Consider the following 111,677-nt stretch of genomic DNA (forward strand, 5'->3'; position numbering starts at 1 on the left):
GGCGACAAGGAAGACAAGGACTACGACAAGGGCGACAAGGACTACGACAAGGGTGACAAGGGCGACAAGGACTACGACAAGGGTGACAAGGACGACTACGACAAGGGCGACAAGGACGACTACGACAAGCCCAACGGTGGCGTCCACACCGGTGGTGGTGGTCTCGCCACGAACGGCAGCAGCCTGGCTGCCGGTTCGATCCTGATGCTCGGTGGCATCGGCGCCGCTGTCTACAAGCTGCGTCGTCGCAACGCGTCCGGTGGTGCCCGGGCTTGATGCGGCCTCCCCTGTAGCCGTCTCGCTGCGTAGTAGCGGCCACCGTCCCTTGGGGCGGTGGCCGCGGCGGTGGTGTTTGCGCAGCACCCTCATGCCGCTTCACCCAGCACCGAAAGGCACGCTCACATGATCTTCCGGCAGCAGTCCGGCCGGCTCCCGCACCGCTTCGCACGTACCTTCTGGGGCTACCGGAAGGCCTTGCTGTGGCCTGCTGCGTCTGTGGGGGTCGGCGCTCTCCTGGTCTACGGTTCGCTCGACGGCAGTGCGGTGGGCCAACGACAGCTCCGCCCCGCGCCCGTCGTGGTCGTCACACCCACGCCCGAAGCCGCGGGACCCTCGGCCGGGAAGTCCGCCGCGCCGCCGCCGGGGCCGTCCGTCGGGCCGCCCCCCGCCCGTCCCACCGCAGGACCGGGCCTTGCCATGCACCGCTCCTCCCCCAAGCGGATCAAGATCCCCATCATCAACGTCAATGCACCGTTTACGCCGTTGACCATCGGCCCGTCGGGTCAGCTCAACCCGCCACCGGCCAACGACAGGAATCTGGTCGGCTGGTTCAAGGGCGGCGTCACTCCCGGCGAGCGCGGCACGGCGATCGTCGCGGGCCACTTCGACACCCTGACCGGGCCCGCCGTGTTCGTGGACCTCAGTGCGCTCAAGCGCGGGAACAAGATCGAAATCAGCCGTGCGGACGGTTCACTCGCCACGTTCAGGGTCGACTCGGTCGAGGCGTTCAGCAAGGCGCAGTTCCCCAACGAGCGTGTCTACGACGATGTGCCGACCGCACATCTGCGGCTGATCACCTGCGGCGGCGACTACGACAAGAAGGTCAAGGACTACAAGGAGAACGTCGTCGTCTTCGCCCACCTCACCGACATCCGTCCCAAGTGACCCAACTGCGTGCGAACGCCCGGGGTCCGGCCTGGTCCGCCAGGTCCGGGTCCCGGGCGTGCTTCTGTCGATGAGTTCGTCGACGTCCACCGACGGGCTCCGTCACCTCAACGGGCTCCGCACGGTCGGGAATCCGTGGAGGGGCACCCCTGATCCAGGGAGGCGGGCACCCCACTACCCGCTGTTCCGGGGGCCGTTGCCCGCTGACGCCGGGGTGGGACGCACGCACCCCACGCCACGACCGCACGGCCACGATCACCGGGATCGGCAAGGCCGCGATCGGTACGGCGCAGGGCGCAGCTCGGAACTCATTCCATGACGACGACGCCTCAGGCGTTCGCGTACACGCGCGTCGCGAACTCCGCGATCTGCGCGTCCGTGAGGTTCTTCGCGAGATTGGCCTCCGTGATCATGCCGACGAGCTGGTGGCCGTGCTGGACGTCGATCACCGGCAGACGCTTGATCTGGCGCTGTTCCATCAACTCCAGTGCCGCATCGGCGCCCGCGCTCGCGTCTATCCAGTGGAGCTCGCCACCGAGGGAGCCGGCCTGGACCGTTGCCGGGTCGATGCCTTCGGCGCAGCACTGGACCACGATGTCGCGGTCGGTGATCAGGCCCGTGAGCCTGTTGTTGTCGCCGCATATGGGCAGACAGCCGACGTTCAGATCGCGCATCATCTGTGCCGCGTCCAGCAGCGACTGGTGTGCGCCGACGCACTGGACGCCACTGGTCATGATGTCGCGGGCGGTGAGCTGGGTGTTCCCGGTCATGATTCCCTTCCGATCCGTCAGGCCTGGGGCGGCCTGGTCTGGCCCTGGCCGGGCTGGTCACCGCCGTACTGCTCCTTGAGCTTGTCCTGGGCGGTGTCGACCTGGCCGCTGTGCTTTCCCTGGGTCCTGTCGTCGATCATGTCTCCGGCTCTGTCGACGCCTTTCGAAGCCTGGTCCTCGTGGCCCTTCAGCATCTGCTTGATCTTGTCCATCATGGACATGGACGACCTCCTTGAGGTGTTCCCCCGCTTCTCCAGGGTCACCTCCCTCCGCGCCGTTCGCATCCTCGCGAGGAGGTGGCGGAAAAGATGGCGAACAGCGGCGGAAAACAGCCGCTCCCAGCCGGTCACACTCCCGCCGCCTGATCCGTCAGAGCAGTGACTGACGAGAAACCCGGAGGGAAGAAAATATGCAGGCTCGGATGAACAACCCCGCCACCGTGATCCCCGAGGCCATGCCGGCCATCCTCAACCTGCTGAAGGCGACGAGGAAGGGCGGAGTCCCGGAGACGACCCTGGAGCTGGTGCACCTGCGCGCGAGCCAGATCAACGGCTGCAGTTACTGCGTGGTGGGCGGTGCACAGAGCGCGAGGAAGGCGGGCGTGAGCGAGGAGCAGCTGTCCGCGGTGGCGGTGTGGCGGGAGGCGCCTTACTTCTCCGACGCGGAGCGGGCGGCGCTCGCGCTCACCGAGGCGGCGACCCGGCTCAGCGACCGGACCGACCCGGTGCCGGACGCCGTGTGGGACGCCGCCGCCGACCACTACGACGAGCAGCAGCTCGCGTCGATCATCCTGATGATCGGCACGACGAACCTCTTCAACCGGCTGAACGCCACGACGCGACAGGTCGCCGGCGCGACCTGGTGATCGGCCGCCCGTTCATCCGGAGACCCGTTCATCCGATCGCCCCGTTCATCCGGGACCCTCACCCGGTGAACGGCGCGGTGCGCGAGCAGCGCGGGCCCGTTCCGGGCGTCATGGATTCCGGAACCGGGACCGCCGGGCGCTGCCGTGGCGCCTCCGGGAGGACCTGTCGGGCCGACCGCGTTCCGCAGCCGCGCTCCTCGCCCGACGGCAGGAGCGCGGCATCGGCCGGGGCCCGTGAAATTCCGTTGCCCCGCCGTGGGCCGTGCAGGAGGCTCCCATGTCATGTCCGACATTGCACCCGGTGCCCTCGCACCCGGCGGTTCGCGGGGAAGTGTGGAAACACTCTTCTCGCGTGGCCGGCTGACCTCGATCCCACGGAAACCCGCCCGCCGCGAGCAGTTGCTCGTCCATCTTGCCGAGACCTTGTTCGAACGGGACCGCGACTACGGCGAGCCCGAGGTCAACGACGCCCTTCGCACGGTGCACGAGGACTCCGCGGCGCTGCGCCGGTACCTCGTCGTGGCCGGCCTGCTGGCCAGGACCAGGGACGGCCGCAGCTATCGACGGGTCCCGTAGACCGGGCGACCGGTCATGCGGCGGGCTCGTACGGGCTGCCCACGCCCCATGCCTGGTACATCGCGTCGGCGAAGGCCGCCGCCAGCTTGTGCTCGCCCGAGGGGCCGGGGTGGGTGCCGTCGTAGGTGTCGGAGTGGATGTCGTACGACTCCGGTGCGGACGCCAGCAGCACGGACGCGGCGGGGGTGTCGAGGTCGGCGACCGCTTTGGCGAGGAGCTCGTTGAAGCGGTCGCACTCGGCGGCGAAGGGTGCGTCCGCCAGCGCCCGGACATTGGGTATGACGGGAAGAAGAACGGCCCGGACGTGTGGATTCGCCGCGCGGGCCTCGTCGATGAACTTACGGGCGTTGAGGGCGGTCTGACTGCTGTTCGTGTAGAAGCCGAGGTCTATCAGGCCCAGTGACACGAGCAGCACGTCCGCCTTCGTCGCTGTCACCGTGTCACGGATCACCGGAGCCATGTGCAGCCAGCCCTCGCCCCAGCCGGCCAGGTGCCTGCGGGCACGGGCGGGGAAGTCCGGGTCGGCGTAGGAGGCCGAGACGGGGGCGTCGGCGACGGTGTCGTACAGATCGGTGCGCGGACCGACGATCTTGTACGGGCCGCCGAAGGACCGGTTGAGGTGCTGCCACATCCGATAGCGCCAGGTGTAGTCGCCGGCGCGTCCGATGGTCATGGAATCACCGACGAACATGAAACGCATGGGCCAATCATGGCCGACCGCTGCCGGGTGCTGGCCCGGCAGCTGACGTGACGATGGACACTTGGGGGCATGCGTTCGTTGCGTACGACCCTGATCGCCGCCGCTGCCGCCGTGCTCGCGGCCGGTACCGCTGCCGTGCCCGCCGCCTCCGCCGCCACGGTGACGGCCGCCGCGACCGTCATCGCTGCCGCGGACGACGGGGACGGTGACGGGTTCACGATCAAGGATCCCAGGATCACGGAATCCAGCGGCCTCGCGGCGAGCCGTGCCCATCCGGGCATCTACTGGACGCACAACGACCAGGACGCGCCTCGTGTCTTCGCCGTCGACGCGAAGACCGGCAGGACCGTCGCGACCGTGACCCTGCAGGGCGTCGGCAAGCCGCGTGACATGGAGGCCATCTCCGTCGGCCCCGACGGCAACGTCTACGTCGGCGACATCGGCGACAACGCGAACGGCAGCTGGGACCACGTCTGGATCTACCGGTTCCCCGAGCCGCGGACGCTGAAGGACGTCACCGTCCACGCCACCCAGTACGTCGTGAAGTACGAGGACGGGCCGCGCAACGCCGAGGCGATGATGGTCCATCCGAAGACCGGGCGGATCTACGTCGCCAGCAAGAACGAGGACGGGGGCGGCCTCTACGAGGGGCCTTCCCGGCTGGTCACGGGCGGGACGAACACCTTCCGGCGGATCGCCGAGGTCCCCTGGGTGACGGACGGGGCGTTCTCACCGGACGGCAAGGAGCTGGTGCTGCGCTCCTACTTCAGCGCACGCGGTTACGCGTGGAGCGACGGGCGGCTCGGTGCCGACCACCATGTGAGCGCGCCGCTGCAGGGGCAGTCCGAGTCGGTGACGTTCACCCCCGACGGCAAGGCGCTGATGTTCGGTACGGAGGGGGAGCAGAGCGAGGTGGTGCGCCGGGACCTCGACCGGGGCGACGGGAGGCCGGCGGAGGACGGTTCGCCTTCCGGCTCCGCGAGCGGTGGCGCGTCCGGACCGGGCAGCGGCACCGACAGGGGGGACCTGGCCGTGCCGGTGGCCGCGGTGGTCGCCGCGGTGCTGGTGGGCCTGGCGGTACGGTCCCGGCGGGGCAAGCGGTAGCCGGGGAGCCGGCAGGGCAGGTGCCGCTGAGCAGCGGGCGGGGTTGAGCCGGACTGCATGACCCGTGCTTCGCGGCGCGCCGTCCTGCCCTGCTTCATCGCCCGGCGCGCCGGTCGACGAGTACCTGAAGTCCGTCCACCAGCCGCTCGAGTCCGAAGCCGAAGTGGTCGGACTCGGGCGAGAACGTGTCCTCGGACAGGGCCGCCATGTGCGGGAACCGCCCGCTCTGCATGGCCCGCTCCAGGAAGGGACGCTGGGCCTCCCAGAACTCCTCGTCACTCACGCCGGTCTCCTTGGCGGCCTCGGCCGACTGGATCTCCAGGCGGGCGATTCCCGTGACGAAACTCCGCACCGCGATGATCACCGAGATGATCTCGGGGTCGCTGAGCCCCATGTCCTTGAGCCCCGCCAGACAGGCCTCCATGCCGCGCAGTGCGCTGGGGCCGAGCGCCGAGCGGGCCTCGTTCACCTTGAGCAGCCACGGGTGCCGGTGGAACAGCTCGCGGTAGTCGTGGGCCAGGATCCCGACGGCCTCGCGCCAGTCGACGGGCCGCGGCGGGTTCTCGGTGAGTGACTCGGCCTGGACGCGGTCGAGCATCAGATCGAGGAGCTCCGCCTTGCCCGGGACGTAGCGGTACAGCGACATGGTGCCCACGCCGAGCTCGGTGGAGACACGGCGCATGGAGACGGCGTCCAGGCCCTCCGCATCGGCGATCTCGATGGCGGCGGCGACGATCCGGTCGAGGCTGAGGCCCGGCTTGGGGCCTCGGCTGGGTCGTTCCCCGGTGCCCCACAAGAGTTCGAGGCTGCTGCTCGTCATGGGCCCACCTTAAGCCGTCGAGCCAAAACTGAGTACGGTGTACTCGTATTCGGGTACGGTGTACTCAGTTAATGGGAGAGGCGGAGGATGTGGACGGACGGAACGGATACGCGGTGCTGACCGACGGTCTGCGCAAGCGCTACGGGGAGACATACGCCCTCGACGGCTTCGACCTCGCCGTGCGGCGCGGCACGGTGCACGGGCTTCTCGGCCCCAACGGTGCGGGAAAGACCACCGCGGTACGGATCCTGGCGACCCTGCTGAGGTTCGACGGCGGCCGCGCCACGGTCGCGGGGGTCGATGTGGCGCGCGACCCCCAGGGGGTCCGGAGGCGCATCGGGCTCGCCGGGCAGTACGCGGCCGTGGACGAAAGCCTGACCGGACGGCAGAACCTGGAGCTGTTCGGACGGCTCTTCCGGCTCGGCGGCCGGCGGGCCCGGGAGCGGGCCGGTGAACTGCTGGAGAGGTTCGGCCTCGTGGCTGCGGGCGGCAGAGGGGTGGGCGAGTACAGCGGCGGAATGCGGCGCAGGCTCGACCTCGCCGCCTCGATGATCCTGGCCCCGGAGGTGCTCTTCCTCGACGAGCCGACGACCGGCCTCGACCCCCGGGCCCGTGGCGAAGTCTGGGACGCCATAAGGAATTTGGTCGCCGGTGGCACGACCGTACTGCTGACCACCCAGTACCTGGACGAGGCGGACAGGCTCGCCTCGCGGGTCAGCGTCATGGACCGCGGACGAGTCATCGCCGACGACACCCCGGACGGACTGAAGGACACGGTGGGCGGGGACGTCATCGAGGTCGTCGTGGCCGATCACGGTGACCTGGGGCGGGTGGCCGAGGTGGTCGCCAGGGTCAGCGGTCCCGGCCTCGAGACGGATGCCGGCGAGCGCCGGGTGCACGCGCCCGTCAGAGACCGGGTGGCCGCCTTGACGGAGGTCGCACGGACCCTCCGCGACGAGGGCGTTCAGGTCGAGGACCTCGGACTGCGCAGGCCGAGTCTCGACGATGTGTTCCTGCGCCTGACCGGACACGGCGCGGAGGCTGCCCGATGACGACCGTCGACCTGACCGTTCCACGAGCGGAGAGTACGTACCAGCGGGTCCGCTGGGCGTTCGTCGACTGCGGCAACGTCGTACGCCGCACGATGCTCCACTACCGCCGCCAACCGGTCGCGATCCTCTGGCGACTGGGCTTCCCCATGGTTTCCGTACTGCTGTACGGCTTTGTCTTCGGCGGTGCGATGCAGGTGCCGGGCGGCGGGGACTACAAGGCGTTCCTGATGCCGGGGATGTTCGCCACGACCATGGCGTTCGGTTTCATGAGCACCGCGATGGCGGTCGTGACGGACTCGGCCAAGGGTGTCACCGACCGCTTCCGGTCCATGCCGATGGCCCCGTCGGCGGTGGCGTCCGGCCAGGGCGTGGCCGACCTCGTCGTGGCCGCCGCGGAACTCGTCATCCTCGCCGCGACCGCCCTGGCGATCGGCTGGCGCTCGGACGGCGGACTCGCGGACACGGCCACCGCGTTCGGGCTGCTGCTCACTCTGCGCTTCAGCCTGATCTGGGTCGGAGTGTGGTGCGGGCTGGTGGTGCCGAACGCCGAGGCGGCGGGCGGTCTGTACGCCGTCGTCTTCCCGCTCACCATGATCTCCAGCGTCTATGTGGCGCCCTCGCTGATGCCGGCCTGGCTGGCTCCGGTGGCGGCCTGGAACCCGCTCTCGTCGACGGTGGTGGCGACCCGTGAGCTGTTCGGGAACCCGGGAGCCGGGGGCGGGACGTGGGTCGAACAGCACGCGCTGCTCATGGCGGTGGTGTGGCCGCTGGTGATCACGGCGGTCTTCCTGCCGCTCGGAGTGCGGCGGTTCCAGCGGCTGAGCCGGTGAGGCGCGACAGAGGTCTGCGGGCCGGGCCGGTGAGCCGGGCGGGACCGCCCGGCCGTCGGTCGTGCTGCGGTGCCGGCCGGACTCGTTCCCGAACCGGCACCGCCCATGCGGGGAACCCGGCCGAGGGCCGGGGGGTACAGCACGAAGAACACGGGCTGCGATGCCGCCGGCCGTGCTCGGGCGCCGACGGCTGGAGCATGAGCCCGGGGTGATGCGGACCGGACACGGGTCCCGGCCGGTCCGACGGCCGGGACCAGCCGGGACCGGCCGGGTCCCGCGCCGTGGCCTGCGCGGGGTCCGGACCGGTCATGCCCGGCTCACTTCTGCGGGCATTCCTTCCATGCGAGGCGGTAGACGGTGTTGATCTCGCCGTCGGTCGAGTCCATCGTCATGAAGCTGGTCTTCGACGGGCTGGAGGTGCCGGCCTTCACCCGCAGCTCGGTGTTGATGTTGAAGTTCCGCTTCACGCCGCAGGGGGCCCAGACCAGCTGGCCCCACCCGGTCTCGTCGCTGGCCTGCCAGTTGTCGTCGTACGGACCGCTGAAGGGGTGGTTCCTGGCGGCCGTGTCGGGCGAGCCCTGGAAGTAGTACGACGCCTTCTGGACGGCGGTGGCGCCCCGTTCCAGGGAGGCGTAGCCGCGGTAGTCCGCGCTGGCGACGGCGTAGGTGAAGCCGCTCGGCACATGGACGATCAGATTGAGCTGACAGTTCTTGCGGAAGTCGGTGGGTGCCGCACCGCCGCCCACCTTGGCGAGGTACTCGCTGTAGGTGACCGTGAACGCGGTGTTGTCCGGGGAGACTGCCACGGCCGCGGTTCCCGGCTTGCATCCCGAGCCGTTCACCGTGGCGATCTCGATGACGATCTTGTCGGGCGGGGCGACGATGCCCGCGGAGGCGGTTCCGGGGGTACCGGCGACGAGCATGGATGCGAGTACCGCCGTGGCAGCGGAACCCGCGCGTAAAGCACCGCGCATGATTGCGTACTCCGATCGATGGTGGTGGTCGGTGGCCTGCGTGAGGCGAACCGTGGGGGGTCCAGCCGATCTCATGTCCGGCCCCGGTGCACTCCCGAACCCCAGGGGCCCGCCGGAAGTTGAGGCGTGAACATGCCAAGCACTGTCGGATCGCTGCCGATCGTAGGGACGGAGCGAGGTTCCGGATAGGGCGGTTATCAGCCGTACGTGCACGGTGGCTCCACGCCACCTCCACGAAACCGGCACCCCGCACACACGACAAGGGCCCGGCGGCCAACGGCCGCCGGGCCCTCCACCACGTCGTGTGAGCTGCTAGAGCTTCTCGATGACGAAGTCGATGCAGGCCGTGAGCGCCTGCACATCCGCCGGGTCGATCGCCGGGAACATCGCGATCCGCAGCTGGTTGCGCCCCAGCTTCCGGTAAGGCTCGGTGTCGACGATCCCGTTCGCCCGCAGCACCTTCGCGACGGCCGCCGCGTCGATGTCGTCCGAGAAGTCGATCGTGCCGATGACCTGCGACCGCTTGGCCGGGTCGGAGACGAACGGCGTCGCGTACTTCGACTCCTCGGCCCAGCCGTACAGCGCGCGGGCCGAGGTGGCGGTGCGACGCACCGACCAGTCGAGCCCGCCCTGGCCGTTGAACCACTTCAGCTGCTCGCCCAGCAGGAAGAGGGTCGACAGCGCCGGGGTGTTGTACGTCTGGTTCTTGAGGGAGTTGTCGATCGCCGTCGGAAGGCTGAAGAACTCCGGGACGTGCCGGCCGGACGCGTGGACGCGGGCCGCACGCTCCAGCGCGGCGGGCGAGAACACACCGATCCACAGGCCGCCCTCGGACGCGAAGGACTTCTGCGGCGCGAAGTAGTAGACGTCGGTCTCCGCGATGTCGACGGGCAGACCGCCCGCGCCCGATGTCGCGTCCACCAGCACCAGCGCGCCCTCGTCGGCGCCATCGACCCGCTTGATCGGAGCCGCGACACCGGTGGAGGTCTCGTTGTGGGTGAAGGCGTAGACGTCGACGCCCGCCTCGGCCTGCGGTTCCGGGTGCGTCCCCGGGTCGGAGGAGATCACGGTCGGCTCGGCCAGCCACGGTGCCAGTTTCGCCGCCTTGGCGAACTTCGACGAGAACTCGCCGAAGGAGAGGTGCTGCGACTTGTTCTCGATGAGACCGTGCGTCGCGATGTCCCAGAAGGCGGTGGAGCCGCCGTTGCCGAGGATCACCTCGTAGCCGTCGGGGAGCTGGAAGAGCTCGCTCACGCCCTCGCGCACCGCGCCGACCAGGTTCTTGACCGGGGCCTGGCGGTGGGAGGTGCCGAGCAGAGAGGTGCCGGTTGCGGCCAGGGCGTCCAGCGCCTCCGTACGCACCTTGGAGGGGCCCGCGCCGAAACGGCCGTCGGCGGGCTTGATGTCAGCGGGAATCTGGATATCAGCCACGAGCCGGAGCCTAGTCGGTTCCGCCAGGTCACCGCGGGCGTTGTCCGGCGGATGAGACAAGAGGTCACTGGCCGGGACGCAGGTGCGGCATCACCCGATCGGGCGGGTGCATGCGCGCCGGCGGGGGCACGCTGAGCCCATGGCCGATCGCAAGCAGCTCGAACGTGCCCTCCGGGCGGACGTCCGCGGCGAGGTGGACTTCGGGCCCGGGGCCCGTTCGCTGATGACGATGGACGCGTCCAACTACCGACGTGTTCCGGACGGCGTCGTCGCGCCGCGCGACGCGGCAGACGTGGCCGCGGTGCTCGCCGTCTGCCGTGCCCACGGCGTTCCCGTGCTGCCGCGGGGTGCGGGGACCTCGATCGCGGGCCAGGCGACCGGGGTGGGGGTGGTGCTGGACTTCACCCGCCATATGAGGGCCGTGGTGTCCGTGGACCCCGAGGCCCGCACGGCCGTCGTCCAGCCGGGCGTGGTGCTGGACCGGCTGCGGGACGCGGCCGGGAGGTACGGGCTGACGTTCGGCCCCGATCCGTCCACCCACAGCCGCTGCACACTCGGCGGGATGATCGGCAACAACGCCTGCGGGGCCCACTCGGTGGCGTGGGGCACGACCGCGGACAACGTCCACGAGCTGTCGGTGGTGACGTACGGCGGCGCCGAGCTCCGGCTGGGCCGGGGCTGGGACACCGCGCCCGACGGGCTGCGGGAGCTGGTGGAAGGGAATCTGGCGCTGCTGCGGACCGGCTTCCCCGCCGGGCTGCCGCGCCGCATCTCCGGGTATGCGCTGGACGCCCTGCTGCCGGAGAACGGGATCGATCTCGCCCGCGCGTTCTGCGGCAGCGAGGGCACGCTCGGTGTCCTCACCGAGGCGACCGTGCGCCTCGTGGAATCGCCACCCGCGCGCGCCCTCGCCGTCCTGGGGTACGCCGACGAGAGCGCGGCCGCCGAAGCCGCCGCAGGGCTGCTGCCGTTCCGGCCGCTGACGGTGGAGGGCATGGCGCAGGACCTCGTGCCCGACCGCGGCGGGCTGCCGCGGGGCGGGGCCTGGCTGTTCGTCGAGACCGGCGGGGCGACGGGCGCGGAGGCACGCGCCCGCGCGGAGGCGATCGTGCGGGGCGCGGACGCGCTCGACGGCGCCGTCGTGACCGACCCCGCCGGGCAACGGGCGCTGTGGCGGGTGCGGGAGGACGCGGCCGGCACCGCCACCCGGATGCCGGACGGCAGCGAGGCCTGGCCTGGCTGGGAGGACTGCGCGGTGCCTCCCGCACGCCTCGGCGCCTATCTTCGGGACTTCCGCGCACTGCTTGCGGAGCACGGACTGAGGGGGACGCCGTACGGGCACTTCGGGGACGGCTGCATCCATGTCCGTATCGACTTCGACCTGCTGAGCGAGGACGGGGTACGGCGCTTCCGCTCCTTCTCCGAGGCCGTGGCCGCCCTGGTCGTGGCACATGGGGGTTCACTGTCGGGCGAGCACGGTGACGGGCAGGCGCGGGCGGAGCTGCTGCCGAGCATGTACGGGGACCAACTGGTCGGTCTCTTCGGCCGGTTCAAGGACCTGTGGGACCCGGCGGGAGGGCTGAACCCGGGCATCCTTGCACGCCCGGCACGGCTGGACGAGAACCTGCGCTTCGATGTCCTGCCGCGTACGCCGGTCGATGTGGAGTTCGGCTATCCGGACGACGGCGGGGACTTCGCCGCAGCGGTGCGGCGATGTGTCGGGGTCGCCAAGTGCCGGGTGGAGGGGCCGAGTTCGGGGCCGGGCGTGATGTGCCCCTCCTACCGCGCGACCGGCGAGGAGCAGCACTCCACACGCGGCCGCGCCCGGCTGCTGCACGAGATGCTCGCCGGCGAGGTGCTCACGGACGGGTGGCGGTCGCGGGAGGTACGGGAGGCGCTGGACCTGTGTCTGTCCTGCAAGGGCTGCAGGAGCGACTGCCCAGTGGGTGTCGACATGGCCATGTACAAGGCGGAGTTCCTGCACCAGCACTACGCGGGACGGCGCCGTCCCGCGGCGCACTACGCGATGGGGCGGCTGCCGCAGTGGCTGCGGCCGGCCGCGCCGTTCGCCGGGGTACTGAACGCCGCGGCGCACATGCGGCCGCTGGCCGGTGCGGTGAAGCGCCTGGCCGGCATCGCCCCGGAACGGGACCTCCCGCCCCTGGCCCGCCGGACCTTCACGTCATGGTGGCACCGGGACGGCACGCCCGGCTCTCCGCTCGTGCTGTGGCCCGACACGTTCACGGATCATCTCTCCCCGTCGGTCGGCCGCGCGGCCGTGAAGGTCCTCGCGTCCGCGGGCCTCGGGGTCACGCTCCCCCCGGGCCGGGTCTGTTGCGGTCTGACCTATGTATCGACCGGTCAACTGGACCGCGCCCGCGCGGTGATGCGCCGCACCCTGGACGTCATGGAGCCGGTGCTGGAGCGCGGCGCCCCGGTCGTCGTCCTCGAACCGAGCTGCGCGGCGACGCTGAGGACGGACGTCCCCGAACTGCTGCCGGACGACCCGCGGGCGCGGGCTCTGGCCGACACCGTACGGACCTTCGCGGGCGCCCTCGAGGAACACGCACCCGCCTGGACGCCGCCCCGTATCGACCGCCCGGTGGCCGGCCAGACCCACTGCCACCAGCACGCGGTTCTGGGCGACGCGGCAGAGCGGCGACTGCGCGAGCGCGCCGGCCTCGTCGGCGAGCTGAGCGGCGGCTGCTGCGGGCTTGCGGGCAACTTCGGCTTCGAACGCGGCCATTACGAGGTGTCCGTCGCCTGCGCCGAGGACCAGCTGCTGCCGTCCGTGCGCGCGGCGGGCGAGGACGCCGTACTCCTGGCGGACGGCTTCTCCTGCCGTACACAACTGGAGCAGCTGGCGGGGAGGAGGGGGCGGCATCTGGCGGAGGTCCTGGCGGAGGCGCTTCCGGGTGGTCAGGAGGGATGACCCGGGCGGCCGGTGTCCGGTCGGAGCACCGGGGGCGTCAGATGCGGCCATGCCAGCCGATAGGCGGCATGCACGTCCTCTGCATCGAGAAAGCCGTCGACCTCGAGACAACGTCGGGCCCGCGTGGCGGCGGCGCCTTGAGTCCGGCCGGTTCCGGCCGGGGCACGGCGGAGGGCCCAGAGTTCCATGAGCATCGCGCCGAAGACGGCGAGCGGCCCGTCAACGGGGCCCTCCCGGCGCGCCCAGCGCCGTGCGATGGCTCCGCCCACCTGCGGCACGTTCTCGACACCCCGCCAGAGAGGGTCGGCGGCGGCGTACACGACCGTGCCGACGTGGGCGTGGATGAGGGCGCTGCTGCACAGCAGGCATGGTTCGAGGGTGGCGTAGAGCCTGTGGTCCTCGTACCGCCTGTGCGACGGCAGTTGGGCGAGAACGTTCACCTCGGCGTGCGCGAGTGATGTGCCCGCGAGCTGTCCGGGTGGGGCATCGGTTTCCTGGCTGCGATTGCGTCCGCTCGCGACGACGCGGCCCTGCGCGCCGACGAGTGCGGCGCCCACCGGTCGGCTTCCCGCCCGGAAGGCTTCCCAGGCCAGCTCGAACGGCAGCCGCCAGAGCTCCGGAACGGTCGCTGCGGCTGAATCGGTTCGGAGGCTCCTCATGGGCCGATTGTCCCGGCGGCGCGCGTCGCCGGGGCCAGGATGCGCCGGGCGGTCCGGGCAGGGCTCCGGCCCGTTCGTGGACCTGCGTGCCGGAACCGCCGTGGCCGCTTCCTAGGATGCTCCCCATGACACCACCCCCCGTCGAACTGGTGATCTTCGACTGCGACGGCGTGCTCGTCGACAGCGAGCGGATATGCGTCAAGGTGGATGCCGTGATCACGGCCGATCTCGGGTGCGCGTTCACCGAGGCCGAGATCGTCGAACTCTTCGTCGGCTCCTCCACCGAGGTCTACACGGCCGAGATCGAGAAACGGCTGGGGCGGCGCCTTCAGGAGGGCTGGCAGCGGAAGTACGAGCACCTCTACCAGGAGGCGTTCACCGCCGAACTGACGGCGGTCGAAGGGGTCGTGGACGCACTTGACGGCCTCACGGCACCCTTCTGCGTGGCGTCCAACGGTGACCACGACGGCATCCGGCACAGTCTCGGGCTCACCGCGCTGAGCGAGCGTTTCGAGGGCCGTGTCTTCAGCGCCGAGGACGTGCCCCGGGGAAAGCCCGCGCCCGACCTCTTCCTGCACGCCGCCCGCTCCATGGGCGTCGACCCGTCGCGGTGCGCGGTGGTCGAGGACAGCGCCTACGGGGTCCAGGCGGCGCGCGCCGCCGGTATGCGTGCCTACGGCTACTGCGGCGGTCTGACCCCGGCAGCACGGTTGGAGGGCCCGGGCACCGTGGTGTTCGACGACATGAGGGAGCTGCCGTCACTGCTGGGGACGACGGTTCGCTGACCGCCGAGGCGGGCCCCCGGGTGACGGGTTGCCGGCCGGGCAGCAGGCTTCGACCCGGACCGCCCGCGACGCGTGGCACGTCACGGTGAGCGTGCCCGACCGGAACGCCACATCGCGGCTTCGGCGGTGTCGCTGTGCGGCAGACGCACGGCCCTCCGCTCGGAGGGCCGGGACCGTTCCCCGTCGGATGTGGCTGCCGCTCGCGTGACCGCGCACACCGGCGTCCGACAGGACTCAGTGCGGGCCGAAGAGCTGCTCGAGCACGAGGGCGACGCCGTCCTCCTGGTTGGAGGCCGTGCGTCGTGCGACGGCGGAGAGCACGGTCGGGTGGGCGTTGCCCATCGCGTATCCGGTGCCCGCCCAGTTGAGGATGGTCAGGTCGTTCGGCATGTCGCCGAAGGCGACGACCTCGGCGGCGGTGATGCCGCGCTCCTCGCACAGGGCCGAAAGAGTGTCCGCCTTGGTGACACCCGGAGCGCTGATCTCCAGCAGGCCCCGACCGCCGGAATGGGTGAACTGCGCCTCTCCGCCCATGGCCTGCCTCGCGATGGCGAGCAGGGTGTCTGCGTCGAACTGCACCGAATGGGCGAGCAGTTGCACGATGGGCACGTCGAGCAGCCACAGGTCGGCCAGGGAAGCGACGGCGCGTTCGGCTTCTGGGACACCGGCGAAGCGCAGTCCGTACGCCGGCTCGTACAGGAAGTGGTGACCCGTCTCCACGGCGAAGCCCAGGCCGGGCGCGGCGGCCGACAGCGCGGCGGCCACGTCGCGGGCGACGGGCACGGGCAGGGCCCGGGACGCGGAGACCGTGCGGGTCGCGAGGTCGTACACCAGCGCGCCGTTGCTGCACACCGCCGTTCCGGCGAGTCCGGTCGCCGTGGTGAGCACGTCGACGAAGCGTGGCGGCCGGGCGGTGACGAGGACGACCTCCGTGCCGGCGTCCACCGCGGTGCGCAGCGCACGCAAGGTGCGCGCCGACAGGGTGCCGTCGCGGCGCAGGAGGGTGCCGTCCAGGTCGGTGGCGATCACTCGGGGCAGCGGCACCGGCTCATGTTAGGCGGCCGCACCGGGTACCGGTTCACCCCTCCGCAGCCCGCCGGCCCCGGCGGTGCGCACAGACGCGACGCACCGCTCAAGGCCGGCGGCGACGGGTCGGGGCGGCTCAGCCGTCCCGTCAGCGGATGATGTGGAGGGTGAGGTCCGATTCCGTCTCACTGGTGTTCTCGGCGTGGACGAAGCCACGGGCCGTGCGGTACTTCTCCGTGCCTCCCGTGATCGCGAAGTTGATCTCGCCGGTCTCGTCACCCTCGACGGTGAACCGGCCCTGCACGGTGAGGTCCCCCTTGGGGAGGGAGAGGGTGCCCACGCACTGCAGGTCGAACTCGTCGCCCGGGGCGGTCCGGGTGACCGTGCACACCTCGCCGTAGGTGCCGATCTCCTCGTCGTCGCGGATGAGGTCCCCGCTGTTGATGAACTGGTCACCCTGGCTGGGGCCGGACGGGTCGACGTCGATGAACCGGTTCTGGGTCGTCTTGGCGACGAGCTCGATGACCTCTTCCCGTCCGGGCTTCTTCGAGGGGTCGTCACTGGTGGCCGAGGCGGGGTAGGCGCAGACGAGCAGAGCGGCCATACCGGCGACAGCGCTGGGGAGGGCATGCTTGAAGCGGGGCACGATGTGTCTCCTGTGGGGATAAGAGCGGTTCACTGACCATCTGTCATGTGAAGTACCGGTTGATACCGGTTGCTTCGTCAGCTTCGTGTGGGCGACCCCGCATCGCGACTCCGGCTGGCCATCCAGGTGAACGATTGCTCCGTCCTCCGGCGGTGCGTACCTCCCTGACTGCCACTCAGTGCTCCCGGCCGGTCGTTCTCGTCCCGTGCCGAGGCGTCACGGCTCATCCCTGGCCGCTGAGTTCACGGGCCAGCTCCGCCAGCGCCCCCACCGCCGGATGAGGGGCACCGGCGCGCCAGGCCAGCAGGACCGGTACCGCGGGTGCGTCGGTGAGGGGGCGGTAGGTCACCCCCGGGTGCGGGTGCATGGAGGCGGTGGAGGCCGACGAAACGCCCGCGCCCCGGCCCGCCGCGATCGCTGCGAGCCAGTCGTCGGTGTTGCCGACGGTCAGAGTGGAGGCGGGGCGGCCGTGCAACGGCCAGAGGGCGGGAGTCGTCGTGCCTGAGACCGGATTCAGCACGATCGTCTCGGTGGTCAGGTCGGAGAGCGTCAGCCGGGGGCGGGCCGCGAGCGGGCCGTCGGAGGTGATCGCCGCCACGCGCGGTTCGGTGAAGAGCAGTTCGGTCATGAGCCCGGGGGTGTCCACCGGTCCTCGCAGGACCGCCGCGTCGACCTCGCCGCGGGCCAGTCCGGCGGTGCGGTCGTCGATGCGGAGGAGTTCCAGCGGAGTGTCCGGGTGTTCCTGCTGCCAGCGGCGGAGCAATGGGGTGGTGTACGGCCCGAACGCCGCCCAGGCGTGTCCGAGCCGCAGGGGGCGGCGGCGCAGCCGGCTCGTGTCGAGGGCATCGTCGAAGGCGGCCACGGCCACGGCGGCCTTGTCGCGGAAGGCGAGACCCTCGGGCGTCAGATCGAGATGGTGGGTGGAGCGGTCGACGAGACGGACGTCGAGGTGGCGTTCCAGGGCGGCGAGGGTGCGGGAGACGGCCGGCTGGGTGAGGTGCAGTGCGGCGGCTGCCCTGGTCAGGCTCCGCTCCTCCGCGATGGCGAGGAAGCAGCGCAGATGCCGCAGCTCGATGCTCATGCGTGTGGAGCATAACCGCAGACCAACCGTCATTTCACGAGCGGCACGGTGTTCCGTAGCGTGAAACGTGACGGGTGGAGCGAGCGCATCCGGTGCACTATATTGGACTGAAAGTTTAGTGAGATGGACGAGGTGAAGGGGATGGGCGAGGGGTGGAATCGGTGAGCGGCACCACCGGTACGGAGCGGGCGGCCGCCTCCGCCGTCGCCCTGCCCGAAGCGTCCGCCGCGCTGGAAGGATCCGCGAGCCGTGGGTCCGGCGCACTCGGATCGGTCGCCCTCGTCGTCGCCGGCGGGCTCTCCGTGCAGTTCGGTGCCGCCGTTGCCGTGCTGCTGATGCCGCGGGCCGGCGCACTCGGCGTCGTCACTCTGCGGCTCGTCCTCGCCGCCGTCGTGCTTCTGCTGGTGTGCAGGCCACGGCTGCGCGGGCACAGCCGCGCCGACTGGGGGACCGTTCTCGCCTTCGGCGCTGCCATGGCGGGGATGAACATGCTGTTCTACCAGTCCGTCGACCGTATCCCGCTGGGCGCGGCCGTCACCCTGGAGGTGCTCGGGCCGCTGGCGCTCTCGGTGATCGTCTCGCGCCGGCTCGTCAACCTCGTCTGGGCGGGTCTCGCCCTCGCCGGTGTCGTCCTGCTCAACGGCGGCGGCTTCGACCGGCTCGATCCGGTCGGCGCGGCCTTCGCCCTCGGAGCGGGCGCGATGTGGGCCGCGTACATCATGTTCAGTGCCCGCACCGGGCGCCGCTTCCCGCAGGCCGACGGGCTTGCCCTCGCCATGGCGGTCGGCGCGGTGCTCAGCCTGCCCTTCGGTATCGCCGAGGCGGGCGGCAAGCTGCTCGTGCCGTCACTGGTCGGGCTCGGCCTCGTGGTCGCGATGATGTCGTCCGTACTGCCGTACACGCTGGAGCTGCTGGCTCTGCGCCGGCTTTCCGCACCGGCCTTCGCCGTGCTGATGAGCCTGGAGCCCGCGATTGCGGCGACGGCCGGATTCCTGGTGCTGCACCAGGCGCTGTCGGTCACCGATACGCTGGCGATCGCGCTGGTCGTCGCCGCGAGTATGGGTGCGGTCCGCACCCAGGTGAAGCGCGCCGCCCGCGCGCAGTGACGGGAGGTGGACGTCATGGACCTCCATGGCCCCCAACCCACCCCTGACGACCTGGTCATGGCCGCCCGTGCCGCCGGAGTGACGGACGACCGTGTGCTGGAGGCGATGCGAGCCACCCCGCGCTCGGCGTTCGTCCCCGCCGCCCACGGCGCGTCGGCGTACACGGACGCACCGATTCCGATCGGCCACGGTCAGGTGACGACACAGCCCTCCCTCGTGGCCATGATGGTCGCCGCGCTGGGCCTCACCGGGAACGAGTCCGTCCTGGAAATCGGGAGCGGCTACGGCTTCCAGACCGCGCTGTTGGCCCGCCTCGCCGCTCGTGTGGTGAGTGTCGAGCGATGGCCGGACGTGGCGGAAGAGGCACGGGGCAGGCTCGCGGCCGTGGGGGTCGGGAACGTCGAGGTCGTCGTCGGTGACGGCACCCTCGGTGTGGCCTCCCGCGCTCCCTATGACGCCGTCGTCGTCTGTGCCGCGTTCCCCGAAGTGCCGCCGCCGGTGGCCGGACAGCTGAGGGCCGGTGGCCGGCTGGTCCAGCCGATCGGTCCGGGAGGCCATGAGGAGGTCGTGCTGTACGAGCGCACCGGCCGGAGCCTCGTGCGCCGCAGGACCGTCGCACGGGCTTGCTTCGTCCGCCTGTTCGGGGAGCACGGGTACCCTTCGACGGCCCCGTCCGGGGGTGCCGGCTGACATGGTGGCGGTTCTCGGGATCGACGCGTGCCCGGCCGGATGGGTGGCGGTCGAGCTCCACGACGGCCGGTTCGCGGGGGCCCGTGTGGGTGCCTGTCTCCGCTCCCTGCTGCGGGAGGCGCCGGTCGGGACCGGTGGCGGGGGCGGCTCCGGAGACTCCGGTGTCCATGGGGGTCGCGGTGAGAACGCCGGCGGTGGTGGCGCCGCGTTCGAGGCCGTGGCCGTGGACATGCCGCTGGGGCTGCTCGACGAGGGGTGGCGAAGCGCGGACACCGAGGCGGCCGCGCTGCTGGGCCGGCTGCGGGGCAGTGTCTTCCGCGTGCCCCCGCGCGCGGTGTGGCAGGAGGCGTACTACGACGCCGCGAACCAACGGTGCCGTGAAGTCACCGGGGCCGGGCTGAGCCGCCAGAGCTGGGGCCTCGCCGTCAAACTCCGCGAGGCGAACGAGTGCCTGGCGGACCCGGTGGGCGCTCTGCTCCACGAGGTGCATCCCGAGGTGTCGTTCCGGGCGCTCGCGGGGGGTGCACCGCTTCCGCACCGCAAGAAGAGCTGGGCGGGGCAGATGGCCCGGCGCTCGCTCCTCGAGGCCGCCGGAATCGCCCTCCCCGACGAGCTGGGGGATGCGGGACGCGTACCGCCGGACGATGTGCTGGACGCGGCGGCCGCGGCATGGAGCGCACACCGGATCGCCCGGGGCGCCGCGAAGTCGCTCCCGGATCCTCCGCAGCACGACCGCCACGGCCGGCCGATCGCGATCTGGTACTGACACCGGGAGAGAAGGTCCCGGCCGGGGCGGGCCGGTCCCGCCCCGCTCCCGGGGCCTGCCGCCGTGGGCGGTGAGGTTTCACCGGCCGGCCCCCGTCGGCCGCACGACATCGCACCGCGTCGGACGACATCGCACGCGTCGGACGACATCGCACGCGTCGGACGCGCGTCGCACCCCGTCGGACTCGCCTCGCCACGACGACGCACCCCGTCGGACTCGCCTCGCACGACGTCGCACCGCGTCGGCCCCGGCCCGTTCGGCGGGGTGCGTGAAGTCGCCCGTGCAGGAGGCGTGTCGGAAGGGCCGCCCGAAAGGCGGAAAAGCCCTGGCGGGCGACAGGAGGCCGAAAAAGTAAAGCAAGCACGCTTGCTTGTTTCTGGTGACACTGCCATGCTCCGGGGCACACCGCCGTGTCCCGAGGGGAGCGCACCGTGTCCGACCCTGCCGTCGTTCTCGACGACCTGCGTGCAGAGAGCGAGGAACTCGACCGGCTCGTGGCCGGCTTGAGCGACGAACAGTGGGCCGCGCAGACACCTGCCGCCGGCTGGACCATCGCCCACCAGATCGCCCATCTCGCCTGGACCGACGAGGTGGCACTGCTCGCTGTCACCGACGCGGGCGCGTTCGGCAAAGAGGTCGAGAAGGCGCTCACCGAGCCCGGCACCTTCGTCGACCGGGCCGCCGAGGCAGGATCCTGGCGGCCGCCGGCCGAACTCCTGGGCCACTGGCGGGACGGCCGTGACCGGCTTCAGCAGGCGCTGCGCAGCGCCCCCGCCGGGTCCCGCTTCCCGTGGTACGGGCCGCCGATGAGCGCCACCTCGATGGCCACCGCCCGGCTCATGGAGACCTGGGCCCACGGTCAGGACGTCGCCGACGCGCTCGGGGCCGTACGCGAACCGACCGCCCGGCTGCGGCACATCGCGCACATCGGCGTACGGGCGCGTGACTACGCCTACTTCGTACGCGGTGCCGAACCGCCGAAGGAGGAGTTCCGGGTCGAGCTCACGGGACCGGCGGGCGAGCTGTGGACCCATGGCCCCGAGGACGCCGCCCAGCGGGTCACCGGGCCCGCACTGGACTTCTGTCTGCTGGTGACGCAACGGGCCCACCGTGACGACCTCGACGTACGGGCGCAGGGCGACGACGCCGACCGCTGGCTGGACATCGCCCAGGCCTTCGCGGGACCGGCGGGCTCCGGCCGCGCGCCGAAGGGGGCCTGACCGTGGAACCGCTGCGGATCGGCAATGCCTCCGGCTTCTACGGCGACCGTTTCGACGCCGTGCGCGAGATGCTCACCGGCGGCGAACTCGATGTGCTCACGGGCGACTACCTCGCCGAACTCACCATGCTCATCCTCGGCCGGGACCGGATGAAGGACCCGCGCCTCGGCTACGCCAAGACCTTTCTGCGGCAGCTGGAGGAGGGCCTGGGGCTCGCCCATGAGCGGGGGGTGCGGATCGTCACCAATGCCGGCGGGCTCAATCCGGCCGGGCTGGCGGACGCCGTACGCGAACTGGCGGACCGGGTCGGGGTGCCCGTCCGGGTCGCGCATGTGGAGGGCGACGACCTCGCAGCCCGCTTCCCCGGCGCGCTCGCCGCCAACGCCTATCTCGGCGGCGGCGGGATCGCCGAGTGCCTGCGCGGCGGTGCGGACGTCGTCGTCACCGGGCGGGTCACGGACGCCGCGCTCGTCACCGGGCCCGCGCAGTGGCACTTCGGCTGGGGCCTCGACGGCCCCGAGGGCCCCGACGACTCCCGGAGGTCCGACGCGCTCGCGGGTGCCGTCGTCGCCGGGCACCTGCTGGAGTGCGGGACGCAGACGACCGGCGGCAACTACGCCTTCTTCGCCACGGCAGGCCGTGATCTGCGCCGACCCGGATTCCCGGTGGCGGAGCTGTACGCCGACGGTTCGTCCGTGATCACCAAGCACCCGGGCACGGGCGGGCTCGTCGACGTCGGCACGGTCACCGCCCAGCTGCTGTACGAGACGGGCGGCGCCCGCTACGCAGGCCCCGATGTCACCGCCCGCCTCGACACCGTACGGCTGGCGCAGGACGGCCCCGACCGGGTGCGTGTGACAGGTGTCCGGGGCGAGGCCCCGCCGCCCACCCTCAAGACCGGACTGGTCAGGCTGGGCGGCTGGCGCAACGAGGTCGTGTTCGTCCTCACCGGCCTCGACATCGAGGCCAAGGCGGCACTGGTGCGCGAGCAGGTGGAGGACGCCTTCGAACGGGCCAAGTCCCGGCCGGCAGAGGTCCGCTGGGAGCTGGCCCGCACCGACCGCACGGACGCGAAGACCCAGGAGACGGCGAGCGCACTGCTGCGCCTGGTGGTGCGCGACCCGGATGCGGCTGCCGTGGGCCGGGTCGTCAGCGGCGCCGCGATCGAGCTCGCTCTCGGCAGCTGTCCCGGGTTCCATGTGACGGCTCCGCCGGGGAAGGGCACTCCGTACGGGGTCTTCGAGGCCGCGTACGTCGACGCGGGATCGGTCGAGCACATCGCGGTGCTGCCGGACGGCCGAAGGGTGACGGTGCCGTCGGCCCGGGGCACCCGCGCCCTGGAACCGGTGGCCGACCCGCCGCTGCCCGAGCCGCTTCCCGCCGGCGGACCGGTGCGCCGCGCTCCGCTCGGCCTGGTGGCGGGTGCCCGCAGCGGTGACAAGGGCGGGGACGCGAACGTGGGCGTATGGGTGCGCACGGAGGAGGCGTGGCGATGGCTGGCGCACGAGCTGACCGTGGACCGCTTCCGTGAACTGCTGCCGGAGACGGCCGGGTTGACCGTCGTTCGGCATGTCCTGCCGGATCTGCGTGCGCTGAACTTCGTCGTCGTCGGCCTCCTCGGTGAGGGCGTCGCCGCGCAGGCGCGGTTCGACCCCCAGGCGAAGGGGCTGGGGGAGTGGCTGCGGGCGCGGTACGTCGAGGTGCCGGAGCTGCTGCTGTGACGTCACCGCCCTGCCGGCGCCCGCTCCCGCACCCGTTCCGTCCACACCAGCCCCCACCGGAGGTGACCCCGTGACCGTCATCGCAAGCGCCCTCGACACCGCGTCCCCGGACTACGCCGCACACCGCGCCGCCATGCTCGACAAGCTGGACCGGCTCGACACCGAACACACGAAGTCCCTCGCCGGCGGCGGGGAGAAGTACATCGCCCGGCACCGGGGGCGCGGCAAACTGCTCGCCCGGGAGCGCATCGAGCTGCTGCTCGACCCCGACACCCCGTTCCTGGAACTGTCGCCGCTCGCCGCATGGGGCAGCGACTACCCCGTCGGTGCCTCCGTCGTCACCGGCATCGGCACGGTCGAGGGCGTCGAGTGCCTCGTCACCGCCAACGACCCGACCGTACGCGGGGGGGCCAGCAACCCCTGGACCCTGAAGAAGATCCTCCGCGCCAACGAGATCGCATTCGCCAACCGTCTGCCCGTCATCAGTCTCGTCGAGTCCGGCGGCGCGGATCTGCCCAGCCAGAAGGAGATCTTCATCCCGGGCGGTGCGCTCTTCAGGGATCTCACCCGGCTGTCGGCTGCCGGTGTCCCGACCGTTGCCGTCGTCTTCGGCAACTCGACGGCCGGCGGGGCGTACGTGCCCGGGATGTCCGACCACACGGTCATGATCAAGGAGCAGTCGAAGGTCTTCCTGGGCGGACCGCCGCTGGTGAAGATGGCCACCGGTGAGGAGAGCGACGACGAGTCGCTCGGTGGTGCCGAGATGCACGCCCGCACCTCCGGCCTCGCCGACCACTATGCGCTCGACGAGTACGACGCGCTGCGCCATGCGCGCCGTATCGTCGCCCGGCTCAACCACCGCAAGGCGCACCCCGATCCGGGCGTGGCGGCCGGATCGCCCGAGCCCCCCAAGTACGACGAGGAGGAGCTGCTCGGCATCGTCCCCGACGACCTCAAGACCCCCTTCGATCCGCGTGAGGTCATCGCCCGGATCGTGGACGGCTCGGACTTCGACGAGTTCAAGCCGCTGTACGGGACGAGCCTGGTCACCGGATGGGCGCGGCTGCACGGCTTTCCGGTCGGCGTCCTCGCCAATGCCCAGGGCGTGCTGTTCAGCGCCGAGTCGCAGAAGGCCGCGCAGTTCATCCAGCTCGCCAACCAGCGCGACATCCCGCTGGTCTTCCTGCACAACACGACCGGCTACATGGTCGGCAAGGAGTACGAGCAGGGCGGCATCATCAAGCACGGCGCGATGATGATCAACGCGGTGTCGAACTCGAAGGTGCCGCATCTCTCCGTCCTGATGGGCGCGTCGTACGGCGCCGGGCACTACGGCATGTGCGGCCGGGCCTACGACCCGCGCTTCCTCTTCGCCTGGCCCAGCGCCAAGTCCGCCGTCATGGGTCCCCAGCAGCTCGCCGGAGTCCTGTCGATCGTCGCGCGCGCCTCGGCCGCCGCGAAGGGGCAGCCGTACGACGACGAGGCGGACGCGGCCCTGCGCGCCATGGTGGAGCAGCAGATCGAGTCGGAGTCGCTGCCGATGTTCCTGTCCGGACGGCTCTACGACGACGGTGTTATCGACCCGCGCGACACCCGCACCGTCCTCGGCATGTGTCTGTCCGCCATCCACACGGCCCCCGTCGAAGGCGCGCGCGGCGGCTTCGGCGTCTTCAGGATGTGAGGCCCTGATGATCGAAACCCTTCTGGTCGCCAACCGTGGTGAGATCGCCTGCCGGGTCTTCCGCACCTGCCGTGAGCTGGGTATCGCCACGGTCGCGGTGTACTCGGACCCGGACGCCCACGCCCTGCACGTGCGGGAGGCCGACGCGGCCGTACGGCTTCCCGGCGCCGCCCCGGCCGAGACCTATCTGCGGGGCGACCTGATCGTGAAGGCGGCGCTCGCTGCGGGCGCCGACGCGGTCCACCCCGGATACGGGTTCCTCTCCGAGAACGCCGACTTCGCCCGTGCCGTCGTCGACGCCGGGCTCGTGTGGATCGGACCGCCCCCCGAGGCCATCGAGGCCATGGCCTCCAAGACCCGCGCCAAGGAACTCATGGGCCTCGCGCCCCTGGACGGGGACGCCATCACCGAAGCCGATCTCCCGGTCCTGGTGAAAGCGGCTGCGGGCGGTGGCGGACGGGGGATGCGGGTCGTACGCGAGCTGAAGGACCTCTCGGACGAGCTGGAGGCGGCCCGCGCCGAGGCGCTCGGCGCGTTCGGCGACGGCGAGGTCTTCGTCGAGCCGTACGTCGAGAACGGCCGCCATGTCGAGGTGCAGATCCTCGCCGACGCCCACGGCACGGTCTGGGCGCTGGGCACCCGCGACTGCTCGCTCCAGCGCCGCCACCAGAAGGTGGTCGAGGAGGCCCCTGCACCCGGCCTGAGCCCGGAACTCGCCGGAACACTCGACGAGATGGCCGAGCGTGCGGCCCGTGCGACGGACTACCGGGGCGCCGGAACGGTGGAGTTCCTGATCGCCGACGGAAAGGCGCACTTCCTGGAGATGAACACCCGTCTCCAGGTCGAGCACCCCGTCACCGAGGCGGTGTTCGGCATCGATCTGGTCGCCCTGCAGATCCGGGTCGCCGAGGGCGCGCCACTCCCGGCCGCACCGCCGGCCGCCCACGGCCATGCCGTCGAGGCCCGCCTCTACGCCGAGGACCCGGCCCGCGGCTGGGCTCCGCAGACCGGCACCCTGCACCGTCTCTCGATGCCGGCCGGGTCCGGGGTGCGGCTGGACACCGGCTACGCCGATGGCGACGCCGTCGGCATCCACTACGACCCCATGCTTGCCAAGGTCATCGCCTGGGCGCCGACACGCGAGGAGGCGGTCCGCAAGCTGGCCGGGGCGCTGGAGCGGGCACCGCTGCACGGCCCGGTCACCAATCGGGAGCTGCTCGTACGGTCGCTGCGACACCCGGAGTTCGCCGGAGCCGCAATGGACACCGGCTTCTACGACCGCCATCTGCCGGAGCTGACCACGGCCGAGGACGGCGAGGAGATCGCCGCGCTCGCGGCCGCTCTGGCGGACGCGGCCGCGCGCCGCGTGGGCGCAGGCGGGCACCGGCCCCCGCAGGGGAATGCGCAGCCTTTGCCCGACCACGGGCGGGCGGGACGCACGCCCCCCGGTGTCTCCGCCCGCATCGGCGGATGGCGCAACCTCCCTTCGCAGCCACAGGTCAAGCGCTATCTCACGGGCGACGCCGAGCACGAGGTGCGCTACCGCGTCACCCGCCGCGGCACGGAAGCCGAGAACCACCCCCGGGTGCGCGTCCTCGACGCGACTCCGAACGTCGTGCGGCTCGAAGTCGACGGCGTGCAGCGCACGCTCCGTGTCTCCCGCTACGGCGACCGGGTCCACGTCGACACCCCCACGCGCGCGTACACACTCGACGAGGCGCCGCGCTTTCCCGATCCCGCCGCACAGCACGAGCCCGGCTCGCTGCTCGCACCCATGCCCGGGACCGTCGTGCGCATCGCCGAGGGCCTTGCCCCCGGGTCGACGGTCACGGCCGGGCAACCGCTCGTCTGGCTGGAGGCGATGAAGATGGAGCACAGGATCTCCTCTCCCGCCTCCGGCACGCTCACCGCGCTCCACGTCGTCCCCGGCCGCCAGGTCGAGGTCGGCGCCCTTCTCGCCGTCGTCAACGAGGACATGGCGTAGCCAACAGGAGGACGAAGTCCCATGAGCAGCGTCACCAACAGCGTCATCGAGAGCGAAGAGCACACCGCACTGCGCGCCGCCGTCTCCGCCCTGGGGCAGCGGCACGGCCGAGGTTACGACCGCGAGACCCTGTGGGCCGAGGCGGCCAAGCTCGGCTACCTCGGTGTGAATCTGCCCGAGGAGCACGGCGGCGGGGGCGGCGGCATGGCCGAACTGTCGATCGTCCTGGAGGAACTGGGCGCGGCGGGCTGTCCACTGCTGATGATGATCGTCTCGCCGGCCATCTGCGGCACCGTCATCGCCCGCTTCGGCACCGAGGAGCAGAAGCGCGCCTGGCTCCCCGGGCTTGCCGACGGCACACGCACCATGGCCTTCGGGATCACCGAGCCCGATGCCGGTTCCAACTCCCACCGGATCACCACCACCGCCCGGCGCACCGAGAACGGCTGGCGGCTGACCGGCCGCAAGGTGTTCGTCTCCGGTGTGGACATCGCGGAGGCGACGCTCATCGTCGGCCGCACCGAGGACGCCCGTACCGGCCGGCTCAAGCCGTGCCTGTTCATCGTGCCGCGCGACGCGCCCGGCTTCGGGCGCTCGCAGATCGACATGGAACTCCGGGCGCAGGAGAAGCAGTTCGAGCTCGTCCTCGACGACGTGGAGCTCCCCGCCGACGCGCTTGTCGGTGGGAGTGCGCCCCACGCCGAAGTCCCCCTGGGCCCGGTGGCCCGGGAGATGCCCCCAAGGGGAGAGGATGCGGGCCTGCTCCAGCTCTTCGCCGGGCTCAACCCCGAGCGGATCATGACGGCGGCCTTCGCGATCGGCATGGGGCGTTACGCCCTGGCCCGTGCGGTCGAGTACGCGAAGGACCGGCAGGTCTGGAAGGACCCGATCGGAGCCCACCAGGCCATCGCCCATCCCCTCGCCCAGTCGCACATCGAGCTCGAACTCGCCCGACTGATGATGCAGAAGGCCGCGGCCCTGTACGACGCGGGCGACGACATGGGTGCGGGCGAGGCGGCGAACATGGCCAAGTACGCGGCAGGAGAGGCCTGTGTGAAGGCCGTCGACCAGGCGGTGCACACCCTCGGCGGCAACGGTCTCACCCGCGAGTACGGCCTGGCCTCGCTCGTCACCGCGGCCAGGGTGGCCCGGATCGCCCCCGTGAGCAGGGAGATGATCCTGAACTACGTATCCCATCAGTCCCTGGGTCTCCCCAAGTCGTACTGACAGGCGCGATTCTGGCGACCACCACTCCATCGCCGAAGGGGCTGCCATGGTGATCAAGAGCGAGTACGCGGATGTCCCGGCCGTCTCCCTGCCCATCCACGACGCCGTCCTGGGCCGCGCCGCCGAGTACGGGGACTCCGTCGCGCTGGTCGACGGGGCGGGCGACATGACACTCACCTACGCCCAGCTCGACACGTTCCACCGCCGCATCGCCGCCGCTTTCGCCGACGCCGGTGTACGCAAGGGCGACGTCCTCGCCCTGCACAGCCCCAACACGGTCGCCTACCCGACGGTCTTCTACGGCGCCACCCGCGCCGGGGCGTCCGTCACCACCGTCCACCCGCTCGCCACGGCGGAGGAGTTCGCCAAGCAGTTGCACGACTCCTCCGCCCGCTGGATCGTCACCGTGTCGCCGCTTCTCGAGGCCGCCCGGCGCGCCGCCGAACTCGTCGGCGGCATCGAGGAGATCTTCGTCTGCGACGAGGCGGAAGGGCATCGTTCGATCCTCGGGATGCTCGGCTCGACCGCGCCGGAACCCGATGTCCACATCGACCCGGCCGAGGACGTCGCCGCCCTCCCGTACTCCTCTGGCACCACCGGCGTCCCCAAGGGGGTCATGCTCACCCACCGCTCCATCGCCACCAACCTGGCCCAGCTCGAGCCGCTGATACCGATGAAGCCCGGTGACCGGATCCTCGCCGTGCTGCCGTTCTTCCACATCTACGGCCTCACCGCCCTGATGAACGCCCCGCTGCGCCACGGCGCCACCGTGGTCGTCCTGCCGCGCTTCGACCTCGACCAGTTCCTGGCGGCGATCGAGAAGCACCGCATCAACGGTCTGTACGTGGCCCCGCCGATCGTGCTGGCGCTGGCCAAGCATCCGTCCGTCGCGCAGTACGACCTGTCGTCGCTGGAGTACGTCGTCAGCGCCGCCGCCCCGCTCGACGCCCGGCTCGCGCAGGCCTGTTCGGCGCGGCTGAAGCTGCCGCCGGTGTTGCAGGCGTACGGCATGACCGAGCTGTCTCCCGGCACCCACGTCGTACCGATCGCCGCCACCGACCCGCCGCCCGGGGCCGTGGGGAAGCTGCTGCCCAACACCGAGATGCGGATCCTGTCCCTGGACGGCGCGGGTACGGACGCGGCGGCCGGCGAGGAGGGCGAGATCGCCATCCGCGGCCCGCAGGTGATGAAGGGCTACCTCGGCCGCCCCGAAGCCACCGCCGAAATGATCGACGCCGACGGCTGGGTGCACACCGGTGACATCGGGCGCGTGGACGCCGACGGTTGGCTGTTCGTCGTCGACCGGGTCAAGGAGCTCATCAAGTACAAGGGCTTCCAGGTCGCCCCGGCCGAGCTGGAGGCCCTGCTCCTCACCCATGAGGGCATCGCCGACGCCGCGGTGATCGGGGTGTACGACGCCGACGGCAATGAGATCCCGAAGGCCTACGTGGTCAGGCAGCCCACGGCGGAGGGTCTGTCGGAGGACGACATCATGGCGTACGTCGCCGCGCGCGTCGCCCCGTACAAGAAGATCCGCCGTGTCGAGTTCATCGGCGGAGTGCCGCGGGCCGCGTCGGGGAAGATCCTCCGTCGCGAACTGCGCAACCGCGAGAGCGGGCACGAGAGCGACCTCGAGAAGGAGAACACATGACACTGGTCGCCACGGCGTCCGAGCGGGGCATCGCGACCCTGACACTGGACTCGCCCGCGAACCGCAATGCCCTGTCCGCGCGGCTCGTCGGCGAACTCGCCGACGCACTGACCGAGTGCGGGAAGGACCCGGCCGTACGCGCCGTGGTCCTCACCCACACCGGGGGCACCTTCAGCGCGGGAGCCGACCTCAAGGAGCCGCCGAACCCGTACACCTTCGTCGCGCTGCTCCGGCAGATCATCGAGCTGCCGAAGCCCGTCGTGGCGCGGGTGGCCGGCCACACCAGGGCCGGGGGTCTCGGTCTCGTCGGTGCCTGTGACGTCGCCGTCGCGTCGTCGGCGTCGGACTTCGCCTTCACGGAGGTACGCATCGGGGTCGCCCCCGCGGTCATCTCGCTGCCGCTGCTGCCGCGTCTGGAACCGCGCGCCGCGGCCCGCTACTACCTCACCGGCGAGCGGTTCGACGCCGCCGAGGCGGCCCGCATCGGACTGGTGACGGCCGTCGCCGACGAGGCGGACGCTGCGCTCGCCCCCGTGCTCGACGGCTTCCGCAAGGCTTCACCGGGAGCCCTGGATGCGACGAAACAGCTGCTCACGGCTAGGGTGCGGGAGACCTTCGAACGCGACGCGGAGGATCTTGTACAGCGCTCGGCGTCGCTCTTCGCCACGGCGCAGGCGCGCGAAGGGATGACCGCCTTCCTCGAACGACGGGACCCCGCATGGGTGTTGTGACCTCCCCCAAGCAGGACCGCAGCCGGGCCACCCGGCAGCGGCTCCTGGAGGCCGCGGTGGCCTGCCTCGCCGAACGCGGTTGGGCAGGCTCGACCGTCTCGGTGGTCGCCGAGCGGGCCGGGGTCTCGCGGGGTGCGGCACAACACCACTTCCCGACGCGGGAGGACCTCTTCACGGCGGCTGTCGAGTACGTCGCCGAGGAACGCTCCAGCGCGCTGCGGGCCCTCCCGGTCCAGAACCGGTCGGCGGTGGTGGAGGGCCTGGTCGACCTCTACACCGGCCCCCTCTTCCGGGCCGCCCTCCACCTGTGGGTCGCCGCCTCCAACGAGGAGCAGCTGCGGGGCAGGGTCACCGAACTGGAGGCGAGGGTCGGCCGGGAGACCCATCGGATCGCGGTGGAGCTGCTGGGCGCCGACGAGTCGGTGCCGGGTGTGCGGGAGACGGTCCAGGGCCTGCTGGACATGGCCCGGGGCCTCGGGCTCGCGAATCTGCTCACCGACGACGCCACGCGGCGGGGGCGGGTGGTGGCCCAGTGGGCGCGGCTGCTGGAGGAGGCGCTGGGCTGAGGCGCCGGGTGTCGTCGTGATCGGGCCCGGACCCTGTCAGTGGCTGCTCCTACGGTGGGGAGAGCCGTGAACGGGACAGGAGGGGGACCACCGTGGGCGACTACTTCCGGACGATCGTCGATGTCGAGGCCGCACCCGAGGAGGCGGAGGCACTCGCGGCCGGGATCGTGGACTGGTTGGTCGACGCCGGCATCATCGTGCGCGAACGGACCGACTGCGTCTTCGGGCCGCCGCTCGGCCACGCGGAGGGACCGAACTGGGCGCGGGTCGTGGAAGACCCGTCGCAGGCGCCGAACGGCGGAATGGGGATTCTCATCGGCCGGGACACCTACGCCACCGGCCAGGGCGTGGGCTCGCCGGAATCGGTGACCTGCCCGCGCTGCAGGGCGGAGACCCAGGTCGTCGACGACGCGTACGAGGTGATCGACGAGATCTGGAGCCCTTTCGAGGCGGGCATCACCGTCTGGAAGGAGACCGGCGAGGCAAGCGTCGGCTGCCCGGCGTGCCGGCGGCCGGTGCCGGTGACCGGGTGGGGCTGGGCGGCGGCTACGCCCTCGGCGCACTGGCGTTCGAGTTCTGGAACTGGTCCGAGTTCACCTTCGACTTCCTGTGGGAGTTCCAGCAGCGGCTGGGCCACCGGACCGTGGAGGTCATGGGCAAGCTCTGACGGCTTCCGTGCGGGCGAGTGGCGAACCCCCCGAGTGCGAGGGGCGTGGCGTCCGGGGTGCGAGGGACGCACGGGGCACGGGCGACGCCCCGTCGACCGCCCCGACCTGGGCGTCCGGCCGGTCGTGTGACCTGGCTCACCGCCCCCTCGGGGCAACTCGTCGTACCCTGGGCGCATGCTTCCGCTCGTACGACGCCGCCACGTGGACTTCCTCCGCGTCACGAGCATGGGCTGTCGGGCTTACGCCTGACGCAAGCCCCCACTCCACCCCACCCGGTCATCCGGCCCCGCCCCACCCACGGCGGACGTCGGCGGTACGAGTTCCCGGTCATCGCCGGGACCGGCGGCCGGGGCAAGACACAGCGGACGCACCCATGTCTCAGACGCAGAACTACTCGCAGCTCCCGATCATCGACCTCTCCGCTGCCGACCGCGGTCCCGCGGCCCGCGCCGGGTTGCACGCCCGGCTGCACAGCGCCGCCCATGACGTCGGGTTCTTCCAGCTCGTGGGCCACGGTGTCACCGAGGCAGAGACCCACGCCCTGATGAGCGCCATGCGGGCCTTCTTCGCGCTGCCCGAGGCCGACCGGCTCGCCATCGACAATGTGAACTCACCGCACTTCCGCGGCTACACGCGGATCGGGGACGAGCGCACCGGCGGCAGCCGCGACTGGCGCGACCAGCTCGACATAGGCGCCGAGCGGCCCGCCCGCATACCCGGGCCCGGCGAACCCGCCTACTGGTGGCTCGAGGGCCCCAACCAGTGGCCTGCCGCGCTCCCCGAGCTGCGTACCGCCGCGCTCGCCTGGGTCGACCGGCTCAGCGGGGTCGCAGCCCGGCTCCTGCACGAACTCCTCGCCGCGATCGGCGCTCCGCAGGACTTCTACGACGACATCTTCGGTGACCGCGCCCATCTGCAGCTCAAGCTGGTGCGCTACCCAGGCAGCGCCGGGGACGGGGCCGACCAGGGCGTGGGCGCCCACAAGGACTACGGTTTCCTGACCCTGCTCCACCAGGACCGGATCGGCGGGCTCCAGGTGCAGCGCGAGGACGGTGCCTTCCACGACGTACCGCCGCTGCCCGGCGCGTTCGTCGTGAACCTCGGCGAGCTGCTCGAAGTCGCCACCAACGGCTATCTGCTCGCCACCAACCACCGCGTGGTCAGCCCGCCCGCCGCCGTCGAGCGCTACTCCGTGCCGTTCTTCTACAACCCCCGCCTGGACGCACAGATCGCCCCGGTGCCGTTCCCGCACGCGGCGGACGCGCCCGGTGTCACGGCGGACCCGTCCAATCCGTTGTTCGCGGAATACGGCCGCAACGAGCTCAAGGGCAAGCTGCGGGCCCATCCGCTGGTCGCCGCCCGCCACCATGCCGGGCTGGTGCAGCGGGCGGCGTGATCGCTGCAGGCCCGCAGACGTGATCCGCGGGCCGTGCAACCGATGGTCCGGACCGGTGCCGGCCCCGACTCAGTCCGCGATGTCCGCGAAACCCTCGATGTCGCGCGGGTCGCGGGACCCGGGACCCACATAGCGGGCGGACGGCCGCACCAGCCGCCCGGTGCGCTTCTGTTCGAGGATGTGCGCCGACCAGCCGGCCGTGCGCGCGCAGGTGAACATCGAAGTGAACATGTGCGCCGGGACCTCCGCGAAGTCCAGCATGATCGCGGCCCAGAACTCCACATTGGTCGCCAGCACCCGGTCCGGGCGGCGGCTGTGCAGCTCCTCCAGCGCGGCCTTCTCCAGCGCCTCGGCGATCTCGAAGCGCGGCGCGCCGAGCTCCTTCGCCGTGCGCCGCAGAACACGGGCGCGCGGGTCCTCGGCCCGGTAGACCCGGTGGCCGAAGCCCATCAGCCGCTCACCCTTGTCCAGGGCCTTCTTCACGTACGCGACCGCGTCACCCGTGCGCTCGATCTCCTCGATCATGCCGAGGACGCGGGACGGCGCACCGCCGTGCAGCGGTCCGGACATGGCGCCGACGGCACCGGAGAGCGCGGCCGCGACATCGGCGCCGGTCGAGGCGATCACACGGGCCGTGAAGGTGGAGGCGTTCATGCCGTGCTCGGCGGCCGACGTCCAGTACGCGTCGACGGCCTTGACGTGCTTGGGGTCGGGCTCGCCGCGCCAGCGGATCATGAAGCGCTCGACGACCGACTCGGCCTTGTCGATCTCCCGCTGCGGCACCATCGGGAGACCCTGTCCACGGGCACTCTGTGCCACGTACGACAGCGCCATCACGGCGGCCCGTGCGAGGTCGTCGCGAGCCTGCGCCTCGTCGATGTCGAGCAGCGGCTTCAGGCCCCACACGGGGGCGAGCATCGCCAGCGCCGACTGGACGTCGACGCGGATGTCGCCGGAGTGGACCGGGATGGGGAACGGCTCGGCGGCCGGAAGGCCGGGGTTGAACGCCCCGTCGACCAGCAGGCCCCAGACGTTCCCGAACGAGACATGACCGACGAGATCCTCGATGTCGACGCCGCGGTAGCGGAGCGCACCGCCTTCCCTGTCCGGTTCGGCGATCTCCGTTTCGAACGCGACGACTCCTTCGAGTCCGGGTACGAAGTCGGACATCAGGCGGCTCCTCGTGAGTTCGGTCGGGACGTTACCGGTGGTCGAATCGGATCGATCGGATCGGTCACCCCGGTGATGCCCCGTGCGGCGGGTGGTCACCCCATCCGCGTCGTAGGGAGGCCACAGTGGCCCAGCGGATGATTTTGGCGGGTCCCAACGATGCGGGGAAGCGTGACATCCGGCACACTCCGCCGATTCGGCCGAGAAGGATTAGCGGCACTCCGTGCCGGGAAAACTCCGCCACCGGAGCTGCCCCGCCCCATTGGGTCCGGCAAGATCGCCTGGAACGGCCCTAGGGCAGGATGACTTCCGTGACCGACGCCTTCGACCCCGCCGCCATGCGCGAGCACTACCGCTCGACCCCTCTCGACGAGGCGGATCTCCCCGCCGAGCCGATGGAGCAGTTCGTCCACTGGTTCAAGGACGCCGCGGCGGGCCACCTGCACGAGCCGAACGCCATGATCGTCTCCACGGCCACCCCTGACGGCCGCCCCTCGTCCCGGACCGTGCTGCTGAAGCACTTCGACGACCGGGGTTTCGTCTTCTACACCAACTACGCCTCCCGCAAGGGCCGGGAGATCGACGCCAACCCGCATGTCTCGCTGCTGTTCCCGTGGCATCCGCTCACCCGGCAGGTCATCGTCACCGGCACCGCGGCCCGCGTAGGGCGCGACGAGACGGACGCGTACTTCCGTACCCGCCCCCACGGCTCCCGGCTCGGGGCCTGGGCCAGCGCCCAGTCCTCCGTCATCCCCTCGCGTGCGGAACTGATCCGTCGCTACGAGGAGCTCGCGGCACGCTACCCGGCAGGCGAGCAGGTTCCGGTCCCGCCGGAGTGGGGCGGCTACCGGGTAACGCCGGAGACGGTCGAGTTCTGGCAGGGACACGAGAACCGTCTGCACGACCGGCTGCGATACGTAAGGACGGCCGAGGAGCCCGCCGGATGGCGGGTGGAGCGCCTGTCGCCCTGACGGGAGCCGCCCGAGCCGTCCACCACCCCGGTGTGCCTCACGGCGACCGGCGCCGGGGAACAGGGTGCGGCCGACGGCGGTGGGCCCGGGTCGGGGTGCGGCCGCCGGCGGCGAGCCGGCAGCCCGGCGCACGGGCAGGGCCCGACGCGGTCCGCAGGCGCCGGCGAGGCCCGCACACGCAGAAACCCGCGGGCTCTGGTCTCCTCCGGGGAGGAGGCCGGCCGGACATACCGGCGAGCCCGCGGGTCGGTGACTGCTTGGATTTCGGCCGACGTCCCCCTGCCCCGAAGGGCGCGGAGGTACCTCCAGCCGTGGTGCACAGAGTGCGACGACGGGCGTCAGCCCGCAGCCACCTCGCTTGTCCGGTAAGAAATCACTTCCGAACCACCTCCTTTCCAACGTGCGGCCCACACTAGGAACCTCCGCGGCCGGGCTCAACCCCTTTTTCCGGGATCCTGCTGCAGAGCACATCGATTTCCGGGAAATTCGTGTGTCCTGCGTCACGTTCCAGTTGAATGACGGGTGTCGCCTTCGGAGCGGCACAGGCCGAGGACGCGTCCTGCAGGGGGTGCCAGGATGAGTGCTTCCAGGAGTGAGGCCACCAGCGCGGTGGGGCCGGACGGGCCGGAGCGGGACGGGCCGGGTTCGGATCTTCTCGCCGCGCTGCTGGACGGGATGGACGCGGCGCTGTGCGCGTTCGATGCGGACGGTGTGATCACGCACTGGAACCGGGAGGCCGAGCGGATCCTCGGCTGGTCGCCCGAGGAGGCCGTGGGGCGGCGCGGGTTCGCGGGGTGGGCGGCGCGCCCCGCCGACGCGGACGAGGTCCAGGGACGGCTGATGGCCGCGATGCATGCGCCCGGGCGACAGGTCCACGAGTTCGCGCTGCTGCGCAAGGACGGCGGGCGGGTGCTCGTACGGACGCAGTCGGCGGGCGTGCGCGGGGCGGACGGCAAACCGGCCGGGGTCTACTGCGCTTTCAGCGAGGTTCATGCACAGATCGATCTGGAGCGGTCGATCGCGTTGAGCGAGGCGCTGTTCGAGGACGCCGTGTGGGCGGTCGTCCTGGTCGACGTCGATCTGCGCCCGACCGTCGTCAACAGGCACGCGGCGCGGATGCTCGGCTCCGGCGGGCGCACGACCCTGCTGGGGCGGCCGCTGGGCGAGTTGATCGTGCAGGGCGTGGAGGAACTGGAGGGCGCCCTGCACCATGTGCTCGCGGAGGGGGCTCCGGGTGGGCTCGCCGACCTGTGGGTGACGGTGCGCACGGACGAGGGGGAGCGCAGGCGCTGCTGGCGCAGCGGGTTCCTGCGGCTGGCGTCGCCGCTGGCGGAGGAGCCCGTTCCGCTGGGCGTGGGCTGGCTGTTCCAGGACGTGACGGAGGCGAAGCTCAAGGAGCAGGAGGCCGACCGGCTGCGGTTCCGGCTGAGCCAGCTGCACCGGGCGGCGCGGGCGGCCGCAGAGTACGAGGACCCGATGGAGGCCGCGACGGCCCATGTGGACTTCGCGCTGGCCGGCTTCGCGGACCATGCCCTGATCGATGTGGTGGCACGGGGCCCGCAGGGTCCCGAGGGCTCCGGGGAATCGGGCGAGCGGCTGGTGCGGGCCGCGGCGACACCCGCAAGTGCACCGGGACCGGTCGCGCGGGTGGCCGGTGCGGGGATTCCGGTCCGCTATGCGCAGGGCCATCCCGCGCTGCAGGCCATGGACCGCATCGGCTCGGTGCGCACCAGCGCGAACAGGGACGGCGAGGCGTGGGCGGCCGAGCGTCAGTGGCCCCGGGATTCGGTGCACGCCCTGTGCACGGTCCTGCGCAGCCGCGGCCGCACGCTCGGTGTGCTCACGTTTCTGCGTGCGCAGAACCGCCCCGCTTTCGAGGGCGCGGACGCGGTGTACGCGGAGAGTGTCGCCACGCGCGTGGCGACGGCGCTCGACCTGGCGGGGATGCCGGGCGAGCTCAACGCCTGAGGCTCCCCATGACCGAGATGCCCGGCCGTCCGAGCGCGCGGGTCGATGCCCGGCGGTCGGGGCAGGGAGGCCCGCCCCGCAGGGCGCTCAGTGCCGGTGGAAGATCCGGTCCGCGTACTCGGCCATCACGCGCCCGTTCCACTCGTGACCGCCGTCGACATTGCCGGAGCGCAGCAGCGGCGGCTCGATGCCGCGGCGGACGAGCTCCTCCGCCGCGGCCGCCATCGCGGCCTGCATCAGTGCGCTGGTGACCACGGTGGAGGCGGGGGCGAAGGGGGCCTCGATGCCCTCGGCGGTCAGCTCCGCGTCACCCACCGCGATCTTGGAGTCGAGAACGATGTCGCAGTGGTCCTTGAGGTACGTGCCGGAGACGTGCCGGGAGGGGGTGCCTCCCGTGCCCGAAGGGCCATGGGGAAGCGTCTCCTTCGCGTACGCCACCGAGGTGACGCCGATGACCTTGAGCCCGAGGGCCCGCGCGTTCATCGCCATTTCGACGGGGAGGGCGTTGCGGCCGGAGAGGGAGATGATGATCAGGACGTCGCCGGAGCGGGCGGGGCTGGAGTCGAGGACCGCGCTTGCGAGGCCGTCCACGCGCTCGAGGGCGGAGCCGAGGGTGGCGGGCATGACGTCGACGCCGACGGTGCCGGGTACGGCGAGCAGGTTCATCAGGGCCAGGCCGCCCGCGCGATAGACCACGTCCTGGGCGGCCAGCGAGGAGTGGCCCGCGCCGAAGGCGAAGAGCCGGCCGCCCGCCGCGACGGTGTCCGCGATGGCGGCTCCGGCGGCAGCGATCCCTGCCGCCTCCTCGTCACGTGCGCGCTCCAGCAGGCCGATCGCGGCGTCGAAGAACCGGCCCGCCAGCTTGCTCTCGCGCTCGCTCTCGCCCATTGCACGGTCCTTCCGTGGTCCCCTTGCCGACGTGTCGCGGATCACGTTGCGGTCTGGACCATTGCTCTGTCAATACGAGCTCCCCTGGTGGGCCCGGTTATGACTGCGATGCGTCAGAATTGAGCCAGGGCCAACGCACGATTCCTTTGCCACAGCATCGAGGGGCACGTATGTCCGGACTGATCGACACCACGGAGATGTACCTCCGCACCATCCTCGAGCTCGAAGAGGAAGGCGTGGTCCCAATGCGCGCACGGATCGCGGAGCGGCTCGACCAGAGCGGCCCGACCGTCAGCCAGACGGTGGCGCGCATGGAGCGCGACGGGCTGGTGACGGTCGCGGGCGACCGTCATCTGGAGCTGACCGACGAGGGCCGTCGGCTGGCGACGCGCGTGATGCGCAAGCACCGGCTGGCGGAGTGCCTCCTGGTCGATGTGATCGGCCTGGAGTGGGAGCAGGTCCATGCCGAGGCGTGCCGCTGGGAGCATGTGATGAGCGAGGCCGTCGAGAGGCGGGTGCTGGAGCTCCTGCGCCATCCGACCGAGTCCCCGTACGGCAACCCGATCCCGGGACTGGAGGAGCTGGGCGAGAAGGCGGAGGCCGATCCGTTCCTCGACGACTCCATGGTGAGCCTCGCCGAGCTCGAAGCGGGGACGGAGGGCAAGACGGTCGTGGTCCGGAGGATCGGTGAGCCGATCCAGACGGACGCCCAGCTGATGTACACGCTGCGGCGGGCGGGCGTGCAGCCCGGCTCGGTGGTGAGCGTGACGGAGTCCGCAGGCGGTGTTCTCGTGGGCAGCGGCGGCGAGGCGGCGGAGCTGGAGGCGGAAGTGGCCTCGCACGTGTTCGTGGCGAAGCGCTGACGCCAGGGGTTTTTCCGGACGTTTTTCCGACGCGCCCGTACCGCTTTCGCGGTACGGGCGCGCCTGTGTGAGCTGCACCGGGACGCTGTGGCCTCCCCGGACGCCCTGGAACGCGCTTTCCGGCCGGAACGGCAGCGCCCGCGCGTATCGCATGCCACGCTGTGGCTGAGGCATATGACTGGGGGTGGGCACATGTCGTACGTCCGCATGCCGCACAAGCTGTTGCCGCGCGGTGTGAGGTACGCACACAGGCCGTGCACGGCCATGGTGTCCGCGCATATGGAGGGCCCCGGCGCCCAAGGGCGCCGGGGCCCGTCCTCCCCTTTGCTGACCCGGAGCCCCGAGCTCCCAGGGTCATTCCCCTCGGACCGATTTCCCCGAGCGGCCCGCCTCCCGCTGAAGATCTCCCCTCGGCGACGACGATCAATCCTTGAGGACGGTCACTCGAACGAGGGGTGTTGAACGCGAGACCCCGGCTTTCGAATGGAAGTTCGATAGTCTGGCGTGACTCGACCGCTTGCCGGGCACATGCCCGATCGTTTCTTGATCTCTTGATCGCTTCGGAGACCCACGGGGGACAGAAGGGGGTGCCAGGACCATGGTGCGGCGTATGGACGTGACCGGAGCGGACGGCGTACGCCTCGCTGCGTGGGAGTTCGCCGATCCGCCCAAAGGACGCGGCGACACGGATCGCGCGCCGGGAGTGTTATTGCTGCACGGGCTGATGGGCCGCGCCTCGCACTGGGCCGCGACCGCCCGCTGGCTGGCCGAGCGGCACCGGGCGGTCGCCCTGGACCAGCGTGGACACGGACGGAGCGAGAAGCCGGCGGACGGCTCGTTCGCGCGCGAGGCGTACGTCGCCGACGCCGCCGCCGCGGTCGAGCAGCTGGCCCTCGGCCCGGTGACGCTCATCGGTCACTCGATGGGCGCCCTCACCGCATGGCAGCTGGCCGCCGAACGGCCCGACCTCGTCCGGGCCCTGGTCATCTGCGACATGCGGGCCTCCGCGCTGGGCGCCGCCTCCCAGCGGGAATGGGGCGACTGGTTCCGTACCTGGCCCGTGCCCTTCGCGACCCTCGCGGATGTCCGCAAGTGGTTCGGCGAGGACGACCCCTGGGTGGAGAGGCCGAGCCCCGCGCGCGGTGAGTTCTTCGCCGAGGTGATGGCCGAGCGTGCGGACGGCTGGCGACCCGTCTTCTCTCTCCCCCAGATGCTGGCCTCCCGCGAGACCTGGGTCCACGACGCCCACTGGGACTCGCTCGCCCGGGTCGAGTGCCCCACGCTGGTCGTCCGTGGCCTCGACGGCGAACTGGGCCGTGCGGAGGCCCAGGAAATGGTCCGCGTCCTCCCCCGCGGCCGGTACGCCGAGGTCGCGGACGCGGGACACCTTGTCCATTACGACCAGCCCGCGGCGTGGCGCGGTGCGGTCGAGCCGTTCCTGGAAGGTGTGCTGACCCCGTGAGACCGCTTGTCCCACCCGGGCCGTGACAGCGAAGAGGCGCCCGCACGGTCCGAGTGGCGGGCCGGCCAAGGCCCGCTGCTCATCGACCCGTTGAGCGAGCGCCTCCGGTGGTTCCGGCCGGTGCCGGGGTGGGGGGAGCCGCCCCGGTCCGGCCTTGGGGCGGCGGACCGGCCCCACCGTCTTCGATCCGGTCCGCCACGGCATGGGACCGCCGGTCAGAAGGAGAAGACCGTTCCCTGGGCCAGGCTCGCCCGCATCTCGCAGGAATTGCCGTAGGTGGTCGACCAGTTGACCCGCTTGCCCTGCCAGACACCGCTCGCGGTCACCGTGATCGGGTCCCACTGGCGGGTGCACGGGACGGTCGGGGCCTGGGAGAGAAGGTTGAACTCGCCGTTCACCGCGGCCAGTTCCTTACAGGCCGCCTTCGGTGACGGATGCGTGCCGCTCGGCGCGGGCGCACAGCTGAGAGTCACGGCACGCTCGACGGTGGCCGTGGCCGCATCGCCCTTGCCGACCGCGAGCACCAGCGCCGAGGGCGCGTAGAGCGAGGACGGCGCCGCGGGTGCCGCGTTGGCGGCGCCTGCGGTCAGAACGAGTGCCGCTGCGGAAGCTGCCGCGCCGATTGTGGTGACGATGTAACGCATAGGTGAATCCCCTTGTCCGTGAGTGCGATTGCGCTCGGGAGTCTTGCTGATGCGTACAGTGATCGCACATCGAGGGGAAGTTTCCGGCCGCATACGATCAGATTGATGGACCGAATGGTCGTTCGGGCAGCTCGCGAGGGGTGTGCAGGGGAGATGTGTGCGCGTCCGGTATATGGACAGCGTGCATGGGTCCAGCGGAGAACAATCAGATGACCTGTGTGTTTCCGATTTTTGTTTGATCTTGAAGTGCTTGCCCGAGGGTCCGTTCGACCGGAAAGCGTCGGCCCGGGGCCTCACTCGATCGGAGATCCGAATGACCCGCGCATATTCAGCGTGTTCGCGGCCGCGGCGATGAAGCAGATCGCAATCGCGCGTCGACCTCGGGCCGTCGGCTGTGATGTCGGTGGCGGAAGCCTCGTGCGGGGTGCTCCCCATGCACACATGGGGAGCGCCTTCTTCACACCTTCTCCCGAACCACAGACCGACCTGGTCAGCCCTTGCTGACGGCGGTCAGGATCTCCGGCAGCCGCTGCGCCGTCTGTGGCGCGGCCATCCGCAGGCCGCCCCATGCCACCACTCCGCCGTAGACGATCCCCAGCGGCAGCAGACTCCACAGTGCCGACTCCGCGTCGGTGGCGTTCAGCCAGATCGTGAGCGCGATCACCGGTGCGCAGAGCAGAGCCGAGGCGACCATTCCGCCGAAAATGGAGATCCAGGCCAGCCCGCCCTGCCCCGGAGCCACGTTCTTGTACGCGCTGTCCTGGGGGATCGAGTACGGAAAGCGTGCCGATGCCACCGCGCCCGTCGCCAGCATCGCGCCGAGCAGCGCCAGAGCGACGCCCAGCGCCTCCGGCAGCGCCTTCCAGTTGCCCAGGACCGCCGCTGTGACGGCCGTGACCAGCACCGTGTAGGGGACCGTGATCAGCAGCAACGCCAGGGCGCGGGCCCGCAGTTCGAGATAGGCGTCCCTGGACGTCGAGATCGTCTGCGCGACCATCCAGAACGCGGAGGTGTCCTGCCCGAACTGGTTGTACATCTGCACACCGAGCATCCCCGATGCGAAGCACGCGAAGTAGATCGACCCCGTCCCCTGCAGGGCGTTGAACAACGGCACGATGAGCCCGATGGCCAGGGACGTCACCCATGCCGTCTTCGTCTTCGGATCGCGCCAGATGTAGCGCAGGCTGCGCTGCATGACCGTGCCCGTACGGCCGCCAGGCAGCAGCCGGTGCAGTCCGGTGGAGGACGCCTGGCGGCCGGGCGCCGAAGAGGCCGCGAGCGTCGAGCCGTCCGGGCTGGTCATCAGCCGCGTGAGACTGTGCTGCCAGGCGTACAGAAGGACACCCAGCGCGGCCACGGAGAGCGCCAGTTGCACAAGCGCAGTGCCGTACGAGCCGGCGCTCGCGGAATCGACCGAGGCGATCGCCGACGCCGGTGGGATCCAGCGCACCACCGAGGCCACCGGCTCCAGCGCCTGCAGCCCGCCGGCCGCACCGAGCCGCTGGGCGCCGAAGTTCACGACCTGGATGCCGACCGCGACCACCAGACCGCTCAGCACCGCCAGGTCCCTGCCCTTGCGCGACGTCAGCAGCCGGATGTTGGCCGCGGCCACCGCCCGCGCCAGGGCCACGCACACGAGCACCGACAGGGGTACGGCCACCATCGCGAACAGCGCCGCCCCCACGCCGTGCGCCAGAGCCAGCGCGCCGCCCAGCACCAGACAGAGCGTGAAAACGGGACCGATCCCCACCAGCGACGCCACCAGCAGCGCGGCGACCAGCGGACGCGGACGCAGCGGCAGCATCACCAGCCGGGTCGGGTCGAGGGTCTCGTCACCGCTCGGGAAGAACAACGGCATGAACGCCCAGCCGAGCGCGAGCACCGCGATCAGGAGCACCACGAGCGAGGCCGCGTTCGGTTCGCCGCGCAGCAGGATCAGCCCCAGCAGCTGACCGGCAGCGAAGAGCAGCGCCACGACGGCCGAGGAGATGAAGGCCGCCCTGCGGCCGGACGACTGGCGCAACCCATTGACGAGCAACGACAGTTTGAGCCGTACGAACACGGGCGTGAGGGAGCCCGTCGCCGGAGTCGTCATCGGGCACCGCCGCCGCCCAGCCAGTCCAGCGCGTCCCCGTCGTCCCGGCTGCCCGCCCCGACCAGCTCCAGGAACGCGCTGTGCAGCGACGGTGCCTGGCCCCTTACCTCCTCCAGCGTGCCCTGCGCCCGGATGCGGCCCGCCGCCATCACCGCGACCCAGTCGCACAACGACTCCACCAGCTCCATCACATGGCTGGAGAAGACGACGGTCGCGCCCGACGCGGTGTAGCGCTCGAGGACCCCGCGGATCGTCTGGGCCGACACCGGGTCCACGCCCTCGAACGGCTCGTCCAGGAACAGCACCTGGGGGTTGTGCAGGAGCGCCGCCGCCAGTCCGATCTTCTTGCGCATACCGGTCGAGTAGTCGACGACCAGCTTGTGCTGCGCGCCCGCCAGATCGAGCACGTCGAGGAGTTGTGCCGCCCGCTTGTCGACCTCCTCGCCGGGCAGACCGCGCAACCGGCCCGTATAGGCGAGGAGCTCGCGCCCCGACAGCCGCTCGAAGAGGCGCAGCCCCTCGGGCAGCACCCCGATCCGGGCCTTGACCTCGACGGGATCGCGCCACACATCGTGTCCTGCGACCTCGACCCGGCCCTGGTCGGGGCGCAGCAGCCCGGTCACCATCGACAGGGTCGTCGTCTTGCCGGCCCCGTTCGGGCCGACCAGTCCGATGAACCTGCCTGCCGGAAGGTTCAGATCGATGCCCGCGACGGCGATCTGGTCACCGAAACGCTTCCACAGCCCCTGGACGCGGACGGCGGGCGGCGCCGATTCCGGCCTACCGCCCGCCTCTTGTGCACTGTGACCCGATGTCTGGTCCGGCATGATGTGCTGCCTTCCGTCGTCCCGGCTGCTGCGGGACAACATTACGAGCGGCGGCCCCGTCCGTCGGCGGCGTCCCGCCCGCACGCGTATGCCAGCGGACTGATGAGCTCCTCCGCGTCCGGCAGCCAGCGGTTCGCCGGCGTGGGCCGACGGGCCCACTGCACCGCTCCACGGCCCCCGATCCGGGTCGGCGGTGCCGCGACGTAGTGGCCCTCGCCCCGAGCCGTCAGATCGATCGAGGCCGGTGCCCAGCCCAGTTTGCGTACCAGGTCGGCGGCCTTGACGGCCGCGCCGGGCAGCACGAAGAACAGCATCCGGCGATCCGGGGTGCAGGTCACGGGCCCGAGCGTCAGCTCCATCCGTTCCATCCGGGCCAGTGCGAGGAATCCCGCGGACTCCGGGACGTCCAGCGCGTCGAACGTCCGCCCTGTCGGGAGCAGGATCGAGGCCTTCGGCTGCTTCCCCCACAGCCGGCGCACGGCGACCGCGCTGCCGGTCGCCTGACTCGCCCAGTCCGGACGCGCGGCGTGCGCCCCCGGCGCCTCGCACGCGGCCGCGCCGCAGGAGCAGCGCTCCGCGCCGTCGACGGCCTCCAGCCAGGTGCCGGGAAACACGTCCCAGTGGCGCTCCTCCGCATAGCGCACGGCACTGTCCAGGAGCTGCTCGCCGCGCTGCTTGGGGATCAGGCCGGCTTCCGGAACCCTGATCGGACGGACGGTTGATGCCTCGATCGTCTCTTCGATGGTCTCATCCACGATGAACTCAACTCCCGCCATCGGTACGGGTTACGGGCGCGCACGGCCGGTGGTATGGCGCATCGATCCTGCATTTGGGGCGCACGGGTGCATGGATGGGGGCGCGCGTGCGGCCGTGTCCCGGCGGGAGGGTAGCCCCTTGCGAGGTAGCGGCATTCACCCGTAATCATCCGAGCTCATCGGCATTCTCCGGATAACCGCCGGGAAGTGATCAATTGAAGATCGCGGTCGGCACGGTCCGGTACAGGGGGTAGTCATGGCAGCGAGGCCACTCGTCGCCCGTCAGCCGAACGAACGGCTGCAGGCGCTGATCCAGGAAGCCGGTTGTTCCAACGCCGGGCTGGCGCGCCGGGTCAATATGGTCGGCGCGGAGCGCGGGCTGGATCTGCGCTACGACAAGACATCCGTGGCGCGCTGGTTGCGCGGGCAGCAGCCGCGCGGCCGGGCGCCGGGGATCATCGCGGAGGCACTGGGCCGCAAGCTGGGCCGTACGGTCACGATCGACGAGATCGGCATGGCCAACGGAAAGAACCTCGCCTCGGGCGTCGGGCTGCAGTTCGCGCCGACCGTGCTGGGGGCGATCGAGCAGGTCTGTGAACTGTGGCGCAGCGATGTGGGCCGCCGTGACTTCCTGTCCGGTTCGACCGTCGCGGCGTCGGCGCTCGTCGAGCCCAGCCGGGACTGGCTGATCACGGGCGCGGACGCGCAGGTGGCGCGTACGGCGGGGTCGCGGGTGGGGCTCTCGGACGTCGAGGCCGTACTGGAGATGACGGAGGCGCTCAAGAAACTGGACCACCGGTTCGGCGCCGGGCACGTACGGCCGGTCGTCGTCCACTACCTCAACAGCGTGGTGTCGGGGCTCATTTCGGGCTCCTACCGCGAACCCGTGGGGCGCAGGCTCTTCGCCGCCGTCGCCCGCCTGACCGAACTCGCCGGATACATGGCGGTGGACACGGGCCAGCCGGGGCTGGCCCAGCGCTACTACATCCAGGCTCTGCGGCTCGCACAGGCGGCGGGGGACCGGGCGTACGGGGGATACGTCCTGGCGGCCTCGATGAGCCACCTTGCCGCACAGCTCGGGAACCCGCGGGAGATCGCGCAGCTCGCACGGGCGGCGCAGGAAGGCGCGCGGGGGCAGGTGACGCCGCGTGCGGAGGCGATGTTCTACGCGGCGGAGGCGCGGGGCCACGCTCTGCTGGGTGACGCACGGGCCTGTCACGAGGTCGCAGGCAAGGCGCTGACGGCACTGGACCTGGCCGACCCGGAATCGGGGGACGACCCGGCCTGGATCGCGCACTTCGACCAGGCGTATCTCGCCGACGAACTGGCGCACTGCCATCGTGACCTGGGTCAGGCGGACGCGGCCGCCCGCCGTGCCGCCGACTCCCTGGCGGGCCATCCGGAGTCCCGCGCCCGCCGCCGCGCGATCGGTCTCGTCCTGCTGGCGACGGCCCAGGTCCAGCAGCGCGAGGTGGAGGCGGCCTGCCACACGGGCACCCAGGCGGTGGAGCTGCTCGGGACGCTGCGGTCGAGCCGGGGGACGGAGTACCTGGAGGATCTGCAGCACCGCCTCGAGCCCTTCGCGAACGAGCCGGCGGTGCGGGAGTTCGGGGCGAGGATGGAGCTGCAGGCGGCCTGAAGAGCTGTCCGTTCTCCCCGGTGGGCGCATTGACGACTCATCGCGCCCCCGGGCATCCGCTGGGAGGCCCGCACCGCCTCGGTCCTGTCCGGGCGGTCATCTCGGGCCGCGACGGCAGCTGCGGCACTTCACCGGCTACCGCTGGGAGGGACCCCCACGCTGCGTTGCCGGAGTCGCCCGAGGGGGCGCCCAGTACGAGGGTGATCTCCCCCGGCCTCCCGCCGGTGGGGCCCCGGCGGGGCCAGGGGGAGGGCCCCAGCGCCTTGCGATGCCTCCCCTCGGCTCTGGCGGGCCCGGGGACCCCGTGCATCCGGCGCCGCGGGCCGATCCTCGAAGACCGTCCGGCCGGGACCCAGCTGGAATGACCGAATGTGCCCGGTACGAGGGCATGCCCCCGAGGCCTCCGGCCGGCGGGGGCACCTTGCGCCGGGCCAGGGGAGGGGCCCCACCGCCTGGCCACGTCTCCCTCGGCTCTGGCGGGCCCGGGGGACCCTGTGCATCCGGCGCCGCGGGCTGATCCACCAGGGACGAGGGACAGCCTCGGCGGAAGGTCCGCCGGACCCGGCTTCCCCGTCAACAGCGTCTTGGGTCGTGTTCTTGTTACGGCCGCCACACGTGTGTGCGGATGCGCTTACGCACCCGGTAGCGTGAACCGACGATTCCGTAGGTCCACGTGTAGGAGTCCCGGTGACACGAAGCGGACAGGGTGACGAGTCGCAGCTCCCCGCTGCGCGGCCCGCGCACGAAGGTGTCGTGCTGCCCGCCGACGGTGGCGAGCCCTGGATCCCCGGAGTCAGCGGAGAACAGGTCGCACCCGCGGGCGGGGCGCCCTGGGGCGCTCCCTGGGGTCCGGGGCCCGGCCGGCAGGAGACTCCGGGGCAGCCGTACGGCCAGCCGCTGCCGCCCCAGCAGCCCTCGCAGCCGCTCCCGCCGTACGGTGACGGGGCCGGAGCCCAACCACAGGGCCAGTACGGTCAGATGACGCCCCCTCCGCCGGGCGTGCCCGCGGGTGATGTGGACGCCACGCGGTACATCGCGCCGGTTCTGCCCGCTGCTGCCCAGCAGGGCGTGCCCGCGGGTGATGTGGACGCCACGCAGTACATCGCGCCGGTTCTGCCCGCTGCCGCCCAGCAGGGCGTGCCCGCGGGTGATGCGGACGCCACGCAGTACATCGCGCCGGTTCCGCCCGCTGCCGGGGCCCTGCCGCCGGAGAACCCCGCCGAGTCGACGCAGTTCCTCGGGCTGCGGCCCGCCGCTGCGCAGCAGGGGGCGCCTTCACCGGCCGGCGATGCGAACGCCACCCAGTACCTGCCGCCCGTACCGCAGCAGGGGGGCCCGGCCCAGCCGGCCGGTGGCCCGTACGGGATCCGTCCCGGTGCGCCCGGTGACCGACAGCCTCCCGCGGAGTTCGACAGCCTCTTCCGTAGCGACAGCGTGCCGCATGCGACCCAGCACATGCCGCGCGTCGCAGCGGCGCCGCCGCAGCAGCAGTACGCACCCGCCCCCGAGCCGGGGCACTACGCCCCTGTGCCCGATGCCCCGGCGCGCGGTTCCGGCCGCATACCGCTGATCGCGGCGGTCGTCGTGGGGTGCGCCGTGGTCGGGCTCGGCGTCAGTGCCCTGATGTTCGGCGGCGGTGACGACGACAAGCGCGACGACAGGACGGTCGCCGCTGCGACGTCGCCCGCGGCAGGCTCCACCACACAGGCAGCCGCCGACCCGGCGAAGGCGCAGGCCGAGGCGCTCGACAAGCTCCTCGCGGACAGCAACGACAGCCGTGCCGCGGTGATCCGGTCCGTCGAGTCGATCAAGAGCTGCAAGAACCTCGACCAGGCGGCGAGTGATCTGCGCGGTGCCGCGGAGCAGCGGCGGGGTCTGGTGACCCGCCTCGAGGGCCTGAGTGTGGACAAGCTCCCCGACAACGAGAAGCTCACCGGTGCCTTGACCAAGGCATGGGAGGCCTCGGCGCGGGCCGACGACCACTACGCGGAGTGGGCGGAGCAGGTGGACGGCAAGAAGGGCTGCCGGGGAGGCAAGGCGCGCCAGACGGGCCAGTCCGCTGCGGGCAACCGGGCGAGCGGCGAGGCCACCGGCGCCAAGCGCGAGGCCGCGGGGCTCTGGAACACGATCGCGGGCACGTACGACCTGACGAAGCGCGAAGCGACCCAGCTCTGACGCGCGGTCGGGCGTCCGCCCCGACCCGGGTGCCGCCGCCACGGGGTGTGTTCCCGGTGCCGTCCTGCAGGTGAGGTACGCCTGCGCTGTGCCCCTGCCGGCCCTGTACCGAGCGGCGTCTGCCGTGTCCGGTCCTCGGGCGACCCCGGAATCCGTCCGGGGGGCGCCCGACGGGCCGGGGCGGCCTGTTGTCCATGGGTGCGGCGCCGGGCCCTCGGGCCCGACCGGGAACCCTCGGCGGGGCCGACCGTGCACAGCCCCCGCCGGGCGGACCGGTTGCCATCACGGGAGGGTTCACCGGCTTGCGACGCCCAGCGCGGGCAACCCGGGCGGTCCGTTGCCCGAGGGCGGACGCACCGGTCGCCAGGACTGCACCGGTGTCCCGTCGACCGCACCGGCCGTGGTGGGCGCCGGCACCGGTGCAGCGCCGCGAACTCCCGCACTCCGCAGCGGACCCCGCGGGTCACGCCGTCGGCGTGTCGCGCATCGTCGTCGTGACGTCCACGAAGCCCTGCTTCTGGGCGACCAGCCGGCCGTCCCGTACGACCTGGAAGGTGACGCTGCGGTTCACCGCGCGGGGGAAGCCGGGCGTGCCCAGCATGTCCTCGTAGCGCCAGCGGAGGGCCGGGGTGAGGCCGCCGGTGTCCACGCGGACGCCGCCGTCGAGGGCATGGGCGATCCCACCGGGGGTGATGTCCGGCCGGTTCAGTGACTCGACGACCTTCTTCAGGACGGTGTACGCGATCCAGGTGGTCTGCACGCCCGCGTCGGCCGCGTCGATCCGGTTGTCGGCGAAGGCGTATTCACGGATCACGTCCTGCATCGTCCCCCACCGGGTGTCCGCCGCATCGGGGTACCAGCCGGTCATGTACGCGCCCTCGAAGGGACCGCTCGCACCGCCCGTCCGGTCGATCAACGGCTGGTCGACGGAGCTGAGGACCGAGGAGATCCGGACGTCCTCGTCCGTGCTGTCCCGAAGCCGGCGGAACGAGTCGAAGAAGGTCTCGGTGCGTTCGCCGAGCACGGCGGTGACGCAACCGTCCTCATCCCCCGCCTCCTCGAGCGCCTTCTCGGCCTTCGCCGTGTACTCGTCGGAGTCCTCCGCCGCCATGATGTCGGCGGACGGCTTGCCGTCGCCGTCGGAGAGGCCGGCATTCAGCAGCAGCGGAAGATCGTCGCCCGTGACGGTGTCGGGCCGCACCAGGGAGACCTTCCGGCATCCGGTCGAGAGCTGCCGGCCGTTCCCGGCGAGCAGGGCCGCCTGCCCGCCGTTGACGGGGTAGGAGAGATAGCTGGTGAATTCTTCCTCGGAGACCCCGTAGCCGCCGATGTACGGGATGCCCGCCGACTCGAGCGGAGCCATGAAGGCCCGGCCGTGCTGGCTGTAGGAGCCGACGACGGCCGCGACGCCCTCCTTCACCGCGCGCCGGGCGCAGGCGGCGGCTCCCGCCGGGGTGTTCTTCTCGTTGCAGGTGAGGATGCGCAGTTCATGGCCGTCGATGCCGCCGCGGGCGTTGACGTGCCGGGCGAAGGCCTGTGCCATGGCGGGCATACCCGGCATGTTGGTGGCCTTGGTCTCCTCCGGGGCGAAGGTCATCACGGTGACGGGCTCCCTGGAATCCCCCGAGGCACCAGGGAGCACACCGCAGCCGGAGAGCGAAGCTCCGACCGCCGCCATGCATATGGAAAGCACCGCCGTGGTCCTGCAGGGGCGGGAGGAGGAGCGTCGCCGACCAGTCATGACCCCACACATTTCCGTCCCAGGGGTAACGCTGGAGTGTGCAGAGTTCAACAGCGGGTGACCGCAAGGTGAATTGCGGGGGCTCGGGAAGGTCCGGATGTGGAGAACGTACGATCGATGCCTGCAAGCTTCGAAAACGTCCTCTGGCGGAGCTCGCTAGGACCGAGCTCACGAGGTGAACGTCAATGAACTCTTCCCGACGTGGCCGTCGCTCCTCCACCATGGGCGACATGCCGCTCAACGACGTGCCCTGGTGGCGCTGGCGCAGCAATGTGCGCTCGGCGCTGCACATGCTTTCCGACCCCGTCTTCCACCAGGACACCTGGCTGGCAGGCCGCGAGGGGTACGGCGATGTCACCGATGCCGTGTACCGGCTGGTCGAGGACACCTGGCTGGACAGCTGGTCGGCCGAGAAGTACGTCGGGACGATCTTCCGGGACTCCGGGGAGGCGGCCCTCGTCGACGTGGCCGTGCTGCGGGTGCTGCGGATCATGCACCAGGTTGGCCCGGACGCGCCGGTGTCCGCGTACATGGAGCACCACGGGTGGCCGGAGGCGGTCCGGGCCGCGCGCGAGGCGCACGTACGCCTGGCGACCAACGACGGGGAGGACCCGGAGGCGCCGCCGCGCACCCTCGAGGTGCTGCGGATCATGACCCGGTCGGCCTGACGGGCGCGGTCCGGCCGGAGCGGCCCGAGGGGGCCGGTCGGCAGCCGGGGCGCCTTCGTCCGACGCCCGTTCCGTCAGACGGACGCCGTCCGACCGGGACCCGCGGCGTGTGGCACTCTACGAGGATGACCGACGAGTATGTCCTCACCCTCTCCTGCCCCGACAAGCAGGGCATTGTGCACGCCGTCTCCAGCTACCTGTTCATCACCGGCTGCAACATCGAGGACAGCCAGCAGTTCGGAGACCGGGACACGGGTCTGTTCTTCATGCGGGTCCACTTCTCGGCCGAGGCGCCCGTGACCGTGGAGAAGCTGCGGGCCAGCTTCGCCGCCGTGGGGGACTCCTTCGAGATGGACTGGCAGATCCATCTCGCCGAGGAGCGCATGCGCATCGTGCTGATGGTCAGCAAGTTCGGCCACTGCCTGAACGATCTGCTCTTCCGGGCCAGGATCGGCGCACTGCCCGTGGACATCGCCGGGGTCGTCTCCAATCACACCGACTTCGCCGAGCTCGTCGGGTCCTACGGCATCGCCTTCCACCACATCCCGGTGACGAAGGACACCAAGGCGGAGGCGGAGGCCCGGCTGCTGGAGCTGGTGCGGGCGGAGCAAGTGGAGCTGGTCGTGCTGGCCCGCTACATGCAGGTCCTCTCCGACGACCTCTGCAAGCAGCTGAGCGGCCGGATCATCAACATCCACCACTCCTTCCTCCCGAGCTTCAAGGGTGCGAAGCCCTACCACCAGGCGCATGCGCGTGGCGTCAAGCTGATCGGCGCGACCGCCCACTATGTGACGGCCGACCTGGACGAGGGCCCGATCATCGAGCAGGAGGTCGAGCGCGTGGGTCACGAGGTGACGCCGGAGCAGCTGGTCGCGGTCGGGCGGGACGTGGAGTGCCAGGCGCTGGCGCGCGCAGTGAAGTGGCACGCCGAGCACCGGATTCTGCTGAACGGGCGTCGCACGGTGGTCTTCACGTAGGGGTGTGGCCCCGGGTCCGTACGGCCGGCTCCGGTACGGCCGGGGCGACTCGTCGTTCGTTCGGCAGGATTCGGCAGGATTCGGCAGGGCCCGCGACAGGTCCGCGCATCGGGAGGACGGCGCGGCGGGCGCATGCGGCGGACCGACACTCCCGGAGTGGACTGCTTGTCTGATTTACGGCTGTTCATGTGATTCCATGTGGCTCCTTTGCCGACGCAGACGAAGGTGACGGGCCGTCACGCACGAGCAGGCCACAGCACCATGTCCGTCCCGACGCCGTCCCCGGCTGCTTCGGCTGACGACTCCACCGTGGTCGCCCGCGCAGGAGCGGTGCAGGGCAGAGCGCAAGCTACGCACGGGGCCGGTGGCCGGCGTGCCGGGACTCCCCGGCGCGCCGGGCGGGAGGTTCTGGCGGCCGCCAGGAGGGCGGCCGCTCAGAGCCGGGACAGCGACGCCGCCGCGAAGAGGACGTCCCGGATGGCCTCGCGGTCTCCGTCCTGGCCCGCCGCGGCTTCTGCGGGCGGGACGTGCCCGGCGACGAGCTGACAGAACTCGACGGCGTCGAGGGCGACCTGGGCCACCGCACGGTTGGGGTCGCCCAGGGCGCCGGGGGAGTCCAGGGCGATGTACCAGTGGCCACCGCCCGCACCTTCCACCTCGAGGTGGAGGGAGCGCCCGGGCGAGCCCGCCGTGACCAGATGGCGGGCGGGACCCGCGAGGCCTGCGCGCCGACGGGCGGCCAGGGCCGCCGGGAGCAGGCGCGCCGCCAGGTCGATCATGTGGTGGAGATGGGCCGCGCCGGGTGGTTCGTACGGGTAGTCCACGGCGTTCGCGATGTCCTCGGCATGCACCCAGCACTCGAAGGCCCGGTCGAGCAGCGAGTCCTGCAGCGGCAGCGCGAAGGCGCCGTAGGACACCGACAGCTCGGCGACCCCGCGCCCGGCGAACGACACGGTCCGTACCAGCGTGTGGCTCTGGTCGCGCCAGGGCGCGCGGACCCTGCGCGTCGGCGGGAAGTGCCCGGAGCGCCAGTAGTGCTCCGTGCGCTCGGACGGCGAGCGGGGTGCGGACTCGCCCGCCGGGTCGTCCAGACCGAGGGCCGAGGCGACGAGCCCGTCCACGGACATGAGGTGGCCGATCACGCCCGCGACCGTCGTCTTGCGGCTCACCGCCTCGCGTCCGTCGAACCACTTCAGCCGCAGTGGCGTATGCCACTCCGAGTCGCCGATGTCCCGAAGCAGGGCGTCGAGCCGGGCCGTCTCCGCGTCGTACGGGGTCGCCCAGGCGGGCACCGGGATACGGGCGGGACGCCTTCCCAGGCAGTTCTCCAGCACCCGGGAGCGCAGCAGCGGGTCCAGGTCCAGATCGCGGTCGGTGTGCAGCAGCCCGACCGCGTCGCGCAGGCGCAGCGCCTCGTCCGCGCACGGGGCGCACTCGGTGAGGTGTGCCTCGACCGCGGCGGTCTCCTCGGTGGAGCACGCGGCCAGTGCCCATGCGCCGAGCAGGGACTTCAGCACGCTGTGCGGGAGATGACGGACGGCGCAGGCGGGGTCGTCCGCGGGCGGGGGCGAGGGCAGGACCGGCGGCGGCTCCAGGTCGTCGCCCGCTGCCCGCGGCCCCGGTATGCGCGGAGCCGCGCCCGGCGTGTCCTCGGGCTCGTCCGGGCCGGAGCCTCCGTCCAGCGGGCCGGTCACCGCGTACGTCCAGGACCGGGCGGCGAGCCCTCGACGAGCGGACGTGTGTTCGCCGTGGACAGCAGCTGCAGGCCGAGGCGGAGCCGTCGGCGGGCCTCGTCCTCCGTGACTCCGAGATCCGCGGCCGTCTGCCGGTAGTCCCGGCGCTGGAAGTACGCCAGCTCCAGCGCGGCACGCAGCGGCGCCGGCATCGACGTCACGATGTAGTCCGCGCGGGCGGCGACCGATGCCCGGCGCACCTTCTGCTCCAGCTCCTCCGCGGTGCCCCCGCCGTGCTCCGTGTGCGCGGCGGCCTCCTGTTCCCGCAGCCGGTGCACGGCCTGGCGGTGGGTGAGCCGGGCCACCCAGGACCGCAGGGAACCCTGCTTGGGGTCGTATGCGTCGGGGTTCTCCCACACATAGCCGAAGACCTCACGGGTGACCTGGTCGGCCGCCGCGTCGTCGTCGAGCACCCGGTGGGCCAGGTTGTGCACGAGCGAGGCGAACCGGTCGTACAGCTCACCGAGCGCGGCGGCCTCGCCCCGCGCCAGTCGCTGCTGCATCCTGCGGTCCCAGCGGGGTGGTGTGTCCTTTGCCATTCGGTGCCCCCTCACCTCCGCACTTTCCTTCCGCCCGTGCCGTCGTCCCTTCGAATGTAGTGGGCGCCCCTGAAGAATCACTCGCCTTTGCGGCAAGTACGCCTGCGTGGGTTTGACGACGGAGCGGCTGGGCAGCGGCGGCTGGACGAAGAACTTCCGGATCCCGGGATGTGCGATGGTCGAGGTCGAACAGAGCGAGCAGGGTCCTTGGACCGTGCTGTGCATACAGGGTGAGCTCGACCTGGTCAGCTCCCCGATGGTCCGCCGCCATGTTCATGACGCGGTCGCCGAGGGCCGGCGCGATGTGGTGCTGGATCTGTCCGGGGTGCTGTTCTGCGACTCCAGCGGGGTCGGCGTGCTGATAGCCGCCCGCAGGCTGATGCGCTCCTGCCGGGGCAGGCTGCGGCTGATCCTTCCCGCGAAGGGCGCCGTGGACGGGTCGCATGTGAACCGTGTGCTTGCCGCACTGGGCGTCCGCCGGCTCTTCGACGTCTACGAGGACGTGGTCGCGGCCGTCGACGACGAGGCAGAACCCCTGTCCGCATAGTCGCCCGTCCCAGGGAACGTCAGCGCGATCGTGCCCCGGCGTCGTACCCTCCCGGCATGGACAGCGCAGAGTACGAGCGCAAGATCGCGCACCGGTTCGCCGAGTTCGACCAGGACGGCAACGGTTACATCGATCGCGCGGACTTCAGCAAGGCGGCCGCGGCGCTCCTCGCCGAGTTCGGCACGACCGCACGCTCCGACAAGGGACAGGCCCTCTATTCGGGCGCCGAGGCGTTCTGGCAGGGCATGGCGGGAATCGCAGACGTGGACGGCGACCAGCGCGTCACGCGCCAGGAATTCATCACCGGCGCGGTGAAGCGGCTGCGTGACAATCCTCACCGGTTCGCGGAGATCGCGCGGCCCTTCCTCCACGCACTCGTCGCCATCGCCGACGAGGACGGCGCGGGGGTCACCCAGGCCGATACCGAGCGGGTGCTCCGCGTTCTCGGTGTGGAGCCGGAGCGCTGCAAGGCGGTCGCCGCGGCGCTGGACGCGGACGGTGACGGCAGGATCAGCGAGGAGCAGGTCCTGGCGGCGTTCGCCGCGTACTACGTCACTCCCGAACCCTGAGGGTCGTCCCGCAGTCCCGGGCGGGCGCACGACGTCGGCCGCGGCCCTCCCGCACAGCCCTCCGGGCCCGGAAGGCGCCCCCGTGCCGTGTGGCCGGAACGCCCGGACGAATCCGGTGTGCGTGCGCCCGTTCCCGGCCTCCGGCCGGCGGGTGACCCCCGGCGGAGTCAGGGGGAATGCGCCACCGCCCTGGGATGTCTCCCCTCGGCCCCGGCGGGCCCGGGGGAGACCTCATGCCTCCGACGTCGCACGCCGATCCACCGAGGACGACGCCCGGGAACTGCGGGGAGACCTCATGCCTCCGACGTCGCACGCCGATCCACCGAGGACGACGCCCGGGAACTGCGGGGACACCTCTCAGCAGTCCTTCCCGCCACCCGCTTCCGCGGCGGCTTCGGCGGAGCCACCGGCTTCGCCGAAGCGGTCGCGGAGCTTGTACTTCAGCACCTTCCGAAGCGTCTCGTTGCGCGGCAGGGACTCCACCACCTCCAGCTGCTCCGGCAGCTTGTGCGGGGAGAGGCCCGCGCCGCGCAGGAACTCCGTGATCCCGTCGAGCGTGACCGGCGCTGCGCCGTCGGGCTGCTCGACCACCGCGCAGACCCGCTCCCCGCGCGCGGGGTCGGGCAGGCCGATCACGGCCGCATCCCCGACGTCCGGATGTCCGTGCAGCAGATCCTCGATCTCCTTGGCCGAAATGTTCTCGCCCTTGCGGATGATGACGTCCTTGAGACGGCCGGTGAGGACGAGATGGCCGGATTCCGTGAGATGTCCGAGGTCACCGGTCATCAGAAAGCCGTCCGGGTCGAAGACGGCCGCGGTCTGCTCCGGGTCCAGGTATCCACGGCAGACCGCTTCACCGCGCAGCCGGACCTCTCCGTCCACGATCCGTATCTCCATGCCTTCCGGCGGCCGGCCCTCCGTCGTGGCGAGATCCTCGTCGGTGTCGTCGGGCGCGCCCATGGTGATCATCGGCACTTCGGTCATGCCGTAGCCGTGCGTGAGCCGGACGCCCATCTCGCGGACGACGGCGTGGTACAGCTCCGGTGGCTTCGGCGCGCCCCCGCCCGCCAGCAGCCGCAGGCTGGGGATGACCGGTGTGCCGGGCTGTTTGCGCTGTTCCGCGAGGAACATGGAGTAGAAGGCCGTGGAACCGCCGGCCGTGGTGACCCCGTGCTTGCGGTACGTCTCCAGCGCGTCCGGCAGCGCGAACTTCTCGAAGAGGACTGCGGGAAAGCCGTAGAGCAGCAGCATCACCAGATAGTCCGCCCCGCCGATGTGCGCGAAGGGGAACGCGATCGACCCGATGTCATCGGGCGTGAGCCGCAGAGCGTGTGCCAGACAGGAGCCGCCCGCGATCAGTGACCGGTCGGTGTGCAGCACGCCCTTGGGGTCGGAGGTGGTGCCGGAGGTCCAGTAGATCCAGCGCACCGAGGTGCCCTCGGCCGGGGGCTGCGGAAGTACGGACGGGTCGCCGTGCGGCAGATCGTCGTACGCCTCGAAGACGCCCCGCGCGCCGAGCCGCCGTGCCATCTCCGTGTGGTCGTGGCCGCGCCACTCGCCCGGCACGGCGAAGAACTCGGCCCGTGACGCGCGCAGCGCGAAGCCCACCTCACGGTCCCGGTAGAAGGGGATGACCGGGGACTGGACGGCTCCGATCCGGGCCAGCGCCCCGGTCAGCAGGACCGTCTCGATCCGGGTGGGCAGCTGCCATGCGACGACCGTTCCGGGACGCACGCCGCGTGCATGGAGCCCGGCCGCCACCCGCTCGCATCCGTCCCGCAGCTCGCCGAAGGTGAGGCGGCGGTCGTCCTGGACGAGGACCGGAGCGTCCGGGGTGAGCGCGGCGCGGCGGTCGATCAGCTCCCAGAGGGTGCGGGAGGCGCCCAGGGCGTGTGCGGTGTCGTTCATGTCCCCTCCGGCTCCGTATTTCCTGACGGACAGTCAGATGGTGCGGAGAGCGTAAGGCCCGTCGCCTTGCCGGTCCAGGGGCGCGGGGATAGCCTGAGATCTGACGACCCGTCAGAATCGGAGGCCCCGATGGAACAGGAACTGCCCCGGATCGTCAGTGTCGACGACCATGTGATCGAGCCCGCGCATCTCTTCGGGACATGGCTGCCGGCGAAGTACCGGGACCGCGGGCCCCAGCCGCTCACCACGGGAATCGGCGAGCTCGCCTACATCGGCGGCAAGTACCGGATCACGATGGACCCGGACGGGCCGCCCGCCGACTGGTGGATCTACGAGGACCTCAAGTTCCCGTACAAGCGCAACATCGCCGCCGTCGGCTTCGACCGCGACGACATGACGCTGGAGGGCATCACCCGGGCCGAGATGCGGCCGGGCTGCTGGGACCCGGCCGAGCGGCTCAAGGACATGGACCTCAACCATGTCGAGGCATCGCTGTGCTTCCCCACCTTCCCCCGCTTCTGCGGCCAGACCTTCGCCGAGGCCAAGGACAAGGAGGTCGCGCTCGCCTGTGTGCGCGCATACAACGACTGGATGGTGGAGGAGTGGTGCGGCGACAGCGGTGGCCGCCTGATCCCGCTCTGCATCATCCCGCTCTGGGACATCGGCCTGGCGGTGGCCGAGGTCCGGCGGAACGCGGCCCGCGGAGTGAGGGCCGTGACGTTCTCCGAGATCCCCACCCATCTGGGGCTTCCGTCGATCCACTCCGGGTACTGGGACCCGTTCTTCGCGGTCTGCCAGGAGACCGGGACGGTCGTGAACATGCACATCGGGTCGTCCTCGCAGATGCCGGCCGCCTCCCCTGACGCACCCCCCGCCGTGCAGGCGTCCCTGTCCTTCAACAACGCGATGGCGTCGATGATGGACTTCCTCTTCAGCGGGGTGCTGGTGAAGTTCCCCGCGCTCAAGCTCGCCTACAGCGAGGGCCAGATGGGCTGGATCCCGTACGCGCTGGAGCGCGCGGACGACGTGTGGGAGGAGCACCGTGCGTGGGGCGGGGTGCGGGACCTGATCCCGGAGCCGCCGTCCACGTACTACTACCGGCAGATCTTCTGCTGCTTCTTCCGCGACAAGCACGGAGTCGCCTCGCTGGACGTGGTCGGGCGGGACAACGCGACCTTCGAGACCGACTACCCGCACGTCGACTCGACCTTCCCGCACACGAAGGAGGTCGCGCTGGACCATGTGAAGGGGCTCGACGACGAGACCGTGTACAAGCTGATGCGGGGCAACGCGATCCGGATGCTGGGGCTGGACCTCGACTGATGGACCTCACCTACACGGAGGAGGAAGAGGCCTTCGGAGCGGCGCTGAGGCAGTGGCTGACGGTCGTGCTGCCGAAGCTGCCGCCGAAGCCCTCGCCGGACGACTGGCCGGGCCGGCGGGCGTACGACACGGGCTGGCAGCGGGCGCTGTACGACGCGGGGTACGCCGATGTCCACTGGGACGCGTCCCCGACCAGACGGCTGATCTTCCTGGAGGAGACGGAGAAGGCCGGGGCGCCGTATGTCGGCGCCAACTTCGTCGGACTGCTGCACGCCGGGCCGACCGTCGCGGCGGAGGGGACGCAGCAGCAGCGGGATCGCTGGCTTCCGCCGATCCTGCGCGGCGACGAGATCTGGTGCCAGGGCTTCAGCGAGCCGGACGCCGGGTCGGACCTGGCGTCGCTGCGGACCCGGGCGATACGGGACGGCGACTGCTACGTCGTGACCGGCTCCAAGATCTGGACCTCGCACGCGGAGGCGGCGGACTGGTGCGAGCTCCTCGTGCGCACCGACCCCGAGGCCCCGAAGCACCGTGGGATCAGCTGGCTGGCCATGCCGATGGACGCACCCGGCATCACCGTGCGCCCGCTGCGGACCCTCGCCGGCTCCACCGAGTTCGCCGAGGTCTTCCTCGACGAGGTCAGGGTTCCGGTCGCGAACAGGATCGGCGCGGAGAACGACGGCTGGCGCGTCACGATGGTCACCCTCTCCTTCGAACGCGGCACGGCGTTCGTCGGTGAGGTCGTCGCCTGCCGTCGCACGCTCGTCGAGCTGGCCCGTACGGCCCGGGAGAACGGACGCTGGGACGATCCGTCCCTGCGCCGCAGGCTCGGCCGCCTGAACGCGGACTTCGGCGCCCTGTGGCGGCTCATCCAGTGGAACGTCGGCGAGTCCACGAGGAGCGGCGGTGTGCCGGGGACCGGCGGCTCCGTCTTCAAGCTCCGCTACTCGCACGCCCGTCAGGAGCTGTACGACGCGGCGGCCGACGTGCTCGGCCCCGACGCCCTGGACCTGTCCCGTGAGTGGACCCTGGACCGGCTCTCCTCGCTGTCGTACACGATCGCGGCCGGCACCTCCCAGATCCAGCGCAACATCGTCGCCGAGCGCCTTCTCGGCCTGCCGAAGGGCCACTGACGTGGACTTCCAACTGAGCGACGACCAGCGTGCGTTGCGCACCGGGATGCGCGAGCTGCTGGAGGGCCGATTCCCCCGCACCGTGCTCCGTGCGGCGGTGGACCCACCAGGGGCGGCCCCGGTGCTGGACCGGTCGCTGTGGCGGCAGCTGGGGGACGCGGGGTTCTTCGCCTTGCGGCTGCCCGAGGCGGACGGCGGGGTCGGCCTCGGGCTGCCCGAGGCCGTGCTCCTCTTCGAGGAGGCCGGACGCGCGCTGCTGCCGGGCCCCCTGGTGGCCACGCATCTCGCCGCGGGAACGGTGCCCGGCGCGGCAACCGGGGAGACCGTGGTGACCGCGGTGGACGGTGCGCTCGTCGCCTGGCTCGCCGAAGCCGATGTGGTGCTGGGGGACGCGGCGGACGCCGTGCCCGTACGGTCCGTCGATCCGCTCACTCCGCTGCACCGGCTGCCGGGGCACGCCGGGGGGACGGCGCGGTGCACAGACCCGGCGGGCGGCCCGGCAGCTCTCACGGCGGTCCTGCTCGCCGCGGCCGAACAGCTCGGCTCGGCCGCCAGGACCACCGAGCTGGCCGCGGGGTACGCCAAGGAGCGTGAGCAGTTCGGCCGGGCCGTCGGGAGCTTCCAGGCGGTCAAGCATCTCTGCGCACAGATGCTCGTACGGTCCGAGCTCGCCCGTACCGCCGTCTATGCCGCCGCGGTCACCGCCGACCCGGTGGAGATCGCGGGTGCCAAGCTCCTCGCCGACGAGGCGGCCGTCCTGGGGGCCCGTGACTGCCTCCAGGTGTACGGCGGAATGGGCTTCACCTGGGAGGCCGACGTGCATCTCCACCTCAAGCGGGCCTGGGTGCGGGCCCGTTTCTGGCAGACGGCGGACCAGGCCGAGGAGCTGCTGGCCGCTGCGCTCTGAGACGTCACCGTCCGTGCGCCCCGTACGTTGATATCGGGTTGTGTCCTTCGCGGACTCGTCACAGGCCGGAGTCGGGGTCCCCCTCCGGTACCCTCCGTTGGGTGCGAGAAGCGTGCTGCCCCGGGGCAAAGGCCCGGGCCCTACGGACGGTCACCGTGGTGGCCGCCGGGGGGAAATGTGCCGCTCGCACAGGGTGTTCGACTACCCGCAGCGTGCGTCGCACAGTATGCACCACGCATACTCCTTCGCGCTGGAATATGCCCGAAGCGCTTGTTGCGGTGACTGTACGTCAACCATGCTGTCTCGCAAGGAAATCACGTTCCGTGATGGCTTTGAGGCGCGAGGCGATGTGTCCGCCGGTTCGGATGGTGTGAGCGGTGCAGGTGCTTCTGGTTCAGTTGGAGGTCGGGCCGGATCCCGCGGAGGTGGGACGGGCCAGAAGGTGGGCCCGTTCACGGCTCGCCGGATCCGGGATAGGGGACGACGAGCCGCTTGCGGAGACGCTGGTGCTGCTCATCTCTGAGCTGGTCACCAACGCGGTGGTGCACACGGGCTGTCCCGCCGTGCTGCGCATGCTTTTCGGCGCGGGCGCAGCGGATGCGGGGACGGTACGCGTGGAGGTCGCCGACGCGAGTGCCCGCCCGCCGCAGCCGCGTCACGCCGAAGGCGATGACACCAACGGCCGTGGTCTCGAACTGGTCGACGGACTCGCCGACCGCTGGGGCTGGCAGCCCGAAGGGGCCGGTAAGAGGATCTGGTGCGAGGTCGACCGCTGTGTGGCTCCCCGGTCGGCGGCGCCGCCCGCCGCGGCCCCGACCGTCACGATGGGCCTGATGCCCGGGGCATACACCGGCTGACGCCGGTCGCCGACTCCGGCCTCGCCCGGCCGTGCCGGACCCGGGGCCGGCGCTACAGCACCGCCACCGGTGCGACCGGCGTGCCGGTTGCGCCCACGAACGGTTCGGGCGTGGCCGACAGGAGGAAGGCGTAACGGCCCTCCTCCGCGCAGGCGTCGGACAGTTCCTCCAGGTTCCAGTTCTGGCCCTGCAGCATGCCCATCTCCACCAGATCCAGGGCGTGCACCGGCAGCCAGAGATTCTCGTTCTCCGGAGGGAAGATCTCGAAGGTGAGCGTGTCGTTGGCAACGGCCGCGGCATCGCGGGCGTGGAACCATTCGGGTGTACGGACCGAAAGGCCCGGTGACGGATAGCCGTATCCGTGTCTGTCGCCGCCGAGGTACACCTGGACCTGGCCGGTCCGCACGAGCACCACGTCCCCCGGGCGCACGCGTACGCGGCAGAACTCCTCGGCCTCGGACAGGTCTTCGGGCGTGACGGCGTGGTTCCCGGGCAGTCGGTCCATGCCCTTCGCGCGTGCCACGTCGAGCAGCACGCCACGGGTGACGAGCGACCGCACCTTGTCGATGCCGCTGAAGCGGGCCCCGGTGTGTGCGGTGATGGTGTCGGCCGGGCGGCCGTTGTAGATCCTTCCCGAATGGGAGGCATGGGTGAGGGCGTCCCAGTGGGTTGCCGCCTGCAGCCCCATCGTCACGGTGTCGTCGCTGGTGGCGACCGTACCGGGGCCGAAGAGCTCCTGATTGATCTGGACCATGGTGTGCAGGGGGTTCACCCGGCCCGGGATCAAGCCGGTCTGGACGCCGTCCTGCTGGAGGGGCAGCGCGAGCGGTACCCGGCGGCCGGTGCGCACCTCCGCGGCGGCTGTCCGCACGACCTCGTCCGTGATCAGGTTGAGCGTCCCGATCTCGTCGTCGGCACCCCAGCGCCCCCAGTTGTTCACGCGCTTCGCGATGTCGTGGAACTCCGGCGGCAGGGTCGGCAGTGACATCGGTCCTCCTGAGGTCCCGGGTTCCTGGGTCTTGTGCTCGGGTGTCCGGCCGACCATAGAATCTAACGGTCCGTCAGATATCGCGGGAAGGGGCCGGACATGGGGAACTTCTTGGCAGGCAAGGCCGTCGCTGTGACGGGTGCCGGCCGGGGCATCGGACGGGCCGTGGCCCTCGCCTGCGCCGCTGAGGGTGCGCAGGTCGTCGTCAACGACCACGGCGTCTCGGTCGGGGGCGGCGATCCCACGTCCGAGGTCGCCGACGCCGTGGTCGAGGAGATCGAGGCGACGGGCGGCCGGGCCGTGGCCGTCGCCGACGACATCTCGACCATGGCGGGCGGACAGCGGGTCGTCGACACGGCGCTGGCACGGTTCGGGCGGATCGACGGAGTCGTCTGTGTCGCCGGAATCCTGCGTGAACGCATGCTCTTCAACATGTCCGAGGAGGAGTGGGACCCGGTCGTCGCAACCCATCTGAAGGGGACCTTCACCGTCTTCCGCGCGGCGTCGGCCGTGATGCGGAGGCAGGGCGGCGGGACGCTCATCGGCTTCACCAGCGGCAACCACCAGGGCTCCGTCGCCCAGGCCAACTACTCCGCCGCGAAGGGCGGGATCATCTCGCTGGTGCGCAGCGCGGCGCTCGGGCTGCACAAGTACGGGGTGACGGCGAACGCGGTCGCGCCCGTCGCCCGCACCCGTATGTCGGCGAACGTGCCGATGGAGCTGAAGGAGATCGGCGAGCCGGAGGACGTGGCGGCGCTCGTCGTCTATCTGCTCTCCGACCGGGCCAGGGAGATCACGGGCCAGGTCTACACGATCGCGGGCCCCAAGATCGCGGTGTGGGCCCAGCCGAGGGAGCTGCGGGCCGGGTACGCGGAGGGGGCCTGGACCCCGGAGAAGATCGCGGAGTTCCTCCCCGGAACGGTCGGCACGGACCCGATGCCCATGCTGGCCCAGTTGGAGGCGATGGCGAAGGCCGCCGCCTCCGGCGACCGCCCGAACATCCAGCCGTCCGGACCGCGGTGACCGGGACCGTGGGCGCCGCGAACCCCACCCCGCCCCCGCCGCGGCAGAGCAGCGCAGGGCAGGGCAGCGCAGGGCAGAGCGGCGCAGGGCAGGGCGGACCGAATCCCCCGCCCCCGTTCCCCGCCCCGGACAAGGCGGCCCATGCGCCGGCCGAGGCGGCCCCTGCCCCGGACGCGGAGGCTCGTACGGCCTTCGGGTCCGGGCCGCAGGACGAGGCGTTCCGGTGCGAGGCCCGCACCTGGCTCGGCGAGCACCTGGGCCAGGGGCTCACCGGGCTCGGCTGGGAGCGGGAGCTCGGGCGGGACGGGTGGATCGGGCTCGGGTGGGAGGCCGACCACGGCAACCGGCGGGCCACGTTGACCCAGCAGGTCGTCTGGGCGGAGGAGTACGCCCGCGCCCGCGCGCCCGGCCGGGTCGGACACATCGGGGAGAACCTGCTCGCGCCCACGCTGATCGCCTACGGCAGCAAGGAGCAGCAGGCCCGCTTCCTGCCCGGAGTCGCTCGCGGAGAGGAGCTGTGGTGCCAGGGCTACAGCGAGCCGGGCGCGGGCTCGGACCTGGCGTCGGTGCGCACCTCCGCGGTGAGGGACGGCGACGGCTACCGGGTCACCGGCCAGAAGATCTGGACGTCGCTCGCCCGCGAGGCCCACTGGTGCTTCGTGCTGGCCCGCACCGAACCGGGCTCGCGCCGCCACCACGGGCTGACGTTCCTGTTGGTGCCCATGGACCAGCCGGGCCGTATCGAGGTGCGGCCGATCCGGCAGATGTCGGGCACCAGCGAGTTCAACGAGGTCTTCTTCGACGGCGCGGAGGCCGTCGAAGCCGTCGGCGGCGAGGGCAACGGCTGGCAGGTGGCGATGGGACTGCTCGCCCTGGAGCGCGGGCTCTCGACTCTGGTGCAGCAGATCGGCTTCGAGGAGGAGCTGGGCCGGGTGGTCGCGCTGGCCGTGGAGAGCGGCGCGGTGGGCGACCCCGTGCTGCGCGACCGTCTCGTACGCCAGTGGGCCGAACTGCGCACGATGCGCTGGAACGCCCTGCGCACGCTGGGTGCTCGGGACGACCCCGGCGCCCCGAGCGTCGCCAAACTGCTGTGGGGCGGCTGGCACCAGCGGCTCGGCGAACTGGCGGTGCAGGTGAGGGGCGCGGCGGCCGCGGGCGGCCCCGGCCCGTGGTCGCCGGCGTACGAACTCGACGAACAGCAGCGGCTGTTCCTCTTCTCCCGCGCCGACACGATCTACGGCGGCTCGGACGAGATCCAGCGCAACATCATCGCCGAGCGGGTGCTCGGCCTACCCAGGGAGTCGCGGTGAGAGGTGTCGTCTTCGACGGCCGGCGGGTCGAGGTGGCCGACGATCTGGAGATACGGGACCCGGGCCCCGGTGAGGTGCTCGTCGCCGTCGCCGCGGCGGGGCTGTGCCACAGCGACCTGTCGGTGATCGACGGCACGATTCCCTTCCCCGTGCCCGTCGTCCTGGGGCACGAGGGCGCGGGCGTCGTGGAAGCGGTCGGCGCCGGGGTCACCCATGTGGTGCCTGGCGACCATGTGGCGCTGTCCACACTGGCCAGCTGCGGAGCATGTGCCGAGTGCGACCGGGGGCGGCCGACCATGTGCCGCAGGGCGATCGGCAGGCCGGGGCAGCCGTTCTCGAGGGGCGGGCGGCCGCTGTACCAGTTCGCGTCCAACTCGGCCTTCGCGGAACGGACTCTGGTGAAGGCGGTCCAGGCCGTGAAGATCCCTCAGGATCTCCCGTTCACCTCGGCGGCACTCATCGGCTGCGGTGTCCTCACCGGCGTCGGGGCGGTGCTCAACCGGGCCAAGGTCGGGCTCGGTGACACGGTCGTCGTCATCGGAACCGGGGGCATCGGCCTCAATGTGCTGCAGGGCGCGCGGCTCGCGGGCGCCCTCACCGTCGTCGCCGTCGACACGAACCCGGCGAAGGAGGAACCCGCACGGCTCTTCGGCGCGACGCACTTCCTCACCTCGGTGGCGGACGTCCGGGAGATCCTCCCGGACGGCGCCCGTCATGTCTTCGAGTGCGTCGGCCACACGGCGCTCGTGCGCCAGGCGATCGACCTCCTCGACCGGCACGGGCAGGCGGTTCTCCTCGGCATGCCGGCCCCGACGGCCGAGGCGACCTTCCTGCCCGCGTCGATGTTCCTGGACAAGTCCATCCTGGGCTGCCGGTACGGCTCCTCACGGCCGCAGCACGACATCGCGCTGTACGCCCGGCTCTACGAGGAGGGCCGGCTGCTGCTCGACGAACTGGTGACCGGCACCTACCCGGTCGAGGACTTCGCCAAGGCGGCGGACGACGCGGAGCACGGGCGGGTGGCACGGGGCGTGCTGACGTTCTGAGCGCAGGCGGCGGACCGGGTCCGCGCACACCGTTCCCCTTCACCGGCGGGCAGCGACCGCCCCGGCAGGTGCGGTGGGGAGCGGCGTACGTTCCCCGCCTGCCCCGCACGGGACCGGGGGCCGCACCCCTGCCCGGACGGGCCCGTCGGCCGGGCAGGGGCCCGCCCGTCAGTGCCTTCCCTCGGGCCGGACCTGCCGCGGCAATGCCCCGCCGCCCCCAGGGTGGTGGTGCTCAAGGGCGCCGGCCACGGCCGCCCTTCAGCCTGCTGCCGACGCCCGGAACGTGCGCCGGTACACCGTCGGCGCAACCCCCAGCGCCGCCTGTACGTGCTGACGCATCGACTGGGCGGTGCCGAAGCCCGCATCGCGCGCCACCCGGTCCATGGACAGGTCGGTGCTCTCGAGGAGGTGCCGGGCGCGCTCGACGCGCTGCTGGGCCAGCCACTGGCCCGGACTGACCCCGACCTCCTCGCGGAAACGGCGGGTGAAGGTCCGTACGGACATGGACTCCTGCCCGGCCAGGTCGCGCAGCTGGATCGGCTCATGGAGACGGGTCATCGCCCAGGCACGCGCATCCGACGTCGTCGCGAGCTGCGGCTCGGGCACGGGGCGCTGGACGTACTGCGCCTGCCCGCCGTCGCGGTGCGGCGGGACGACCGTACGGCGGGCGACCTCGTTGGCGACCGCTGCGCCGTGGTCGCGGCGCACGATGTGCAGGCACAGGTCGATGCCCGCGGCCACCCCGGCGGAGGTGAGCACGTCGCCGTCGTCGATGAACAGGACGTCCGCGTCGACCTTGACGGCCGGGAACGTGCGCTGGAAGTGCTCCGAGGACGACCAGTGCGTGGTGGCCGGCCGGCCGTCGAGGAGTCCCGCCGCCGCGAGGACGTAGCCGCCGGTGCAGATCGACACCAGCCGGGTGCCGGGCCGCAGTCCCGCGAAGGCGGCGGCCAGTTCGGGGGTGAGCCGGCCCTCCTCGTGGACGGGGCCGAGCTCGTACGAGGCGGGCACGATCATCGTGTCCGCGGTGGCCAGCGCCTCGGGCCCGTTCTCGACCAGCACGGCGAAGTCGGCATCGGTGCGGACCGGGCCCGGCGGCCGGACCGAGCAGGTGACGACCTCGTACAGCTTCCGGCCCCAGGGGTCCGCGGCGCGGCCGAAGATGCGCTGGGGAATGCCCAGCTCGAAGGGGATGCAGCCGTCGAGTGCGAGGACGACGACGCGATGCTTCCGCGGTGGCTTCGGGGCGGCCATGGCCCGATCATATCGAATGCTGTCCTTCGGGCCACTCGCTCGTGGACATGCGTCTCCGGATGCTTGGTGACGTGACCCAGACAAGCGATCTCCCCGCAGCTTCCGCTCAGGACGCGGTCCCCCGGCCACGGAGGATCCACCGGGCGTGGTTCGTCGCCGCCGTGACATTCGTGACGATCATCGGTGCGGCAGCCTTCCGCTCGCTGCCGGGACTGCTGATCGATCCGCTGCACCAGGAGTTCGGCTGGTCGCGGGGCACGATCGGGCTCGCGGTCTCCGTCAACCTCGCGCTGTACGGGCTCACCGCGCCCTTCGCCGCCGCGCTGATGGACAGGTACGGCATCCGCAGGGTCGTCGCGGGCGCCCTGACGATCATCGCGATCGGCTCGGGTCTGACGGTGTGGATGACGGCGGCGTGGCAACTGCTGCTGTGCTGGGGGCTGCTCGTCGGGCTCGGAACGGGCTCGATGGCCCTGGCCTTCGCGGCGACGGTGACGAACCGCTGGTTCACCGAGAAGCGCGGTCTCGTCACCGGCATCCTCACGGCGGCGGCGGCCTCCGGGCAGTTGGTCTTCCTGCCCCTGCTGTCGTGGATCGTCCAGGAGCACCACTGGCGGCCGGCCGCCGTCACGGTCGCTCTGGCCGCTCTCGCGGTGGTGCCCTTCGTCTGGCTGCTGCTGCGGGACCATCCGGCGGACGTGGGCGTCGCCCCGTACGGTGCCGAGGAGTTCGTTCCGAAGCCCCCACCGGTGAAGGGGGCCGCCCGTCGCACGGTGGGCGTGCTGCTGTCGGCCGCCCGCACCGGGCCGTTCTGGCTGCTGGCCGGTACCTTCGCCATTTGCGGTGCGTCGACGAACGGTCTGGTGCAGACCCACTTCGTTCCCGCCGCCCATGATCACCGGATGCCCATCACGGCGGCGGCGTCGCTTCTCGCGGTGATCGGTGTCTTCGATGTCGTGGGCACGATCGCGTCCGGCTGGTTCACCGACCGTTTCGACGCGCGCCGCCTGCTCGCGGTCTACTACGCGCTGCGCGGCATCTCCCTGCTCTTCCTGCCGATGCTGCTCGCGCCGTCCGTCCACCCGCCGATGGTCTTCTTCATCGTCTTCTACGGCCTCGACTGGGTGGCGACCGTCCCGCCGACCATCGCCCTGTGCCGGGAGCACTACGGCGACGACTCGGCGATCGTCTTCGGCTGGGTGCTGGCCTCCCATCAGGTGGGAGCGGCGGTCGTCGCCTTCGCGGGCGGTGTCGCCCGGGATCTCTTCGGCTCGTACGACGTGGTCTGGTACGCATCGGGTGCACTGTGTGCGGCCGCGGCGCTGATGGCGCTGGTGATCAGGAGGCGCCAGGCGCCGTCGGTGCTCACGGCAGCGGCCTGATGGTCCCGGCCCTCGCGGTCGTGAGTGCGGCGGCCCGGGCGCCCGGGCCGGTGCCGGGGCCTACGGGCCCTTGGTGCCGGTGGCCGCGTCCCGGTCGCGCAGGCCCGTCAGGGAATCGGCGTACTGCAGCATCAGGCGGGCGAATTCCAGACGGTCGTGCTCGGACCAGTCGGCGGTGATGTACTCGAACGCCTCGCGCTGATGCCTGCGGAAGCGGGCCATCAGCTCGATGCCCTCGGGGCTGAGGTTCAGGACGGTGCGGCGACCGTCCTGCTGCGAGGCGGCACGGATGAGATAACCGGCCTTGATGTTGTCGGTGACCATGCGGCTGGCGACCGAGGGGTCCACGCCGAGGAGTTCGGCCACCGCGCCGACGGTGATCTCCTTGTTGTCGTTCCGGGTGTGCTCCAGAACGATGTTGAGGACGAGCGTGCGGCTCAGGTCCTTGGCCGAGATCGGGTTCGCGACCTCCAGCAGTGACGTGCGGCGCAGCTTGGAGAACGCAGGGCCCACGGCGTCCAGCAGCTCGTCGGGCGTTCTCGGCTTGTTCGGCGTCATGTGCCCCAGCCTATATTCGTGCACCTCCGAAGATACGTGTTGACGTGAAATTACATGCATGCTTGCATGCATATGCGCCCGACATCGGCGTATCCATGCGTGTCCAGTCGGCATGCGTCTCGATCAGCATGTCTGTCAACCAGGGGGAATCACCGTGACCATCCTCATCACCGGCGCCCGCGGCCAGGTCGGCCAGGCGGTCGTCAGCCGCCTTCACTCCGCAGGTCTGCCCGTCCGCGCCGCCAGCGCCCGCCTCGCCGAACTCACCGTTCCTGCCGGCATCGAGGCCACCGAGCTGGTCCTGGACCGGCCCGAGACCTTCCCGGCCGCTCTCCACGGTGTCCGCCAGGTGTTCCTCTACCCCGAGCCCGGCGGCATCGACGACCTGATCAAGGAGGCCGAGGCTGCGGGCGTCGAGCACGTCGTCCTGCTGTCCTCCGCCTCGGTCCTTGCTCCCGGAGCCGAGACCGATCCGCTCGCCTCGCACAGCCTCAAGGTCGAACGCGCCCTGGCCGCCTCGCATCTCACCCACACGTTCCTGCGTGCGGGTGCCTTCGCCAGCAATGCCCTCGGCTGGTCCCACGCCATCGGCCGGAACCTGCCGATCCAGCTCGCCTACCCGGATGCCCACATCGCGCCGATCCACCCCGCCGACATCGCCGACATCGCGGTCGAGGCGCTGACCGGCGGCGTTCTCAGGGGCCGCGCCGTCACCCTCACCGGCGCCCAGTCGCTCACCTTCCATGAGCAACTCGCCGTACTCTCCCGGATCACCGGTCGGGACATCCCCGTGGAGCGGATCAGCCACGACGAGGCCGAGCGGCAGATGAGCGGGTTCATGCCCGCGCCGATGGCCGCCTCCCTGCTCGCGTTCTGGGCCGCAGCGTGCGCCGGCCCCGCCGACATCGCGGACACCACCCGGAGCCTTCTCGGCCGGCCCGCCCGCACGTTCGAGCAGTGGGCACATGAGAACGCCGCCGCCTTCACCCGGAACTGACCTGGGAGGGGCCTGTGCAGGGGCCTGTGTCCGCCCCGTCCGGGGTGCCGAGGGGGGCGGGGTGCCGGTCAGGCGGTGAAGTGTCCGAATCGGCCCTGGTGGAAGAGGAGGGGATCCCCGTCCGGCTCCGCCCCCAGGGCCTCCACCCGTCCCACGACGATCAGATGGTCACCGCCCGTGTGCACGGCCCTGATCGTGCAGTCGACCCAGGCGGGCACGGAGGCCAGCCGGGGGGAGCCCGTCACCGGCGCGGGGTGGTGTGCGACGCCCGCGAACTTGTCTGCTCCGCTCACCGCGAAGGCACGGCACAGCCCGCCCTGGTCCGCGCCGAGGATGTTGACGCAGAACGCCCCCGCGCGGGCGATGCGCGGCCAGGTCGTCGAGGTGCGGGCCACCATGAAGGCGACCAGGGGAGGGTCGAGGGAGAGGGACGCGAAGGACTGGCAGGCGAACCCGGTGGGGCCACCGCCTTCGTCGTCGTGTGCCGTGATGACGGTGACCCCGCTCGCGAAGTGGCCGAGTACCCGGCGGAACTCGCCGGGGTCCACGCCGAGGCGTTCGTCGTCCCGCACGGCGCGCAGCTCCGGGCGCGGAAAGGTCTCCACCGGGCCGGAGGTCGTGGAGGCCCCGGTCGACCTGAGGTAGCGGACCGCGGTTGCCGCCATCGCTGCATGTCCCATCACACGACCATTGAAGCTGACGGTTCGTCAGATGTGAACCCCATGGCTCGATGTCGCGGCGTGCCAGGGGCTCGCCGGGTGGCAGACCGCCGGAACGGCCGCGCGGCCGGAGCTCTCCCTCGTGGTCGGTGACCCGGACACGGGCGAGGTGCGGAACTGCGGAAGGAGTGACGGCGGGGAGCACCCGTCGCCGGCCAGTAGCGTGGAGGTGACGGCGACCGCGACGGTCACGGAGCAGCAGAAGTGGGGAGTCATCCTTGTTCGTCAAAGTCTGTGGTCTGCGGACCGAGCGGGACGTGGACACGGCCGTCGAGGCCGGCGCCGACGCGATCGGGTTCGTCTTCGCCGAGAGCCCGCGCCGTATCGACGCCGACAGCGCGCGGCGCCTGGCGCGCCGCGTGCCGGAAGGGATCATGACGGTCGGCGTCTTCCGCGACCAGCCGCTGGACGAGGTACGGGCCCTGCTGGAGGCCAGTGCCGTGCGCGCCGTGCAGTTGCACGGGCACGAGGACATCGGCTACTACGACGCCCTGCGGCCGGACGGGCGGACGCTGATCCGGGGCGTCGCCGTACGGGGCGACGTGCCGTGCCACGGGGAGCGCGGCGAGGACATCCTGCTGCTCGATGCGCCGGTGCCCGGCGCCGGTGAGACATGGGACCGGTCGGGGAAGCGGCTCCCCCCGCCCGGGCGGCCCTGGCTGCTGGCCGGGGGACTCGATCCGCACAATGTGGCGGAGGCGGTGCGCATGGCACGTCCGTGGGGCGTCGATGTGTCCAGCGGAATCGAGATCAGCCGGGGCGTCAAGAGCCCCGAGCTGATCACGGCGTTCATCGAGGCGGCCCGCAGCGCCGGATAGCGCCGGGGCGCACGATCAGAGCCCTCGGTACCGGGGGGTGCGGCGTTCGACGAAGGAGGCGACGCCCTCGTTCGCGTCCCGCGTCGTCATATTGATCTCCTGCGCCGCCGCCTCGGCGGCGAACGCCGTGGCGCGGTCGGTGTCGAACGCGGCGTTGACGAGCTGCTTGGTGAACGCAAGCGCACGGGTCGGGCCCTGGGCGAGACGCTCGGCCCATTCACGGGCCGTCTTCTCCAGCTCGCCCGCCGGCACGACCCGGTTGACCAGCCCCATCCGCTCGGCGTCGGCGGCGGACAGGGCGTCGCCGAAGAACATCAGCTCCTTGGCCCGCTGCGGTCCGATCAGCCGCGGCAGCAGATAGGCACCGCCGCCGTCAGGGACCAGGCCGCGCCGTACGAACACCTCGATGAACCGGGCGGATTCGGCGGCCAGCACCAGATCGCAGGCGAACGCGAGATGGGCGCCGATCCCGGCGGCGGTGCCGTTCACGGCGGCGATCACGGGCTTCTCGCAGTCGAGCACGGCCGCGATGAGGCGCTGTGCGCCGAGCCGGATCGTACGGGCGACATCGCCCGGGATCCGTTCGGTGCCGGACGGCGCTCCGCGCAGGTCCGCCCCGGCGCAGAAACCCTTGCCGGTGGCGGTGATCACGACGGCCCGTACCCCGGGGTCGGCGGAGGCGTCCGCAAGGATTGCGATGATCCGCTCCCGCTGTTCCGGAGTGAGGGCGTTCATCACCTCGGGGCGGTCGAGGGTGATCCACAGGACGCCGTTGCCGGTGGTGTGGCGGATCAATGCGCCTCCAGGGTCCGGGGTGCGGGGTGGCACACGGCCAGTGCATCCAGCGCCACCGCGCCCTGCCCGCGCGGCAGCACCATCAGGGGGTTGATGTCGAGCTCGGCGAGGTCCCCGCCGAGTTCCAGCGCCATCCGCTGGATCCGCAGGACGACTTCGACGAGTGCGTCCACGTCCGCCGGGGGCCGGCCCCTGACGCCGTCCAGCAGTGCCCGCCCGCGCAGTTCGGTGAGCATGGAGCGGGCCTGGTCCTCGCCGAAGGGTGGGACGCGCACCGCCACGTCCTGGAGCACCTCCACCAGCACCCCGCCCAGGCCCACCGTCACCGTCGGCCCGAAGAGCGCGTCGTGGGTGACACCGACGACCATCTCGACGCCCCGCTCGACCATCTGGCAGACCAGGATGCCGTCGAGGGCGATGTCCTCGTAGCGGGCGATGTCGGTCAGTTCACGGTAGGCGTCCCTGACCTGGCTGGCCGAGGTCAGCCCGATCTTCACCAGACCCAGCTCGGTCTTGTGCGCCAGCTGGGGTGCCGATGCCTTCATCACCACCGGATAGCCCACCAGACCCGCCGCGCGCACGGCTGCGGCCGCACTGGTCACCAACTGCTCGCGCGGTACGCGGATGCCGTACGCCCGCAGCAGTTGCTTCGCTGCGTGTTCGCTCAGCCGGTGGCCGGGGCGGAGCAGGGCCTGTGCCTTGCGGAAGGAGGGGGAGAGGGTGCGGGGTGCCTCGTCGAAGGCGGAGCGGTAGCCGGTGGTGAACCGGTGGTGGTCCAGGTACGCCTTCACCGCCGTGATGCAGTTGGCGAACGTACGGAAGGTGGCGACCCGCGACGACCCGAGCAGCGTCGTGCGGTAAGCCTCCTCCGTACCGACCGGCGAGCCCCACACCACGCACACCAGCTTGTCCGTCGTCTCCGCCGCGTCCACGAGATCCTGGGCGAGCTTGTCGCTCATGGGCGGGAACGGGCCGGTGATCGGGCAGATCAGCACACCGACCTGGGGGTCGGCGAGGATCGCTTCGATGATCTTCCGGCCGCGCCAGTCGCCCACCGGGTGGCCGCCGTTGTCGACGGGGTTGGCGACGTTCAGGTACTCCGGTATCCACTGGTGCAGTTCGGTCTGCTTGGCCCCGGACAGCTGCGGCAGTCGCAGCCCGGCCGCGGTCGCCAGATCCGAGAAGTGCGCGCCCGTGCCGCCGGAGATCGAATAGACGACGACGCCTTCGGCCCGCGGCTTGCGCGCCCGCGCCAGCAGGGCGGCCGTGTCCTGGAGTTCGTCGAGCCCGTCCACACGGATCACGCCGTACTGCCGCATCGCCGCGTCCACGACCCGGTCGGCACCGGTCAGCTTGCCGGTGTGGGACGCGGCCGTGCGTGCGCCCGTCTCCGTCCGTCCGACCTTCACGGCCACGACCGGCACCCCGTGGCGCGCGGCCCGGTCGGCGGCGAGCAGGAAGGAGCGCCCGTCCTTGAGCCCTTCGACGTAGCAGGCGATCGCCCCGACCTCGGGCCTTCCCGCGAAGTACGAGATGAAGTCGGCGGTCTCCAGATCGGCCTCGTTGCCGGTGGGCGCCCAGTGGGAGAGCCTTACGCCCAGCTCCTGCATCGTGAAGACGGGCCTGCCCTGATGACCGGACTGGGTGATGAGTGCGACGGCGGGCCCTTCGAGGTCGTCGCGGAACTTCTCGAAGGCGTTGAGATTGGTGTTCGGCCCCAGCAGGCGCAGTCCGGAGCGCTCGACGGCCGCGGCCAGCCGCCGCTGCGCCGCGGCGCCCTCCTCGCCCGTCTCCGCGAAACCGGAGGCGAACGCCACCGCGAACTTCACCTTGGCCTGCGCCAGTTCCTCGATCACGGGCATCGGGTCGGCCACGAGGAGCACAGCGAGATCGACGGGCTCGGGCAGTTCGGCGACGGAAGCGGCACAGGGCAGTCCGAACACGGTGCTACGACTCGGGTGCACGGGATGCAACCGCGCGCCGACGCGTTCGGACCAGCCGATCAACTGCCGTGTGATCCCCGTGTTCGGGCGGCCTTCCGTGTCGGAGGCCCCGACGACGGCGACCGACTCGGGCCGGAAGAACCGGTCGAGATCGGGAACGGGCGTGTACAGCGTGCGGCCGCTGACATCCAGATCGCCCTCGCCCGCGGCGATGCCGTGGACAGCGGGCCCGGGCTGCTCCCCGCAGGCCACGACTCGGGCGCGGAGGTCGGTGGTGAGGGTGCCGTGGGTCGATCCAAGCATCTTCCGCCCGCTCCTTGCTCGTCGGCCAAGTTACTGACGCATAGTCAGATTACCCAGCTGACGGACGGTCAGGAATGGGTGTGCAGGCAAAGCCCGTTTTCCCCCGCGCTTCCGCCGCCCGGTCCGACCGCAGCCCGGGCGGCGGTCGGACCGGGTTCATCGTCCGGGCTGCGAGCGGGAGGGCCAGGCCGGCCGGACCGGCGCCCACGGAGAGGCCCGAGGCGCTTTCGTCGGGAGGGCCGGGTCCCTAGTTGCAGTGGGCGCCGCCGTGGAGCGAGTGCGACGCGTTCTGGTTCTTCATGGTCGCATTGAGGTTGGCCGCGGACTTGGCACGGATGACCTGCTTGGCGACGGACGCGTCGAAGTTGCTGTTGTAGTAGACGACGACATCACAGGTGCTCTCGTTCCGCACGGACGCCACGTTGTTCCAGATGCGCTGCCCGGCTGCGTTGCAGATGGACCCGGTGCCCTCGCGGCTGCACACGAACTCCGCCGGCGTCGGGATCATGTAGTGCGCGCGGCTCTCCTTGGTGTCGTGGATCGCGCCCGCCAGATTCGAGTTGTAGTAGAAGCAGACCTCCCCCGCGTCGCACCAGCCGTCGAGCTGCTTCGGGGTCACCGGGCCCGCCTGTGCTCCGGTCGCCGTGGCGAGGGCGGCGCCGGCGAAGGCGAGGGTGGCGGATCCGATCACGGCCATGCGCTTGAGCAGCATGAGGTTCCTTTCGCTCAGGGAGAGCCTGCCGGACCGCGAAGGGGGTGGGAGCGGGTGATGTGCTGCACCGGCCCAGCGGTGAAGGATGAACATCGAGCAGGCGGATCGATACTTTGATCGAATGCCAACTTCGGTGTCAAGTGCGGCCGGTGCTGCTGTGGAGCCCCTGCCCCGGGAGGCGTCCGCTCGGAGTTCGGCCCGGTTCGTTCGGGCGCATCCTGACGTGCGGGTGCGGGTGCGGGTGCGGGTGCGGGTGCGGGTGCGGAGGCAGGGGCAGGGCGCCGTTGACCGTCGCATGTGTCGAGGCCGCCTGCGTCGGCAGAGGGAGAGGTTTCCCTCTGCCGCGCAGGGGCGCCTTCGGTCTCCCGGGGCCGGCCGTCCCCGGGGGCCGGACAGGGCCTAACCGCAGTGGGCACCGCCGTGGAGCGAGTGCGACGCGTTCTGGTTCTTCATGGTCGAGTTGAGATTGGCCCAGCTGTTGGCGCGGATGACCTGCTTGGCGACCGAGCCGTTGAAACCGCTGTTGTAATAGACGATCACGTCGCACATGCTCTGGTTCTCCACGGATGCCACGTTGTTCCAGATCGGCTTTCCGGCGGCGTTGCAGATCTCCCCGCCGCCTTCGCGGCTGCACACGAATCTCGCCACGTTGGGGACGTCGTAGCGCGCCATGCTCTGCCGTGTGTCGTAAATGGCACCCGCGCGGCCGGAGTTGTAGTAGAAGCAGACCTCGCCCCGGTCGCACCAGCCGTCCACCTGCGCGGGGTTGAGGGGGCCCGCCTGTGCTCCGGTCGCCGTGGCGAGGGCGGCGCCGGCGAAGGCGAGGGTGGCGGATCCGATCACGGCCATGCGCTTGAGCAGCATGAGGTTCCTTTCGCTCAGGGAGAGCCTGCCGGACCGCGAAGGGGGTGGGAGCGGGTGATGTGCTGCACCGGCCCAGCGGTGAAGGATGAACATCGAGCAGGCGGATCGATACTTTGATCGAATGCCAACTTCGGTGTCAAATGCGGGGCGTGGCTACTGCGGGGGCTCCTGCGTCGGGAGGTTACCGCCGGGTTCAGCGCGACAGGCTGCGCGCCGTCCTCCGTGCGTCCCGGGCCATTTCGCGGAACATCCCGCTGATCGGATTGGTGAAGCCCGTGAAGTACAGCCCCGGGGCCTCCCGCGGGGGGCGCGCGCCATGGGCCACCGGCCTGCCGCGGTCATCCAGGATGCCGAGGTGGCCGACCAGGGGCTCGAGGCCGCGCTGGTAGCCGGTGGCGGCGATGACCGTGTCCGGGGCGATGTGGGAGCCGTCAGCCAGGACCACCTTGCCGTCGTCGAACGACTCCACGGCGGCGACGGGTTCGACGCGGCCCGTGCGGATCGCCTTGACCAGGCCGACGTCCTGGACCGGGATGGCCCCCTGCCTGACCCGGGAGTAGAGGCCCGTTCCGGGGCGGGGGAGTCCGTGTGCCGAAAGATCGGGCACGGAGATCCGGCACATCAGGGCTCCGGCCAGGTCCACCAGGCGGACCGGGAGGTGCCGGACCAGGATGCCTGTCCGCTGCGCGGGCCAGCCGGCGGTCGAGCGCCGGACGATGTGGGGGACGGTGCGTACGGCGAGCCGTACCCGCGCCGCGCCGCCCTCGGCCAGGTCGGCGGCTATCTCGGCGCCCGTGTTGCCCGCGCCGACGACCAGCACGTCCTTGCCCGAGTAGGGGGCCGGGCTGCGGTATGCCGAGGCGTGCAGGAACTCGCCCGTGTACGCGTCCAGGCCCGGCCAGTCCGGCACGCGCGGGGTGTGGTTGTAGCCGGTCGCCACGACGACCGCGCGTCCGGTGAGGCGGCGTCCGCCGCTCGCGTGCAGCACCCAGTCGTCGCCCACGGGCTCGACCCGGGACACCTCGACGCCCGTCACCAGCTCCAGCTCATGGAACTCCGCGTACTTCTCCAGGTAGCGGATCACATCGTCCCGTGACACCCACCGCCCGAACTTCCGGGGCATCGGGAGGCCGGGCAACCCCGACAGCCGCCGGGTGGTGTGCAGACGCAGCCGGTCGTAGTGCCCGCGCCAGGACGCCCCCACGGAGTCCGACTTCTCCAGGACCACGGCCCTCACGCCGCGCTCCCTCAGTGCAGCGGCGGCTGCGAGACCACCGGGGCCGGCGCCGATGACGTACACGGGGCGGTCGTCCGTGCGGTCCCCCGGAGGGCCGGGGGTGGAGTCGGTGTGTCTGTCGTCGGCCATGACAGCTGAGCGTAATCGTCCGTTCACTTGATGGGTCTCAGTCAAGAGGGGAATCGATTGCAAATCGGTCACGACGCCCGCTCTGTGCCGACCTCTTGCGCGGGCGCCTCTCCATCCGCTGAACTGACGTACCGTCAGATCAGTGTGAAACACCAGAGGAGGACGCGGAATGCGGACGATCTGGCTCACCGGGGCCGAATGGCTCGCCGTCCTCCGCATCGGCCTCGGCCTGTGGTGGCTGGAGAGCTGGCGGCACAAGGACAAGAAGGGCTGGTTCGAGCGGGGTACCGGCATAGCGTGGGCCGCCGATGTCGCGGGCAGGCACCGGTGGGCGTTCGTGAGGGCGGGGTTCGACAAGGTCGTGGCCCCTCGCCCCAAGGCCATGGCGTACCTCGTCGTCTACGCCGAACTAGCCCTCGGGCTCGGGCTGATCACCGGCTTCCTCACCCCGGTCGCCCTGGTCGGCGGACTGCTCCTCAATCTGCTCTATCTCGTTCTCATGATCCACGACTGGGCCGAGCAGGGGCAGAACGCGATGATGGCGCTGATCTCGCTCGTCGCCCTCTTCGCCATGTCCTGGCAGGTCTGGTCCCTCGACCATGCGATCGGACTGTTCCGATGAGTGCCGCCACTCCTGAGACCGACGCCTTCACCAGGACCTACTGGGAAGCGGCCGCCGAGGGACGGTTGCTGATCCGGCGCTGTACCGCCTGCCGGAAGGCCCACCACTACCCCCGCGAGTTCTGCCCGCACTGCTGGAGCGACGACGTCGTCTGGGAACGGGCCTCCGGCCGGGCGACGCTCCACACCTGGTCCGTCGTGCACCGCAACGACCTCCCGCCCTTCGCCGGCCGCACCCCCTACACCGCGGCCGTCGTCGACCTCGCGGAAGGGCCGCGGATGATGACCGGGATCGTGGAGTGCGCGGAGGCGGACCTGCGGATCGGCATGGAACTGGACGTCACCTTCCGCGAAGGGGACGGGGGAGTGGCTGTGGCGGTCTTCCGGCCGGCCTGACCTCGTTACGAGGCGGGGTCGGCCATCCGGCGCATCACGGCGGCCGGGAGCGCCGGGTTGTCCAGGGCCAGGCGGATCGTCTCCTTGTCCCGCGTATGTGCGGGCGCTGTACGAGGCGCGGGTGCCGATGTACGAGCCGGAGGAGGTCGACCGGCATGTGGAGGCGCGGCTGGAACGGCAGTACGTGCTGGACCGCAGGCCGAAGCCGATCGTCGCGTACGTCATCGAGGAGTCGGTGCTGCACCGGCCGATCGGCGGCGGGGCGGTGCTCAAGGAACAGCTCGCGCATCTGCCGGAGTCGGTGCGCACCAGGAACCATCTGGCGGTGCAGGTGATGCCGACCCAGCGAGCGGTGCACGCGGGGCTGAGTGGGCCCCTGAAACCACTGAGCACCCGGGACGGGCGGAATCTGGGGTATGCCGAGGTTCAGGGCGGGGCTGCCTTGATCTCCAGGCCCGAGGAGGTCAACCGGTTGTTCGACCTCTTCGGCGCCTTGCGGGCCCAGGTCCTCACCCCTGGGAGTCCGTGGAACTGATCGAGAGGATGGCGGCGAGACCGTGAACCCCGGCCTGGTCTGGTTCAAGAGCAGTCACAGCGGCAACGAGGGGGATGCCTGCCTCGAAGTCGCCTACGACTGGCGCACGTCCAGCTACAGCGGCAACGAGGGCGGCGCGTGCGTCGAGGTCGCCGCCTGCCCCCACACCGTCCACGTGCGCGACTCCAAGGTCATCGACGGCCCCACCCTCGCCGTCGCGCCCGGTGCCTGGGCCGCGTTCGTGGAGGGCACGACCACCCCGTAACCGTCCCCACGGGGCGTCGACCGCCCGGCCCATGAGCCCGGAAGACGGTGATGTGGGGCCTTCCGTCGCGGAAGGCCCCACATCACCTCGCTCGGACCGGCTTCAGAAGCGGCCGGTCATCCCCGGGATACCCGGAGGCGTGGGGAGCGGCAGCTTGTGGGCGCTGCGCTCACGCGCGGCCGGAGCCGCCTGGCAGGTCACGTCCTGCGCCGGCAGCTTGCCGGTGGTCAGGTACGTGGTGGCAGTCTTGTCGGCGCACGACTTGGAGCCGTAGATGCCGTGTCCGACGCCCCCGGCGACCGTGACCATCCGCGAGCCCTTCATGACCCGGTGCAGGCCCTGGCCGCTGCTCAGCGGCGTCTGGGAGTCCCACTCGTTCTGCAGGACGAGCGCACCGACCTTGTTGTCGATCGTGGTGGCGGGCTCGCTGCCGTTCTTCTTCCAGAACGCGCACGGCTTGATGTTGGACGCGAAGTCACCGTACAGCGGGTACTTGGCCTTGTCCCGGATCGCGTCGCGGCGGTACTGCTCGGGGTCGCGCGGCCAGGCACGGGTGTCGGCGCAGACGACGGACCAGAAGCTGGCGTCGCTGTTGTCCGAGGGCACGGCACGGCCGAACGTCGGCGAAACCGGCCGCGCCGGCGCCTTGGTCTCCCGGCTGAGGGACGGGTTCCTGCCGGCGGCCGCCTTCTTCAGCTCGACGATCGACTCGGCGGCTTCGCGCACACTGAAGAACATGGCGCGGCCCGTGCGGATGTCGTCACCGGTGAGGGGCGTGCCGTTGACCTTGATCGGCTTGCGGTCGGCCTGGGCGACCAGGTCCCAGAAGGTCTTGCCGACCTTGGCCGGGGTGTCACCCAGCTTGTACTTCGTGTTCCGCTGGGCGGTCCACTCGGTCCACCTCTTGAAGGCGGGCTCGGTGCCCTCCGCCCAGATCTGGATCATGCCGCGCCAGATCCGTGCGGGGTCGACGGCGCTGTCGAGCACGAACCTGTCGGCGCGCTGGGGGAACATCTGCGTGTAGACGGCGCCGAGATAGGTGCCGTACGAGTACCCCAGGTAGGAGATCTTCTTCTCGCCCAGCACGGCCCGGATCACGTCCATGTCGCGGGCGGTGTTGCGGGTGGTCATGTGGCGCAGCCTGTCGCCCTGCCTGGCGTCGCACTTCGTGGCGACGGCCTTGGCCCACTTGACGTCCTTGGCGAACGTCCCGGCCTTGTAGGGGCGTTCCGAGTTCCGCTCCTTGGTGGTCAGGCCGCAGCTGACGGGGGAGCTCTGGCCGACACCGCGCGGGTCGAAGCCGATGAGGTCGTACTTCCGCTGCACGGACTTGGGCAGCTCCGTCGCCAGGATCAGCGGCATGGCGAGGCCTTCCCCGCCAGGTCCGCCCGGATTGATCAGCAGCACGCCGCGGCGCTCCGCGGCGGTGCTCGTCTTCATCCGCGATATCGCGAGGTCGATCTTCTTGCCGCCGGGGCGGCTGTAGTCGAGCGGCACCTTGATCGTGGCGCACTGGTAGCCGGCCGGGGATCCGCTGTCGCAGCGGTGCCACGCGGGCCTCTGCTGAAGGTAGGGCTTCAGGGGGTTCTCGGCGGCGGCCGCCGTGGCCGGGGCGAGCGAGGGAACCAGGGTGGCGACGGCACTCACCGCCAGGAGGGGGGCTATTCGTCTGCTTCGCACGTGGGGAAGGTCCTTAGGATCAGTGCGTGTGGGACGCACCAACCCTTTCGCACAAGGCAGTTAGGGCGAATCCCTCGGCGAGGTGGGATTGGTCCGACCGTGGGTGGACGGGCCCGTGTGACAGATGGTCCCTGAGTCGTACACCCACGACCGGCTCCGCCGCGTCTTGGTATGTCGGGCCTATGGCCAGAGCAATTCCCTTGCCCAGGAGTCGTCTTCACGCCGGTAGCGCAACCGCAGGTGCCGGCGTCGTGCGTCGCCCTGGAAGAACTCCACCTCGGACGGTTCGAGGACGTACACCGTCCAGGTCCCCGCCATTGAATCCGGCTCGTCGCTCGCCCGCTTCCAGGCGGCCTCGTTGGCGCGCGTCAACTCCTCGGTGGAGCCGAGCACTTCGCTCTGGCGTCCCACCAGCGCCGCGGCCAGGGCTCCCGTCGAGCGGGTGTGGAGATCGGCGTACGCCTCCTCGGCCGTGCCCTGCACGACCCGCCCCCGGACCCGGATCTGCCGTCCCTGCGAAGGCCAGTAGAAACCCAGGGCCGCCTCCGGGTGCGCCGCGAGCTGGCGGCCCTTCGCGCTGGTGGTGTGCGAGGCGAAGTGCCAGCCGTGCTCGTCCGCGTCATGCAGCATCAGCGTCCGCACGTCGGGCCGGCCCGCTTCGTCGACGGTGGCCAGATGCATGGTGTGCGGCTCCGGCTGACCTGCCGATGCCGCTTCCACGAGCCACTCCCGGAACAGCGGAAGCGGCGCGTCGGGCGCGTCGGCGGGGTCGAAGGAGGGCAGCTCGGTGTCCCAGACCCGCAGGGAACGGAGTACGTCGTGGAAGTCGCTCATGGGGGCCATCCCACACCACGGCCGCCGTCGACGTGCGGCCGCGGCGGGATGTGACGTGGGACGACGCCGCCGAACTCCAGCGAGAGCTCGCCGATCGCAGCCGGCACCGGTGTGCCGGCCCGGTCGATCCGCTGGTTGCGTGCCACGGCGTACGCCGAGCAGTCCTGGACCGGGACCGCCCGGGCCGCCTTCTGGAGGTCGTCGCGGATCTTCTTCGCAGATCAGGTGCTTCCAGGGGGTGCGCGGCAGGATCCGCACCATCCGCACACACAGGGCGATCGCGCGCGGCGACGAGACGACCATCTCCTTGGCGAACTTCTCGGCGAACCGCTGGTTCAGCTCGATGCCGGGCCGCACGTCCGCGAAGAATCTGCTCGTCCTCGCCTCACCCGGCCGGCTCAGCGTCCGAGCACCACCGTCCCGGCCGAGCAGAACCAGCCGCCCGTCCCCGACGCCACCGCCAGTTCGGGGAGGCTCCCGTCGGGCCGGCGCACCTGATGTCCGCCCGCCTCGCCACGCAGCTGCCGTACCGCCTCGACCAGCAGGAACAGTCCTCGCATCCCCGGGTGGCAGGCCGAGAGCCCCCCGCCGTCGGTGTTCACCGGCAGCTCGCCGTCCAGTCGTAGACGGCCCTTCTCCACGAACGCCCCGCCCTCTCCCTTCGCGCAGAACCCGAGGTCCTCCAGCGTCACGAGCGTCATATAGGTGAAGGCGTCGTAGATCTCGGCGATGTCGATGTCCTGCGGCCGGACCCCGGCCCGCTCGAACGCCAGCCGCCCGCTGACCGCCGCCGGGGACACCGTGAAGTCCTCCCATTCCGACATCGTGGTGTGCGAGACGTGTTCGCCCGTGCCGAGGACCCACACCGGCGCCTTTGCCGTGTCCGGCACGTACTCCTCGGCCGCCAGAAGTACCGCGCAGCCGCCGTCGCTGCGGATGCAGCAGTGCAGCTTGGTGAACGGATCGGCGATCACCGGTCCGTCCAGCACCTCGTCCACGGTGATCGGCTCGCGGAACATCGCCGCGGGGTTGTGCGAAGCATTCGCCCGAGCCTGGACGGCGACCTCGGCCAGCTGCTCGAGCGTGGTGCCGTACTCGTGCATATGGCGGCGGGCGGCCATCGCGTACTTGGCGATCAGGGTGTGCCCGTACGGCACCTCGAACTGCAGCGGCCCGCGCCCGCCGAAGGAGAGGTCGGAGGTGCGGCGCCCGGCCCTGATGTCGGCGCGGGCCGTGGACCCGTAGACGAGCAGCACCGCATTGGCGTGGCCCGCGGCGATGGCGTCCGCCGCGTGTGCGGCCATGACCTCCCAGGTGGCGCCCCCGACGGCGGTGGAGTCCACCCAGCGCGGCCTGAGGCCCAGATACTCGGCGACCTCGACCGGTGCGAGCGTGCCGAGCCCGGCCGATGCGAGGCCGTCGACCGTGCGCCGGTCGAGCCCGGAGTCGGCGAGGGCGCGCCGGGCCGCCTGGGCGTGCAGGGTGTAGGGGGTGGGGCCGTCGACGCGGCCGCAGTCCGAGAGGGATATGCCGACGACGGCGACCTTGCGGGGGGTGCGAGGGGTGCGCTGACTGATGGGCATGAATCTGACGGTACATCAGATCCCGATGTCCGGTCCCCGGCGGTAGTCTCGGAGGCATGGCCCGTTCCACTGCGGAAGACGTCGACGGCTATCTCGCGGAGGTGGCGGAACCCGACCGGCTGACGGCGCTGGTCAGGGTCCGGGAGCTGTGCCGCACCGAGCTCGACGGCTACGAGGAGCTGATGGCGTACGGCATGCCCGCCTACCGCCGTCCCGGCGGTGAGCCGGAGATCGCCTTCGCAGCCCAGAAGCAGTACCTCTCCTTCTATCTGATGCGGCCCGATGTCCGTGAGGCGTTCGCCGACCGGCTCGCCGACCAGGACATGGGCAAGGGGTGCCTGCGCTTTCGCCGCACCGAGCGGATCGACTTCGCTCTCGTGCGGGATCTGCTGAGGGCCACCGCTGCGGGGCCCGGCGAGGTTTGCTGACCGGGGCTCTGTGATTCTCGGGCCCCCGCCCCTAACATGACGCCCCGTCAGTCATGGAGGGGAGCCCATGGACGCCGCCTTCACCCCCGAGCAGTCCGCCATCCGCCGCACCCTGCGCGCCGCACTGTCCCGGGAATCACCCCCGGGTCCTGCGGATCACGAATGGGGATACGACCCCGGGCTCTGGCTCCTTCTCGCCGCGGAGCTCGGACTGCCCGGCCTCGCGCTGCCCGAGGAGTACGGAGGCGTCGGCGGCGGCACCGTCGAGCTGGCGCTCGCCTTCGAGGAGGCGGGACGGGCGTTGGTGCCGTCGCCGCTGCTGGCCACCGCCGGGCTGGTCGCACCGCTGATCGCCGCGCTGGGGACGGAGCGGCAGCGTGCGGAGCTCCTGCCGCGCCTCGCGGACGGCTCGCTCACGGCCGCCCTCGTCGTTCCGGGCGCACGTCTCGCCACCGCGCTCGGGCTCACCGGGAGCGATCCCGATGCGTCCTGGGCCGGGGGCGGGCGGGCCGGCGGCATCCAGGCGAGGCCCCTGCCGGAGGGCGGCGGGCGGCTGCTGTACGGCGAGGCCGCCCAGGTCCTGGACGGGCACAGCGCCGGGCTGCTCCTCGTCGCCGCCCGCACGGGCGGTTTCGCACGGGGCCGCACCCTCCTCTTCCTCGTCCGGGCCGACGGGGCGGACGGACTGACCCGCACCCGCTGGACCGCCCTCGACGGGACCAGGCCCCAGGCCCGTGTCGAACTCCGCGACACCCCGGCGGAGTTGCTGGGGGACGACCGGGAGGCCGATGTCCCGGCGGCGCTCGCCGCCACCGGCCGTACCGTCGCCGCCCTGCTGGCTGCCGAAGCCGTCGGTGCCGCCTCGTCCGCCCTGGAGCGCACCGTCGCCCATGTCAGGGAGCGCGAGCAGTTCGGCCGCCCCATCGGCTCCTTCCAGGCCGTCAAGCACCGTCTGGCCGATCAGTACGTACGCGTCGAGGCGGCACGCTCCGCGGCCCGCTGTGCTGCCGGGGACCCGGAAGCCGGCGGGCTCGCTCTCGCCCAGTGCCTCGAAGCGCTCCGCGCCGTCAGCGGCGAGGCCATCCAGCTGCACGGAGGAATGGGCTTCACCTGGGAGCACGAAGCCCACCTCTACTTCAAGCGGGCGGCGTCCGACGAGCTGCTCTTCGGCCCCGTCCACCGGCTGCGGGCCCGTGCCGCGGAGGCGGCGGGCCTCTTCGCGGAGCGGTTCGCCCCTGAGGCGGTGACGGTCTGATGGCTCCCGGGCCCCGTGTGCGGAACGTCACGCGCAAGCTGGTTCAGAAGGTGTCGTCGACCCCCCTCTTCGCGAGGACCGCCCCGCACTTCATCCCGGCCATGGACCGGGCCGTCCACCGCCTGACCCGTGGAAAGGTCCTGCTCAGCGCCCAGATGCTGCCGGGATTGGTGCTCACCGCGCGGGGCGCGAGGTCAGGGCTCCCGCGTCGGACCCCGCTCGCCTGCATGCCCGAGGAGGGCGCCGGGAGCTGGATCCTGGTCGGCTCCAACTTCGGTCGCCCCGGCCACCCGGCGTGGACGGGGAATCTGCTGAAACATCCCGATGCCGAGGTGAGCTGGAAGGGCGAGGACATACCCGTACGGGCACAGCTCCTCGGCGGGGCGGAGCGCGAAGCGGCCTGGCAGGCGGTCCTGACGTTCTGGCCGCCGTATGCGGCGTACCAGGCGAGGGTGGAGCGTGAGATACGGCTGTTCCGGTTGGTGCGCCGGACGGGCCGGTGATGCGGGCGCGCCGTGGTGACAGGACTCGGCGCGGGCGCGCCCGCCGTCGTGTACCGCGCGCTACTTGGTGGGCTTCTTGCCGGTGATGCCCAGGTGCACCAACAGGGCCAGATTCGGCTTCAGTTCGGCCTGCTTGACGCCCCAGGTCTGGAAGCCCTTCTGGTGCGAGGCGACCGCTGCGAGCATGGCGACCAGTGAGCCTGCCATGGCCGCCGGGCTCACGTCCTTGTCGACCTTGCCCTTGGCCTGGAGCTCCTTCACCGACTCGGTGAGGGAGTTGGTGACCGAGTTCAGGATCTTCATGCGGATCTTGTAGAACCGTTTGTCCCCTTCGGCGGCGCCGAGGTCCACGACGCGCAGGATCGCGTCGTGCTTGCGCCAGAAGTCGAGGAATCCCTCGACGAGTTCCTCGGCGGTCTGCCAGCCGGCCTTGCCGACCCAGGAACGGCCGGACACGAGAGCGGTCAACCCGGCGCCCTCGCTGGCCATTTCCTCCGCAATCTCGAGGACAGCGCCCTCGACGTCGGGGAAGTACTGGTAGAAGGTCGCGGGCGAAGTACCCGCTTTGCGGGCCACGTCGATGACCTTGACGTCCCGGTACGGCGAGGAGCTGAGCATCTCGCTGAGGCAGTCGAGCAGCTTCTGCCGCGTCGCCTGGCCGCGTCGTCCGGCCACGCGGCCGTCGACGGTGCGTACTTGTCCTGTCATGCCGTCAGCTTACCGAGGGGTGATCGGCGCGCGATTCGGCCGACTGCAAATGGGGTGCGTCCCTCGTACGGGCTAATAGTGTTATCAACAGCCTGTGGATAACTTTGGTGGACAACTCAACGAACAGTCCACCTCTGCGTGCGGCAGGCTCTACTCTCGGCTTGACTGTGACTGGAGTCACACTCTGCGTGGAGGAAGGGGCCGGGCCATGGCCGCATTCACCGAGGGCATGCCCTGCTGGGTGGACGCCCAGCTGCCCGACCTCGCAGCGGGCAAACGCTTCTACGGCGAATTGTTCGGCTGGACGTACGGCCGGGACGAGAAGGCCGCCGCCGAGCCGTACGGCCACTACACCGAGGCATTTCTCGACGGAAAGCTCGTGGCCGCGCTCGCGCCCAAACGTGATGGGCGCATGCCCACGACCTGGGGCGTCTACTTCTCCACCGAGGACGCCGCGAAGACCGCCGCCGGCATCGGGGAGGCCGGCGGCCAAGTGATCATGGCTCCGATGCCCGTGGGCCGCTCCGGCACGATGGCGCTGGCCGCGGATCCGGGCGGCGCCGTCTTCGGGCTCTGGCAGAAGGGCGAGATGCCCGGCTTCGAGGTCCAGGGCAAGCCGGGATCGTTCTGCTGGACCGAGGTCTACACCCGGCAGAAGGAAACCGTCGACCGCTTCTACGAGGAGGTCTTCGGCTTCCAGGGCACCCCGCTGTCCGACGAGACGATCGACTATCTGATGTGGTCGCCCAAGGGCACGGAACCGGGCGAGGACACCGCGATCGGCGGACGCAGCGTGATCACCGACGCGTTCCCCGCCGAGATGCCAGGCCACTTCCTCGTCTACTTCGCCGTGGCGGACTGCGACAGAGCCGTGGAAACGGTGACCGGCCTCGGCGGCCGGGTCACGGCACCGCCCTTCGACATTCCGTACGGACGCATGGCCGTCCTCGCGGACAACCAGGGGGCCGCGTTCGCGGTCCTCGCCGAACCCGAGCGGTCTCATAAGCCGGAAGGGCCGCCCGGTGAGCCCGAAGAGGCCCCAAAATAGCCTGAGACACCCCGGAACGCCCCCGGGTTAGCAACCGCGCTGTCCGGCAGGAACAATCAGTGGGCGACGGGGCCGTACTACATGGCCCTTACGGGGAGGTGGCAGGCGAAGTGGAGCAGCTGACGCAGCACGACCCGAGGCGGATCGGCCCCTTCGAGGTGCTGGGACGGCTCGGAGCCGGCGGCATGGGGCTGGTCTATCTCGCACGCTCGGCGTCCGGCCGACGCGTGGCGATCAAGACGGTGCGCACGGAGCTCGCCGAGGACCAGCTGTTCCGCGTCCGCTTCACGCGAGAGGTGGAGGCCGCGCGGGCGGTCTCCGGCTTCTACACCGCGGCCGTCGTCGACGCCGACCCGCGCGCCGCCGTGCCGTGGCTCGCCACCGCATACGTCCCCGCACCGTCGCTCGAAGAAATAGTGAATGAGTGCGGGCCGCTGCCGGCCCAGGCGGTGCGCTGGCTCGCGGCCGGCATCGCGGAGGCGCTGCAGTCCATCCATGGAGCGGGCCTCGTCCACCGCGACCTGAAGCCGTCGAACGTCCTCGTCGTCGAGGACGGGCCACGGGTGATCGACTTCGGTATCGCCTCCGGGGTGTCCAACACCCGGCTGACGATGACGAACGTCGCCGTCGGTACGCCCGCGTACATGTCACCCGAGCAGGCCCGCGACTCGCGCAGCGTGACCGGCGCGAGCGATGTCTTCTCGCTCGGGTCGACACTCGTGTTCGCGGCGACCGGGCACGCGCCCTTCCACGGTGCGAACCCCGTCGAGACCGTGTTCATGCTGCTGCGCGAAGGGCCCGACCTCGAAGGACTGCCGGACGAGCTGCGACCGCTCATCGAGGCCTGCATGAAGATGGAGGCCGTGGGCCGCCCGTCTCCCGAGGACCTGCAGGCCCAGCTCGCCCCCCATCTGTTCTCGTCCGGCGGTGACGACGACAGCGGCACGGCGTCGGCGTGGCTGCCCGGCAGAGCGGTGTCGATGATCGAACAGCGGCGGGGTGGCCGTATCCCCCAGGCGGGCGGTGGCGCGGGTGCCGCTGCCGGCGGGCGCCGCCCCGAACCGGCCCCGGCGCCCCCGAAGCCCGAGCGCGCCCCCGACGCCGCTCCCGACTGGGACGCGGCCTGGCGCAGCGGGGGCGATCCCCGTACCGGACAGGCCGGCCCCGGTGCCCCGCATCCGCAGCACGCGGGCGACGGCCCCGTGCGCCTGGCAGGCGCCAGCGTCCCGATCGGGCCGGGCCCCCGCGTCGCCGACACCCGCGGTGGTCCCGCGGCGGACGCCGGCCCCGCCACCGGCTGGGTCCGCGCCCCCGGCGGCGGCAATGACGCCGCCACCAATGCCATGCCCGCCCCCACCGTCCCGCCCGTGTCCGTCCCCGTGCCCGCCTCGCCGCCGGACGGCGGCCCGGCACGCTGGCGGCCCTGGCGGTTCCGGATGTCGAACGACGTCTGGGGCACACCCGTCGTCGACGGCGACCTGCTCTACGTCACCTCCTTCGAGGTGCACGCCCTGGACGTGGCCAGCGGTCGGCGCCAGTTCAAGACACGCGACGTCGCCTGGTCGATGGCGGTCGCCGGCGGCCGTATCCACGCCTCCGACGGGCCCACCCTCTACGCCCTCGACGCGGCGGACGGCAGCGAGGCATGGCGGCTCCAGACCGACGCCTGGGTGTACTCCCTCAAGGCCGGCCGCGGCACCGTCGTCACCGGCACCCGGGGCGGCGGCGTCCAGGGCTGGGAGGCGTCCAACGGCGAGAAGCTGTGGGAGATCACCGGCGCACAGACCGACTTCGAGACCACCGAGGCCGGTCCCGCACTGTTCGACGACACCGTCTACGTATGGCGCAACGCCCGGCTCCAGGCGCTCGAGGCCCGCACCGGCACGGAACGCTGGTCGTATCCGGTCGGCGACGCCGCGTCCTGCGGCGGTGTACCGGTCCGGGTGAACCAGGCGCCGGACGGATGCACCTATGTCTCGGCCGGAACCCGTGTCCTGTGCATCGACACCCTGAGCGGCCATGTCCGGTGGCACTTCGAGGCGCCCGCGGTCTTCCTCTCGCCGCCGGCCTTCGCGTCCGGGCCCGCCGTGACCGGCGGCGGGGTGTACCTCGCCGACTACCTCGGCACCGTCTACGCGATCGACGCCACGACCGGAAAGGACCGCTGGAGGATCGCCACCGAGGCCCGACAGTCGATCGAGCCGGTCCTCGTCGCCGACGGCAGCATCCATGTCGGCAGCGGCAGCGCCCTGTACACACTGGACGCGGTCACCGGCACACCCAAGTGGCGGTTCGCGGCGGGCGGCGAGGTCACCGGCACACCGGTCGTCGCGGACGGACGCGTGCACTTCGGCTCCGCCGACCACGTGCTCTACACACTGGACGCGAGCGGGGGGCAGCTGCGCTGGAAGCTCGCCACGGGTGGCGAGATCACCGGTTCGCCGGTCGCACGCAACGGAGTGGTGTACGCCTGTTCCAAGGACCGCTGTGTGTACGCCCTGGACGCGGTCAAGGGCACGGCGACGGGACGGGGCGCGCCCGCGGCCTAGGCCTTTCGTCTGGATCTTGCCGGGCTCGCGTGCCCCGGCAAGCACGCTCGCACGCACCGGACCCCGCTCACCGATCCAGCCCGATCCAAACGAAAGACCTGGGTTCCGTCATCCCCGGCGAGGCCCCGCGGACCACCTCCGCGGCGGTGATCACGCGCCGCCGTTCACCCCTGAGGCGTCGGGTGCGCCGACTGCCGTACAGGGCTGCGCGACCCCACGGATGTGCCGCAACGGCCTGACGGCCCTCGGGGACACGACGGTCCAGGGTCACGGGGCGCCGCGCTCGTCGTCACGGTGTTTCCGTCACACGGCCGTACCCCTTGCGCTGCGCGTCATGAGGCTCACCAGGGCCGAGCGGGACGGCACGGACGCCTTGCGGTAGATGGACGACAGATGCGTTTCGACCGTACGGCGGCTGAGGTGCAGCTTCGCCGCGATGGCCTGGTTGCTCAGCCCCTCCGCCACCAGTCCGGCCACCTCGAATTCACGTACCGTCAGCTCGGACAGTTCCGCCGGGATTCCGGTCGTTTCCGCCATGATCTCGGGGCGGATCAACTCCGCGAGGTCCACCAGCAGACGCGCGCCGCCGCCGGCGGCGATCCGGTGGGCCCGACGCCACATCGCAGCCGCGCGCCCGCCATCGCCGGCACGCTTCACCAACGGAACCGCGCGCAGCAGGGAGTACGCCTCATACAGCGTTGCGCCGCACCGCGCGTACTCCTGAGCGGCCGCGTCCAGAAGGCACACCGCCTCGCTCGTGTGACCGCGGTGCTCGGCCAGGGTGGCGCGGGCACGGAGTGCGGCCGCGCGCTGGCCGCCCAGGCCCAGCCGGTCCGCTTCCTGCGCCGCCTGTGCGGCCCAGCGCTCGGCCTGGTCGACGTCGCCGCCGACGATGGCCGCGTTGACGAGCGTGTCCAGTTGTCCCGGACGGATGGAAGGCTGCAGGAGCGGCAGTTCACGGCCGCCGCCTGCGGTCATGATGGCTTCCTGGGCGCGATGGGGGTCGCCGCTCACATAGACCGCGTGGCCGAGCATGCACCAGGCCAGGGCCGGCCACCAGCCCCTGCCGCCACCCGCCAGTGCGACGGCTTCCTCACCGGTCGCCACGGCGCCGGTGTCCCCCAGAGGGCGGCCCACGAGCAGGATCAAGGTCTTGACGGCAAGCGTGAACGCCAGGAGGTCGCCGCTGCCGGCGGCCCGGGCGATGGCCTCCGCCTCCTCGGCCGCCTCCAGTGCGGCCGGCAGCCGACAGGTGTTGAGGCATACGTACGCCCTGCTCGTCAGCAGGTGCGGCATGACATGGAGCTGCCCGCTGCGGCGGGCGATGTCCAGACCTCGAGCCAGGTGCCGTTCCGCATCGTTGTACCGCTCGAGCAGTGCTTCCGCCCAGGCCAGCCACACCAGTGACTCGCACAGGCCCGTGAGGTTCGGGTCGGTCAGCCCGTCGGTGAGCCCGGCGGCGGCTTCGGCGAACCCGACGGCCGCCTCGGTCTCGCCCTCGTACGCCTCCCCCAAGGACGCCAGTGCCAGGGCCGCCGCCTCGCCGGTCGGGTCACCGTGGCGCCGCGCGAGGGCGAGGGTCCGTGCGACGTCCGTGCGCACCTCGCCGTAGGAGGCGGTCAGCAGCGCGGACATGCCCAGGGCCAGCCCCAGGGAGACCGCCTGGTCCGGCGGAGGGCCTGGGTGGCGGGACAGTTCCCGTCGCAGCAGGGCGGTGGCCTCCGGTGAGTGTCCGAGGTGCCGTTCCATCACGGCGCACTGGGTGATGGCCTCCGCCCGCAACGAGGGGTGGGTCGCGTCCGACCTGCCGATCAGAGCATGCAGCAGGTCCCGGCTCTGCCGGAGGTTCCCGCTGACGCCGAGCGCCCGGGCGCGCGCCAGGACCAGTTCGTCGCGCCGCAGTGCGTGGTCAGGGGTGTCGGGCATGTGCCGCAGGACGACGTCCAGCAGGTGGGCGGCCGTGGCCGGCGCGGTGTGGGCGAGTTGGGCGGCGGCCTCGCCCAGTACGGCGGCCGCCGCCGGGTCCCACCCGGTGAGCGACCTCTCGATGTGGTGGGCCCGCTCGGCCGCGGACGCTCCGCTGCGAGCCAGCCGGTCCGCCGCACGGCTGTGGATGTCGGCGCGCCGTCCGGGTGGTGTGTTCTCGTAGACCAGCGCGCGCACGAGCGGGTGGCGCAGCGCCCACCGGCCACCCGTGCGCGGACGCAGGAGATCGCGCTGTGCCAGGATGCCGCTCAGTGCCTCGATCTCCTGTGGCGGGACGCCGGCCGTCAGGGTCAGCATCGGGGAGGTGGCATGGTCGCCGAGCACCGCCACCGCCTCGACGATGCGATGCTGCGGCTCGCTCAGCGTGGTCAGTTCGTCCAGCAACAAGGACGCCAGTCCGGTCGGCACCCCGAGCACGTCGAGGGAGTCCGGGGAGCCGGTGGAACGGGGGGAGTCGGCGTGGGTGGTGATTCCGTGCAGCGGCGCCCCGCTCCGGTACGCGTGGAGCAGCGAGGACAGATAGAGGGGGTTGCCGTCACTGGCGGCGTAGAGTTGTCTGGCGTGGTGCCGGGGGAGATCGGCGGCCAGTGTCCGGATGGACTCCTCCTCGGGCAGCGGCTCCAGCGCCACGTGGAGCACGGCGCCGTCGTCGGCGCCGCGGGTGAGCGCGGCGGTCAGTGGCGCGGGTGTCTGACGGCCCCGACGCGCCACGACCAGGAGCACCCGTCCACGCACCGGGTGCCGGACCAGATGGTCCACGAGCTCCCGGGACGCCGGGTCCGCCCAGTGCAGGTCGTCGATGGCCAGCACCAGACCGCCCTTGCCCAGGCGTGCGAACAGCGCGGCGACCGCGCGGTGGAGGCCGAAGCGGTGGGGTGTGCTCCCGCTCGGCGCACTGCCCTCTGCGGACAGGGCGCCGCGCAGCACCGCCTCCGCTTCGGCCAGAACGGGATCGGCTTCCAGCAGTGCGGGGTCGGCATCGGCGAACGCGTCGCTGAACGCCTGGAAGGGGATGTGCCGTTCGTACTCCGTGGCCCTGCCGCGCAACACCGTCAACCCGGCCTGCCTCGCCCGGGCACACACCTCGGCCAGCAGCCGGCTCTTCCCGATGCCGGGGTCCCCGACGATGTCCACGGCTGCCGGCACACCGGTCTTCCCGAGACCGGCGATCAGGTCGTCGAGTCGAGCCAGTTCCGCTTCCCTGTCGACCAGTTGTGCCACGCTCGCATCCCCCACCGGCATCGTGTGACCCCGTCCATCGGCCTTCGCCCCCGACCTTCGAGGTCAAGCCTAAGCTCAGACACCGACACAACTGCCGGGCGCTGACGATGTGGTTCGGGCGGCCGCAGGGGGTCATGCCCCGGTCGGCCCGGCGGGGTGCCGGCCACCTGCGGCAGTGACGACGGCCCCGCACCATCTGCGGCAGTGACGGCCGCGCCACCTGCGGCCGCGTCGGCCGGGCGGACACCGTCGGTGCGGCATTCCTTCCACCGGCCATCCGACGGCTGGACCGGCGGATGGGCCGGCGGATGGACCGAGGGATGGGTCGAGGGATGGGTCGACGGATGAACTTACGTGCGTCGCTGCGTATTTCGACGGATGGCACCGCCCGGCACCCGTGCCACGATCGGTCACCAAACGCCGCCCACCACGATCCGGGGAGGACCACCCATGGGACGACGCATGCGGAATCGCCACGGAAGACCCGTCCATGACTGACCCCGGGACTTCGCTGGGCATCGGATCGACGGTCCCACGCGAACTGACGGCCGTCCACTGGCTGACCGGGATCGCCGTGGTCCTCACCCTCGCGGGTCTCTACGTGCTGCCTTGGTGGCCGCCGTCCACGTTCTCCGACCCCATGTTCCTCGACTACCGTGCCGAGTGGCTCTCCGGTCACACGCACAGACCGTGGTCGGATCCCACCAGGAGTTACTTCGAGGTGGGCTATCTCTTCCAGACGTTCGCATTTCTCCTGCTGCCGTTCGTCGTGTCCCGGCGGGGCCCCGTGCACTGGTTCGCTGCGCTGGCGGTGGTCGGGGCAGCCTGGCAGTTGGCCGCTGTGCTGGCCAGCACCATCTTCCACATCACCCCGGCGCCCTTCGCCGGACCGCTGGCAGGGGTGCTCGCCCTGATCGCCTGGGCGCGGGCACGCTGGGCCCACCGCGGCTGATCAGGACGGTGCCCGGCCCGCCCGGCAACGCGGCCGGCGGGCGGTACCGGGCACCGGGGGTCAGGCGGGCGCCGCGGACGCGGCCTCAGACGGGCCGGGAGGTTTCGGAGCGGGTGCGGTCGTACTCGGCCCGGTCCCGGATCCTCCAGGCGGCCTGGCCGATGGCGAGAACGCCGCGCGCAGGCAGGGGCACGTCACCGATCAGTGGATTGTCCTGCAGCCGGACGGGGAGGCCGAGGTCGACGCCGTCGAGCACGGCCCGTGAGTCGTCGACGAAGTACATCCGTTGTGGCATGAGTGTGCCGGTGTGGCCGCTCGGCATGACGCCGTGCAACTGCAGCTGCCCCATTCCCAGCGCACGGGCCAGTCGCTCGCGAACTCGCACCAGGGTTCGGGGACGCCAGGTGGCGAGCGGCAGAGCTGCGCCGACGCTGTTGAGGAGGCCGAGAAGCGGGGTTGATGAGGCGGTGAGGGTCCAGTTCAGCGGGGGAGAATCCATCGTCACCCGCAGGGAGGCCGGCCCCGTCCACCTGAGCCCGATGTGGGCGAATCCCGTGCGATCGCAGGCTGCGCCGTAGTACCTGGGGCATGCGGTGTCGAGCCGTGGGCCGTCGACGTGGATCGACCAGGCGCCCGCCGGGTCGCGATGCCACAGCGTGCGGTAGGGGCTGAAGGAGTTCTCCGGGAAGACACGCAGCGCCAGCACGTGTCCGGAGTCGAAGGGGAGCCCGAACACGCCCCAGCCCTTGACGTACTCGTGCTCCGGCCAGGGGGCCCGACCGCGTGCCGCCCGGCTGTTCGACAGTGTGGAGGCCAGGTGGAGCATGTCCCTCACTCCCGCGGGGTCGACCGTCTTTTCGCACCCCCTGTTGAAGCGTAGGGGGACGGGAGCGAAAAGGCGTGCCGGAGCCGAACGGTCCGGGCTCGATCACCTGCGTGAGGTCGTGCGCGTCGGCGGGTCCGCGCGGGCGCGGCGCTGGACTCCGCCCGGCGCTGCCCCGGGCTGCGTCGGGCCGTTTCCGCTCCGGTCACTCCGCCCGGTCAGAGCGTTCGGGCCACGGACCCTCCTGACCGCAGGCAGGCAGGCAGGCGGGCAGGCGGGCAGGCGGGCAGGCGGGCAGGCGGGCAGGCGGGCAGGCCTGCCGGTCGGGGGACGTGACGTGCGGAGCCGAGGATCCCCGAAGGATCACGAACCGGGGCCGGCGGACTGCTCCCAGGGCCAGTCGCGGCTGTGCCCGGACTCCAGGAGCGGAATCAGCCGAAAAGCGGCATCGCTGAGCCCGCCGAAGGTGTGGCGTCGCGGCCCGGCGGCGGTGTGACCGCTGGAGTAACCGGCCAGGTTCCAGGTGTAGACCGGAATGCGCTCGGGAACGGCACTGAACGGGTCGATCGAGGGCGTCCGTTGGGCCTGTTCGTCGGTGACGATGACCACCCGGCTGTGCTCGTGGTAGTGCCGGGTGACCGCTGCGGCCGTGTCGGTGCCCCCGAGGTCGTGGAACCGGTCCAGCGCCCGGAGGATGGATTCGCCGGGTCCGACCTCGACCCGTCGGCTGTCGGAGCCGAACTCGATCAGGTCGGCCTGCTCGGCCCGGGTCGCCAGCGCGGTGCCGAAGATGGCGGCGGAGTCGGCCCTGTTGAGCTCGGTCCCGGCGCTGGGGAGGTCGAACATCGAGCCCGAGCGGTCCACCAGGACCAGGGTCCGGCCGGACAGCTCGGGCACATGGGCGAGCGAGTGCCCGAGGGCCGTCTCCAGGGACTGCTCCCAGCGTGGCGACGGCGCGTTGCGATGGGCGGCCAGGTAGCGGAAGGGGAACTGCCGGGAGCGGGACACCTCGGCCGGATCGGCGATCCGGCGGGCCACGTCCGCGGCCGCCCTGTCGCCGACACCGGCGAGATCGAAGTTGCGCAGATTGCGGACCAGGGCCATCGGGCCCATCAAAGGGATCACCGCCTCCCAGACCGAGGCGTCCAGCGGTCCGTGCAGCCAGCCCGCCACCGCCTCCCAGGTCATCCCGGCCGCAGCCAGCCGCTCGGCCCCGTCAGGCCCGGTGACCAGCGCGTACCGTTCGTCGACCGGGACGGACATCAGCGCCTGGTGGGCGGTGAGGAGCGGGTCGGAGGCCGGCGGTACGGCGCGGTCGGGGTGGTGGCGCCGGTCCAGGGCGTACCGGAACAGCTCCCCCTGCCAGGGCCGGTCGGGGGCCGGAGCGGGGTGGGTCAACTCCAGTACATCGCCGAAGCGGTGGCCCCGGGAATCGCTGTCGTACTTGAGCAGTGCGCGGCTGGTGTAGAGCCGGCGGACGGCGTCCGCGATCCCGCGCTTGACCGGCTGCGGCAGCCTCCGCCCGTACCGGGAGGTCCAGTACGCCAGCAACTCACCGGGTTCGTCGGCGCGTTGGAGAACGGCGTCGACGGCCTGCCGGGAGAAGCCCGGCGCCCCGGCATCCAGCCTGGCCCGCACGAATTCGGCGGCGCCCACCAGTGACGCCGTCCGCATCTGGGCATCGGTGCGCAGCCAGCGAAGCAGTCCTAGGGTCCACTCGGGTGCGCTGACCGCGAGTTCGCGGACCAGCCGGGCGTAGCGCTCGTCGCGGGACTGGGCGCTCTCGTAGAACGACCGCTGTCCCACCATGTTGGCGACGGCGAGCAGGAAGAGTTCGGACTTCGGCCCCCTGATGTACCCCGCCCCGCCCTGGTGGTTGGTGACCCACGGCGAGGTGGTGGCCGTCCGCCGGGAGGTTCGTGCGGACGGGAGAATCCACCGGCCGTGGGTGGAGAGTGGGGAGGTCGCCCCGCCTGCGGTCAGGCCCGGTAGTTCGGCCTGGATCTCGGTCCTGGCTTCGGCCTTGGCCCGCTGGCGGTTGAACTGGGTCATGCAGAAGTCCCCCTGGTGGGTGGCGGGGCGGAGGGGCGCGCGCCGGAGCCTGCCGGACGTCGGCGCATGTCGGAACGTGGGATCGGACGGCGGCTCGGGGCACGCGAAAGTGGTCGCCTCCCGAGATCAGAGTGGGCACCGGTGTTTTTTCGGAGGAAGTAACCGGGGCGCGGCGCATCGGAAGGCTGGACCGGGACGCTACCAAGGCCCGGGTCGCAGACGCATCCGATTTATCGGGCAGCCGCACGGCCCGGCGGGCAACCGCCTCCCGTGAGGCCCTCAGGGCTGCTGTCTGCCGTCCCCGTACGGGTCCTGCGACCGATAGGGGTCCTGTGCACCGTAGGGATCCGCCGGGCCGTACGGATCCCCCGGGCCGTAGAAATCCTGCGGGCCGTACGGATCCTGCGGCCGGAAGGGATCCTGTGCAGGGTCTGCTCCGTACGGGTCCCGGCGCGGACGGCGCGGCCCGGCCGGGTCGGTGGTCGGCAGGGGCTGGGTGTCCCCGGGCGGCGGCGCCCAGGCGTACGGGTCGTCCGGCTGCGCCCCGGGGCCGTACGAGGACTGCTGGTACTGGTACCCGGGCGGCTCGTACGGGGACGGATACCCGGGCGGGGCTTCCTCGGCGGGTTCGATCCTCGGGGCACGTCCGCTCATCACGGCGGAGGCCAGCAGCAGAAGCACACCGCCCCCGTACGCAGCGGCCACCCCGTCCCCGAGCCTGGGCCCGCGGCCGCCGACGGTCAGGCTGCCGACGGCCTGTCCCTGGCGCACCGTCCACAGGACCGTGAAGCCGAGGACGACCAGCCCGGCCAGCGCCACCAGCAGCCGTGACCGGAGCAGCACGCCGACCAGGGTCACCAGTGCGGCGAACGCGAACGGCAGGAGGATCGACGCGGTGACCGACCCGGCAGCCAGGCCGGTGATCCCCTCGAACAGGTCCCGAATGCGGTAGTCGCTTCCCTGACGGCCGTCGTACCAGGCGCGGAAGGGGCTCCAAACGGCCGCCGCCGCACCGGCGAGAGCGAGCACCGAGCCGAAGACGTTCCGCACCATTCCCCGGCCTCCTCTCGCAGCAGACGCTACGCCCGGGGCTCCGGGTGCGCGACTGCTGAATCACCGCCCATACATACGGTTCGATTGCGCTGTTAGTCTGACGTGTGCCCGTCAAGTCCATCTGTTTTTCGCCATACCCGCACGTTCCACGGGGGGACTGAACCATGAGATTGCGCCATGCGCGCGCGATCGCCGTCCTCGGCATCGCACTGATCACCCTGACCGGCGCCCGCGGCTCGCGCGGCGGCGGCTGCGACAACGACCACAGCTCCAGCTCCAGCTCCTCGGGCGGCAGCGGAGGGCGTCACTACGACGATGACGACGACATCGGCAGCACCGGCGGCGGTGACGCGACGGAAGGCCCCACCGAGCAGGCGACCGGGTCCGGCCCCGTCGACGCCATGGCGGAAGTGGAGATCGCCCACTGCTCCATCAACCCCGCCGCAACCAGCGTCAGGGGTCAGCTGAGGATCGGGAACACCACCGACGTGAGCCAGACCTACGACATCACGGTGCAGTTCGAGGGCGACAGCCCGAGCGCGGCACCGATTGTCGACAAGATCGACGACATCACGGTCGCGGCACAGGAGACGTACTTCACGGAGGCGGACGCCCCTTATGCCGGCACCGGCAAGGGCACCGATTTCAGGAAGTGCAAGGTCGTCAGCGCGAACCGCACCGTCTTTGTGTCCTGAGGGCCGTCCACTGCGCCCGCCGGTGTCACCCGGCCCTCAGCGCACCCGGTACTCGCCCTTGCCCCGCCCGCTTCCGAACAGCTCGGCCTGCTGCGCCGGGGGCAGATTCCCGAGCGCGATCAGGTGCGGGGCAAGGGCGAGCGCCTGAGCCCGTGCCCCCTCGGTCGCCGACCACACCGCGCGCACCGTTCCCTGCACGGCCTCGGTCGGGTGCGACGCCACCACCGCCGCAGCCCGCAGCGCCGCAGCCACCGCCCCGCCCGGCTCCGTCAGCTCCGAGACCAGCCCCGTCTGGTACGCCCGGCGGGCGGAGATCCGCTCGGCCGTTCCCATCAGTGCCATCCGGGCCACCTCCCCCGGTGGCATCCGCTGGGCGAGACCGATGGACTCGTACGCGCTGACCATGCCGTAGGTGGTGTGCGGGTCGAAGAACGTGGCCCCCTCGGAGGCGACGACGAACTCGCTCTCGCCCAGGAGGTAGAACGCCCCGCCGCAGGCCATCCCCTCCACCGCGGCGATCACTGGTTTCCACAGGTCGTTCGCCTTGGGTCCGATCGTGAGCAGTGGATCGTCGATCGAGTACGGGGACGACGGCTGCGGAACCTCGGTCCCGCGGTCGATCCCGGTACAGAACGCCCGTGTACCCGCGCCCGTCACCACAGCGGCCCGCACCGTGCCGTCGTGTCTGAACCCCTGCCAGACGCGGCCCAGTTCGTGCGCCATCTCCAGATCGATCGCATTGTGCCTGCGCGGCCGGTCCAGGGTGACGAGGGCGACGCCGGTCTCCTTGTCCGTCTCCACCCGGATGCTCATGAACGCTCCAGCAGCCACTGGGGCACCGGCGTCCCGTCCCCGCACCCGGTGAAGGCCACCCGTACCGCCGCCCCGATCCGCAGCCGCGCCGGATCGACGGAGTTGAGCGCCGCGCCCGGCTCGGCCACCACGTTTCCGACCAGCCTGATGCCCGGCGCCTCGACCAGCTCGACGACCACTGCGTTGTAGGGCGCCTGGGCGGCGTACGCGGGCAGCAGCGGCGGGTGGGGGAGCACGAACGACCAGATCCGCCCACGCCCGCTCATCAGCCGCCATTCGCTCTCGAACGACTGGCAGTGGGGGCAGCATGGGCGGGGCGGGAAGCGCAGCTCGTCGCACGAGGCGCAGGCCTGGACGCGGAGTTCGCCGCGGGCCGCGTACTCCCAGAACGGTGCGCCGTCCTCGTCGACGACCGGTGTCAGACGGCCGATGTCGGAAGTCGTCATCTGTCGGCTCAACTCCTCAGAAGCACTGCGGAAGTCGGGACGCCCTCGCCCGCCGTCACCAAGCAGGTCGTGGCCCCCGGCACCTGGGCGGTGGAAGTGCCGCGGAGCTGTTTCACACCCTCGTTGATCAGGTTGAAGCCATGGACGTACGCCTCGCTGAGCCCTCCGCCGCCGGTGTTGATGGGCAGTCGGCCGCCGAGCTCCAGCGCACCCCCCTCCGTGTACGCGGCTCCTTCTCCTCTTCCGCAGAATCCGTAGCCCTCCAGCGACAGCGGGATCAGCGGGGTGAACGCGTCGTATATCTGCGCCACGTCCACGTCCTCGGGCCCGAAGTCCGCGGTCTTCCACAGCTGCCGGGCCGCGGTCCAGGCGGGGCCGGTGAGCGGGTCGTCGTTCCAGTAGTTGACCATGCCGTGGTGCTGGGCGGGCAGGCCCTGTGCGACGGAGTGCACGTACACCGGCTTGCGCCGGCAGTCCCGGGCCCGCTCGGCGGACACGATCACACAGGCGAGGGCCCCGTCGGTCTCGAGGCAGTTGTCGAACAGGCAGAGGGGTTCGCTGATCCAGCGTGACGTCATGTACATCTCGCGGGTCAGCGGCCGTTCGTACATGATCGCGGCGGGGTTCTGGTTGGCGCGGTTGCGGCAGGCGAGGGCGACGTTGAAGAGATGGTCGCGGGTGGCGCCGTACTCGTGCATATAGCGCCGGGCCAGCATGCCGATCTCGTCGGCGGGCCGCAGGAGCCCGAAGGGCCGGGTCCACTGGCCGGGGGTGGGCAGCTGCACGGCGGTGTTCTTCCACGGCCGCGGCCCCGACCCGCGCTTGCGGGACCGCCAGGCGACCCCGACACCTGCCTGCCCGGTCGCCACCGCGGCGGCGAGATGGGCGACGGTTGCGCAGGAGCCGCCGCCTCCGTACCCGATCCTGCTGAAGAACGTGACGTCGCCCGCGCCGATGGCTTTGGCGACCTCGACCTCGTCGGTCTCCTCCATCGTGTACGAGGCGAAGCCGTCGACCTCCGAGGGTGCGATGCCGGCGTCGTCGAGCGCGGCCAGGATCGCCCGGCAGGCCAGGGCCTTCTCGGATTCGGGGAGATGCTTCGCGAAGGAGGTCTGTCCTATCCCGGCTATCGCTGTCGCGTCCTTGAGGCTCGCCATGCGGGCGAGGGTACAGCTAATCTGACGGACAGTCAGCTAGTGCGGCAGGGCGACAGCGGGAGGAGTCGGCGATGCGCGGCGACCTGGACTGGATATCCATCCCGAGACTGGTACGGAGTGCCGCGCAGCGGTACGGCGAGCGGGAGGCCGTCGTCGAGGGCCGCACCCGCATCTCGTACGCCGAACTCGGCGAGCGCGTGGAGCGGGCCGCTGCGGCCTGCATGGCAGCCGGGGTGGAGCCAGGTGACCGCGTCGCCGTCTGGGCGCCGAACACCCTCGACTGGATCGTCGCCGCGCTCGGCTCCGTCACGGCCGGCGCCGTGCTCGTCCCGCTCAACACCCGCTTCAAGGGCACGGAGGCGGCGTACGTCCTGGAACGCTCCCGCGCCAGGCTGCTCTTCATCACGGGTACGTTCCTCGGCACGTCGTACGTGGCGTCGCTACGCCGAGCGGAGGCCGAACTGCCGCATCTGGAACAGGTGGTGGTGCTGGCGGACAGCGCACCGGAGGACTACCGGACCTGGAAGGACTTCCTGGCCGGCGGGGACGGGGTGTCCGGGTCGGAGGTACGGGCCCGGGCGGACGCGGTCACCTCCTCCGCCCCCTCCGACATCGTCTTCACCTCGGGGACGACCGGCCGGCCGAAGGGCGTGGTGATCACGCATGCCCAGACCTTGCGCTGCTACGACGTCTGGAGCGAGCTCGCGGGTCTGCGTGAGGGCGACCGCTATCTGATCGTGAACCCGTTCTTCCACACCTTCGGGTACAAGGCCGGCATCATCGCGTGCCTGATGCGCGGCGCGACGATGGTGCCGCAGCCGGTGTTCAACGTGGACACGGTCCTGGCGAACATCGCGTCCGAACGCATCTCCGTCCTGCCCGGGCCGCCGACGCTGCACCAGGCCCTGCTGGACCACCCCGCGCGTGACGCCCACGACCTGTCGGCGCTGCGGCTCGTCGTCACGGGCGCGGCCGTCGTGCCGCTGCGGTTGGTGGAGCGGCTGCGCGGCGAACTGCGCATCGCGACCGTTCTCACGGCGTACGGGCTCTCCGAGGCGTCCGGCATCGTGACGATGTGCCGCCGCGGTGATGCCCCCGAAACCATCGCCGCGACGTCGGGCCGCGCGATCCCGGACACCGAGGTCCGCGTACTCGCCGCCCCCGGCGAACCGGGGGAGATCCTGGTCCGCGGCCACCATGTGATGCACGGCTACTTCGAGGACCCGGAGGAGACGTCGAAGGTCCTCGACGGCGACGGCTGGTTGCACACGGGCGACGTGGGGGTCCTGGACGAGGCGGGCAATCTGCGGATCACCGACCGGATCAAGGACATGTTCATCGTCGGCGGCTTCAACGCCTATCCCGCGGAGATCGAGCAACTCCTCGGTCTGCACCCGGACATCGCCGACGTGGCGGTGGTCGGCATCCCGGACGGCCGGCTGGGCGAGGTCGGCAAGGCGTACGCGGTCCGCCGGCCGGGATCGACGCTCACGGCGGACGACCTGATCGCCTGGTCGCGGCGGGAGATGGCGAACTACAAGGTGCCGCGGGTGGTGCAGTTCGTGACGGAGCTGCCGCGGAACGCGAGCGGGAAGGTGCTGAAGACGGAGCTGCGGGCGCGGTCCGGGCGCACGGTCTAGGGCCGCCGCCTCTGGCTGTCACTCATCGTCGGCACGGAGTTGTGCACTGCCAGCGAGCTGAAGGACGTGCGGTCGTGTTGGGCTCGCAGCCGGGCCTCCTGCTCCATGCGCAGGCCATCGGCATTCTCCGTCCGGTTGCCCCCGCGCCTCAGCAGGACAATGACCAGAAGAGCGACCAGCCCCCCGAGCAGGGCGAACAACGTCACCAGAGCCGCCATGGGCCATCCCCCTCCACCCACTGCCCTGGCGGGCATGTCGTCCCGGTCCTTCGAAGAACTTGTCGATGCGGACTCGTCGGGAACCCGGTCATGCAAGAACCCTCGTGCATGCTATGTCGGTTTCCGGTGTGGCGTGCCGCTTGTCGCACGGCCTCGACTGCGCTCCCGCCTGCGCAAGCCGCCCTCAGCGGGAGTGGCCGTTCCCGGGCGTGCCCGCGTCCTCGTCGGCGCTGTCGGTGGCGCGCTGCGGAGGTGCGGGCGTGTGGTTGTCCCCTGCCATGGCGGGCGCCGATACCCCGGCCGCGATCGCGGCGGCGGTGATGGCGACGGCGGCTATGGCGATGATGCGCCGGGTGCGGGTCATTTTCCGGTCTCCTGATCGATGGTGGGACCACGACGTGCCGCGGCCGCGGCGGCCCCCCTCCGCGCCGCCGCGACCGCACCCCGTCGGATGTGTGGCTCAGTTCACTTCTTGGGCGGGGTGGGCATGTGGTTGTCGCCCATGGTGGTGATGCTGCCGTCCTTGGGCGGGGTGGGCATGTGGTTGTCGCCCATGGTGGTGGTGCCGCCGTCCTTGGGCGGGGTGGGCATGTGGTTGTCGCCCATGGTGGTGATGCTGCCGTCCTTGGGCGGGGTGGGCATGTGGTTGTCGCCCATGGTCGTGATGTCTTCGTTCTTCTCCGCGTCGCTCACCGTCGTCAACTCCCTCAATGTCGGCGTCGAATCGGAAAGGCCCGTTCGGCAACTCCCCCGAGGGTCGCCGAACGGGCGCTTCCTGGAATCGCTCACCTTAACGATGAGCACTCGGTGACCGTCTGCCCCCCGACGCGACGGACCGTTGAGTAGAGAGTGCCGGGCGGGCATAAACAAATGCTGAACGCGCCCGTCATCCGGTGCTCAGGCGGCTGCCAGGGGGGTCAACAGGGCGCGTACCTCGTCCGCTTCGGCAGCATCCAACTGCTCGTAGAGGCTGAGCGCCTCACGCCAGCAGGCGCGTGCGCGGTCCCTCTGGCCGAGGGTGTCGAGGGCCTTGCCCAGCACCTGCAGGACGTTGCCCCGTATCTTGTCACCACCGATGCACCCTATGGCCAGGGCCTGTTCGGCGTGTTGGGCCGCTTGTGCCGGCCGCCGGGCCAGGAGATGCGCGCGGGCGATCCGGTAGTGGGTCGTGCCCTCCCAAAGACGCTGACGGTCCTTCGCGAACGTCTGCAGCGCGTCGGAGAGCTGGTCGAGGGCTTCGGCGTGGCGTCCCGCCTGAGTGAGGGCGACCCCGAGCGCGTACCGCGCATTGGCCAGGCGCACCGTCGGACCCAGGCCGGCGTAGAGGTCCACGCCCTGCTGGGCGAGTTCGATGGCGCTGCCGGTGCGGCCCACCAGTTGATGGACGCGGGACAGGTTGGAGAGGGCGCTTGCCGTTCCTGGAACGTTCGCGTCGGACCGGGATCCTTCCGCGGCCTTGAGCAGGTGCGCCTCGGCCTCTTCGTAGTGGCCGCGGCTGGCGGCGATGATCCCCCGGTCGTTGTCGGCCCAGTACACCGTCACCGCGTCCCCGGTGGTCACCGCCAGTGCCCTTGCGGCTCGTGCTTCCTCGTCCGCCTCGGCGTATCGGCCGGCCACCAGGTGGACGTTGGTGAGCGTCGTGTGTGCGCGGCCTTCGGCCTGCGGGTCGCCCGCCGACCTGGCCGCGTCGAGCGCGGCGAGTGCCGCCGCCGCGTACTGCTTCGAGTTCGCGCCGGACTCGCCCAGGTCCTTGGCCGCCCAGAGCAGGTCCACCGCCCGCCGCAGACGCTCTTCCCGCAGGCATTGGCGTGCGCATGCCAGAAGGCAATTCGCCTCCGCATACAGCCAGTCCAGGGCCTCCTGCCGGTCGGCGAACGTGAGGCCCTCGTACGTCGTCGTCGCCAGATGGGCCACGAGCCGGTCGCCGGGCCGTTCGATGGCGTACACCCGTGCAGCCGTTGCCAGATAGAAGTCCAGCAGCCGCGACAGCGCGGCCTCCCGTTCCGTCGGAGGCTGTTCGTCCTTCTCCGCACACGCACGCGCGTAGAGCCGTACGAGATCGTGGTAGCGGTAGCGCCCCGGAGCGGCCGATTCCAGCAGGGAGGTGTCGACGAGGGCCTCCAGGAGGTCCTCGGTCTCGTGCAGGGGCAGGTCCAGTACGGCCGACGCCGCGGCAAGCGAGATGTCGGGCCCGTCGGCGAGGCCGAGCAGCCGGAACGCACGGGCCTGGGCCGGCTCCAGCTGGCCGTAGCCGAGTTCGAAGGTGGCCTTGACCGCGAGATCGCCGGCCTGGAGTTCGTCCAGCCGGCGCCTCTCGTCGGCGAGCTTGGCCGCGAGCACCGAGACCGTCCAGGTGCGGCGGGCCGCCAGACGGGAGGCTGCGATACGGATGGCCAGGGGCAGGAAGCCGCATGCCGCGACGACGTCCAGCGCCGCCTCCCGCTCGGCCGAGACCCGTTCCTCGCCGACGACCCGCGTGAAGAGCTGGAGGGCCTCGTCCGGGGACATCACGTCCAGGTCCACCAGATGCGCCCCGGCCAGGTCGACCATGCGGATGCGGCTGGTGACGAGCGCCGCGCAGCCCGCGGTGCCCGGCAGCAGCGGGCGGACCTGCGCTGCATCGCGGGCGTTGTCCAGAAGGACCAGGATGCGGCGGCCGTCGAGCGTGGAGCGGTAGAGCGCCGCACGCTCGTGCAGGGTGTCGGGGATCGCCGAGTCCGCCGTACCGAGCGCCCGCAGGAACGCTCCGAGCACCGCCTCCGGCTCTGCGGACCGGGGGCCGGCGCCCTGGAGGTCGACGTAGAGCTGTCCGTCCGGGAACTGCGGCCGGGCGGTGTGGGCGACGTGCACGGCGAGCGTCGTCTTGCCGACGCCGCCGATGCCCGCGAGGGCGGAGACCGCCATCACGGAGCCTTCGGTGGTGGCGAGCTGATCGCTCAGTTCCCGCACGAAGGACGTACGGCCGGTGAAGTCGGGAACCGTCGCGGGAAGCTGGGCCGGTCGTGTGAACTGTGGTGCGCTGGAGGGCTGTTCCTCGACGGGGCGGGCCAGTTCCGCGTCGGCCTGGAGGATCCGCTGCTGCAGCCGGGACAGTTCGGGCGTCGGGTCGACGCCCAGCTCGTCCGCGAGGAGCCGCCGGGTGTCCGCGTACACCGCCAGTGCCTCGGCCTGCCGTCCGCTCCGGTAGAGCGCGAGCATCAGCAGTTCGCGCAGCCGCTCCCGCAGCGGGTGCGCGGCTGTCAGCGCGGTCAGCTCGGACACCGCTTCCGCATGGCAGCCGACGTCGAGGTCCAGCTCCAGTCGCGTCTCCAGGAGCTGGAGCCGCCACTCCTCCAGGCGGACGCGCTGCGACTCGGCGTACGGCCCGGGTACGGACGCGAGTGCCTCGCCCTCCCACAGCCCCAGCGACTTGTTGATCAGTGCGCGTGCCTGGCAGCGGTCGCCGCCGGCCCTCGCCTTCTCGGCCTCGGAGACGAGTTCCTGGGCGACATGGAGGTCGAGCGCCTCGGCCGGCGCACGGACGGCATAGCCCCCGGACTCGCTGACCAGGACGCCGGGGCCGAGGACCTTCCGCAGCCGGGACGCGTACGTCCGCACCGCCGCCAGTGCCTGCGAGGGCGGCTCCTCGCCCCAGATCGCGTCGATCAGCTCCGAGGCCGTGGCGGTCCGTCCTTCCCGCAGCAGCAATGCGGCCAGAAGCGCGCGCTGTTGCGGTGATCCGGAGGTCAGCGCCTCGCCGTCGCCCCAGGCGCGTACGGGTCCGAGCACGCTGAAGCGCAGGCCGCTGCCACCGTCGGTCTCCACCGGAACGCGCTGCTCCGGGACGTGCGCATCCGCGGAGGGCCCGTGCTCACGGTCCATAGCTTCCCCCTGCTCGTACCGCTTCATATCGCCGGTCTCGCCGGTATCGCCCCCGACAGTCTGCCTTGTGCGGGCCCGACTCGTCAGCAGTGGGTGACTCTCTGCACAGGATCTGTCGGGTTGGGGCGGATCGGGTAGCTGACGGTCTGTCAGATCGGCGCTACCGTGGACGCATGGAGACCTTCCCGAAGATCATCTCGGTGGACGACCACACAGTGGAGCCCCCCAGCGTCTGGCGGGACCGGCTCCCGTCGAAGTACCAGGACACCGGTCCGCGCATCGTCCGGGCGCCGCTGAAGGAAATGACCTTCCTGGGCGGGAAGTTCGCGCCGGTCATGGGTGCGAAGGGCGACGACGGACCCGTCGGCGACTGGTGGGTGTACGAGGACCTGCACCGCCCGCTCACCCGTCTCGACACCGCCGTCGGCTACGACAGGGACGAGATCCGGCTCGAGGTCATCACCTACGAGCAGATGCGGCCCGGCTCCTTCTCCGTCCCGGACCGGCTGGCCGACATGGACGTCAACCACGTCCAGTCGGCACTGTGCTTCCCCACCTTCCCGCGCTTCTGCGGACAGACCTTCACCGAGGCGAAGGACCGTGAACTGGGGCTGCTCGGGGTGCGGGCCTACAACGACTGGATGGTGGAGGAGTGGTGCGGCGCCGACGCACAGGGCCGGCTGATCCCGCTCACCCTGGTACCCCTGTGGGACGCCGAACTGGCCGCCGCCGAGGTCCGCCGCAATGCGGCACGCGGGGTACGGGCGGTGGCGTTCTCCGAGATACCCCCGCACCTCGGGCTCCCGTCCATCCACACCGATGCGTGGGATCCCTTCCTTGCGGCGTGCGACGAGACCGGCACGGTCATCGCCATGCACATCGGCTCCTCCTCGAGGATGCCGTCGACCTCGGCGGACGCCCCGCCGGCCGTCGGCTCCACCATCACCTTCGCCAACTGCTGCTTCTCCATGGTCGACTGGCTGATGAGCGGCAAGTTCGAACGATTCCCGAGCCTGCGGATCATGTACGCGGAGGGCCAGATCGGCTGGATCCCGTACATCCTGGAACGCGCGGACGTGGTGTGGGAGGAGAACCGGGGCTGGGGCGGAGTCGCGGACAAGGTCCTGCGGCCACCGTCGGAGCTGTTCGCCGAGCATGTGTACGGGTGTTTCTTCGACGATGCCTTCGGGCTGATGAACCTGGACGCCATCGGTGTCGGGAACGTCCTGTACGAGACCGACTACCCGCACTCCGACTCCACCTGGCCGAAGTCCCGCGAGGTCGGCGAGTCCCAGATGGGGCACCTGGCGCCCGACGTGGTGGAGCGGATCGTGCGCGGCAACGCGATCGACCTGCTGGGTCTGACGCCCGAGGGGCTGTGGCCGGGGGCGGCGGCGTGAGCATGCGCCGCCGGGCGAGGGGTGCCGCGCCCGTACGCCGGGGGCCGGCGGTTCGCGGTTCGGTACGCAGGGCGCGGCCGGAGTGGCCGTCGTCGGACAGGGGGCCCGACGAGGCGGGGCCCCTGTGTGACCGTCAACCCGGTCGAACACAGGGCAACAGCACCGTCACCGAGCGTGGACATCGAGGTGCCGGCACCCCCACCATCGGCACATGACGCTCTCGCTTGCTGAAGCCGACAAGATCCTTTCCGACAACTTCGCCCCCTGGGTGCTCGACCTGGGCCTCTCCGTGGTCGAGATGGGCGAACTCCACGGCGTTCTGCGCCTTCCCTGGTCCGACCGGCTGGCCCGCGAGGGCGGGGCGCTGTCCGGGCAGGCGCTGATGGCGGCGGCCGACACGGCGACCGTGATCGCCGTGTCCTCCGCCCGGGGCGGCTTCGTCCCGATGACGACGGTCCAGCAGTCGACCACATTCCAGCGGGCGGTGACCGGCGCGGACGTCCTGGTCGACGCGCGTATCTCCAAGCTGGGCAGGCGGATGGCCTTCTCCGAGGTCACGATGACCGCGGAGGGCACGGACGAGCCCGCCGCCCGTGCCTCCACGGTGTACGCGCTGCTGGGCTGACCTCCACGCTGTGCGCGCTGCCGGGCCGAGATCCCCGGGGCCTCTCGTTCGGATCGTGCCGGGCTCGCGTGCCCCGGCACGCACGCTCACCGCGTTGTCGTCGGTCGCCCACGCTCCGCGTGGGCTCCCTCCTCCGCCTTGCGATCGCACGCACCGGACCCCGCTCACCGATCCAGCCCGATCCGAACGAAAGACCTAGGGTGCTGCTGTCGGACAGCGGTCCGGTGGGCGGTCCGGTGGCGCGCCGACCCGGTCGGTGGTCCGGCAGGGTCGGCCCGGACGGCTGTTCCGCAGCGGAGGGTGGTCGGGCTGCCGGGAAGGGTGGGAGCGGCTTTGGGGGCGTGGATGCACGAGAGGACGCACGAGGCGGATCTCGACGAACTGCTGCGTGTGGTGCGGCGCCGGAGACCGGCCGACGTCCTGGCATGGCTCGGCGGCCGGATCGGGGCGGAGGTCGCATGGATCGGAAGCGGTGGCGTGGTCGACGCGGCGACCGCCGGATTCCCGGCCGAGATCCCACCGGCGTTGCGGGAGCAGGTGGAGCGCGTCGCCGGCGGTGTGCTGGCCGCGGCCACGGTGCACGTGGACGGCCGGGAGACACGGCTCGAGGCCTTCGGCGGCCACGCGCCGCGCCCGGTGCTCGTGACGGCCGGCTCCGCACCGCTGCCACGCGAGTCGGCGGCGCTCGCCTCGCACACCGGCGGGCTCCTGGAACTGCTGGGCAGAGCAGGGAAGGCCGACGACAGCGCACGCGGCTACGAGGCGAAGTCACGGCAGTTGCGGTTCGCGGTGCTGACCGCGCTGATGAGCGGCGACGTGACGCTGGCCAGGCGGATGACCACGGGGGACGTGCCGCCGCTGCTGGGTGCGGAGCGCGTACGGGTCCATCTGCTGCACTGCGCGCCGGCCGACCGCGACAGGCTGGCCCGGACCTATCTGGACCCCGCGGGCTACCACGGGACCGGTCTGATGGTGCACTGCCCGGCGTTCAAGGAGCACCTGATCTGCCCCCTCGCCGAGAACGCCGAACCGGGGGGCCGGCTGGGGCAGGGAGAGGTGCTGCGCCGCCTGGTCCGGGAGAATCCCGGCTACGCGCTGGGCGTCAGCAGACCGCATCCGCTCGCCGCCATGGCCGACGCCTACGGTGAAGCGCTGCACGCCCTCACGGTCGCCCGCAACTCACCGGACCGGCTCGCTGTCTACCGCGGCCGGCCGTCGTTGGTGCAGGTGCTGCCCCAACAACCGGCCTTCGCCTGGGCGTCGGCCTTCCTGGAGCCGCTGGCCGGCGTCCCCAAGTCCACCATCGACATCACGCGTCTGGCCGTGACGTTCCCCCGCTCCGCCGTGGCCCGTCTGCTCCAGATCAGCCGCACCACCGTCGCGGCCCACTGCCGCAGTGCGGAGGAGGCCCTGGGCGCGGACCTCGGCGATGTGCGCACCCGGGCGGCGTTGGATCTGGCCCTGTCACTCACGGCTGTTCACCCCGGTCCCACCGACGGCCGGCAGCCGGCTCCGACCCTGTCCGAACTGCTTGGCACCGCATCCGCCGTGACCTGGGCGGAGAGTTTCACAGGTCCGCTCCGCGGCACCCGGCACGGCGATCTGCACCGCACGGCGGCGGCCTGGATCGACGCCGGCACGGACGCCCGGGCGACGGCGACGCGGCTGGGACTGAGCCGGAACACGGTCAGGGCCCGGCTGCGCGCCGCCGAGCGCCTGCTCAACCGCGATCTGCTGACGACCGGTTCGGGCATCCACGATCTCGTCCATGCGTTGGACGTGACGGCTGGGCACCGGGCACGGCCTGCGCCCGCAATCTGAGCACCGGGCAGCACCGTCTGCGCCCGGATCCGAGCATGGTGCACGGTCTGCGCCCGCAATCTGAGCACCGGGCAGCACCGTCTGCGCCCGGAACTGATCACCGTGCACGGCCTGCGCCCGGAACTGATCACCGTGCACGGTGGCCCCGGTCCCGGGCAGCCTCCTACCGTGCTGGTGGGCGCGGAAGCCGACCTTCCGCACCGGCTGCGAGCACGTGCCACCACGGGGCGTGGGCGTCCGCGTCACGGGGGTGCGCGCACGCCCGGACCGCCCCCGGCCCGCGCACGGCCCCGCCACGGGGCCGCTGACCGGCCGCCCGGTGTCATTCCCGACGCCGGGCCCGGTCCTGCCGCCGGCTTCGCACGCCCCGGTTCCCCGGCCCCGGCATCGCCGCCCCGGGCGCGCCCGTACGCCAGGTCCACGGCCGGACGCGACTGCGCACACCCCTTGCCCGGCGAGGCGTGAGCCAAGACCATGGTGGCCCATCGATATGACGGATCGTCAGATCCAGTGGGCAAAGGGGCCGATCATGGTGGTCTACGGAATGCAGCTCCCGGTCCAGTCGCAGAGCACGATCTACGCCGAGTCGTGGGAGGCCTCCGCCGGCCCCGGCGATCTCGTCGACATCGCCCGTACCGCCGATCGCACCGGCTTCGCCTACATCGCGAGCTGTGATCACGTCGCGATTCCGCGCCGCCTCGCCGGCGCCATGTCGACGGTCTGGTACGACCCCGTCGCCACGCTCTCCTTCCTCGCCGCCGCGACCGAGCGGGTGCGGCTCCTGAGCCATGTCGCCGTCGTCGGTCTGCGCCACCCCCTCCTCACCGCCAAGCAGTACGCGACCCTCGACCATCTCTGCGGCGGCCGGCTGATCCTCGGGGTCGGCGCCGGTCATGTGCGCGAGGAGTTCGAGGTGCTCGGCGCGGATTTCGACCGGCGTGGCGCCGTGCTCGACGAGACGGTCGACGCGCTCAGGGCCGCACTGGGACCCGAGGAGTTCCCGCGCTTCGACGGCGAGCACTTCGCCTTCGAAGGACTCGGACTGAGGCCGCGGCCGGCCCAGGCCGACGTACCGATCTGGATCGGCGGTTCCTCGCCCGCCGCGGTGCGCCGGGCCGCGGTCAGAGGTGACGGCTGGCTCCCGCAGGGCGACCCGCGCGACCGGCTCCCCGCGCAGATCGCGAGGCTCAGGGCGCTCCGCGAGGAGGCGGGGGTCACGCGCCCCTTGGAGATCGGGGCGATCACCGAGC

102 protein-coding genes and 1 pseudogene (1 of these 103 running past the window's edge) are annotated in these 111,677 nt (G+C 71.4%); 58 read left to right on the forward strand and 45 right to left on the reverse strand.

Going from position 1 to position 111,677, the window contains the following annotated elements; genetic code table 11:
- Both AC068D_RS11670 and AC068D_RS11675 read left to right on the forward strand, forming a co-directional pair.
- Positions 1–276, forward strand: a pseudogene (locus AC068D_RS11670) (hypothetical protein); the annotation flags it as partial.
- A 126-nt stretch (positions 277–402) separates the two neighbouring features.
- On the forward strand, positions 403–1,164 hold the full coding sequence (locus AC068D_RS11675) for a class F sortase (protein ID WP_478822795.1): 762 nt from the start codon (positions 403–405) through the stop codon (positions 1,162–1,164).
- 329 nt (positions 1,165–1,493) lie between these two features.
- On the opposite strand, the gene AC068D_RS11680 is transcribed toward AC068D_RS11675, so the two are convergent.
- Positions 1,494–1,934, reverse strand: a complete 441-nt coding sequence (locus AC068D_RS11680; RefSeq protein WP_478822796.1) for a CBS domain-containing protein — start codon at positions 1,932–1,934, stop codon at positions 1,494–1,496.
- Between the two features lie 17 nt (positions 1,935–1,951).
- A complete protein-coding gene (locus tag AC068D_RS11685; RefSeq protein WP_478822797.1) occupies positions 1,952–2,155 on the reverse strand; it encodes an antitoxin in 204 nt (67 codons plus the stop codon).
- A gap of 188 nt (positions 2,156–2,343) precedes the next feature.
- On the opposite strand from AC068D_RS11685, the gene AC068D_RS11690 reads away from it, so the two are divergent.
- Positions 2,344–2,799 (forward strand): carboxymuconolactone decarboxylase family protein, encoded by a 456-nt coding sequence (locus AC068D_RS11690; protein WP_478822798.1) that lies wholly within the window; start codon positions 2,344–2,346, stop codon positions 2,797–2,799.
- Positions 2,800–3,081: 282 nt separating this feature from the next.
- Positions 3,082–3,375, forward strand: a complete 294-nt coding sequence (locus tag AC068D_RS11695; RefSeq protein ID WP_478822799.1) for a DUF2087 domain-containing protein — start codon at positions 3,082–3,084, stop codon at positions 3,373–3,375.
- Positions 3,376–3,388: 13 nt separating this feature from the next.
- Here AC068D_RS11695 and AC068D_RS11700 read toward each other — a convergent pair whose 3' ends face one another.
- Positions 3,389–4,075: a GDSL-type esterase/lipase family protein gene (locus tag AC068D_RS11700; protein ID WP_478822800.1), complete on the reverse strand. Its 687-nt coding sequence runs from the start codon at positions 4,073–4,075 to the stop codon at positions 3,389–3,391.
- A gap of 69 nt (positions 4,076–4,144) precedes the next feature.
- On the opposite strand from AC068D_RS11700, the gene AC068D_RS11705 reads away from it, so the two are divergent.
- On the forward strand, positions 4,145–5,179 hold the full coding sequence (locus tag AC068D_RS11705) for an SdiA-regulated/phytase-like domain-containing protein (protein ID WP_478822801.1): 1,035 nt from the start codon (positions 4,145–4,147) through the stop codon (positions 5,177–5,179).
- Between the two features lie 94 nt (positions 5,180–5,273).
- Here the strand turns inward: AC068D_RS11705 and AC068D_RS11710 are convergent, their stop codons facing one another.
- The gene (locus AC068D_RS11710) at positions 5,274–5,999 is read right to left on the reverse strand and encodes a TetR/AcrR family transcriptional regulator (protein ID WP_478822802.1); all 726 of its coding nucleotides are present in this window, start codon (positions 5,997–5,999) and stop codon (positions 5,274–5,276) included.
- A gap of 71 nt (positions 6,000–6,070) precedes the next feature.
- Here AC068D_RS11710 and AC068D_RS11715 point away from each other — a divergent pair, with 71 nt between their 5' ends.
- Positions 6,071–7,051, forward strand: coding sequence for an ATP-binding cassette domain-containing protein (locus AC068D_RS11715; protein ID WP_478822803.1), 981 nt, complete (start codon positions 6,071–6,073; stop codon positions 7,049–7,051).
- Positions 7,048–7,881, forward strand: coding sequence for an ABC transporter permease (locus AC068D_RS11720; RefSeq protein ID WP_478822804.1), 834 nt, complete (start codon positions 7,048–7,050; stop codon positions 7,879–7,881). Before AC068D_RS11715 ends, AC068D_RS11720 begins: the two co-directional genes overlap by 4 nt.
- A gap of 317 nt (positions 7,882–8,198) precedes the next feature.
- On the opposite strand, the gene AC068D_RS11725 is transcribed toward AC068D_RS11720, so the two are convergent.
- Together AC068D_RS11725 and serC are read right to left on the reverse strand one after the other, a co-directional pair.
- On the reverse strand, positions 8,199–8,855 hold the full coding sequence (locus tag AC068D_RS11725; RefSeq protein WP_478822805.1) for a DUF4360 domain-containing protein: 657 nt from the start codon (positions 8,853–8,855) through the stop codon (positions 8,199–8,201).
- Between the two features lie 312 nt (positions 8,856–9,167).
- Positions 9,168–10,286, reverse strand: a complete 1,119-nt coding sequence (gene serC / locus AC068D_RS11730; RefSeq protein WP_478822806.1) for a phosphoserine transaminase — start codon at positions 10,284–10,286, stop codon at positions 9,168–9,170.
- Between the two features lie 139 nt (positions 10,287–10,425).
- Here serC and AC068D_RS11735 point away from each other — a divergent pair, with 139 nt between their 5' ends.
- On the forward strand, positions 10,426–13,218 hold the full coding sequence (locus AC068D_RS11735) for an FAD-binding and (Fe-S)-binding domain-containing protein (protein WP_478822807.1): 2,793 nt from the start codon (positions 10,426–10,428) through the stop codon (positions 13,216–13,218).
- Here AC068D_RS11735 and AC068D_RS11740 read toward each other — a convergent pair.
- The gene (locus tag AC068D_RS11740; RefSeq protein WP_478822808.1) at positions 13,206–13,877 is read right to left on the reverse strand and encodes a nucleoside deaminase; all 672 of its coding nucleotides are present in this window, start codon (positions 13,875–13,877) and stop codon (positions 13,206–13,208) included. The genes AC068D_RS11735 and AC068D_RS11740 overlap by 13 nt on opposite strands.
- A gap of 125 nt (positions 13,878–14,002) precedes the next feature.
- Between AC068D_RS11740 and AC068D_RS11745 the strand changes: the two genes are divergently transcribed.
- Positions 14,003–14,662 carry an HAD family hydrolase gene (locus tag AC068D_RS11745; RefSeq protein WP_478822809.1) on the forward strand — a complete coding sequence of 220 codons (660 nt, stop codon included), beginning with the start codon at positions 14,003–14,005 and terminating at the stop codon, positions 14,660–14,662.
- Positions 14,663–14,896: 234 nt separating this feature from the next.
- Here the strand turns inward: AC068D_RS11745 and AC068D_RS11750 are convergent, their stop codons facing one another.
- The 3 genes from AC068D_RS11750 to AC068D_RS11760 all read right to left on the reverse strand — a co-directional run bounded on the left by AC068D_RS11750 (position 14,897) and on the right by AC068D_RS11760 (position 17,415).
- Positions 14,897–15,691: an HAD hydrolase family protein gene (locus tag AC068D_RS11750; protein WP_478823121.1), complete on the reverse strand. Its 795-nt coding sequence runs from the start codon at positions 15,689–15,691 to the stop codon at positions 14,897–14,899.
- A gap of 145 nt (positions 15,692–15,836) precedes the next feature.
- Positions 15,837–16,334: an allene oxide cyclase barrel-like domain-containing protein gene (locus AC068D_RS11755; RefSeq protein WP_478822810.1), complete on the reverse strand. Its 498-nt coding sequence runs from the start codon at positions 16,332–16,334 to the stop codon at positions 15,837–15,839.
- Between the two features lie 223 nt (positions 16,335–16,557).
- Positions 16,558–17,415, reverse strand: coding sequence for a LysR family transcriptional regulator (locus AC068D_RS11760; RefSeq protein WP_478822811.1), 858 nt, complete (start codon positions 17,413–17,415; stop codon positions 16,558–16,560).
- Positions 17,416–17,576: 161 nt separating this feature from the next.
- Here AC068D_RS11760 and AC068D_RS11765 point away from each other — a divergent pair, with 161 nt between their 5' ends.
- From AC068D_RS11765 to AC068D_RS11815, 11 genes are all read left to right on the forward strand, one after another.
- A complete protein-coding gene (locus tag AC068D_RS11765; RefSeq protein ID WP_478822812.1) occupies positions 17,577–18,521 on the forward strand; it encodes an EamA family transporter in 945 nt (314 codons plus the stop codon).
- Between the two features lie 15 nt (positions 18,522–18,536).
- On the forward strand, positions 18,537–19,211 hold the full coding sequence (locus tag AC068D_RS11770) for a protein-L-isoaspartate(D-aspartate) O-methyltransferase (protein ID WP_478822813.1): 675 nt from the start codon (positions 18,537–18,539) through the stop codon (positions 19,209–19,211).
- A gap of 1 nt (position 19,212) precedes the next feature.
- Positions 19,213–19,977 (forward strand): DUF429 domain-containing protein, encoded by a 765-nt coding sequence (locus AC068D_RS11775; RefSeq protein WP_478822814.1) that lies wholly within the window; start codon positions 19,213–19,215, stop codon positions 19,975–19,977.
- A gap of 431 nt (positions 19,978–20,408) precedes the next feature.
- Positions 20,409–21,197 carry a TIGR03084 family metal-binding protein gene (locus AC068D_RS11780; protein ID WP_478822815.1) on the forward strand — a complete coding sequence of 263 codons (789 nt, stop codon included), beginning with the start codon at positions 20,409–20,411 and terminating at the stop codon, positions 21,195–21,197.
- Between the two features lie 2 nt (positions 21,198–21,199).
- Positions 21,200–22,918 carry an acyclic terpene utilization AtuA family protein gene (locus tag AC068D_RS11785; RefSeq protein WP_478822816.1) on the forward strand — a complete coding sequence of 573 codons (1,719 nt, stop codon included), beginning with the start codon at positions 21,200–21,202 and terminating at the stop codon, positions 22,916–22,918.
- 70 nt (positions 22,919–22,988) lie between these two features.
- On the forward strand, positions 22,989–24,599 hold the full coding sequence (locus tag AC068D_RS11790; RefSeq protein ID WP_478822817.1) for an acyl-CoA carboxylase subunit beta: 1,611 nt from the start codon (positions 22,989–22,991) through the stop codon (positions 24,597–24,599).
- A gap of 7 nt (positions 24,600–24,606) precedes the next feature.
- Positions 24,607–26,583: an acetyl/propionyl/methylcrotonyl-CoA carboxylase subunit alpha gene (locus AC068D_RS11795; RefSeq protein WP_478822818.1), complete on the forward strand. Its 1,977-nt coding sequence runs from the start codon at positions 24,607–24,609 to the stop codon at positions 26,581–26,583.
- Positions 26,584–26,604: 21 nt separating this feature from the next.
- On the forward strand, positions 26,605–27,810 hold the full coding sequence (locus AC068D_RS11800; protein ID WP_478822819.1) for an acyl-CoA dehydrogenase family protein: 1,206 nt from the start codon (positions 26,605–26,607) through the stop codon (positions 27,808–27,810).
- A 46-nt stretch (positions 27,811–27,856) separates the two neighbouring features.
- Entirely contained in the window at positions 27,857–29,461 is a 1,605-nt protein-coding gene (locus AC068D_RS11805) for a 4-coumarate--CoA ligase family protein (RefSeq protein WP_478822820.1), read from the forward strand.
- Positions 29,458–30,192: an enoyl-CoA hydratase family protein gene (locus AC068D_RS11810; RefSeq protein ID WP_478822821.1), complete on the forward strand. Its 735-nt coding sequence runs from the start codon at positions 29,458–29,460 to the stop codon at positions 30,190–30,192. Before AC068D_RS11805 ends, AC068D_RS11810 begins: the two co-directional genes overlap by 4 nt.
- Entirely contained in the window at positions 30,180–30,758 is a 579-nt protein-coding gene (locus tag AC068D_RS11815) for a TetR/AcrR family transcriptional regulator (RefSeq protein WP_478822822.1), read from the forward strand. The genes AC068D_RS11810 and AC068D_RS11815 overlap by 13 nt, the downstream gene beginning before the upstream one ends.
- Positions 30,759–31,086: 328 nt before the next feature.
- On the opposite strand, the gene AC068D_RS11820 is transcribed toward AC068D_RS11815, so the two are convergent.
- Entirely contained in the window at positions 31,087–31,215 is a 129-nt protein-coding gene (locus AC068D_RS11820; RefSeq protein ID WP_478822823.1) for a hypothetical protein, read from the reverse strand.
- 45 nt (positions 31,216–31,260) lie between these two features.
- Here AC068D_RS11820 and AC068D_RS11825 point away from each other — a divergent pair, with 45 nt between their 5' ends.
- Both AC068D_RS11825 and AC068D_RS11830 read left to right on the forward strand, forming a co-directional pair.
- The gene (locus AC068D_RS11825) at positions 31,261–31,425 is read left to right on the forward strand and encodes a hypothetical protein (RefSeq protein ID WP_478822824.1); all 165 of its coding nucleotides are present in this window, start codon (positions 31,261–31,263) and stop codon (positions 31,423–31,425) included.
- Positions 31,426–31,799: 374 nt separating this feature from the next.
- Entirely contained in the window at positions 31,800–32,822 is a 1,023-nt protein-coding gene (locus AC068D_RS11830; protein ID WP_478822825.1) for an isopenicillin N synthase family dioxygenase, read from the forward strand.
- 69 nt (positions 32,823–32,891) lie between these two features.
- On the opposite strand, the gene AC068D_RS11835 is transcribed toward AC068D_RS11830, so the two are convergent.
- On the reverse strand, positions 32,892–33,992 hold the full coding sequence (locus AC068D_RS11835) for a citrate synthase 2 (protein ID WP_478822826.1): 1,101 nt from the start codon (positions 33,990–33,992) through the stop codon (positions 32,892–32,894).
- Between the two features lie 302 nt (positions 33,993–34,294).
- Here AC068D_RS11835 and pdxH point away from each other — a divergent pair, with 302 nt between their 5' ends.
- Complete coding sequence (gene pdxH / locus AC068D_RS11840; protein ID WP_478822827.1) at positions 34,295–34,963, forward strand: pyridoxamine 5'-phosphate oxidase; 669 nt, start codon at positions 34,295–34,297, stop codon at positions 34,961–34,963.
- A gap of 576 nt (positions 34,964–35,539) precedes the next feature.
- Positions 35,540–36,931 (forward strand): PAS domain-containing protein, encoded by a 1,392-nt coding sequence (locus AC068D_RS11845; protein WP_478822828.1) that lies wholly within the window; start codon positions 35,540–35,542, stop codon positions 36,929–36,931.
- A gap of 87 nt (positions 36,932–37,018) precedes the next feature.
- Here the strand turns inward: AC068D_RS11845 and AC068D_RS11850 are convergent, their stop codons facing one another.
- On the reverse strand, positions 37,019–37,819 hold the full coding sequence (locus AC068D_RS11850; RefSeq protein WP_478822829.1) for an SIS domain-containing protein: 801 nt from the start codon (positions 37,817–37,819) through the stop codon (positions 37,019–37,021).
- A gap of 170 nt (positions 37,820–37,989) precedes the next feature.
- On the opposite strand from AC068D_RS11850, the gene AC068D_RS11855 reads away from it, so the two are divergent.
- A complete protein-coding gene (locus AC068D_RS11855; RefSeq protein ID WP_478822830.1) occupies positions 37,990–38,682 on the forward strand; it encodes an iron-dependent transcriptional repressor DtxR in 693 nt (230 codons plus the stop codon).
- Between the two features lie 598 nt (positions 38,683–39,280).
- A complete protein-coding gene (locus AC068D_RS11860) occupies positions 39,281–40,144 on the forward strand; it encodes an alpha/beta fold hydrolase (protein WP_478822831.1) in 864 nt (287 codons plus the stop codon).
- A 215-nt stretch (positions 40,145–40,359) separates the two neighbouring features.
- Here AC068D_RS11860 and AC068D_RS11865 read toward each other — a convergent pair whose 3' ends face one another.
- The 4 genes from AC068D_RS11865 to AC068D_RS11880 form a co-directional block, all read right to left on the reverse strand.
- Positions 40,360–40,788 (reverse strand): subtilase-type protease inhibitor, encoded by a 429-nt coding sequence (locus tag AC068D_RS11865; RefSeq protein ID WP_478822832.1) that lies wholly within the window; start codon positions 40,786–40,788, stop codon positions 40,360–40,362.
- 490 nt (positions 40,789–41,278) lie between these two features.
- On the reverse strand, positions 41,279–42,883 hold the full coding sequence (locus AC068D_RS11870) for a transporter (protein ID WP_478822833.1): 1,605 nt from the start codon (positions 42,881–42,883) through the stop codon (positions 41,279–41,281).
- Complete coding sequence (locus AC068D_RS11875; RefSeq protein ID WP_478822834.1) at positions 42,880–43,710, reverse strand: ABC transporter ATP-binding protein; 831 nt, start codon at positions 43,708–43,710, stop codon at positions 42,880–42,882. The genes AC068D_RS11870 and AC068D_RS11875 overlap by 4 nt, the downstream gene beginning before the upstream one ends.
- Before the next feature lie 41 nt (positions 43,711–43,751).
- Positions 43,752–44,486: a bifunctional DNA primase/polymerase gene (locus tag AC068D_RS11880; protein ID WP_478822835.1), complete on the reverse strand. Its 735-nt coding sequence runs from the start codon at positions 44,484–44,486 to the stop codon at positions 43,752–43,754.
- A gap of 235 nt (positions 44,487–44,721) precedes the next feature.
- Between AC068D_RS11880 and AC068D_RS11885 the strand changes: the two genes are divergently transcribed.
- Entirely contained in the window at positions 44,722–46,104 is a 1,383-nt protein-coding gene (locus AC068D_RS11885; protein WP_478822836.1) for a transcriptional regulator, read from the forward strand.
- Between the two features lie 687 nt (positions 46,105–46,791).
- Positions 46,792–48,279: a hypothetical protein gene (locus AC068D_RS11890; RefSeq protein ID WP_478822837.1), complete on the forward strand. Its 1,488-nt coding sequence runs from the start codon at positions 46,792–46,794 to the stop codon at positions 48,277–48,279.
- A gap of 463 nt (positions 48,280–48,742) precedes the next feature.
- On the opposite strand, the gene AC068D_RS11895 is transcribed toward AC068D_RS11890, so the two are convergent.
- Positions 48,743–50,020, reverse strand: a complete 1,278-nt coding sequence (locus AC068D_RS11895) for an ABC transporter substrate-binding protein (protein WP_478822838.1) — start codon at positions 50,018–50,020, stop codon at positions 48,743–48,745.
- Between the two features lie 221 nt (positions 50,021–50,241).
- Between AC068D_RS11895 and AC068D_RS11900 the strand changes: the two genes are divergently transcribed.
- Both AC068D_RS11900 and purU read left to right on the forward strand, forming a co-directional pair.
- A complete protein-coding gene (locus AC068D_RS11900) occupies positions 50,242–50,688 on the forward strand; it encodes an SCO4402 family protein (RefSeq protein ID WP_478823122.1) in 447 nt (148 codons plus the stop codon).
- 125 nt (positions 50,689–50,813) lie between these two features.
- Positions 50,814–51,665 carry a formyltetrahydrofolate deformylase gene (gene purU, locus AC068D_RS11905; protein WP_478822839.1) on the forward strand — a complete coding sequence of 284 codons (852 nt, stop codon included), beginning with the start codon at positions 50,814–50,816 and terminating at the stop codon, positions 51,663–51,665.
- Between the two features lie 434 nt (positions 51,666–52,099).
- Here the strand turns inward: purU and AC068D_RS11910 are convergent, their stop codons facing one another.
- Complete coding sequence (locus AC068D_RS11910) at positions 52,100–53,359, reverse strand: zf-HC2 domain-containing protein (protein WP_478822840.1); 1,260 nt, start codon at positions 53,357–53,359, stop codon at positions 52,100–52,102.
- A complete protein-coding gene (locus AC068D_RS11915; RefSeq protein WP_478822841.1) occupies positions 53,356–53,937 on the reverse strand; it encodes a sigma-70 family RNA polymerase sigma factor in 582 nt (193 codons plus the stop codon). The genes AC068D_RS11910 and AC068D_RS11915 overlap by 4 nt, the downstream gene beginning before the upstream one ends.
- A 175-nt stretch (positions 53,938–54,112) precedes the next feature.
- On the opposite strand from AC068D_RS11915, the gene AC068D_RS11920 reads away from it, so the two are divergent.
- Both AC068D_RS11920 and AC068D_RS11925 read left to right on the forward strand, forming a co-directional pair.
- Positions 54,113–54,484 (forward strand): STAS domain-containing protein, encoded by a 372-nt coding sequence (locus AC068D_RS11920; RefSeq protein ID WP_478823123.1) that lies wholly within the window; start codon positions 54,113–54,115, stop codon positions 54,482–54,484.
- Between the two features lie 56 nt (positions 54,485–54,540).
- The gene (locus AC068D_RS11925; protein ID WP_478822842.1) at positions 54,541–55,053 is read left to right on the forward strand and encodes an EF-hand domain-containing protein; all 513 of its coding nucleotides are present in this window, start codon (positions 54,541–54,543) and stop codon (positions 55,051–55,053) included.
- 357 nt (positions 55,054–55,410) lie between these two features.
- Here AC068D_RS11925 and AC068D_RS11930 read toward each other — a convergent pair whose 3' ends face one another.
- The gene (locus AC068D_RS11930) at positions 55,411–56,961 is read right to left on the reverse strand and encodes a class I adenylate-forming enzyme family protein (protein ID WP_478822843.1); all 1,551 of its coding nucleotides are present in this window, start codon (positions 56,959–56,961) and stop codon (positions 55,411–55,413) included.
- 129 nt (positions 56,962–57,090) lie between these two features.
- Here AC068D_RS11930 and AC068D_RS11935 point away from each other — a divergent pair, with 129 nt between their 5' ends.
- The 4 genes from AC068D_RS11935 (at position 57,091) to AC068D_RS11950 (ending at position 61,181) form a co-directional block, all read left to right on the forward strand.
- On the forward strand, positions 57,091–58,284 hold the full coding sequence (locus AC068D_RS11935; protein ID WP_478822844.1) for an amidohydrolase family protein: 1,194 nt from the start codon (positions 57,091–57,093) through the stop codon (positions 58,282–58,284).
- Entirely contained in the window at positions 58,284–59,417 is a 1,134-nt protein-coding gene (locus tag AC068D_RS11940) for an acyl-CoA dehydrogenase family protein (RefSeq protein WP_478822845.1), read from the forward strand. The genes AC068D_RS11935 and AC068D_RS11940 overlap by 1 nt, the downstream gene beginning before the upstream one ends.
- A 1-nt stretch (position 59,418) precedes the next feature.
- The gene (locus AC068D_RS11945) at positions 59,419–60,324 is read left to right on the forward strand and encodes an acyl-CoA dehydrogenase family protein (protein ID WP_478822846.1); all 906 of its coding nucleotides are present in this window, start codon (positions 59,419–59,421) and stop codon (positions 60,322–60,324) included.
- Between the two features lie 377 nt (positions 60,325–60,701).
- Positions 60,702–61,181 carry an ATP-binding protein gene (locus AC068D_RS11950; RefSeq protein ID WP_478822847.1) on the forward strand — a complete coding sequence of 160 codons (480 nt, stop codon included), beginning with the start codon at positions 60,702–60,704 and terminating at the stop codon, positions 61,179–61,181.
- 52 nt (positions 61,182–61,233) lie between these two features.
- Here AC068D_RS11950 and AC068D_RS11955 read toward each other — a convergent pair whose 3' ends face one another.
- Entirely contained in the window at positions 61,234–62,169 is a 936-nt protein-coding gene (locus AC068D_RS11955; RefSeq protein WP_478822848.1) for a cyclase family protein, read from the reverse strand.
- Positions 62,170–62,268: 99 nt separating this feature from the next.
- On the opposite strand from AC068D_RS11955, the gene AC068D_RS11960 reads away from it, so the two are divergent.
- From AC068D_RS11960 to AC068D_RS11970, 3 genes are read left to right on the forward strand one after another with little or no spacing between them, the layout of a single operon-like run.
- Entirely contained in the window at positions 62,269–63,192 is a 924-nt protein-coding gene (locus AC068D_RS11960) for an SDR family oxidoreductase (protein ID WP_478822849.1), read from the forward strand.
- A gap of 8 nt (positions 63,193–63,200) precedes the next feature.
- Positions 63,201–64,502 (forward strand): acyl-CoA dehydrogenase family protein, encoded by a 1,302-nt coding sequence (locus AC068D_RS11965; RefSeq protein ID WP_478822850.1) that lies wholly within the window; start codon positions 63,201–63,203, stop codon positions 64,500–64,502.
- A complete protein-coding gene (locus AC068D_RS11970; RefSeq protein ID WP_478822851.1) occupies positions 64,499–65,548 on the forward strand; it encodes a Zn-dependent alcohol dehydrogenase in 1,050 nt (349 codons plus the stop codon). Before AC068D_RS11965 ends, AC068D_RS11970 begins: the two co-directional genes overlap by 4 nt.
- A gap of 258 nt (positions 65,549–65,806) precedes the next feature.
- Here the strand turns inward: AC068D_RS11970 and AC068D_RS11975 are convergent, their stop codons facing one another.
- Positions 65,807–66,802 carry a GlxA family transcriptional regulator gene (locus AC068D_RS11975; protein WP_478822852.1) on the reverse strand — a complete coding sequence of 332 codons (996 nt, stop codon included), beginning with the start codon at positions 66,800–66,802 and terminating at the stop codon, positions 65,807–65,809.
- 59 nt (positions 66,803–66,861) lie between these two features.
- Between AC068D_RS11975 and AC068D_RS11980 the strand changes: the two genes are divergently transcribed.
- Positions 66,862–68,184: an MFS transporter gene (locus tag AC068D_RS11980; RefSeq protein ID WP_478822853.1), complete on the forward strand. Its 1,323-nt coding sequence runs from the start codon at positions 66,862–66,864 to the stop codon at positions 68,182–68,184.
- 60 nt (positions 68,185–68,244) lie between these two features.
- Here AC068D_RS11980 and AC068D_RS11985 read toward each other — a convergent pair whose 3' ends face one another.
- Positions 68,245–68,742, reverse strand: a complete 498-nt coding sequence (locus AC068D_RS11985) for a MarR family winged helix-turn-helix transcriptional regulator (protein ID WP_478822854.1) — start codon at positions 68,740–68,742, stop codon at positions 68,245–68,247.
- A 154-nt stretch (positions 68,743–68,896) separates the two neighbouring features.
- Here AC068D_RS11985 and AC068D_RS11990 point away from each other — a divergent pair, with 154 nt between their 5' ends.
- A complete protein-coding gene (locus tag AC068D_RS11990) occupies positions 68,897–69,739 on the forward strand; it encodes an NAD(P)H-binding protein (RefSeq protein WP_478822855.1) in 843 nt (280 codons plus the stop codon).
- Between the two features lie 68 nt (positions 69,740–69,807).
- Here AC068D_RS11990 and AC068D_RS11995 read toward each other — a convergent pair whose 3' ends face one another.
- Complete coding sequence (locus tag AC068D_RS11995) at positions 69,808–70,404, reverse strand: flavin reductase family protein (protein WP_478823124.1); 597 nt, start codon at positions 70,402–70,404, stop codon at positions 69,808–69,810.
- Positions 70,405–70,676: 272 nt separating this feature from the next.
- Between AC068D_RS11995 and AC068D_RS12000 the strand changes: the two genes are divergently transcribed.
- A complete protein-coding gene (locus AC068D_RS12000) occupies positions 70,677–71,276 on the forward strand; it encodes a phosphoribosylanthranilate isomerase (protein WP_478822856.1) in 600 nt (199 codons plus the stop codon).
- A gap of 15 nt (positions 71,277–71,291) precedes the next feature.
- On the opposite strand, the gene AC068D_RS12005 is transcribed toward AC068D_RS12000, so the two are convergent.
- The 5 genes from AC068D_RS12005 to AC068D_RS12025 all read right to left on the reverse strand — a co-directional run bounded on the left by AC068D_RS12005 (position 71,292) and on the right by AC068D_RS12025 (position 77,259).
- Positions 71,292–72,011: an enoyl-CoA hydratase/isomerase family protein gene (locus AC068D_RS12005; RefSeq protein ID WP_478823125.1), complete on the reverse strand. Its 720-nt coding sequence runs from the start codon at positions 72,009–72,011 to the stop codon at positions 71,292–71,294.
- Between the two features lie 56 nt (positions 72,012–72,067).
- Positions 72,068–74,317, reverse strand: coding sequence for an acetate--CoA ligase family protein (locus tag AC068D_RS12010; RefSeq protein ID WP_478822857.1), 2,250 nt, complete (start codon positions 74,315–74,317; stop codon positions 72,068–72,070).
- A gap of 247 nt (positions 74,318–74,564) precedes the next feature.
- Positions 74,565–75,029: a peptidase inhibitor family I36 protein gene (locus AC068D_RS12015; RefSeq protein ID WP_478822858.1), complete on the reverse strand. Its 465-nt coding sequence runs from the start codon at positions 75,027–75,029 to the stop codon at positions 74,565–74,567.
- 399 nt (positions 75,030–75,428) lie between these two features.
- On the reverse strand, positions 75,429–75,893 hold the full coding sequence (locus AC068D_RS12020; RefSeq protein WP_478822859.1) for a peptidase inhibitor family I36 protein: 465 nt from the start codon (positions 75,891–75,893) through the stop codon (positions 75,429–75,431).
- A gap of 193 nt (positions 75,894–76,086) precedes the next feature.
- Positions 76,087–77,259 (reverse strand): flavin-containing monooxygenase, encoded by a 1,173-nt coding sequence (locus tag AC068D_RS12025; RefSeq protein ID WP_478822860.1) that lies wholly within the window; start codon positions 77,257–77,259, stop codon positions 76,087–76,089.
- A 169-nt stretch (positions 77,260–77,428) separates the two neighbouring features.
- Here AC068D_RS12025 and AC068D_RS12030 point away from each other — a divergent pair, with 169 nt between their 5' ends.
- The 4 genes from AC068D_RS12030 to AC068D_RS12045 all read left to right on the forward strand — a co-directional run bounded on the left by AC068D_RS12030 (position 77,429) and on the right by AC068D_RS12045 (position 79,076).
- Entirely contained in the window at positions 77,429–77,881 is a 453-nt protein-coding gene (locus AC068D_RS12030) for a DoxX family protein (RefSeq protein WP_478822861.1), read from the forward strand.
- Positions 77,878–78,276: a Zn-ribbon domain-containing OB-fold protein gene (locus tag AC068D_RS12035; RefSeq protein ID WP_478822862.1), complete on the forward strand. Its 399-nt coding sequence runs from the start codon at positions 77,878–77,880 to the stop codon at positions 78,274–78,276. The genes AC068D_RS12030 and AC068D_RS12035 overlap by 4 nt, the downstream gene beginning before the upstream one ends.
- A 127-nt stretch (positions 78,277–78,403) precedes the next feature.
- A complete protein-coding gene (locus AC068D_RS12040; RefSeq protein WP_478823126.1) occupies positions 78,404–78,811 on the forward strand; it encodes a DUF5753 domain-containing protein in 408 nt (135 codons plus the stop codon).
- Between the two features lie 22 nt (positions 78,812–78,833).
- On the forward strand, positions 78,834–79,076 hold the full coding sequence (locus AC068D_RS12045; protein ID WP_478822863.1) for a DUF397 domain-containing protein: 243 nt from the start codon (positions 78,834–78,836) through the stop codon (positions 79,074–79,076).
- A gap of 102 nt (positions 79,077–79,178) precedes the next feature.
- On the opposite strand, the gene AC068D_RS12050 is transcribed toward AC068D_RS12045, so the two are convergent.
- The 3 genes from AC068D_RS12050 to AC068D_RS12060 all read right to left on the reverse strand — a co-directional run bounded on the left by AC068D_RS12050 (position 79,179) and on the right by AC068D_RS12060 (position 83,173).
- Positions 79,179–80,756, reverse strand: a complete 1,578-nt coding sequence (locus AC068D_RS12050; RefSeq protein ID WP_478822864.1) for an alpha/beta hydrolase — start codon at positions 80,754–80,756, stop codon at positions 79,179–79,181.
- Between the two features lie 180 nt (positions 80,757–80,936).
- Positions 80,937–81,590: a pyridoxine/pyridoxamine 5'-phosphate oxidase gene (locus AC068D_RS12055; protein WP_478822865.1), complete on the reverse strand. Its 654-nt coding sequence runs from the start codon at positions 81,588–81,590 to the stop codon at positions 80,937–80,939.
- A gap of 398 nt (positions 81,591–81,988) precedes the next feature.
- The gene (locus tag AC068D_RS12060) at positions 81,989–83,173 is read right to left on the reverse strand and encodes a thiolase C-terminal domain-containing protein (protein ID WP_478822866.1); all 1,185 of its coding nucleotides are present in this window, start codon (positions 83,171–83,173) and stop codon (positions 81,989–81,991) included.
- Between the two features lie 56 nt (positions 83,174–83,229).
- Here AC068D_RS12060 and AC068D_RS12065 point away from each other — a divergent pair, with 56 nt between their 5' ends.
- The 3 genes from AC068D_RS12065 to AC068D_RS12075 all read left to right on the forward strand — a co-directional run bounded on the left by AC068D_RS12065 (position 83,230) and on the right by AC068D_RS12075 (position 85,359).
- On the forward strand, positions 83,230–83,601 hold the full coding sequence (locus AC068D_RS12065) for an iron chaperone (RefSeq protein WP_478822867.1): 372 nt from the start codon (positions 83,230–83,232) through the stop codon (positions 83,599–83,601).
- Between the two features lie 67 nt (positions 83,602–83,668).
- Positions 83,669–84,856: an acyl-CoA dehydrogenase family protein gene (locus tag AC068D_RS12070; RefSeq protein ID WP_478822868.1), complete on the forward strand. Its 1,188-nt coding sequence runs from the start codon at positions 83,669–83,671 to the stop codon at positions 84,854–84,856.
- Positions 84,856–85,359 carry a nitroreductase family deazaflavin-dependent oxidoreductase gene (locus tag AC068D_RS12075; RefSeq protein WP_478822869.1) on the forward strand — a complete coding sequence of 168 codons (504 nt, stop codon included), beginning with the start codon at positions 84,856–84,858 and terminating at the stop codon, positions 85,357–85,359. The genes AC068D_RS12070 and AC068D_RS12075 overlap by 1 nt, the downstream gene beginning before the upstream one ends.
- 60 nt (positions 85,360–85,419) lie before the next feature.
- Here the strand turns inward: AC068D_RS12075 and AC068D_RS12080 are convergent, their stop codons facing one another.
- Complete coding sequence (locus AC068D_RS12080) at positions 85,420–86,067, reverse strand: TetR family transcriptional regulator (RefSeq protein ID WP_478822870.1); 648 nt, start codon at positions 86,065–86,067, stop codon at positions 85,420–85,422.
- A 208-nt stretch (positions 86,068–86,275) separates the two neighbouring features.
- Here AC068D_RS12080 and AC068D_RS12085 point away from each other — a divergent pair, with 208 nt between their 5' ends.
- Together AC068D_RS12085 and afsK are read left to right on the forward strand one after the other, a co-directional pair.
- On the forward strand, positions 86,276–87,115 hold the full coding sequence (locus AC068D_RS12085; RefSeq protein ID WP_478822871.1) for a VOC family protein: 840 nt from the start codon (positions 86,276–86,278) through the stop codon (positions 87,113–87,115).
- Positions 87,116–87,225: 110 nt separating this feature from the next.
- A complete protein-coding gene (gene afsK, locus AC068D_RS12090) occupies positions 87,226–89,664 on the forward strand; it encodes a protein serine/threonine kinase AfsK (protein WP_478822872.1) in 2,439 nt (812 codons plus the stop codon).
- 303 nt (positions 89,665–89,967) lie between these two features.
- Here the strand turns inward: afsK and AC068D_RS12095 are convergent, their stop codons facing one another.
- Complete coding sequence (locus tag AC068D_RS12095) at positions 89,968–92,871, reverse strand: helix-turn-helix transcriptional regulator (RefSeq protein WP_478822873.1); 2,904 nt, start codon at positions 92,869–92,871, stop codon at positions 89,968–89,970.
- A gap of 490 nt (positions 92,872–93,361) precedes the next feature.
- Here AC068D_RS12095 and AC068D_RS12100 point away from each other — a divergent pair, with 490 nt between their 5' ends.
- A complete protein-coding gene (locus AC068D_RS12100) occupies positions 93,362–93,823 on the forward strand; it encodes a hypothetical protein (RefSeq protein ID WP_478822874.1) in 462 nt (153 codons plus the stop codon).
- An 85-nt stretch (positions 93,824–93,908) separates the two neighbouring features.
- Here AC068D_RS12100 and AC068D_RS12105 read toward each other — a convergent pair whose 3' ends face one another.
- From AC068D_RS12105 to AC068D_RS12115, 3 genes are all read right to left on the reverse strand, one after another.
- Entirely contained in the window at positions 93,909–94,649 is a 741-nt protein-coding gene (locus tag AC068D_RS12105) for a hypothetical protein (RefSeq protein WP_478822875.1), read from the reverse strand.
- Between the two features lie 360 nt (positions 94,650–95,009).
- A complete protein-coding gene (locus AC068D_RS12110; protein WP_478822876.1) occupies positions 95,010–96,698 on the reverse strand; it encodes a TROVE domain-containing protein in 1,689 nt (562 codons plus the stop codon).
- A gap of 279 nt (positions 96,699–96,977) precedes the next feature.
- Complete coding sequence (locus AC068D_RS12115) at positions 96,978–97,751, reverse strand: hypothetical protein (protein WP_478822877.1); 774 nt, start codon at positions 97,749–97,751, stop codon at positions 96,978–96,980.
- Between the two features lie 164 nt (positions 97,752–97,915).
- On the opposite strand from AC068D_RS12115, the gene AC068D_RS12120 reads away from it, so the two are divergent.
- Positions 97,916–98,446 (forward strand): hypothetical protein, encoded by a 531-nt coding sequence (locus AC068D_RS12120; RefSeq protein WP_478822878.1) that lies wholly within the window; start codon positions 97,916–97,918, stop codon positions 98,444–98,446.
- A gap of 36 nt (positions 98,447–98,482) precedes the next feature.
- Here AC068D_RS12120 and AC068D_RS12125 read toward each other — a convergent pair whose 3' ends face one another.
- Genes AC068D_RS12125 through AC068D_RS12135 form a run of 3 tightly spaced genes read right to left on the reverse strand, consistent with a single transcriptional unit; the run spans position 98,483 to position 100,862 of the window.
- On the reverse strand, positions 98,483–99,259 hold the full coding sequence (locus AC068D_RS12125; RefSeq protein WP_478822879.1) for an enoyl-CoA hydratase/isomerase family protein: 777 nt from the start codon (positions 99,257–99,259) through the stop codon (positions 98,483–98,485).
- Positions 99,256–99,705, reverse strand: coding sequence for a Zn-ribbon domain-containing OB-fold protein (locus AC068D_RS12130; protein ID WP_478822880.1), 450 nt, complete (start codon positions 99,703–99,705; stop codon positions 99,256–99,258). The genes AC068D_RS12125 and AC068D_RS12130 overlap by 4 nt, the downstream gene beginning before the upstream one ends.
- Positions 99,706–99,713: 8 nt before the next feature.
- Positions 99,714–100,862, reverse strand: a complete 1,149-nt coding sequence (locus tag AC068D_RS12135; protein ID WP_478822881.1) for a lipid-transfer protein — start codon at positions 100,860–100,862, stop codon at positions 99,714–99,716.
- Positions 100,863–100,933: 71 nt separating this feature from the next.
- Between AC068D_RS12135 and AC068D_RS12140 the strand changes: the two genes are divergently transcribed.
- Entirely contained in the window at positions 100,934–102,502 is a 1,569-nt protein-coding gene (locus AC068D_RS12140) for a FadD3 family acyl-CoA ligase (RefSeq protein ID WP_478822882.1), read from the forward strand.
- On the opposite strand, the gene AC068D_RS12145 is transcribed toward AC068D_RS12140, so the two are convergent.
- The 4 genes from AC068D_RS12145 to afsR all read right to left on the reverse strand — a co-directional run bounded on the left by AC068D_RS12145 (position 102,499) and on the right by afsR (position 106,581).
- A complete protein-coding gene (locus AC068D_RS12145; protein WP_478822883.1) occupies positions 102,499–102,720 on the reverse strand; it encodes a hypothetical protein in 222 nt (73 codons plus the stop codon). The two genes, AC068D_RS12140 and AC068D_RS12145, sit on opposite strands and share 4 nt — an antisense overlap.
- Positions 102,721–102,904: 184 nt before the next feature.
- Entirely contained in the window at positions 102,905–103,084 is a 180-nt protein-coding gene (locus AC068D_RS12150) for a hypothetical protein (RefSeq protein WP_478822884.1), read from the reverse strand.
- 101 nt (positions 103,085–103,185) lie between these two features.
- Positions 103,186–103,413: a hypothetical protein gene (locus tag AC068D_RS12155; RefSeq protein ID WP_478822885.1), complete on the reverse strand. Its 228-nt coding sequence runs from the start codon at positions 103,411–103,413 to the stop codon at positions 103,186–103,188.
- Positions 103,414–103,617: 204 nt separating this feature from the next.
- Positions 103,618–106,581 carry an SARP-family global regulator AfsR gene (gene afsR / locus AC068D_RS12160; protein ID WP_478822886.1) on the reverse strand — a complete coding sequence of 988 codons (2,964 nt, stop codon included), beginning with the start codon at positions 106,579–106,581 and terminating at the stop codon, positions 103,618–103,620.
- Positions 106,582–106,754: 173 nt separating this feature from the next.
- Here afsR and AC068D_RS12165 point away from each other — a divergent pair, with 173 nt between their 5' ends.
- The 4 genes from AC068D_RS12165 to AC068D_RS12180 form a co-directional block, all read left to right on the forward strand.
- Complete coding sequence (locus AC068D_RS12165) at positions 106,755–107,981, forward strand: amidohydrolase family protein (RefSeq protein ID WP_478822887.1); 1,227 nt, start codon at positions 106,755–106,757, stop codon at positions 107,979–107,981.
- Positions 107,982–108,192: 211 nt separating this feature from the next.
- Positions 108,193–108,606 (forward strand): PaaI family thioesterase, encoded by a 414-nt coding sequence (locus AC068D_RS12170; protein WP_478822888.1) that lies wholly within the window; start codon positions 108,193–108,195, stop codon positions 108,604–108,606.
- A 345-nt stretch (positions 108,607–108,951) separates the two neighbouring features.
- On the forward strand, positions 108,952–110,427 hold the full coding sequence (locus AC068D_RS12175) for a helix-turn-helix domain-containing protein (RefSeq protein ID WP_478822889.1): 1,476 nt from the start codon (positions 108,952–108,954) through the stop codon (positions 110,425–110,427).
- 529 nt (positions 110,428–110,956) lie between these two features.
- Positions 110,957–111,677: the 5' portion of an LLM class F420-dependent oxidoreductase gene (locus AC068D_RS12180; protein WP_478823127.1), read on the forward strand. Its footprint extends 203 nt past the window's final position; 721 of the gene's 924 nt are visible here — the first part of the coding sequence; it begins with the start codon at positions 110,957–110,959; its stop codon lies off the right edge, out of view.

This window comes from Streptomyces sp. NPDC043861 (assembly GCF_056435905.1).

Bases quoted from the DNA above. Each gene is read 5' to 3' on its own strand.
- AC068D_RS11675 (WP_478822795.1), top strand. From the start codon at position 403: ATGATCTTCCGGCAGCAGTCCGGCCGGCTCCCGCACCGCTTCGCACGT.
- AC068D_RS11680 (WP_478822796.1), bottom strand. From the start codon at position 1,934: ATGACCGGGAACACCCAGCTCACCGCCCGCGACATCATGACCAGTGGC.
- AC068D_RS11685 (WP_478822797.1), bottom strand. From the start codon at position 2,155: ATGTCCATGATGGACAAGATCAAGCAGATGCTGAAGGGCCACGAGGAC.
- AC068D_RS11690 (WP_478822798.1), top strand. From the start codon at position 2,344: ATGCAGGCTCGGATGAACAACCCCGCCACCGTGATCCCCGAGGCCATG.
- AC068D_RS11695 (WP_478822799.1), top strand. From the start codon at position 3,082: ATGTCCGACATTGCACCCGGTGCCCTCGCACCCGGCGGTTCGCGGGGA.
- AC068D_RS11700 (WP_478822800.1), bottom strand. From the start codon at position 4,075: ATGCGTTTCATGTTCGTCGGTGATTCCATGACCATCGGACGCGCCGGC.
- AC068D_RS11705 (WP_478822801.1), top strand. From the start codon at position 4,145: ATGCGTTCGTTGCGTACGACCCTGATCGCCGCCGCTGCCGCCGTGCTC.
- AC068D_RS11710 (WP_478822802.1), bottom strand. From the start codon at position 5,999: ATGACGAGCAGCAGCCTCGAACTCTTGTGGGGCACCGGGGAACGACCC.
- AC068D_RS11715 (WP_478822803.1), top strand. From the start codon at position 6,071: ATGGGAGAGGCGGAGGATGTGGACGGACGGAACGGATACGCGGTGCTG.
- AC068D_RS11720 (WP_478822804.1), top strand. From the start codon at position 7,048: ATGACGACCGTCGACCTGACCGTTCCACGAGCGGAGAGTACGTACCAG.
- AC068D_RS11725 (WP_478822805.1), bottom strand. From the start codon at position 8,855: ATGCGCGGTGCTTTACGCGCGGGTTCCGCTGCCACGGCGGTACTCGCA.
- AC068D_RS11735 (WP_478822807.1), top strand. From the start codon at position 10,426: ATGGCCGATCGCAAGCAGCTCGAACGTGCCCTCCGGGCGGACGTCCGC.
- AC068D_RS11740 (WP_478822808.1), bottom strand. From the start codon at position 13,877: ATGAGGAGCCTCCGAACCGATTCAGCCGCAGCGACCGTTCCGGAGCTC.
- AC068D_RS11745 (WP_478822809.1), top strand. From the start codon at position 14,003: ATGACACCACCCCCCGTCGAACTGGTGATCTTCGACTGCGACGGCGTG.
- AC068D_RS11760 (WP_478822811.1), bottom strand. From the start codon at position 17,415: ATGAGCATCGAGCTGCGGCATCTGCGCTGCTTCCTCGCCATCGCGGAG.
- AC068D_RS11770 (WP_478822813.1), top strand. From the start codon at position 18,537: ATGGACCTCCATGGCCCCCAACCCACCCCTGACGACCTGGTCATGGCC.
- AC068D_RS11775 (WP_478822814.1), top strand. From the start codon at position 19,213: ATGGTGGCGGTTCTCGGGATCGACGCGTGCCCGGCCGGATGGGTGGCG.
- AC068D_RS11795 (WP_478822818.1), top strand. From the start codon at position 24,607: ATGATCGAAACCCTTCTGGTCGCCAACCGTGGTGAGATCGCCTGCCGG.
- AC068D_RS11800 (WP_478822819.1), top strand. From the start codon at position 26,605: ATGAGCAGCGTCACCAACAGCGTCATCGAGAGCGAAGAGCACACCGCA.
- AC068D_RS11805 (WP_478822820.1), top strand. From the start codon at position 27,857: ATGGTGATCAAGAGCGAGTACGCGGATGTCCCGGCCGTCTCCCTGCCC.
- AC068D_RS11810 (WP_478822821.1), top strand. From the start codon at position 29,458: ATGACACTGGTCGCCACGGCGTCCGAGCGGGGCATCGCGACCCTGACA.
- AC068D_RS11815 (WP_478822822.1), top strand. From the start codon at position 30,180: ATGGGTGTTGTGACCTCCCCCAAGCAGGACCGCAGCCGGGCCACCCGG.
- AC068D_RS11820 (WP_478822823.1), bottom strand. From the start codon at position 31,215: ATGCCCGCCTCGAAAGGGCTCCAGATCTCGTCGATCACCTCGTACGCG.
- AC068D_RS11830 (WP_478822825.1), top strand. From the start codon at position 31,800: ATGTCTCAGACGCAGAACTACTCGCAGCTCCCGATCATCGACCTCTCC.
- AC068D_RS11835 (WP_478822826.1), bottom strand. From the start codon at position 33,992: ATGTCCGACTTCGTACCCGGACTCGAAGGAGTCGTCGCGTTCGAAACG.
- pdxH (WP_478822827.1), top strand. From the start codon at position 34,295: ATGACTTCCGTGACCGACGCCTTCGACCCCGCCGCCATGCGCGAGCAC.
- AC068D_RS11845 (WP_478822828.1), top strand. From the start codon at position 35,540: ATGAGTGCTTCCAGGAGTGAGGCCACCAGCGCGGTGGGGCCGGACGGG.
- AC068D_RS11850 (WP_478822829.1), bottom strand. From the start codon at position 37,819: ATGGGCGAGAGCGAGCGCGAGAGCAAGCTGGCGGGCCGGTTCTTCGAC.
- AC068D_RS11855 (WP_478822830.1), top strand. From the start codon at position 37,990: ATGTCCGGACTGATCGACACCACGGAGATGTACCTCCGCACCATCCTC.
- AC068D_RS11860 (WP_478822831.1), top strand. From the start codon at position 39,281: ATGGTGCGGCGTATGGACGTGACCGGAGCGGACGGCGTACGCCTCGCT.
- AC068D_RS11865 (WP_478822832.1), bottom strand. From the start codon at position 40,788: ATGCGTTACATCGTCACCACAATCGGCGCGGCAGCTTCCGCAGCGGCA.
- AC068D_RS11870 (WP_478822833.1), bottom strand. From the start codon at position 42,883: ATGACGACTCCGGCGACGGGCTCCCTCACGCCCGTGTTCGTACGGCTC.
- AC068D_RS11875 (WP_478822834.1), bottom strand. From the start codon at position 43,710: ATGCCGGACCAGACATCGGGTCACAGTGCACAAGAGGCGGGCGGTAGG.
- AC068D_RS11880 (WP_478822835.1), bottom strand. From the start codon at position 44,486: ATGGCGGGAGTTGAGTTCATCGTGGATGAGACCATCGAAGAGACGATC.
- AC068D_RS11885 (WP_478822836.1), top strand. From the start codon at position 44,722: ATGGCAGCGAGGCCACTCGTCGCCCGTCAGCCGAACGAACGGCTGCAG.
- AC068D_RS11895 (WP_478822838.1), bottom strand. From the start codon at position 50,020: ATGACTGGTCGGCGACGCTCCTCCTCCCGCCCCTGCAGGACCACGGCG.
- AC068D_RS11900 (WP_478823122.1), top strand. From the start codon at position 50,242: ATGGGCGACATGCCGCTCAACGACGTGCCCTGGTGGCGCTGGCGCAGC.
- purU (WP_478822839.1), top strand. From the start codon at position 50,814: ATGACCGACGAGTATGTCCTCACCCTCTCCTGCCCCGACAAGCAGGGC.
- AC068D_RS11915 (WP_478822841.1), bottom strand. From the start codon at position 53,937: ATGGCAAAGGACACACCACCCCGCTGGGACCGCAGGATGCAGCAGCGA.
- AC068D_RS11920 (WP_478823123.1), top strand. From the start codon at position 54,113: ATGGTCGAGGTCGAACAGAGCGAGCAGGGTCCTTGGACCGTGCTGTGC.
- AC068D_RS11925 (WP_478822842.1), top strand. From the start codon at position 54,541: ATGGACAGCGCAGAGTACGAGCGCAAGATCGCGCACCGGTTCGCCGAG.
- AC068D_RS11930 (WP_478822843.1), bottom strand. From the start codon at position 56,961: ATGAACGACACCGCACACGCCCTGGGCGCCTCCCGCACCCTCTGGGAG.
- AC068D_RS11935 (WP_478822844.1), top strand. From the start codon at position 57,091: ATGGAACAGGAACTGCCCCGGATCGTCAGTGTCGACGACCATGTGATC.
- AC068D_RS11940 (WP_478822845.1), top strand. From the start codon at position 58,284: ATGGACCTCACCTACACGGAGGAGGAAGAGGCCTTCGGAGCGGCGCTG.
- AC068D_RS11955 (WP_478822848.1), bottom strand. From the start codon at position 62,169: ATGTCACTGCCGACCCTGCCGCCGGAGTTCCACGACATCGCGAAGCGC.
- AC068D_RS11960 (WP_478822849.1), top strand. From the start codon at position 62,269: ATGGGGAACTTCTTGGCAGGCAAGGCCGTCGCTGTGACGGGTGCCGGC.
- AC068D_RS11975 (WP_478822852.1), bottom strand. From the start codon at position 66,802: ATGGCCGCCCCGAAGCCACCGCGGAAGCATCGCGTCGTCGTCCTCGCA.
- AC068D_RS11980 (WP_478822853.1), top strand. From the start codon at position 66,862: ATGCTTGGTGACGTGACCCAGACAAGCGATCTCCCCGCAGCTTCCGCT.
- AC068D_RS11985 (WP_478822854.1), bottom strand. From the start codon at position 68,742: ATGACGCCGAACAAGCCGAGAACGCCCGACGAGCTGCTGGACGCCGTG.
- AC068D_RS11995 (WP_478823124.1), bottom strand. From the start codon at position 70,404: ATGGCGGCAACCGCGGTCCGCTACCTCAGGTCGACCGGGGCCTCCACG.
- AC068D_RS12005 (WP_478823125.1), bottom strand. From the start codon at position 72,011: ATGAACGCCCTCACTCCGGAACAGCGGGAGCGGATCATCGCAATCCTT.
- AC068D_RS12010 (WP_478822857.1), bottom strand. From the start codon at position 74,317: ATGCTTGGATCGACCCACGGCACCCTCACCACCGACCTCCGCGCCCGA.
- AC068D_RS12015 (WP_478822858.1), bottom strand. From the start codon at position 75,029: ATGCTGCTCAAGCGCATGGCCGTGATCGGATCCGCCACCCTCGCCTTC.
- AC068D_RS12020 (WP_478822859.1), bottom strand. From the start codon at position 75,893: ATGCTGCTCAAGCGCATGGCCGTGATCGGATCCGCCACCCTCGCCTTC.
- AC068D_RS12025 (WP_478822860.1), bottom strand. From the start codon at position 77,259: ATGGCCGACGACAGACACACCGACTCCACCCCCGGCCCTCCGGGGGAC.
- AC068D_RS12030 (WP_478822861.1), top strand. From the start codon at position 77,429: ATGCGGACGATCTGGCTCACCGGGGCCGAATGGCTCGCCGTCCTCCGC.
- AC068D_RS12035 (WP_478822862.1), top strand. From the start codon at position 77,878: ATGAGTGCCGCCACTCCTGAGACCGACGCCTTCACCAGGACCTACTGG.
- AC068D_RS12040 (WP_478823126.1), top strand. From the start codon at position 78,404: ATGTACGAGCCGGAGGAGGTCGACCGGCATGTGGAGGCGCGGCTGGAA.
- AC068D_RS12055 (WP_478822865.1), bottom strand. From the start codon at position 81,590: ATGAGCGACTTCCACGACGTACTCCGTTCCCTGCGGGTCTGGGACACC.
- AC068D_RS12060 (WP_478822866.1), bottom strand. From the start codon at position 83,173: ATGCCCATCAGTCAGCGCACCCCTCGCACCCCCCGCAAGGTCGCCGTC.
- AC068D_RS12065 (WP_478822867.1), top strand. From the start codon at position 83,230: ATGGCCCGTTCCACTGCGGAAGACGTCGACGGCTATCTCGCGGAGGTG.
- AC068D_RS12070 (WP_478822868.1), top strand. From the start codon at position 83,669: ATGGACGCCGCCTTCACCCCCGAGCAGTCCGCCATCCGCCGCACCCTG.
- AC068D_RS12075 (WP_478822869.1), top strand. From the start codon at position 84,856: ATGGCTCCCGGGCCCCGTGTGCGGAACGTCACGCGCAAGCTGGTTCAG.
- AC068D_RS12080 (WP_478822870.1), bottom strand. From the start codon at position 86,067: ATGACAGGACAAGTACGCACCGTCGACGGCCGCGTGGCCGGACGACGC.
- AC068D_RS12085 (WP_478822871.1), top strand. From the start codon at position 86,276: ATGGCCGCATTCACCGAGGGCATGCCCTGCTGGGTGGACGCCCAGCTG.
- AC068D_RS12100 (WP_478822874.1), top strand. From the start codon at position 93,362: ATGACTGACCCCGGGACTTCGCTGGGCATCGGATCGACGGTCCCACGC.
- AC068D_RS12105 (WP_478822875.1), bottom strand. From the start codon at position 94,649: ATGCTCCACCTGGCCTCCACACTGTCGAACAGCCGGGCGGCACGCGGT.
- AC068D_RS12110 (WP_478822876.1), bottom strand. From the start codon at position 96,698: ATGACCCAGTTCAACCGCCAGCGGGCCAAGGCCGAAGCCAGGACCGAG.
- AC068D_RS12115 (WP_478822877.1), bottom strand. From the start codon at position 97,751: ATGGTGCGGAACGTCTTCGGCTCGGTGCTCGCTCTCGCCGGTGCGGCG.
- AC068D_RS12120 (WP_478822878.1), top strand. From the start codon at position 97,916: ATGAGATTGCGCCATGCGCGCGCGATCGCCGTCCTCGGCATCGCACTG.
- AC068D_RS12125 (WP_478822879.1), bottom strand. From the start codon at position 99,259: ATGAGCATCCGGGTGGAGACGGACAAGGAGACCGGCGTCGCCCTCGTC.
- AC068D_RS12130 (WP_478822880.1), bottom strand. From the start codon at position 99,705: ATGACGACTTCCGACATCGGCCGTCTGACACCGGTCGTCGACGAGGAC.
- AC068D_RS12135 (WP_478822881.1), bottom strand. From the start codon at position 100,862: ATGGCGAGCCTCAAGGACGCGACAGCGATAGCCGGGATAGGACAGACC.
- AC068D_RS12140 (WP_478822882.1), top strand. From the start codon at position 100,934: ATGCGCGGCGACCTGGACTGGATATCCATCCCGAGACTGGTACGGAGT.
- AC068D_RS12145 (WP_478822883.1), bottom strand. From the start codon at position 102,720: ATGGCGGCTCTGGTGACGTTGTTCGCCCTGCTCGGGGGGCTGGTCGCT.
- AC068D_RS12150 (WP_478822884.1), bottom strand. From the start codon at position 103,084: ATGACCCGCACCCGGCGCATCATCGCCATAGCCGCCGTCGCCATCACC.
- afsR (WP_478822886.1), bottom strand. From the start codon at position 106,581: ATGGACCGTGAGCACGGGCCCTCCGCGGATGCGCACGTCCCGGAGCAG.
- AC068D_RS12165 (WP_478822887.1), top strand. From the start codon at position 106,755: ATGGAGACCTTCCCGAAGATCATCTCGGTGGACGACCACACAGTGGAG.
- AC068D_RS12170 (WP_478822888.1), top strand. From the start codon at position 108,193: ATGACGCTCTCGCTTGCTGAAGCCGACAAGATCCTTTCCGACAACTTC.
- AC068D_RS12175 (WP_478822889.1), top strand. From the start codon at position 108,952: ATGCACGAGAGGACGCACGAGGCGGATCTCGACGAACTGCTGCGTGTG.